The 112,340-nt window shown below is 67.1% G+C and carries 113 protein-coding genes and 1 pseudogene (1 of these 114 running past the window's edge); 57 read left to right on the forward strand and 57 right to left on the reverse strand.

Annotation, left to right across the window (positions count from 1 at the left end; genetic code table 11):
* Window positions 1–261, reverse strand: a 261-nt coding sequence (locus ITJ49_RS03480; protein WP_370544353.1) for a superoxide dismutase, incomplete at its 3' end; no start/stop codon positions are given.
* A 346-nt stretch (window positions 262–607) separates the two neighbouring features.
* Here ITJ49_RS03480 and ITJ49_RS03485 point away from each other — a divergent pair.
* Window positions 608–952 (forward strand): antibiotic biosynthesis monooxygenase, encoded by a 345-nt coding sequence (locus ITJ49_RS03485; RefSeq protein WP_194601447.1) that lies wholly within the window; start codon window positions 608–610, stop codon window positions 950–952.
* A gap of 63 nt (window positions 953–1,015) precedes the next feature.
* Window positions 1,016–1,660: an MOSC domain-containing protein gene (locus ITJ49_RS03490; protein WP_194601450.1), complete on the forward strand. Its 645-nt coding sequence runs from the start codon at window positions 1,016–1,018 to the stop codon at window positions 1,658–1,660.
* Between the two features lie 123 nt (window positions 1,661–1,783).
* Here the strand turns inward: ITJ49_RS03490 and ITJ49_RS03495 are convergent, their stop codons facing one another.
* The 3 genes from ITJ49_RS03495 to ITJ49_RS03505 form a co-directional block, all read right to left on the reverse strand.
* Window positions 1,784–2,026 (reverse strand): hypothetical protein, encoded by a 243-nt coding sequence (locus tag ITJ49_RS03495; RefSeq protein ID WP_194601453.1) that lies wholly within the window; start codon window positions 2,024–2,026, stop codon window positions 1,784–1,786.
* A gap of 183 nt (window positions 2,027–2,209) precedes the next feature.
* A complete protein-coding gene (locus ITJ49_RS03500) occupies window positions 2,210–2,788 on the reverse strand; it encodes an alpha/beta hydrolase (RefSeq protein WP_194601456.1) in 579 nt (192 codons plus the stop codon).
* A 107-nt stretch (window positions 2,789–2,895) separates the two neighbouring features.
* Complete coding sequence (locus tag ITJ49_RS03505) at window positions 2,896–3,627, reverse strand: NRDE family protein (RefSeq protein ID WP_194601459.1); 732 nt, start codon at window positions 3,625–3,627, stop codon at window positions 2,896–2,898.
* 69 nt (window positions 3,628–3,696) lie between these two features.
* Here ITJ49_RS03505 and coaBC point away from each other — a divergent pair, with 69 nt between their 5' ends.
* A complete protein-coding gene (gene coaBC / locus ITJ49_RS03510; protein WP_194602825.1) occupies window positions 3,697–4,953 on the forward strand; it encodes a bifunctional phosphopantothenoylcysteine decarboxylase/phosphopantothenate--cysteine ligase CoaBC in 1,257 nt (418 codons plus the stop codon).
* Here coaBC and ITJ49_RS03515 read toward each other — a convergent pair.
* From ITJ49_RS03515 to ITJ49_RS03545, 7 genes are all read right to left on the reverse strand, one after another.
* Window positions 4,950–6,254 (reverse strand): LCP family protein, encoded by a 1,305-nt coding sequence (locus ITJ49_RS03515; protein WP_194601462.1) that lies wholly within the window; start codon window positions 6,252–6,254, stop codon window positions 4,950–4,952. The two genes, coaBC and ITJ49_RS03515, sit on opposite strands and share 4 nt — an antisense overlap.
* 220 nt (window positions 6,255–6,474) lie before the next feature.
* Window positions 6,475–6,936, reverse strand: a complete 462-nt coding sequence (gene sufU / locus ITJ49_RS03520; protein WP_194601465.1) for a Fe-S cluster assembly sulfur transfer protein SufU — start codon at window positions 6,934–6,936, stop codon at window positions 6,475–6,477.
* A complete protein-coding gene (locus tag ITJ49_RS03525; RefSeq protein WP_194601468.1) occupies window positions 6,936–8,216 on the reverse strand; it encodes a SufS family cysteine desulfurase in 1,281 nt (426 codons plus the stop codon). Before ITJ49_RS03525 ends, sufU begins: the two co-directional genes overlap by 1 nt.
* Before the next feature lie 121 nt (window positions 8,217–8,337).
* Window positions 8,338–9,543 carry an acyltransferase gene (locus ITJ49_RS03530; RefSeq protein WP_194601472.1) on the reverse strand — a complete coding sequence of 402 codons (1,206 nt, stop codon included), beginning with the start codon at window positions 9,541–9,543 and terminating at the stop codon, window positions 8,338–8,340.
* Window positions 9,544–9,622: 79 nt separating this feature from the next.
* Window positions 9,623–10,150, reverse strand: a complete 528-nt coding sequence (cysE, locus tag ITJ49_RS03535; protein WP_370544354.1) for a serine O-acetyltransferase — start codon at window positions 10,148–10,150, stop codon at window positions 9,623–9,625.
* Window positions 10,151–10,154: 4 nt separating this feature from the next.
* Window positions 10,155–11,090 (reverse strand): cysteine synthase A, encoded by a 936-nt coding sequence (cysK, locus tag ITJ49_RS03540; protein ID WP_194601476.1) that lies wholly within the window; start codon window positions 11,088–11,090, stop codon window positions 10,155–10,157.
* 105 nt (window positions 11,091–11,195) lie between these two features.
* Window positions 11,196–11,669 (reverse strand): hypothetical protein, encoded by a 474-nt coding sequence (locus tag ITJ49_RS03545; RefSeq protein ID WP_194601479.1) that lies wholly within the window; start codon window positions 11,667–11,669, stop codon window positions 11,196–11,198.
* 140 nt (window positions 11,670–11,809) lie between these two features.
* On the opposite strand from ITJ49_RS03545, the gene ITJ49_RS03550 reads away from it, so the two are divergent.
* Entirely contained in the window at window positions 11,810–12,289 is a 480-nt protein-coding gene (locus tag ITJ49_RS03550; RefSeq protein ID WP_194601482.1) for an NUDIX domain-containing protein, read from the forward strand.
* An 8-nt stretch (window positions 12,290–12,297) separates the two neighbouring features.
* Here the strand turns inward: ITJ49_RS03550 and ITJ49_RS03555 are convergent, their stop codons facing one another.
* On the reverse strand, window positions 12,298–12,816 hold the full coding sequence (locus ITJ49_RS03555) for a DinB family protein (protein WP_194601485.1): 519 nt from the start codon (window positions 12,814–12,816) through the stop codon (window positions 12,298–12,300).
* Between the two features lie 116 nt (window positions 12,817–12,932).
* Between ITJ49_RS03555 and ITJ49_RS03560 the strand changes: the two genes are divergently transcribed.
* A complete protein-coding gene (locus tag ITJ49_RS03560; protein ID WP_194601488.1) occupies window positions 12,933–13,550 on the forward strand; it encodes a hypothetical protein in 618 nt (205 codons plus the stop codon).
* 134 nt (window positions 13,551–13,684) lie between these two features.
* Window positions 13,685–15,217: an MFS transporter gene (locus ITJ49_RS03565; RefSeq protein ID WP_194601491.1), complete on the forward strand. Its 1,533-nt coding sequence runs from the start codon at window positions 13,685–13,687 to the stop codon at window positions 15,215–15,217.
* A 1,103-nt stretch (window positions 15,218–16,320) separates the two neighbouring features.
* On the opposite strand, the gene ITJ49_RS03570 is transcribed toward ITJ49_RS03565, so the two are convergent.
* Window positions 16,321–18,168, reverse strand: coding sequence for a glycerol-3-phosphate dehydrogenase/oxidase (locus ITJ49_RS03570; RefSeq protein ID WP_194601494.1), 1,848 nt, complete (start codon window positions 18,166–18,168; stop codon window positions 16,321–16,323).
* Window positions 18,169–18,344: 176 nt separating this feature from the next.
* On the opposite strand from ITJ49_RS03570, the gene ITJ49_RS03575 reads away from it, so the two are divergent.
* From ITJ49_RS03575 to ITJ49_RS03585, 3 genes are all read left to right on the forward strand, one after another.
* Window positions 18,345–19,307: a sugar-binding transcriptional regulator gene (locus tag ITJ49_RS03575; RefSeq protein WP_194601497.1), complete on the forward strand. Its 963-nt coding sequence runs from the start codon at window positions 18,345–18,347 to the stop codon at window positions 19,305–19,307.
* Window positions 19,308–19,488: 181 nt separating this feature from the next.
* The gene (locus ITJ49_RS03580; protein WP_194601500.1) at window positions 19,489–20,145 is read left to right on the forward strand and encodes a GntR family transcriptional regulator; all 657 of its coding nucleotides are present in this window, start codon (window positions 19,489–19,491) and stop codon (window positions 20,143–20,145) included.
* Window positions 20,142–21,416, forward strand: coding sequence for an MFS transporter (locus ITJ49_RS03585; RefSeq protein WP_194601503.1), 1,275 nt, complete (start codon window positions 20,142–20,144; stop codon window positions 21,414–21,416). Before ITJ49_RS03580 ends, ITJ49_RS03585 begins: the two co-directional genes overlap by 4 nt.
* A gap of 146 nt (window positions 21,417–21,562) precedes the next feature.
* Here the strand turns inward: ITJ49_RS03585 and ITJ49_RS03590 are convergent, their stop codons facing one another.
* Entirely contained in the window at window positions 21,563–22,003 is a 441-nt protein-coding gene (locus ITJ49_RS03590; protein WP_194601506.1) for a hypothetical protein, read from the reverse strand.
* A gap of 211 nt (window positions 22,004–22,214) precedes the next feature.
* Here ITJ49_RS03590 and ITJ49_RS03595 point away from each other — a divergent pair, with 211 nt between their 5' ends.
* On the forward strand, window positions 22,215–23,777 hold the full coding sequence (locus ITJ49_RS03595) for an amino acid permease (protein ID WP_194601509.1): 1,563 nt from the start codon (window positions 22,215–22,217) through the stop codon (window positions 23,775–23,777).
* Between the two features lie 261 nt (window positions 23,778–24,038).
* Here the strand turns inward: ITJ49_RS03595 and ITJ49_RS03600 are convergent, their stop codons facing one another.
* From ITJ49_RS03600 to ITJ49_RS03610, 3 genes are all read right to left on the reverse strand, one after another.
* Entirely contained in the window at window positions 24,039–24,674 is a 636-nt protein-coding gene (locus tag ITJ49_RS03600; protein ID WP_194601513.1) for a hypothetical protein, read from the reverse strand.
* 73 nt (window positions 24,675–24,747) lie between these two features.
* The gene (locus tag ITJ49_RS03605; RefSeq protein WP_194601517.1) at window positions 24,748–25,491 is read right to left on the reverse strand and encodes a GntR family transcriptional regulator; all 744 of its coding nucleotides are present in this window, start codon (window positions 25,489–25,491) and stop codon (window positions 24,748–24,750) included.
* Window positions 25,492–25,815: 324 nt separating this feature from the next.
* Window positions 25,816–27,162 carry an aspartate aminotransferase family protein gene (locus ITJ49_RS03610; protein WP_194601520.1) on the reverse strand — a complete coding sequence of 449 codons (1,347 nt, stop codon included), beginning with the start codon at window positions 27,160–27,162 and terminating at the stop codon, window positions 25,816–25,818.
* A 190-nt stretch (window positions 27,163–27,352) separates the two neighbouring features.
* Here ITJ49_RS03610 and ITJ49_RS03615 point away from each other — a divergent pair, with 190 nt between their 5' ends.
* Window positions 27,353–28,432 carry a phosphotransferase enzyme family protein gene (locus ITJ49_RS03615; protein WP_194601523.1) on the forward strand — a complete coding sequence of 360 codons (1,080 nt, stop codon included), beginning with the start codon at window positions 27,353–27,355 and terminating at the stop codon, window positions 28,430–28,432.
* 128 nt (window positions 28,433–28,560) lie between these two features.
* On the opposite strand, the gene ITJ49_RS03620 is transcribed toward ITJ49_RS03615, so the two are convergent.
* A complete protein-coding gene (locus ITJ49_RS03620; protein WP_123941531.1) occupies window positions 28,561–30,087 on the reverse strand; it encodes a PucR family transcriptional regulator in 1,527 nt (508 codons plus the stop codon).
* 145 nt (window positions 30,088–30,232) lie between these two features.
* Between ITJ49_RS03620 and gabT the strand changes: the two genes are divergently transcribed.
* The 6 genes from gabT (at window position 30,233) to ITJ49_RS03650 (ending at window position 38,373) form a co-directional block, all read left to right on the forward strand.
* Entirely contained in the window at window positions 30,233–31,582 is a 1,350-nt protein-coding gene (gene gabT / locus ITJ49_RS03625) for a 4-aminobutyrate--2-oxoglutarate transaminase (RefSeq protein WP_370544355.1), read from the forward strand.
* A complete protein-coding gene (locus ITJ49_RS03630) occupies window positions 31,579–33,060 on the forward strand; it encodes an NAD-dependent succinate-semialdehyde dehydrogenase (protein ID WP_194601529.1) in 1,482 nt (493 codons plus the stop codon). Before gabT ends, ITJ49_RS03630 begins: the two co-directional genes overlap by 4 nt.
* A gap of 22 nt (window positions 33,061–33,082) precedes the next feature.
* Entirely contained in the window at window positions 33,083–34,501 is a 1,419-nt protein-coding gene (locus ITJ49_RS03635) for an aminobutyraldehyde dehydrogenase (RefSeq protein WP_194601532.1), read from the forward strand.
* Window positions 34,498–35,907 (forward strand): NAD(P)/FAD-dependent oxidoreductase, encoded by a 1,410-nt coding sequence (locus tag ITJ49_RS03640; protein WP_228514041.1) that lies wholly within the window; start codon window positions 34,498–34,500, stop codon window positions 35,905–35,907. The genes ITJ49_RS03635 and ITJ49_RS03640 overlap by 4 nt, the downstream gene beginning before the upstream one ends.
* 115 nt (window positions 35,908–36,022) lie before the next feature.
* On the forward strand, window positions 36,023–37,594 hold the full coding sequence (locus ITJ49_RS03645) for an APC family permease (RefSeq protein WP_194601535.1): 1,572 nt from the start codon (window positions 36,023–36,025) through the stop codon (window positions 37,592–37,594).
* 53 nt (window positions 37,595–37,647) lie between these two features.
* Window positions 37,648–38,373 carry an MBL fold metallo-hydrolase gene (locus ITJ49_RS03650; protein ID WP_370544356.1) on the forward strand — a complete coding sequence of 242 codons (726 nt, stop codon included), beginning with the start codon at window positions 37,648–37,650 and terminating at the stop codon, window positions 38,371–38,373.
* Window positions 38,374–38,440: 67 nt separating this feature from the next.
* Here the strand turns inward: ITJ49_RS03650 and ITJ49_RS03655 are convergent, their stop codons facing one another.
* The 7 genes from ITJ49_RS03655 to ITJ49_RS03685 all read right to left on the reverse strand — a co-directional run bounded on the left by ITJ49_RS03655 (window position 38,441) and on the right by ITJ49_RS03685 (window position 45,923).
* Entirely contained in the window at window positions 38,441–39,049 is a 609-nt protein-coding gene (locus ITJ49_RS03655; protein WP_055960164.1) for a TetR family transcriptional regulator, read from the reverse strand.
* A gap of 52 nt (window positions 39,050–39,101) precedes the next feature.
* Entirely contained in the window at window positions 39,102–39,992 is an 891-nt protein-coding gene (locus ITJ49_RS03660) for a VOC family protein (RefSeq protein WP_194601538.1), read from the reverse strand.
* 118 nt (window positions 39,993–40,110) lie between these two features.
* Window positions 40,111–40,662, reverse strand: coding sequence for a hypothetical protein (locus ITJ49_RS03665; RefSeq protein WP_194602940.1), 552 nt, complete (start codon window positions 40,660–40,662; stop codon window positions 40,111–40,113).
* A 50-nt stretch (window positions 40,663–40,712) separates the two neighbouring features.
* Window positions 40,713–42,515, reverse strand: a complete 1,803-nt coding sequence (locus ITJ49_RS03670; protein WP_194601541.1) for a DUF4012 domain-containing protein — start codon at window positions 42,513–42,515, stop codon at window positions 40,713–40,715.
* 65 nt (window positions 42,516–42,580) lie between these two features.
* Window positions 42,581–43,765, reverse strand: a complete 1,185-nt coding sequence (locus ITJ49_RS03675) for a hypothetical protein (protein ID WP_194601544.1) — start codon at window positions 43,763–43,765, stop codon at window positions 42,581–42,583.
* 44 nt (window positions 43,766–43,809) lie between these two features.
* Window positions 43,810–44,721: a glycosyltransferase gene (locus ITJ49_RS03680; RefSeq protein WP_194601548.1), complete on the reverse strand. Its 912-nt coding sequence runs from the start codon at window positions 44,719–44,721 to the stop codon at window positions 43,810–43,812.
* A complete protein-coding gene (locus tag ITJ49_RS03685) occupies window positions 44,718–45,923 on the reverse strand; it encodes a hypothetical protein (RefSeq protein WP_194601552.1) in 1,206 nt (401 codons plus the stop codon). The genes ITJ49_RS03680 and ITJ49_RS03685 overlap by 4 nt, the downstream gene beginning before the upstream one ends.
* A 183-nt stretch (window positions 45,924–46,106) precedes the next feature.
* Here ITJ49_RS03685 and ITJ49_RS03690 point away from each other — a divergent pair, with 183 nt between their 5' ends.
* The gene (locus ITJ49_RS03690) at window positions 46,107–47,297 is read left to right on the forward strand and encodes an acyltransferase family protein (RefSeq protein ID WP_370544357.1); all 1,191 of its coding nucleotides are present in this window, start codon (window positions 46,107–46,109) and stop codon (window positions 47,295–47,297) included.
* 85 nt (window positions 47,298–47,382) lie between these two features.
* Here the strand turns inward: ITJ49_RS03690 and ITJ49_RS03695 are convergent, their stop codons facing one another.
* From ITJ49_RS03695 to ITJ49_RS03725, 7 genes are all read right to left on the reverse strand, one after another.
* Window positions 47,383–48,693: a hypothetical protein gene (locus ITJ49_RS03695; protein WP_194601558.1), complete on the reverse strand. Its 1,311-nt coding sequence runs from the start codon at window positions 48,691–48,693 to the stop codon at window positions 47,383–47,385.
* Window positions 48,680–49,438, reverse strand: coding sequence for a glycosyltransferase family 1 protein (locus ITJ49_RS03700; RefSeq protein WP_194601561.1), 759 nt, complete (start codon window positions 49,436–49,438; stop codon window positions 48,680–48,682). The genes ITJ49_RS03695 and ITJ49_RS03700 overlap by 14 nt, the downstream gene beginning before the upstream one ends.
* Before the next feature lie 220 nt (window positions 49,439–49,658).
* A complete protein-coding gene (locus tag ITJ49_RS03705) occupies window positions 49,659–50,825 on the reverse strand; it encodes a glycosyltransferase (RefSeq protein ID WP_194601564.1) in 1,167 nt (388 codons plus the stop codon).
* A complete protein-coding gene (locus ITJ49_RS03710; RefSeq protein WP_194601567.1) occupies window positions 50,777–52,237 on the reverse strand; it encodes a sugar transferase in 1,461 nt (486 codons plus the stop codon). Before ITJ49_RS03710 ends, ITJ49_RS03705 begins: the two co-directional genes overlap by 49 nt.
* On the reverse strand, window positions 52,231–53,199 hold the full coding sequence (locus ITJ49_RS03715; protein WP_194601570.1) for a hypothetical protein: 969 nt from the start codon (window positions 53,197–53,199) through the stop codon (window positions 52,231–52,233). The genes ITJ49_RS03710 and ITJ49_RS03715 overlap by 7 nt, the downstream gene beginning before the upstream one ends.
* Entirely contained in the window at window positions 53,196–53,774 is a 579-nt protein-coding gene (locus ITJ49_RS03720; RefSeq protein WP_194601573.1) for a low molecular weight phosphatase family protein, read from the reverse strand. Before ITJ49_RS03720 ends, ITJ49_RS03715 begins: the two co-directional genes overlap by 4 nt.
* Window positions 53,771–55,207 carry a polysaccharide biosynthesis tyrosine autokinase gene (locus ITJ49_RS03725; protein ID WP_055960199.1) on the reverse strand — a complete coding sequence of 479 codons (1,437 nt, stop codon included), beginning with the start codon at window positions 55,205–55,207 and terminating at the stop codon, window positions 53,771–53,773. Before ITJ49_RS03725 ends, ITJ49_RS03720 begins: the two co-directional genes overlap by 4 nt.
* 116 nt (window positions 55,208–55,323) lie before the next feature.
* Between ITJ49_RS03725 and ITJ49_RS03730 the strand changes: the two genes are divergently transcribed.
* The 5 genes from ITJ49_RS03730 to ITJ49_RS03750 all read left to right on the forward strand — a co-directional run bounded on the left by ITJ49_RS03730 (window position 55,324) and on the right by ITJ49_RS03750 (window position 61,481).
* Window positions 55,324–56,058 (forward strand): CPBP family intramembrane glutamic endopeptidase, encoded by a 735-nt coding sequence (locus tag ITJ49_RS03730; protein ID WP_194601576.1) that lies wholly within the window; start codon window positions 55,324–55,326, stop codon window positions 56,056–56,058.
* A gap of 125 nt (window positions 56,059–56,183) precedes the next feature.
* On the forward strand, window positions 56,184–57,050 hold the full coding sequence (locus ITJ49_RS03735; RefSeq protein WP_194601579.1) for an aldo/keto reductase: 867 nt from the start codon (window positions 56,184–56,186) through the stop codon (window positions 57,048–57,050).
* A 109-nt stretch (window positions 57,051–57,159) separates the two neighbouring features.
* Window positions 57,160–57,945, forward strand: a complete 786-nt coding sequence (locus tag ITJ49_RS03740; RefSeq protein WP_123941481.1) for a hypothetical protein — start codon at window positions 57,160–57,162, stop codon at window positions 57,943–57,945.
* A gap of 159 nt (window positions 57,946–58,104) precedes the next feature.
* Entirely contained in the window at window positions 58,105–58,974 is an 870-nt protein-coding gene (locus tag ITJ49_RS03745; RefSeq protein ID WP_370544358.1) for an HAD family hydrolase, read from the forward strand.
* Window positions 58,971–61,481, forward strand: a complete 2,511-nt coding sequence (locus tag ITJ49_RS03750; RefSeq protein WP_194601583.1) for a glycoside hydrolase family 65 protein — start codon at window positions 58,971–58,973, stop codon at window positions 61,479–61,481. The genes ITJ49_RS03745 and ITJ49_RS03750 overlap by 4 nt, the downstream gene beginning before the upstream one ends.
* Before the next feature lie 152 nt (window positions 61,482–61,633).
* Here ITJ49_RS03750 and ITJ49_RS03755 read toward each other — a convergent pair whose 3' ends face one another.
* Window positions 61,634–62,203: a TetR family transcriptional regulator gene (locus tag ITJ49_RS03755; protein ID WP_194601585.1), complete on the reverse strand. Its 570-nt coding sequence runs from the start codon at window positions 62,201–62,203 to the stop codon at window positions 61,634–61,636.
* Between the two features lie 112 nt (window positions 62,204–62,315).
* Between ITJ49_RS03755 and ITJ49_RS03760 the strand changes: the two genes are divergently transcribed.
* Window positions 62,316–63,212, forward strand: a complete 897-nt coding sequence (locus ITJ49_RS03760) for an SDR family oxidoreductase (RefSeq protein ID WP_194601588.1) — start codon at window positions 62,316–62,318, stop codon at window positions 63,210–63,212.
* A gap of 199 nt (window positions 63,213–63,411) precedes the next feature.
* Here ITJ49_RS03760 and ITJ49_RS03765 read toward each other — a convergent pair whose 3' ends face one another.
* Both ITJ49_RS03765 and ITJ49_RS03770 read right to left on the reverse strand, forming a co-directional pair.
* Window positions 63,412–64,665, reverse strand: a complete 1,254-nt coding sequence (locus ITJ49_RS03765; RefSeq protein WP_194601591.1) for an SGNH/GDSL hydrolase family protein — start codon at window positions 64,663–64,665, stop codon at window positions 63,412–63,414.
* 161 nt (window positions 64,666–64,826) lie between these two features.
* The gene (locus ITJ49_RS03770) at window positions 64,827–65,123 is read right to left on the reverse strand and encodes a putative quinol monooxygenase (protein WP_194601593.1); all 297 of its coding nucleotides are present in this window, start codon (window positions 65,121–65,123) and stop codon (window positions 64,827–64,829) included.
* A gap of 86 nt (window positions 65,124–65,209) precedes the next feature.
* Between ITJ49_RS03770 and ITJ49_RS03775 the strand changes: the two genes are divergently transcribed.
* From ITJ49_RS03775 to ITJ49_RS03785, 3 genes are all read left to right on the forward strand, one after another.
* Complete coding sequence (locus ITJ49_RS03775; RefSeq protein ID WP_194601596.1) at window positions 65,210–65,479, forward strand: hypothetical protein; 270 nt, start codon at window positions 65,210–65,212, stop codon at window positions 65,477–65,479.
* A complete protein-coding gene (locus ITJ49_RS03780) occupies window positions 65,476–65,862 on the forward strand; it encodes a type II toxin-antitoxin system VapC family toxin (RefSeq protein WP_194601599.1) in 387 nt (128 codons plus the stop codon). Before ITJ49_RS03775 ends, ITJ49_RS03780 begins: the two co-directional genes overlap by 4 nt.
* 201 nt (window positions 65,863–66,063) lie before the next feature.
* Window positions 66,064–66,282: a hypothetical protein gene (locus ITJ49_RS03785; protein WP_194601601.1), complete on the forward strand. Its 219-nt coding sequence runs from the start codon at window positions 66,064–66,066 to the stop codon at window positions 66,280–66,282.
* A 105-nt stretch (window positions 66,283–66,387) separates the two neighbouring features.
* Here the strand turns inward: ITJ49_RS03785 and ITJ49_RS03790 are convergent, their stop codons facing one another.
* Window positions 66,388–67,077 (reverse strand): transglycosylase family protein, encoded by a 690-nt coding sequence (locus ITJ49_RS03790; protein ID WP_194601605.1) that lies wholly within the window; start codon window positions 67,075–67,077, stop codon window positions 66,388–66,390.
* Window positions 67,078–67,367: 290 nt separating this feature from the next.
* Here ITJ49_RS03790 and ITJ49_RS03795 point away from each other — a divergent pair, with 290 nt between their 5' ends.
* Window positions 67,368–68,048 (forward strand): NADPH-dependent F420 reductase, encoded by a 681-nt coding sequence (locus ITJ49_RS03795; RefSeq protein ID WP_370544392.1) that lies wholly within the window; start codon window positions 67,368–67,370, stop codon window positions 68,046–68,048.
* A 1,202-nt stretch (window positions 68,049–69,250) separates the two neighbouring features.
* Here ITJ49_RS03795 and ITJ49_RS03800 read toward each other — a convergent pair.
* Complete coding sequence (locus ITJ49_RS03800; RefSeq protein ID WP_194601611.1) at window positions 69,251–69,838, reverse strand: DUF1349 domain-containing protein; 588 nt, start codon at window positions 69,836–69,838, stop codon at window positions 69,251–69,253.
* A gap of 141 nt (window positions 69,839–69,979) precedes the next feature.
* Between ITJ49_RS03800 and ITJ49_RS17965 the strand changes: the two genes are divergently transcribed.
* The 3 genes from ITJ49_RS17965 to ITJ49_RS03815 all read left to right on the forward strand — a co-directional run bounded on the left by ITJ49_RS17965 (window position 69,980) and on the right by ITJ49_RS03815 (window position 73,084).
* Window positions 69,980–71,815 (forward strand): phosphatase PAP2 family protein, encoded by a 1,836-nt coding sequence (locus ITJ49_RS17965; RefSeq protein ID WP_305038611.1) that lies wholly within the window; start codon window positions 69,980–69,982, stop codon window positions 71,813–71,815.
* 102 nt (window positions 71,816–71,917) lie between these two features.
* A complete protein-coding gene (locus ITJ49_RS03810) occupies window positions 71,918–72,613 on the forward strand; it encodes a YafY family protein (protein WP_194601614.1) in 696 nt (231 codons plus the stop codon).
* A 96-nt stretch (window positions 72,614–72,709) separates the two neighbouring features.
* Complete coding sequence (locus tag ITJ49_RS03815; RefSeq protein WP_194601616.1) at window positions 72,710–73,084, forward strand: VOC family protein; 375 nt, start codon at window positions 72,710–72,712, stop codon at window positions 73,082–73,084.
* Window positions 73,085–73,127: 43 nt separating this feature from the next.
* Here ITJ49_RS03815 and ITJ49_RS03820 read toward each other — a convergent pair whose 3' ends face one another.
* On the reverse strand, window positions 73,128–73,373 hold the full coding sequence (locus tag ITJ49_RS03820) for a hypothetical protein (RefSeq protein ID WP_194601618.1): 246 nt from the start codon (window positions 73,371–73,373) through the stop codon (window positions 73,128–73,130).
* A 99-nt stretch (window positions 73,374–73,472) separates the two neighbouring features.
* Here ITJ49_RS03820 and ITJ49_RS03825 point away from each other — a divergent pair, with 99 nt between their 5' ends.
* The 8 genes and pseudogenes from ITJ49_RS03825 (at window position 73,473) to ITJ49_RS03855 (ending at window position 78,193) form a co-directional block, all read left to right on the forward strand.
* Window positions 73,473–73,901, forward strand: coding sequence for a hypothetical protein (locus ITJ49_RS03825; protein ID WP_194601620.1), 429 nt, complete (start codon window positions 73,473–73,475; stop codon window positions 73,899–73,901).
* An 86-nt stretch (window positions 73,902–73,987) separates the two neighbouring features.
* Window positions 73,988–74,365 (forward strand): GNAT family N-acetyltransferase, encoded by a 378-nt coding sequence (locus tag ITJ49_RS03830; protein WP_194601622.1) that lies wholly within the window; start codon window positions 73,988–73,990, stop codon window positions 74,363–74,365.
* Window positions 74,362–74,679 (forward strand): annotated as a pseudogene (locus ITJ49_RS18060) (DUF664 domain-containing protein); the annotation flags it as partial. The gene ITJ49_RS03830 and the pseudogene ITJ49_RS18060, both read left to right, overlap by 4 nt.
* Before the next feature lie 41 nt (window positions 74,680–74,720).
* On the forward strand, window positions 74,721–74,885 hold the full coding sequence (locus ITJ49_RS18065; RefSeq protein WP_370544393.1) for a DUF664 domain-containing protein: 165 nt from the start codon (window positions 74,721–74,723) through the stop codon (window positions 74,883–74,885).
* 181 nt (window positions 74,886–75,066) lie between these two features.
* Window positions 75,067–75,963 (forward strand): arginase family protein, encoded by an 897-nt coding sequence (locus ITJ49_RS03840; RefSeq protein WP_194601624.1) that lies wholly within the window; start codon window positions 75,067–75,069, stop codon window positions 75,961–75,963.
* A 270-nt stretch (window positions 75,964–76,233) separates the two neighbouring features.
* Window positions 76,234–76,731: a GNAT family N-acetyltransferase gene (locus tag ITJ49_RS03845; RefSeq protein ID WP_194601626.1), complete on the forward strand. Its 498-nt coding sequence runs from the start codon at window positions 76,234–76,236 to the stop codon at window positions 76,729–76,731.
* A 110-nt stretch (window positions 76,732–76,841) separates the two neighbouring features.
* The gene (locus ITJ49_RS03850; RefSeq protein WP_194601628.1) at window positions 76,842–77,444 is read left to right on the forward strand and encodes an RNA polymerase sigma factor; all 603 of its coding nucleotides are present in this window, start codon (window positions 76,842–76,844) and stop codon (window positions 77,442–77,444) included.
* A complete protein-coding gene (locus ITJ49_RS03855; RefSeq protein ID WP_194601630.1) occupies window positions 77,441–78,193 on the forward strand; it encodes a hypothetical protein in 753 nt (250 codons plus the stop codon). The genes ITJ49_RS03850 and ITJ49_RS03855 overlap by 4 nt, the downstream gene beginning before the upstream one ends.
* A gap of 77 nt (window positions 78,194–78,270) precedes the next feature.
* On the opposite strand, the gene ITJ49_RS03860 is transcribed toward ITJ49_RS03855, so the two are convergent.
* The 4 genes from ITJ49_RS03860 to ITJ49_RS03875 all read right to left on the reverse strand — a co-directional run bounded on the left by ITJ49_RS03860 (window position 78,271) and on the right by ITJ49_RS03875 (window position 81,029).
* Complete coding sequence (locus ITJ49_RS03860; RefSeq protein ID WP_194601632.1) at window positions 78,271–78,819, reverse strand: GNAT family N-acetyltransferase; 549 nt, start codon at window positions 78,817–78,819, stop codon at window positions 78,271–78,273.
* A gap of 116 nt (window positions 78,820–78,935) precedes the next feature.
* The gene (locus tag ITJ49_RS03865) at window positions 78,936–79,466 is read right to left on the reverse strand and encodes a VanZ family protein (RefSeq protein WP_194601633.1); all 531 of its coding nucleotides are present in this window, start codon (window positions 79,464–79,466) and stop codon (window positions 78,936–78,938) included.
* A gap of 223 nt (window positions 79,467–79,689) precedes the next feature.
* Window positions 79,690–80,046: a hypothetical protein gene (locus ITJ49_RS03870; RefSeq protein ID WP_194601636.1), complete on the reverse strand. Its 357-nt coding sequence runs from the start codon at window positions 80,044–80,046 to the stop codon at window positions 79,690–79,692.
* A gap of 266 nt (window positions 80,047–80,312) precedes the next feature.
* Window positions 80,313–81,029, reverse strand: a complete 717-nt coding sequence (locus ITJ49_RS03875) for a TetR/AcrR family transcriptional regulator C-terminal domain-containing protein (RefSeq protein WP_370544359.1) — start codon at window positions 81,027–81,029, stop codon at window positions 80,313–80,315.
* Between the two features lie 291 nt (window positions 81,030–81,320).
* Here ITJ49_RS03875 and ITJ49_RS03880 point away from each other — a divergent pair, with 291 nt between their 5' ends.
* From ITJ49_RS03880 to ITJ49_RS03935, 12 genes are all read left to right on the forward strand, one after another.
* Complete coding sequence (locus ITJ49_RS03880; protein WP_194601641.1) at window positions 81,321–81,887, forward strand: RNA polymerase sigma factor; 567 nt, start codon at window positions 81,321–81,323, stop codon at window positions 81,885–81,887.
* Window positions 81,884–82,540, forward strand: a complete 657-nt coding sequence (locus ITJ49_RS03885; RefSeq protein WP_194601644.1) for an Asp23/Gls24 family envelope stress response protein — start codon at window positions 81,884–81,886, stop codon at window positions 82,538–82,540. Before ITJ49_RS03880 ends, ITJ49_RS03885 begins: the two co-directional genes overlap by 4 nt.
* The gene (locus ITJ49_RS03890) at window positions 82,540–82,866 is read left to right on the forward strand and encodes a hypothetical protein (protein WP_194601648.1); all 327 of its coding nucleotides are present in this window, start codon (window positions 82,540–82,542) and stop codon (window positions 82,864–82,866) included. The genes ITJ49_RS03885 and ITJ49_RS03890 overlap by 1 nt, the downstream gene beginning before the upstream one ends.
* A gap of 175 nt (window positions 82,867–83,041) precedes the next feature.
* Entirely contained in the window at window positions 83,042–83,497 is a 456-nt protein-coding gene (locus tag ITJ49_RS03895; protein WP_194601651.1) for an Asp23/Gls24 family envelope stress response protein, read from the forward strand.
* Entirely contained in the window at window positions 83,494–83,685 is a 192-nt protein-coding gene (locus ITJ49_RS03900) for a hypothetical protein (protein ID WP_194601654.1), read from the forward strand. The genes ITJ49_RS03895 and ITJ49_RS03900 overlap by 4 nt, the downstream gene beginning before the upstream one ends.
* Window positions 83,682–84,077, forward strand: a complete 396-nt coding sequence (locus tag ITJ49_RS03905; RefSeq protein ID WP_194601657.1) for a hypothetical protein — start codon at window positions 83,682–83,684, stop codon at window positions 84,075–84,077. Before ITJ49_RS03900 ends, ITJ49_RS03905 begins: the two co-directional genes overlap by 4 nt.
* On the forward strand, window positions 84,074–84,652 hold the full coding sequence (locus ITJ49_RS03910; RefSeq protein WP_194601661.1) for a hypothetical protein: 579 nt from the start codon (window positions 84,074–84,076) through the stop codon (window positions 84,650–84,652). Before ITJ49_RS03905 ends, ITJ49_RS03910 begins: the two co-directional genes overlap by 4 nt.
* Window positions 84,649–85,254 (forward strand): hypothetical protein, encoded by a 606-nt coding sequence (locus ITJ49_RS03915; protein ID WP_194601666.1) that lies wholly within the window; start codon window positions 84,649–84,651, stop codon window positions 85,252–85,254. The genes ITJ49_RS03910 and ITJ49_RS03915 overlap by 4 nt, the downstream gene beginning before the upstream one ends.
* A gap of 354 nt (window positions 85,255–85,608) precedes the next feature.
* A complete protein-coding gene (locus ITJ49_RS03920; RefSeq protein WP_194601669.1) occupies window positions 85,609–86,469 on the forward strand; it encodes a PRC and DUF2382 domain-containing protein in 861 nt (286 codons plus the stop codon).
* Between the two features lie 24 nt (window positions 86,470–86,493).
* Window positions 86,494–87,156: a hypothetical protein gene (locus ITJ49_RS03925; protein WP_228514044.1), complete on the forward strand. Its 663-nt coding sequence runs from the start codon at window positions 86,494–86,496 to the stop codon at window positions 87,154–87,156.
* 130 nt (window positions 87,157–87,286) lie between these two features.
* Window positions 87,287–87,736, forward strand: coding sequence for a YsnF/AvaK domain-containing protein (locus ITJ49_RS03930; RefSeq protein WP_194601673.1), 450 nt, complete (start codon window positions 87,287–87,289; stop codon window positions 87,734–87,736).
* Window positions 87,737–87,775: 39 nt separating this feature from the next.
* Window positions 87,776–88,342: a phosphatase PAP2 family protein gene (locus tag ITJ49_RS03935; RefSeq protein WP_194601677.1), complete on the forward strand. Its 567-nt coding sequence runs from the start codon at window positions 87,776–87,778 to the stop codon at window positions 88,340–88,342.
* A gap of 114 nt (window positions 88,343–88,456) precedes the next feature.
* Here the strand turns inward: ITJ49_RS03935 and ITJ49_RS03940 are convergent, their stop codons facing one another.
* From ITJ49_RS03940 to ITJ49_RS03955, 4 genes are all read right to left on the reverse strand, one after another.
* Window positions 88,457–88,603 carry a hypothetical protein gene (locus tag ITJ49_RS03940; protein WP_157510058.1) on the reverse strand — a complete coding sequence of 49 codons (147 nt, stop codon included), beginning with the start codon at window positions 88,601–88,603 and terminating at the stop codon, window positions 88,457–88,459.
* Between the two features lie 62 nt (window positions 88,604–88,665).
* Window positions 88,666–89,019, reverse strand: coding sequence for a hypothetical protein (locus ITJ49_RS03945; protein ID WP_194601682.1), 354 nt, complete (start codon window positions 89,017–89,019; stop codon window positions 88,666–88,668).
* Between the two features lie 169 nt (window positions 89,020–89,188).
* On the reverse strand, window positions 89,189–89,791 hold the full coding sequence (locus ITJ49_RS03950; RefSeq protein ID WP_194601685.1) for a TetR/AcrR family transcriptional regulator: 603 nt from the start codon (window positions 89,789–89,791) through the stop codon (window positions 89,189–89,191).
* 273 nt (window positions 89,792–90,064) lie between these two features.
* A complete protein-coding gene (locus ITJ49_RS03955; RefSeq protein WP_370544360.1) occupies window positions 90,065–90,664 on the reverse strand; it encodes a molybdenum cofactor biosysynthesis protein in 600 nt (199 codons plus the stop codon).
* Window positions 90,665–90,715: 51 nt separating this feature from the next.
* Between ITJ49_RS03955 and ITJ49_RS03960 the strand changes: the two genes are divergently transcribed.
* A complete protein-coding gene (locus tag ITJ49_RS03960; protein ID WP_194601688.1) occupies window positions 90,716–92,083 on the forward strand; it encodes an MFS transporter in 1,368 nt (455 codons plus the stop codon).
* On the opposite strand, the gene ITJ49_RS03965 is transcribed toward ITJ49_RS03960, so the two are convergent.
* A complete protein-coding gene (locus tag ITJ49_RS03965; protein WP_194601692.1) occupies window positions 92,016–92,948 on the reverse strand; it encodes a carbohydrate kinase in 933 nt (310 codons plus the stop codon). The two genes, ITJ49_RS03960 and ITJ49_RS03965, sit on opposite strands and share 68 nt — an antisense overlap.
* Before the next feature lie 82 nt (window positions 92,949–93,030).
* Entirely contained in the window at window positions 93,031–93,669 is a 639-nt protein-coding gene (locus ITJ49_RS03970; RefSeq protein ID WP_228514046.1) for a general stress protein, read from the reverse strand.
* A 152-nt stretch (window positions 93,670–93,821) separates the two neighbouring features.
* Between ITJ49_RS03970 and ITJ49_RS03975 the strand changes: the two genes are divergently transcribed.
* Complete coding sequence (locus tag ITJ49_RS03975; protein ID WP_194601695.1) at window positions 93,822–94,796, forward strand: helix-turn-helix transcriptional regulator; 975 nt, start codon at window positions 93,822–93,824, stop codon at window positions 94,794–94,796.
* Window positions 94,797–94,996: 200 nt separating this feature from the next.
* On the opposite strand, the gene ITJ49_RS03980 is transcribed toward ITJ49_RS03975, so the two are convergent.
* Window positions 94,997–95,149 carry a hypothetical protein gene (locus ITJ49_RS03980; protein ID WP_194601698.1) on the reverse strand — a complete coding sequence of 51 codons (153 nt, stop codon included), beginning with the start codon at window positions 95,147–95,149 and terminating at the stop codon, window positions 94,997–94,999.
* A 61-nt stretch (window positions 95,150–95,210) separates the two neighbouring features.
* On the opposite strand from ITJ49_RS03980, the gene ITJ49_RS03985 reads away from it, so the two are divergent.
* A complete protein-coding gene (locus ITJ49_RS03985) occupies window positions 95,211–96,659 on the forward strand; it encodes a PLP-dependent aminotransferase family protein (RefSeq protein ID WP_194601701.1) in 1,449 nt (482 codons plus the stop codon).
* 22 nt (window positions 96,660–96,681) lie between these two features.
* On the opposite strand, the gene ITJ49_RS03990 is transcribed toward ITJ49_RS03985, so the two are convergent.
* The 7 genes from ITJ49_RS03990 to ITJ49_RS04020 all read right to left on the reverse strand — a co-directional run bounded on the left by ITJ49_RS03990 (window position 96,682) and on the right by ITJ49_RS04020 (window position 108,569).
* Window positions 96,682–98,964 carry a transglycosylase domain-containing protein gene (locus tag ITJ49_RS03990; RefSeq protein WP_194601704.1) on the reverse strand — a complete coding sequence of 761 codons (2,283 nt, stop codon included), beginning with the start codon at window positions 98,962–98,964 and terminating at the stop codon, window positions 96,682–96,684.
* 90 nt (window positions 98,965–99,054) lie between these two features.
* Window positions 99,055–100,485 carry a gamma-aminobutyraldehyde dehydrogenase gene (locus ITJ49_RS03995; RefSeq protein WP_194601707.1) on the reverse strand — a complete coding sequence of 477 codons (1,431 nt, stop codon included), beginning with the start codon at window positions 100,483–100,485 and terminating at the stop codon, window positions 99,055–99,057.
* 84 nt (window positions 100,486–100,569) lie between these two features.
* The gene (gene arfB, locus ITJ49_RS04000; protein WP_194601710.1) at window positions 100,570–100,992 is read right to left on the reverse strand and encodes an alternative ribosome rescue aminoacyl-tRNA hydrolase ArfB; all 423 of its coding nucleotides are present in this window, start codon (window positions 100,990–100,992) and stop codon (window positions 100,570–100,572) included.
* 153 nt (window positions 100,993–101,145) lie between these two features.
* Window positions 101,146–102,984, reverse strand: a complete 1,839-nt coding sequence (locus ITJ49_RS04005; protein ID WP_194601713.1) for a gamma-glutamyltransferase family protein — start codon at window positions 102,982–102,984, stop codon at window positions 101,146–101,148.
* 46 nt (window positions 102,985–103,030) lie between these two features.
* On the reverse strand, window positions 103,031–103,660 hold the full coding sequence (locus tag ITJ49_RS04010; protein ID WP_194601716.1) for a TetR/AcrR family transcriptional regulator C-terminal domain-containing protein: 630 nt from the start codon (window positions 103,658–103,660) through the stop codon (window positions 103,031–103,033).
* A 125-nt stretch (window positions 103,661–103,785) separates the two neighbouring features.
* The gene (locus tag ITJ49_RS04015) at window positions 103,786–105,306 is read right to left on the reverse strand and encodes a reverse transcriptase family protein (protein ID WP_194601719.1); all 1,521 of its coding nucleotides are present in this window, start codon (window positions 105,304–105,306) and stop codon (window positions 103,786–103,788) included.
* 143 nt (window positions 105,307–105,449) lie between these two features.
* Window positions 105,450–108,569: a glycoside hydrolase family 2 TIM barrel-domain containing protein gene (locus tag ITJ49_RS04020; protein WP_194601722.1), complete on the reverse strand. Its 3,120-nt coding sequence runs from the start codon at window positions 108,567–108,569 to the stop codon at window positions 105,450–105,452.
* 406 nt (window positions 108,570–108,975) lie between these two features.
* On the opposite strand from ITJ49_RS04020, the gene ITJ49_RS04025 reads away from it, so the two are divergent.
* On the forward strand, window positions 108,976–110,379 hold the full coding sequence (locus ITJ49_RS04025; RefSeq protein ID WP_194601725.1) for an aspartate aminotransferase family protein: 1,404 nt from the start codon (window positions 108,976–108,978) through the stop codon (window positions 110,377–110,379).
* A gap of 126 nt (window positions 110,380–110,505) precedes the next feature.
* Here ITJ49_RS04025 and ITJ49_RS04030 read toward each other — a convergent pair whose 3' ends face one another.
* On the reverse strand, window positions 110,506–111,018 hold the full coding sequence (locus ITJ49_RS04030; RefSeq protein WP_055960330.1) for a MarR family winged helix-turn-helix transcriptional regulator: 513 nt from the start codon (window positions 111,016–111,018) through the stop codon (window positions 110,506–110,508).
* An 87-nt stretch (window positions 111,019–111,105) separates the two neighbouring features.
* On the opposite strand from ITJ49_RS04030, the gene ITJ49_RS04035 reads away from it, so the two are divergent.
* Entirely contained in the window at window positions 111,106–111,729 is a 624-nt protein-coding gene (locus tag ITJ49_RS04035; RefSeq protein ID WP_194601728.1) for an antibiotic biosynthesis monooxygenase, read from the forward strand.
* A gap of 171 nt (window positions 111,730–111,900) precedes the next feature.
* Window positions 111,901–112,340, forward strand: partial view of an aldehyde dehydrogenase family protein gene (locus ITJ49_RS04040; protein WP_194601731.1) — the beginning only. Its footprint extends 970 nt past the window's final position; only the first 440 of its 1,410 coding nucleotides appear in the window; the start codon lies at window positions 111,901–111,903; the stop codon falls past the right edge of the window.

Below are 112,340 nucleotides of genomic sequence, written 5' to 3' on the forward strand. Positions count from 1 at the left end.
GCCGTCGGGCGACATGTTGGTCCAGAAGATCGAGTGGTTGACGTGGCCGCCGAGGTTGAACGCGAGGTCTTTCTCGAACTTGTTGACGTTCGCGAGGTTGCCGGTCTCGCGTGCTTCGGCGAGGGCGGCGTTCGCGGTGTTCGCGCCGGTGACGTAGGTCTGGTGGTGCTTGGAGTGGTGCAGCTCCATGATGCGGCCCGAGATGCTCGGCGCGAGGGCCGAGTAGTCGTAGGCAAGGTCGGGAAGAGTGTATTCAGCCACGATGGTCGCTTTCTCTCGATGTTTCCGTCCGGTGTTCGGAGTCGCTTCAAGCCTAGGATCTCAAGTGCACCTGAGGTCAAGCGGGCGTTCAGGTTCGAGCGATTGAGGCGACACATGACGCGCTCGATGGCTCCGGCCCCCGCTCACAAATCAGGCATCTGGGCGCGGGAGGGGCGTTCTTCCCCGCCCCGTGGGATCCTGCGCTCTTGAGTTCCTGATTCGCGCGCCCCGGGGCACCTGTGGAGACTCCCGGCGTCGCCGGAGACGCCCTGGATAGGCTGTCTTCGTCCCCCAGCGAAGTTTCGTGAAGCGGTGCGAGTAGCGCTGCCCCAAGAGAAAGAGCCTGATGTCTGTCGTCAAGATCAATGCCATCCACGTTCCCGAAGGCCAGGGAGCAGAGCTCGAGAAGCGTTTCGCCGCGCGCAAGCACTCCGTCGACGGCTCCAAGGGGTTCGAGGGCTTTCAGCTTCTGCGACCGGTCAAGGGCGAGGAGCGCTACTTCGTCGTGACCACGTGGGATTCCGAAGAGAGCTTCCAGGAGTGGTCGGCCAACGGCGCGAAGGCGGCTCACGGCCAGGGCGCGCAGTCCGCTCCGGCGCCCGACACTTCGGCCGCTTCCGAGCAGCCGACCGCCCCCAAGCCCGTCGCGACCGGCGCCGATCTTCTCGAGTTCGAGGTCGTCGAGCTCTAGAGCCCCGCGCCTCGAGCTGTCCTCGCTCTCGCGGTGCGCCGACCGGGATGGCACCATGGGCTCATGCCTGCGATCACTGCCGTCTGCCGCGTCGCCCGCCTCCAGCCCGATTCGGGGTCGCTCGGCGTGACCGCTATCGACAAGCAGCCTCTTGATGAGCCCGTGGCTGTCAAGAAGATGGGCGTCTACGGTGACATTCAGGCCAACCGGGTGCATCACGGCGGCCCCGACAAGGCGGTGTACGCCTTCGCCGACGAAGACGCCGCGCACTTCATCGAACTCCTGGGTCGCGACGTAGAGCCGGGGCTCTTCGGCGAGAACCTGCGGACGTCGGGCCTCGATGTCACCGGGGCAGTGCTCGGCGAGCGCTGGCACATCGGCGAAAGCCTGGTCGTCGAGGTGACGATGCCACGCACCCCGTGCGCCACCTTCGCACGCCGTATGCGCGAGCCCCAGTGGGTCAAGCGCTTCACGGCCGAAGGGCGCCCCGGTGCCTACCTCCGGGTGATCAAGGCCGGTCCGGTGGTCGCTGGCGACGAGATCGTGGTGGGCGCTCGCCCCGCCCACGGAATCACGATCGGAGACTGCTTCGCCGGACTCACCGCCGAGCAGGCCCGCGATCTACTCGAGATCGAGCGAGAGGGCGGCTTCGTGGCCGATCCTGTCGTCAAGATCGCGCGCAAGACGGCCGCTCAGCAGCTGGCGTGAGTCGCCGCGCTCGTTCACTTTTCAGGTGACGAGCCCCGAGGATCCCACGGGGGCGCGAAAGCACGCACCTCGCGAACCCCGTTTCCTGACTTCTGCGCCTGAGAACTGAGCAGTGACGCCAGGTCAGTCGCTCGCGGGTCGCGCCTGAGGCGCCTGCTCCAGCTCGTCGCCACCGTCGCTGCCGTCCGCCTGCTGCTCGGGGTCGAAGTGTCCGGCCTCGTCGAGCTGCTCGCCTTTGCCGACTTCCTCGTCGCCTTTCGGCACATGGCGTTCGGCGGAGACTCCGGCCGAGTTCACCGCGACGTAGTCGGCTTCTCCGGAGGTCACGCCGCCGAGGCGTTCGGTGGTGTCGGGCTGGTCGCTCATGGTGTTCCTTTCGTGGGGGCGGGGTGCACGGTAGGCGCTGTAGACGGCGAACGCCCGTGCGGAGGGGGCCTCGCGTGCGCGTCTGTCAGGAATGCGGGCGCTCCAGGTCGCGACATCCCCATGCCCACGCCCGTGCGCGACCCGTTTCCTGACGCGCGCACAGCACCACGCCGCGACCCACCCTCAGGCGAACCCGTCGGTCAGCACGGGCTCCCCAGCGCGCTGCCTCTCGGCGAAGAGCACGATCGACGCCGCGACCGATCGCCGCGAGTCTCCCCCGAGCACGCCGTGGCCTCCCCCACGCACGACGCGCACCACGCCGCGTGGCAGCTGCGTCGCCCAGTTCGCAGCGTCGGCGATGTCGGTCACCGGGTCGGCATCACCGTGGAAGACGAGCGTGGGCTGACGAATGGAGCGGGCCTCGGGCAGCGCGATTCCCGGAGGAAGGCTTATTCCGCGCGACGCCGACGTGACGATGTTGGCGAGCACGAGCGCTTCCACCGTGACGAACGGCTCGGCGGCGAGCGACGCGGCAGCTGTAGCCCCGACGCCGGAGCCGATCAGGATCCGCGGAAGCTCACGGGAGGCATCAGCGAAGACGTCTCGCGCTCGCTGCAGCGACGCGCGGGTATCGAGAGCGACGTCGGCGATCGCCTCGACGCTGAACTCGGCGACCTTCAGCACATCGACCAGATGGTGGAGATCCCCGCCGGGATCGCCTCCACCGAGGAGGACGACGGTTCCGCGCGCGGAGATGGGCATGTACCGATGGTCCGCGTTTCGAGCGAAAGGCGCCACGACGTGACGATCTGTGACGCTCCTGGCACGCCGCAAGAGCGACAGAAGCCGCGACGCCACGCGACGACGGCTCAGCCCCAGTGGAGCCCGCCCTCCAGATGCCCGGGGTGATCGAGTCGCGCGTGGCGCAGGTCGACGTGTCCCGGCTGCAGGGCGAGGGTCGAGACGGAGAGGGAGGCATAGTGGTGACCGTCGATGACATCGGAGCGGAAGAGCGCCTGGTCGTCGATGGTCGAGAGGGAGGAGCTGTCGGCGAGGACCCCGAGCCACGGTTGCCAGGATCCTGAATCGAGCACACCCGTCGGTCGCGCCGCCGCCTGGAACTCCGGCAGCCAGCGCAACTCGCGCGGAACCGAGGCGACGTCCGGCCCCTCGTGCGTGATCATGTGCACGCCAGGGGGCAGCTCCGTCGATGTCACGGCGCGGCCGTCCCATCGCGTGAACCGCACCGATTCGGGCGTCAGCTCAACCAGGTTGTACGACCGGAACCGAGGATCCGACGGCTCACCGAGCGAGCCCGTCACCGAGTCGAGCGGCAGCGCGCCGCGCGAGATGTAGCCGTCTGCCGGCTCGTCGACCGCCTCGTGTCGGTTGAGCACCACGGCCGCCCGCGCTGGTTCGGCGTTCGTTGCCAACCACGCCCCGCCCGCTTCGCGGTCGTGCACTCCGCGGACACCGTCGCCGAGCTCCGGCCACCAGGCTCCCGGGGCGTCCCACGGGCGGTCGACGGCCTCGTCGCGGAGGCCGAGGAGCACGACCGGCCAGTCGGCGGTCGGGTCGAATCCGATGATGACGGTGCACACTCGGCCAGGATAGAGGCGAGTGCCCGGGCACTCCCAGCCAGCAACGGAAGGACCATCGTGGGCGACCGCCTGAACATCGTCGTAGGGCTCACCGGCGGCATCGCCGCGTACAAGGCGGTCGGCGTCGCCCGGTTGCTCGTGAAGGCCGGGCACGACGTGCACATCGTTCCGACCGAGGCCGCGCTGCGTTTCGTCGGCCTCCCCACGCTCGAGGCGCTGAGCCGCAACCCCGTGACGGTGTCGCTCTACGACGATGTCGCGGCGGTGCGCCACGTGGCGCTCGGGCAGGCGGCCGATCTCGTCATCGTCGCTCCGGCGACGGCCAACACGCTCGCCAAGCTGGCCGCCGGCCTGGCCGATGATCTCCTCGGCACGACGATCCTGGCGTCGCGTGCACCGCTCGTCGTGGCTCCGGCCATGCATACCGAGATGTGGTCGAATGCGGCGACGCGCGCCAACGTCGCCACGCTGCGCTCTCGCGGCGTGACCTTCGTCGGGCCGGAGTCGGGGGCATTGACCGGCGCCGATGCCGGAGAAGGGCGAATGAGTGAGCCCGAGGCCATCGTCGCCGCCGCCCTGGCCGCTTTTCAGGAGAGCACGGCCACTCCTCAGGAAAGCACGGCCACTCCTCAGGACGAACCACGCACTCGCGACCTCGCCGGCGTGCGAGTGGTCGTCTCCGCCGGGGGCACTCGGGAGCCGCTCGATCCGGTGCGCTTCTTGGGCAACCGCTCGAGTGGGAAGCAGGGCGTGGCACTCGCACGAGCCGCAGCCGATCGCGGCGCCGAGGTGACTCTCGTGGCCGCGCACCTGGATCCTGATGTCGATACCACCGGCCTTGACACGGTCGCCGTCACCACCGCGTCCGAGATGGCTCTCGCCGTCGAGAGCATCGCCGAGGTCTCGGATCTGATCGTCATGGCGGCCGCCGTGGCCGACTACCGCCCGGCCACCGTCTCGGAGTCGAAGATCAAGAAAGACGACCACGGCGACGATCTGACGCTTCAGCTCGTGCGCAACCCCGACATCCTGGCTGGGCTCGCCGCGAACCGTCGACCAGGCCAGCTGATCGTGGGGTTTGCGGCCGAGACCGCGCCCGACCGGGAGTCCCTATTGGAACTCGGCCGCACCAAAGCCACTCGCAAGAAGGCCGATCTGCTCGTGGTAAACGCCGTCGGCTGGGCGGCAGGATTCGGCACCGACGACAACGCGATCCTGATGCTGACACCCGACGGCGCGATCAAGGCCGAGGCCAGCGGGTCGAAGCGCGAGGTAGCCGATGCACTGATCGACCAGATGGTGGAGTTGCGGGCCGCAGCCGACTAATGCTGCCCCTTCTTGGAGCACGTCTTCTGGGCTGCCGTCTGACCGGAGACCGACGGTGGGAGGGTGACCGCGGGGGCGGGGGCGGATCCTGGTCTCGTGGATTTGGTGGCGCGGGGAGTCGGTGCGGCACCGCCCGTGGCAGTCGGCGCTGGCGTCGCTGTCGCTTTCGGTGTCGACGTCGCCGACGGGCTCGTGTCGACCTCCGCCGCGTCGCCGGTGGTTCCGCTCAAGCGGATGGGCTGATCGGACTGAAGCGCCGTGTTCAGCTGTTCTGCGGCGTACACGTTGGGCACCACCCGGTTGATGTCGTCGGGATCTTGACCCACCGGGTACTGGACGAACACCATGTTGTCGAGGCCGACCTTCTGCACCGCCTGGACGATGCCGAGGAGGGTCTTCACGTTCAACGTGTCGGAGAGCAGCATGTTCTTGGCCGCCGCCGAGGCGATCGAATAGAGCTTGAACGGGTTCGTCAGCGTGGTCGAGCTGGTGAGCTCGCGGGCCAGTGACGACATGAACACCTGCTGGTTGCTGATGCGCCCCAGGTCGCTGCCGTCGCCGACGCCGTGTCTGCTTCTCAGGAAGGAGAGGGCGTCCGGGCCGACGAGAGTCTGCTGGCCGGCCTTCAGATCGAGGGGCGGGGTGACGTTGTAGTCGACGATGGGGGTCGCCAGGCAGACGGTAACCCCGCCGATCGCCGACGAGATGGCGCTGGTGCCGTCGAATGTGACGCTGGCCGCGTAGGGGATGTCGAGGCCGGTGAGCTGTTCGACGGTCAGAACGGCGCAGGCGAGCCCGTTGCGATCGTCTCCCCCGCGGCCGAGTGCGGTGTTGAGCATGGCCTTGCTGCTGGAATACGAGGATCCGCCCGACCCCGTGGGGCACGACGGGATGGGGATCTCGAGGTCTCGCGGAAAGCTCACGACGGAGATCGAATCGTGGTTCTTCGAGATGTGAAGGAGGATGTTGACGTCGTTGTTGCCGGAACCGGTGCTGGCGCTCTGGTTGGCGGAATCGGAATACTCGGCCCCCTGCTTGGAGCGCGTGTCGGTTCCGACCAGGAGCATGTTGACCTCGCCGACCGTCTGACCGGCGGGCGCCTCGGGGAGGGGCTCTGCCGTCCGGCCGGGAAGGTCGGGGATGTGCACCGGAGGCGCGGCGGTCGCGACGACATCGTGTGCGGCATACGCCGCCACGCATGCCGAGGAGACGAGCGCGACCGCAACCGCGAGCCCCACGAATCGGAACGCGGAGGCGACCGGGTGGCCCTCGCGGAGCCGCCCGTGCTGAATCTGAGCCATGGCACTCCAACGGAGACGTGGGTCGGATTCTCAGCGTAAGCGACGGGTGCGTGCTGCTGTGACGCGCGACACACCCCCGTCCTGGGGTCGTCCGACGTGCGAACACTCGCGCGCCGAGACGTCATGCGGACTTTCCGTCGCGCCGCGGCACGTCGGGGAGTCCGCTAAGCGTCTCCTAGCTCGACGGCGACTAGTTCGACGCCGGGCGACTCAGCGCCCGCTAGCTCGACGCCACCCGCGCCCCGAGCTGCGTCGCACACGCCTCCGCCGCCACCCACGAGAGCATCGCGCACTTCACCCGCATGACGAATTTCGACACCCCCTGAAAGGCGACCGCGTCGCCCAGAAGATCTTCGTCGGGCTCGCCCACGCCTTTCGAGCGCATCATGCCGCGGAAGGCCTCTGTTCGTTCGGCGAGCTCGGCCAGGGTCAGCCCGGGCGCCATCCCCGCCAGCACCGAGGCGGAGGCCATCGAGATGCTGCAGCCGTCGCCCTCCCAGGCCAGTGAGCGAATCGTGTCGGTGCCCGCTTCCATGACCACGCGAACCGTGATCTCGTCGCCGCAGGTCGGGTTCCGTTCGAAGTGTTCCGCGTCGGCACCCGGCAGTTCGCCTTCGCCCGTCCGCGCCTTGGAGTGGTCGAGGATCACCTGCTGATAGAGCCCCGCGAGTGCGTCAGCCATCAGGCCACCCCGAAGTAGCCGCGGACCTCGGCGACGCCGGCGAGCAGCCGATCGATCTCGTCGTCGGTCGTATAGAGGTAGGTCGAGGCGCGGGTCGTCGCGGTGAGCCCAAGTCGACGGTGGAGCGGTTGCGCGCAGTGGTGCCCCACACGCACGGCGATGCCCTGCGCGTCGAGGTACTGGCCGACATCGTGTGCGTGCACCCCGGCGACGTCGAAGCTCGCCAGACCGGCGCGCGGCACTCCGGCCGCCGGGCCGACGACGCGAATGCCCGGCAGGGCAGTGAGGCCGGAGACGAGACGCTCCGCGAGGCGGTCCTCGTGGGCTTCGATGGCCCCCAGACCGACGGCCTCGAGGTAGCGAATCGCTTCGGCAAAGGCGACTGCCTGCGACACCGGCTGCGTACCTGCTTCGAACCGCTGCGGGGCGGGTAGGAACGTCGTCGACTCCATCGTCACGGTCGAGATCATCGACCCTCCGGTGCGGAACGGGGGCAACGCGTCGAGCAGCTCTTTACGGCCCCAGAGCACGCCGATGCCGGTCGGGCCGAGCATCTTGTGGGCGGAAAACGCCGCGAAGTCGACACCCAACCGCGCCAGGTCGAGAGGTCGGTGCGGCGCGGATTGGCACGCGTCGAGCACGACGAGGGCCCCGACGCCGTGGGCCAGCTCGACGAGCTCTTCGACCGGGGCGACGTAGCCGGTAACGTTCGAGATGTGCGCGAAAGCCAGGATCCGGGTGCGAGCCCCGATCACGGAGCGCGCGTCGTCGAGACTCCACGTGCCGTCATCGGCCACGGGCACGTACCGGAACACCGCACCCGTCCGGGCCGCGAGCTCTTGCCACGGAACGAGATTGGCGTGATGCTCCGCTTCGGTCACCACGATCTCATCGCCGGGTGAGAGTGCGAAACGCTTCGCGGGGGATCCTCCCCGCCCGTCGGTCGCCGCCTCGAACCCGTGCGCGACCAGGTTGAGCGCATCGGTGGCATTGGAAGTCCAGACGATCTCGTCGGACGACGCCGCGCCGACGAAGCGGGCGACGGTCTCACGAGCCTCTTCGTAGGCCTCGGTCGCGAGCCCCGCTATCGTGTGCGCGCCGCGGTGAACGGCAGCGTTGGTTGTCTCGAGAAAACGCCTTTCAGCGTCGAGCACCGACGTCGGCCGCTGAGCGGTCGCGCCGGTATCGAGGTACGCCAGAGGGAACCCGTTCACCTCGTGCTGGAGGCCGGGAAAATCGAGTCGTTTCGCGCTGATGTCGAATGCGGTGCTTGTCGTCACGAAAACAACGATTCCACACTCGTCTGATTTGTCGAGGCGTTCTCCACAGGGTTACGCCCAGGGCGTCTTTACTCGTCGCCTGGGGAGCCGAGGCAACGCGAGCGCTCCGAGCCCCAGACGGTTACGCGTCGGCCGTAACGGCCTCGCGCTTGACCGGCTGCGACCACGACGCGGGCTCGAAGCGCTTCTTGATCTTCAAGAAAGGCTTTTCGACAGCGAAGTGGCTGCCGATGGCGACAAGGCTGGCCGCAACGACCAGGGCGAACTTGCCCCAGAGGCCGTGAACGTAGGGCTCGACCAGGGCGATGACGACCATGTGCCAGAGGTAGAGCGAATACGACACGTTCCGGCCGAACCAGGCCATGGGCTTCCACGACAGGGCGATCGACAGCGGCGAACGCCGCGACACCATCCCGCCGATCAGCAGGGCCGACGCGAGGCCGACCAAAGGCAGGGTGAAGCCGAAGGTCGTCGCGGTCTGCTGCCAGCCTTCGCCGGGCAAACCGTCGTTCATCATCGCGGCGATCGTGACCACGCCTACGAATCCGACCCAGCTGGCCACGGCTCCGAACCAGCCCGCGAAGAACGCGCGTGCCCGTTCGTGCGTCAGGGCGAGGGCGAGAACGCAGCCCATCATGAGCGGAGCGACGTTCGACACCGGGCTGAAGTAGATGTCGGGAGTCGCGATGCCCGAGGGCGTGTCGTAGAGAACTGCCGAGAAGACGCAGGAGGCGATCACGGCAGCGGCGCCGATCCAGGCGATCACTTTGCGACGCAGCCCCTTCGAGAGCAGCAGAAGCAGGATCGGGGGCCAGATCAGATAGAACTGCTCCTCCATCGCTAGGCTCCAGCCGGGCGCGAAGACGCCCTGCGACACGTGGGCGAACGCGCGCATGAAGTTACCGGTGTACGTGAGAGCGATCAACGCGCCGCTTCCGGCGCCGACGTCGGAGTAGCCGTAGTCGCCGACCAGGAACCACAGGGCTGCTGCCACGACCACGACGGCCACGAGCGACGGATAGAGCCGAAGGATCCGGCGCACCCAGAATCGACCCAACCGAATCGTGGCCTCCCGACGGTGCTCTTCCAGCAGCAGCGACGTGATCAGGTAGCCCGAGAGCACGAAAAACACGTTGACGCCGACGAAGCCGCCCTTCATGCCGGGAACGTGCAGGTGGTAGAGAACGACGCCGAGGATGGCGAGCGCGCGCAGCCCATCCAGGGGCAGCACTCGTCCGCCCTTCGCAGGGGCCTTGTCGTGCTTCGAAATGTCTCTCGCCGGACGGGTTGGAGCGGTGACCGGCTTGATCGGGGTCGTCGTCGCCATCAGGCCAGTGAACTCTTTCTCACCTATGGAGAGCCTGATAACGATTTGCTGAGTGTCGCTTCTCGACCGGATCGTGCCGCTAGAGCGGACGCGCGGGCACGCCCACGACCGTGGCGCCAGCCGCCACATCGTGTGTGACCACGGCACCCGCACCCACGCGGGCATCGGCGCCGACGCTGATCGCCCCCAGCACGGCCGCACCCGCGCCCACGATCACCCGGTCACCCAGCGTCGGGTGCCGTCGCGAGACGGTGCCGGTGCCCCGGCCCCCGAGGGTCACGCCGTGATAGAGCAGCACGTCGTGGCCGACGACGGCTGTCTCGCCGATCACGACGCCCATGCCGTGGTCGATGAAGAGCCGGTCGCCGATCCGGGCGCCGGGGTGGATCTCGATGCCGGTCAGCGAGCGAGTCAGCTGCGACAGCAGTCGCGCGACGAACCGCGCGCCGACGAAGGGTCGGACGCGCCACAACCTGCTCGTAACTCGATAGGCCCAGACCGCATGAAGGCCGGAATAGAGCAGCGCGATCTCGAACGAGCCGCGGGCGGCGGGATCACCCCGCCGAACCGCCGCGACATCGTCGCGCAGCCGCGCGACCAGACGCACCGCGCTAGTCCGAGAGGTCGCTGAACAACACTGTCGAGAGGTACCGCTCGCCGGTGTCGCAGACGATGGCGACGATCCGCTTGCCGGCCATTTCGGGCCGCTTGGCGATCTCGAGGGCCGCGTGCATGATCGCGCCCGACGAGATGCCGCTCAGGATGCCCTCCTGGGTGGCCAGGTCGCGGGCGACACGAAGCGCGTCGTCGAGCTCGACGGGGAAGACCTCGTCGTACACGGATGTGTCGAGCACCTCGGGAACGAAGTTGGCACCGATGCCCGCGATCTTGTGCGGCCCGGCCTTGCCCTGCGAGAGGAGCGGCGAATCGGCCGGCTCGACCGCGACGATGCGGACCCCCGGCACCTTCTCTTTCAGCACCTGACCGACACCCGTGATGGTGCCGCCAGTGCCGACGCCGGCGATGAAGACGTCGACCCGGCCGTCGGTGTCGCGCAGGATCTCCTGTGCGGTCGTGGTGCGGTGGATCTCGGCGTTGGCAACGGTCTCGAACTGGTGGGCGAGAATGGCGCCCGGAGTCTCGGCCACGATCTGCTCGGCACGGTCGTGAGCACCGCGCATGCCCTCGCCGCCGGGCGTCAGCACGATCTCGGCACCGTAGGCCCGCATGAGCACTCGTCGCTCGACGCTCATCGTCTCGGGCATCGTCACGACGACGCGGTAACCGCGCGCGGCCCCGACGAGAGCGAGCGCGATGCCGGTGTTGCCGCTCGACCCCTCGACGATTGTGCCGCCGGGCTTCAGGTCGCCGGAGGCTTCGGCCGCGTCGACGATCGCGACGCCGAGGCGATCCTTGACGCTGCCGCCGGGGTTGTAGAACTCGAGCTTGCCCAGGATCTCGGGGCCGCCCGCTTCGCCCAGCTTGTTAATGCGCACGAGAGGGGTGTTGCCGAACGCCTGGGTGATGTCGTCGTAGATGCCGGTCATGCTCGGGTCTCGTTCCGTCGTCGGTACTGGGGACGCCTCGATTCTAGGCGCGCACTCAATCCCCTCGGGACGATTTTCCACAGGCGCCGGGAGCGACGGATCCGATCAGAGAGTGGCGAGCGACGCGACCTGAATGTCGAGGTCGATGATCAGCGAGAGCGTACGACCACCCTCGTTGAGCGAACGGAATTCGTACTGCCGATCGCCGATCTCCTGCGGCTCCGACCAGGCAAGGGCGAGCCTGCTCCGATGATCGAGAGGGCTGTAGATGGCGAGCCAGCGGATGATCGCGGCTCGCTCCGTGCGGACGGTACGGCTGTGGATGCTGTGACGGCGACTCATGATCGCGGCGATGACCGTGAAGGCGACACCGGCGAGAATCGCAGCGATCTTGGCCGTTCCCTCGAGAGGCAGGAGCGCCGCGATCACGATGGACTGCGCGGCGGCGATCAGAAGCGTGGAGTCGAGCACGGAGTATCGGCGCATAGGCGTTCCGCGGCCGTCGCCCGCTTTGATGCGGGTGTACGGCAGCTCGATCTCGCGGAGCGCGTCGGCTCCTGCAGGATTGACGATGGTCACTTGTGGTACTCCCCTGGCCCGCCCGTCGGGCCCATATCGATGTTCCCCGCCTCGGCCGACCACGGGCAGTCCCCCTTCCGGGGCTTCACGCCCCCAGTTCGCGGGGTCGGCTCTCCCGGAGCGATTGCTAGCCTCGACGAATGGCCATCCCCGACTTCGTCCTTGCCCTCCGCGAGAAGATCGGCACCGTCCCCCTCTGGATCTCGGGTGTCACCGCGGTCGTCGTCCGTGATTCAGGAGAGCGTCGCGATGTGCTCATGGTGCGGCGGGCCGACACGGGCGCCTGGACCCCGGTGACCGGCATCATCGACCCGGGCGAGCAGCCGGCGGTCGCCGCCGCACGCGAAGTCAAAGAAGAGGCCGATGTCGTGGCGGTGCCCGTGCGCTTCTCTCGGCTCGGCGTGACCGACGAAATCGTCTATGCCAACGGCGACCGTGCCCAGTACATCGACCACACGTTCCTCTTCGAGTACGTGTCGGGTCAGCCGTTTCCTGCCGATGGCGAGAACACCGAGGCTCGATGGTTCCCGGCCGACGCCCTGCCTGAGATGTCGCCCGACATGGCGGAGCGCGTCGACGCCGCCCTCAGCGGTGAGCGTGAGGCCCGCTTCGACTCCTGAACGCCCCGTCAACCGACGACGTCGTGCAGGTGGTGGATCGGGTCGTGCACGAAGTAGGTGGCCAGGCTCTCGACGGTGAATGCACTGCCGTCGGAGCGGAAGCCGGTGCGGCCGAGCGCTCCGGCGGGCACCGTGTCGAACGACCGGGCGACCGCCTCTGCGGCCGCAGCCAGTTCGCTCGCGACCACCGTCGGATCCTGCGCTCCGTAGTCGTCGGCGACGGCCGTCGCGTCTTGGTCCCAGTTCGCGAAAGTCGGGCCGTCTTCGGTCAGCATGAGAGCGAGGCGTGCGTCGAAGATACGGAACACGTCGCGCACGTGAGCCGCGTATTCGAGGGGCGACCAGGTGCTGTCGTCCGGTCGGAGTGCCACGTGGGGTGAGGCCAGCGGCAGGGCCCACGCTGCAGCATTGCGGCGCACGAGGCCCGGAACGTCGGCGAAGGCGACCGTCGCGGCGTCGAATCCGCAGTCGGTGCAGGGCTCGTCGAGCACCCAGGTCCAGTTCTTGGTGTCGGGAACGATCGGCATGCCCTCAGGTTAGAGAGCCGAGGATCCCACGCGAAGACGGAGGACTGCCAGTCACCGTTCCACAAGTGCCACCCCTTCACACGGCGATCGTCGGCGGTGGGCACTAGGTTCGAAGGGTGGTGATTTCCAAGTCGAAGCGTGCCGCACTCGCGGCGGAAACCGTCGACCCCGCCGAGGTCGAGGGGGCCGTCAGCGACGGCCTGCTGATCGCGAAGTCGGCGGCGACGATCGGCGTCGCCAACCGGATCATCATCCGCGCGCTTCGCGAGCAGAAGTCGTTCGACCGCGACGACACCGCGGAGGCCGTGGGTGACGAGCTCCGCCGTCTCGCCGCCGAGCAGCGCGACCTCGCGACCCGCATGGTCGATGCGCGCACGAAGGCCCTGAAATCGAAGGGTCGCTCGCGGCACCAGTTCGACTACCGCGCAGACGACAATTCGGCCCTCGCCGCACGCGAGACGATCTACACGACCATCGCGGCCCGCCTAGAAGAGCGCTCTCACGACGACGCCCTCATCGCCGAGATCGTGATGTCCGCTCGCGACCGCGCCTGGAACGACGTCGGCGGCGCCATCATGAGTCACGTGAACGCGGTCGTCGTGCCCGATACCGCCTATGGCGCTCAGCGCGAGGCTCGGCTGAAAGAGCTGCTCGACGTCGACCTCGCAGAACTCGCCTCCTCGCGTCGCTCGCGGCCTGCCCGCAAGAATTCATCCGAGACTCCCGGCGAATAGTTGCTCGGGCGGGAATAATTGCAGTGGGTGCACGATTGCATCCCCAGTGTCGGTGGCTCTTTCTAGGCTGACCTCGGCACACCGCGTCCAATGACGAACGCTCACTTCCTCCCGTCTCGATCGTCAGGACAGCCATGACCACCACCACATCTACGCCCACGGGGTCCGTCGCCACGACGCGCACTTCGGGTGGCGCCGTCCGCGACCATAAGTGGCTGATCCTAACCGTCGTCGGGCTCGCCCAGCTCATGGTGGTGCTCGACGCCACCATCGTGAACATCGCCCTGCCCTCCGCGCAGAGCGACCTCGGGTTCACCAACGACAACCGCCAGTGGGTCGTGACCGCGTACTCCCTGGCCTTCGGCAGTCTCTTGCTCCTCGGCGGCCGCCTCTCTGACATCTTCGGCCGCAAGACGACCTTCATCATCGGCCTCATCGGCTTCGCCGTGGCCTCCGTGCTCGGCGGCGCAGCCGAGTCGTTCGGCTGGCTCGTCGCAGCCCGGGCGCTGCAGGGCGTTTTCGGTGCACTGCTGGCGCCGTCGGCCCTCGGCATCATGACCACGACGTTCTCCAACCCGAAGGAGCGCGCCAAGGCGTTCGCCATCTTCGGCGCCATCGCCGGTTCCGGCGCGGCAGTCGGTCTGCTCCTCGGCGGCGTGCTCACCGAGTACACCTCGTGGCGGTTCTGCCTCTTCGTCAACGTCATCTTCGCCGCGGTCGCACTCGTGGGCGCCGTCGCGTTCCTGAAGAAGCGCGGCACGACCGACCAGAAGCACTACGTCGACGTTCCCGGTGTCATCACCGTGACCCTCGGCCTCGTCGGAATCGTCTACGGCTTCTCGAACGCCGAGACGAACTCGTGGAGCGACCCGATCACGATCATCTGCCTCGCCGGCGGCGTCGTCCTCCTGGCCGCGTTCGTTCTGATCCAGTCGCGTGTCAAGCACCCGCTGCTGCCTCTCCGCGTCATCCTGAACCGCGACCGCGGCGGCTCGTACCTCGTCATCGGCCTGGCCGGAATCGGCATGTTCGCCGTGTTCCTGTTCCTGACGTACTACCTCGAGCTCACCCTCGGCTTCTCGTCGCTGAAGACCGGCGTCGCCTTCCTGCCGATGCCGCTCTCGATCATGCTCAGCGCCACTGTCTTCGGTAGCCGCCTGCTGCCGCGAGTCGGGCCGCGTCTGCTCATCTTCGTCGGCGGTCTGCTGGGCGCTGCGGGCCTGGCTCTCCTGAGCCGCATCGGGCTCGACACGAGCTACGCCAGCACCGTGCTGCCCGGTCTGATCGTCATGGGTCTCGGCATGGGCCTCATCTTCTCATCGGCCATGAACACCGCGACCTCCGGCGTCGGCCGCGAAGACGCGGGTGTGGCCTCGGCGACGGTCAACACGATGCAGCAGATCGGCGGCTCGATCGGCACGGCGCTGCTCTCCACGCTCAGCGCTGGGGCGGTCACCCGTTACCTCAACGCCAACGGCACCTCGAAGATCGACCAGGCCAACGCCGTGCTCTCCGGCTACCACCTGTCGTTCTGGGTCTCGACCGGCGTGTTCGTGATCATCGCGATCATCGGCGGCACCGTGCTGCAGAAGCATTCCGTGCGCCAGGCCCAGATCGCGGCCGCGGGCACTCCGTCGCACGACGACGTTCCGGTGGCGGCGCACTAGCGTTCGCGCCAGCACCCAAGGGGCTCTCCGCCGGTGGCGGGGGGCCCTTTGTGCGTGCGGGTGGGCGTGTGGGGGGCGTGCGTGGTGAGCGGGCGGGCGGGAGCGGGTGCGGGCGTGCGGGCGCGAGCGGGCGCGAGCGGGCGCGAGCGGGCGGGCGGTGTGCGCCTGGAGCGCGCACAACAGGAAACGAGGCGCGGCGACACGGTAGCAGGCGGCGCCCACGCACGGCCGGGCCTGGACGCCTGAAACGTGCACGCCGCAGTGGCCCTCGTCACCCACGTGACGCGCGCAGGATCCTGCGCGACCCCGCTCGCACAACAGGAAACGAGGCGCGGCGGCACGGAAGTAGGCGGCACCCACGCACGGCCGGGCCTGAACGCCTGAAACGTGCACGCTTCTTCGGCGTGAGCGTGCGATGTGCGCAGAACAGGAAACGAGGCGCGGCAGCACGGAAGTAGGTGGCGCCCACGCACGGCCGGGCCTGAATGCCTGAAACGTGCACGCGGCTGGGACCATGGTCGCGCGGTAAGGCGCGCAGGACCCTGCGCAACCCCCCCCTCACAGAACAGGAAACGAGGCGCGGCGGCACGGAAGTAGGCGGCACCCACGCACGGCCGGGCCTGAATGCCTGAAACGTGCACGCTTCTTCGGCGTGAGCGTGCGATGTGCGCACAACAGGAAACGAGGCGCGGCGACACGGCAGCAGGCGACGCCCACGCACGGCCGGGCCTGAACGCCTAAAACATGCACGCGGCCGGGACCTTGGTCGCGCGGGTGACAAGTGCAGGATCCTGCGCAACCCCGCTCGCACAACAGGGAACGAGGCGCGGCCACGCGGTAGCAGGCGGCGCCCACGCACGGCCGGGCCTAAATACCTGAAACGTGCACGCGGCCGGGGCCACGGTCGCCAGCGTGACCAGCGCAGGATCCTGCACGCCCCGCTCCCCAAGCCCCAGGCGCGCAACTCAGGCATGCAGTCCCCACGCGGCGGCGCCGCGCCACGTCCACGCACGCGGCGCACCCACATACCTGAAAACCGCCCACGCAAAAGCCCCGCCGCCCGAGCAGGAAGCTCAAGCGGCGGGGCAGTGGTGCGTTACGCGCTAGGCCTGGGGCGACCCGGACGCGGCCGACGTGACCGGGCTCTCAGCGGACTCGGGTGCCGCAGCGGGTGCCGGAGCACCAGCACCTGCACTTGCCCCTGCACCAGCGGGCACGTGCTGCGACGCGACCTCGACACCGTGGAAGGTGCGCAGGATCTCGAGCGTGTCTTCGATCTCGGCGTCACGCGCGTCGTCGGACCAGCCGAGCGACGTCTGGAGGATCCCGGCGAGCTCGGAGAGGAGCTCAATCGTGACACCGCCGACGAAGGCGAGGTTGGTGCGGCGAAGGACGACGTCGATGAGGTGCACGGCGTCTTCGTTCTCGGCGAAATAGGCGATCTCGGCAGCCGTGAACTGGTTGTCGGAGGCAAGCGCCTCGGACGGCTGGTCGAGGAGCGTCTCGATGACGTCTTCGGCACGAGTGCCGTAGCGCGTCAGGAGGCGGTCGACCTGGTCGCGGTCGAGGCCGCCCTGGTGGTCGGTGATCCAGCGGGCGCGGTCGCCGGGCAGCGTCGGGAAGCCCTTGCCACCGCCGATCGCCATGCCGGTCGTGTCGACCGTGCGTCCGACACCGAGGCGCGTGGTGGCCTCGGTCGAGAGGTGCGCGGAGAGGGCACGGAAGGTGGTCCACTTACCGCCGACGAGCGAGAGCACCTTCGTCTTGGGAAGCGACGCGACCTCGGTCTCGACGATGCGGTAGTCGCGGGAGACGAATCCGGCGGCGAGGTCGTCGTGCTTCGGAAGCGGACGCACGCCCGAGTAGCGGTAGACGATGTCGTCGCGCGTGATCGAGATGGTCGGGAACACGTGCTTGACGAGGTCGAAGAAGTAGTCGACCTCCTCCTCGGTGCAGATCGCCGGCTCGTTCATGTCGGCTTCGAGGTCGGTGGTGCCGATCAGGACGCGGCCCTTGAGCGGGTAGATCAGGACGATGCGGCCGTCGTTGTTCTCGAAGAACAGCTCGCGACCGTTCGTGGCCTTGAGCAGAGCGGGGTGGTCGACGACAATGTGCGAGCCCTTGGTGCCGCCCATGAACTGCGACTCGGCGCCGAAGACCTTGTTGGTGAGGTCGGTCCAGGGGCCGGAGGCGTTGATGACCACGGGTGCCGTGATGGTGAACTCGTCGCCGGTGACGACGTCGCGAACGAGCACGCCGCCATCCTGAGCACCGACCGCCTCGAGGTAGTTCGCGCTGCGGGCCTTGGATCCGGCGGCACCGCGGTTGCCCGCGGCGATTCCGTCTTTCAGGACGTCGAGGGCGAGGCGCTCGGGCTCGTGGACCGACGCGTCGTAGTAGGTGCCGGTGTACTTGAGGTTCTTGTTCAGAGCAGGCATGTCGCGGAGCGCGGCCGACTTCGTCAGGAATTTGTGACGGGGAACGGTGCCACCGTCGCGCGAGAAGGAGTCGTACAGGGTCATGCCGACCTTGATCAGCACGGCGCCGCGCTCCTTGGTGGAGCGCTGCTTGTGCGTGAGCATACGCAGCGGGGCGTTCATCAGGCCGGAGAACGTCGAGAAGATCGGCATCGTGGTCTGAAGCGGCTTGACGTAATGAGGGGCGATCTTCAGGAGGCCGTTGCGCTCCTCGACCGACTCGCGCACGAGACGGAACTCGCCGTTCTCGAGGTAGCGGATACCACCGTGGATCATGTGGCTCGACGCAGCCGAAGCTCCGGAGCCGTAGTCGTTGCGCTCGACGAGCACGACGTCGACGCCTTGCAGCGCCAGGTCGCGGAACGTCGCGATTCCGTTGATGCCTCCACCGATGATCAGGACCTGCGCCGTGGGGCGCTCCTTGATCCGGGACACGTTGGCGCGGATGTCGTCTGTCTTCTTCGACTTCGTCACTGGCTTGTCACTTTCGCTGCTATGAGAGCTTCGTCGCCGTGGCGTCGGTGCTACTCGTCGTGGTGTCGGATCGCGATCGATCGGAATGGTGCATCGATCGCCGACTCCTCCATACTTAACTCGTGTGAGCAGGCGGTCAACCCCTGTGCACATACGTGCAGAGAGAGGGCCGACCCATGTCGAACGCACCGCACCAGGTGGACAAGACGCAGGACGCCCTGCGCGCCTCCCACCTTTATTACCTGCAGGATCTCACGATGGAGGCGATCGCTCGCGAGCTGGGCACTTCCCGTTCGTCCGTCTCCCGACTCCTGAGTTATGCCCGCGAAACCGGACTCGTCGACATCCAGATCAAGTCACCCCTCGACCAGGCGACTCTCGTCAGCGATCAGCTCCACCGGCGGTTCAACGTGGTGGCCCACGTCGTGCCCATTCCCGACCAGACGACCGACGTCGATCGCCTTGATCGGGTCGCCCTCTCGGCTGCACGAATTCTCACCCCGTTCGTCGACTCGAACATGGTGATCGGCCTTGCCTGGGGCTCGACCGTCAGCGCGATCAGCCGCTATCTCGTTCCGAAGGCCACTCACGGATCGATGATCGTCCAGCTCAACGGCGCCGCGAACACCCGCACGACCGGCATCGTCTACGCCAGCGAGATCCTGCGCCGATTCGGCGACGCGTTCGGCGCTCAGGTCCAGCAGTTTCCGGTGCCGGCGTTCTTCGACGACCCCGACACCAAGCAGGCGCTCTGGCGCGAGCGGAGCACCAAACGCGTGCTCGCGTTTCAGGACTCCATGGACGTGGTCGTCTTCGGCATCGGCGCCCCCGATGCGCTCGTACCGAGCCACGTCTACTCGGGCGGCTACCTCGAAGAGAGCGACCACGCGAGCCTCCGCCGTGACGGGGTGGTCGGCGACGTCGCGACGGTGTTCTTCCGCGAAGACGGCTCGTCGAGCGACATCACCCTCAACAAGCGCGCCTCCGGGCCCGACTTCGCGACCATCCGCCGAGCTCCGCGGCGCGTCTGCGTCGTCGCCGGAACCTCGAAGGTGCCGGGCATCCGCGGCGCTCTCGCGGCCGGCCTCGTGACCGACCTGATCGTCGACGAGAGCACCGCCCGGGCACTTCTGGAGTGAGCGGCGGAGTGCAGGATCCTGGTCTGGCGCGGCTTTGCCGCTCGTCCGTCAGGAATTCTGCCCCCTCAGCGTCGCCCCACCTGCGTTGCACCGCCCCGCCGAGCCTGCATTCCTGATTCGCGAGCAGCCACGGCTTGTCACGCCTTGCATGCAACGATGCATGCAACCTAGAGTGAGCAGCATGAGCGACCCCGCAAGCAGCCTTGCAGCATCGACCGAGGCGAGCGCCGCAGAGCGCGCCTACCTCGTGACGAAGGCGCGGATCCTGCGCGGCGATCTCGCGGGCGGGGCATCGCTGAGCGAGACCACCGTCTGCCAGGAGCTCGGGCTGAGCCGCACGCCGGTGCACGAGGCGTTCCTGCGACTCGCCGCCGAGGAGCTGCTGACGCTCGAGTCGCGCAAGGGCGCCGTCGTGCGACCCATGTCGCCGAGCGAGGCCGACGACGTGGTCGAGATGCGCGAGGCCGTCGAAGCCGCGGCGGCGGCGCGCGCCATCAGCATCGACCGGGGCGATCTCGCACGGGAGCTCGCCGATCAGCTCGCGATTCAGGAAGACTGCGTCACCCGGGGCGACATCGACGGCTTAATCGACGCCGACGACGCGTTCCACACCGCTGTGATCGCGGCCAGTCGCAACCCCATCGCCAGCCACTTTGCGAGGATCCTGCACGACCGCGCTCAACGACTCCGACACCAGCTGATCCGAGTCCGCCCGGAGCACCTCGCCGTGACGCTCGACGACCATCGCGAGCTGGCCGCCGCGATCGACGCCGGTGATGCCGACGCGTATCGCCGAGTGCTGGCCCGCCACGTCGACATCTTGCGGGGCATCCTGTGAGCGTCGACACCGGGGCGACCCAGGCAGTGCCGAGCGCGGGGCCCGGGCCTACACCGGGATCGCGGCGGGGCGGGCGTGCGGCTCGGAGGCCGTGGATCCTGATCTGGGGTGCCGTGTTCGTCTGCTCGTGGGGCGGCAACCAGTTCAGCCCGCTGCTGCTGATGTACGAAGACCGGCAGCACTACAGCTCGGTGCTGGTGAACGCCTTCCTCGGCGTGTACGTGCTCGGGTTGGCACCCGCGCTGCTCGTCGCCGGCTCGCTGTCCGATCGTCACGGCCGTAAACCCGTGTTGCTGGCGGGCCTCGGAGCGGCGCTCGTCGGCAGCAGCCTGCTGGCTCTTGGCCCATTCGGCCCGGAATTTCTGCTCGTTGGGCGCCTGTTCTCAGGAGCGACCGTCGGCGTTGCGATGGCGGTCGGCAACTCGTGGATCAAGGAGCTGTCGCAGGCCCCGTTCGATCCGGGAGCCGATCGCGCTGCCGGCGCACGGCGTGCCTCGCTGGCCTTCACCCTCGGCTCCGGTTCGGGCGCACTCGTGGCGGGGCTCATCGCGCAGTGGGGGCCGATACCCGAGGTGCTGCCCTTCGTCATCCACCTTCTGGTTACGATCCCGTTTGTCGTGGTCGTTTTACGGGCTCCCGAGTCGCACCGGAGCGGCGGCGTCGCCGGGCCGTGGTGGCGGCAGCTGCGGATCCCGACCGCATCGCACCGGCGCTTCGTGCGGGTCGTGGTCGTCTCATGCCCCTGGATCTTCGCGGGGGCGGCGATCGGCTACGGCTACCTGCCGACTCAGCTGCGAGCGGCGACCGGATCTTGGGGGCTGGTGTTCGCCACCGCGGCGACCGTCACCGCCCTCGGCGTCTCGTCAGCGTTGCAACCCGTGGCCCGGCGCATCCACTCGGCCACGAGCGCGCGCGGCCTCGCCGTGATGGTCGGGCTCATCGCTGCGGGGCTCGGCGTCGTCATCGTGGCGATCGCCCTGCAGTCGGTCTGGATCGGCCTCGCGGCCAACGTCGTGATCGGCCTCGGCATGGGTATCGGGCTCGTGTCCGGTCTGCAGGAAGTACAGAGAATCGCAGGATCAGCTGGCCTCGCCGGCCTCACGGGTGTCTTCTATGCGGTGGCCTACGTCGGATTCCTGGCACCCCTCGCGATCGCGGCGCTCTCCGCGATCATGCCGGTCACTCTCATCCTGCTCATCGTGATCGGGCTCGCGCTCGTGTCGCTGGCGCTCGTGCTGGTGTCGTTCAGGAAGCACCTGCCCGCGGCGTAGTCGGTGCGTGCGCATGGGACGCTGCGCGGTCGCGGTCGCGTTCGCACAACAGGAATGCAGGCGCGCAAGCCCGCGCGAGCCCACCTCCCACGCTGACCGCGAGACTGGATGCCTGAAAAGTGCACCCGCCAGGCACCGCACGCAGCTCAGGGCACCCGCAACCGCAGCGGATCCGTCTCCCTCCACAACCGGCACTGGTCGCCCGGGTAGATGCGCCTCCACTCCAGGTCGTAATCCTGAGTTGCGAGCGTCGTGTGCGCCTCGCGCGGCCCGCCGTACGCTGTGACGGCCACGTGGGCGGGCGCCGTTTCGGAAGGGAAATTCCAGAGGTGCGCGTTGCGGCGGGTTCCTTCGTAGTAGCGACCCTTCGCAGGATGCGCGGGCACCCGCTCGCAGCCCTCGTCGGTGCAGAATCCCATGGCGGTCACGTCGGCGGCACCCGCGCCTGAGACCCTGATGTCGACCGACTCGATGTACCCGACTGCCGTGCAGGCCACCGGGGTGGCGATGACTCCCGAAAGGACGAGCCCTATGAGCGCGGCGACGACGACCGCACCGGCGGTGATCGCGGCTGTGCGCTGCTGCATGCGCTGATCTTGGCACGCGGCGAAGGATCCGGCCAGGCCCGGTGGGCATCAGCGTGGCCGGGCCCGGATCCTGAGCTGTCGGAACTCCGTAAGCGTCTGCCGAGTCGGTTAACACGCTTGTTACAACCCATTCATGCCGCCTTCACACGAGGCCGCCGCCGGCACGCTCCACTGGGGGATCCCATCACCAGGCTGCTCAGAGGAGACCCGAATGTCGACCGGATCCAGCACTACCAGCGGCGTGACGTACACGTCAGCCGACCCGAACTACTTCGAGAAACGCCAACTCCGCCGGACCGCTGGCTTCTGGGGCATCTGGGGAATCGGGATCGCAGCCGTGATCTCGGGCGACTTCTCGGGCTGGAACGCCGGCATCACGACGGCAGGCTGGGGAGGACTCCTGATCGCGGTCGGCATCGTCGTGATCATGTTCTTCGGCATGGTCTTCTCGATCAGCGAGATGAGCGCCGCGATGCCGCACACCGGCGGCGCGTACTCGTTCGCCCGTGCGAGCATGGGCCCCTGGGGCGGGTTCATCACCGGCCTCGCCGAGACGATCGAGTACGTCTTGACCACCGCGGCCGTCGTGTACTTCTCCGCGGGCTACGCCGACGCGATCCTGTCCGATCTCACGGGCGCGAGCCTGCCGACCTGGGTCTGGTGGATCATTCTCTACGCCGCCTTCATCGGCCTCAACTCGCTCGGTTCGTCGGTGTCGTTCAAGTTCGCGCTGGTCGTCGCCCTGATCTCGCTTGCCGTGCTGCTGACGTTTGCGCTGATGGCGACGTTCTCGGGCAAGCTCGACTTCGGGAGCCTGTTCGACGTCGCGCCGGATCCTGGTCAGAGTGCGTTCCTCCCCCACGGGATCCTGCCGATCTTCTTCGCGCTGCCGTTCGGCGTGTGGTTGTTCCTCGGCATCGAAGAGCTGCCGCTGTCGGCGGAGGAGGCGCACAACCCGACCCGCGACATTCCTCGCGCCAGCGTCTGGGGCCTCGTCACGCTGATCGCCTGCGGTGCGATCGTGCTGTTCCTCAACCCGGCTGTCCTGGGCGGAGCGGCCGCCGGAACCTCGGCCGAACCGCTGCTCGACGGATTCCGCGCGATCATCCCCAACGACAAGGTCGCCGCTGTCCTCTCGGCGTTCGCGCTGGTCGGTCTCCTGGCCAGTCTGCAGGGCATCATGTTCGCCGCCGGTCGCAACATGTACTCGCTGTCGCGGGCCGGCTACTACCCGCGCGGGCTCTCCGTCACCGGCAAGCGCCAGACGCCCGTGCTGGCCATCGCCGTCGCTGCAGTGATCGGCCTCGCCGCCCTCTTCGCCGCCGAGGCCGCAGTGCCGTTGGGCGGTGGCGGGCTCGTGCTCAACATCGCGGTCTGGGGAGCCGTGCTCTCGTACATGCTGCAGATGGTGTCGTTCGTGATCTTGCGCCGCAAGTACCCGAATGCGAAGCGCCCGTACAAGTCGCCGTGGGGTCTCGGTGGTGCGTACATCGCAGGAATCATCGGCTTCGCGATCTTCATCGGCGAGATCCTGAACCCCGCACTCTGGTCGGCGATCGTCATCATGCTGATCGTCTACGTCGTCGGCATCGTGCTCTTCGCGACCGTGGGACGCAAGAACCTGGTGCTCGCTCCTGAAGAGGAGTACGCGATCTCGGGAGGGCTGCACCGCGACCCCCAGGTCGAGGATTACGACGCGCTCGACGCGATCCCGGTGCCGGGCGACGCGCTGGCGGATGCGCCGGCTCGCACGAAGGAGTCGGACCTCGTGTGAGGCGGGCCGGGCTGCGCGGCGGTGCGGCGGTGCCGGGGTGCGCGCAAATCAGGCAGATGAGCGCGGGGTGGGCGCGGATCCTCGTGTTCCCGCCCCGCTCACGCCAGACTTCCTGATTCGCGAATCAAGGATCCGCGGCACCCCGCCCACCCACACCCCTGCGCGCAAATCAGGCAGGTGAGCGCGGGGTGGGCGCGGATCCTCATTTCTCCGCCCCGCTCGCGCCAGATTTCCTGAATCACGACCGGCACTCGCCGACCGCTAGAAGACCCGCGCGACGACCTCTTTAAGGAGCCCCGACGTCGGGACGTTCGCCTGCTGGATCCGGATGCCGATATCACCCCGCGTGTAGTACGTGTCGCCCGTCTCGACCGGGTACTGAGAGTCACGGCCGATCTTCTGGCAGGTGTAGGCGTCGTAGGCTTTCTTGCAGGTGAATCCCTTGGCCGGGAGCTTCTTCAACTGGGCTAGGGCCTTCGACGAGTCGACGGTGACGACCTGGATGCTGATGCCGCTGATATCGGCCCGGGGGTCACGCCACAGGCAGAAGATCGATGCCCCGCCCGACTTGACGGCCGCACTCAGCTGCGTCTTCGGCGCGGACGGCTGCGTGAGCGGGGTCTTCGCGAAGCCATCTTTTTTGTAGGTGGTCGCGCTCATCAGTGACTTGCACTTCGTCGGGATCGCGCCGACGGCGACGGCGGCCGAGGTCGTTGCAGGCGTCGTCGGAGAGGAGAGGCTCGACGCCGTCGTCCCTCCCGAAGGATCCGGCGCACCGGCATTCGCCCCCGTCGTCACAGCTGCAGTGGTCGTCGCCGCCGAGCACCCGGCGAGCGCCGCCACGGCCGCTCCGGTCATCATGAGAGCGATGGTCGTCTTGGATAACTTGTTGAGCACGATTCCCCCCGGGTCATTGTGGCTTGAGGCTACTGCCGCTGGCTCAGGAACGGGGTCATCCTGAAGAACGAACTCAGCGGGTCGGTGGCACGGCGCGCTTCCACCGCGCCCCGTAGCGGCGCAGTGAGATGCGCGTGCGATCGGTGCGGAAGAAGTCGTGCGAGAACTCGACGGGCGTATCGGCCGCGTCGAAGGTGATGCGCCAGATCTCGAACAGCGGCGCCCCCTCGGCCACCCCCAGAATCGCCGCCTGCTCGGCCGTCGCCGGAGTCACGTCGATCGTCTCGTCGGCCTGCGCCATCTCGATGCGATAGTCACGGGCAAGGATCCGATACACCGACTCGGTATGGTCACGCTCCTGGAATCCCGGTAGCAGTCGCATCGGCAACACCATCGTGTCGAGCGAGAGTGGCGTCCCGGCTGCGTCACGACGCCGACGCATGCGGAAGACGTTGTCTCCGTCAGCCAGCGCCAGACTGCGCTGCTCGGACGGCGTGGCGAGGCCGATGCCCTCTGAGAGCACCTGCGTGGTCGAGATGAATCCCTGCTGGCGCAGCATGTCGGGCACGCCCATGATCGTGTTGAGCTGGCGCTCGATCTTTCCGTCGGCCACGAACACGCCGCCGGTGCGACCCATGGTGCGGCGGATCCGCGACGCAGCCTCCAGCTCTTCGAGGGCCTCGCGGAGCGCCGACCGGGGCACGCCGAACTGCTCGGCGATGGCTCGCTCCGAGCCGATCCGGTCGCCCACGCGCAGCTCGGATCGGGCGATGAGGCGCTGGATCCGGCTGCTGAGCTGGGAGGGGTCTCGGGGCACGGGGTCTCCTGGAGGCGCGGGCGGACGGGCGGGGCGGCTGGGGCGGGGCGGGCGGCGACGGCGGCGGCGACTGGGGCTCATCGTAGCGACGCCGGTGCGGAGCGCGCGATGCCGCCCGGGCCCGCGCGACGCCCGGCCGCTCGCAAACCGACGCGTTTCGGCCATAGCGACGTAGCGAGCCGCGTCGGATTGGCCGAACCGCGTCACCTCGCGCGACCTCGCGCGAATCGGCCGACATCGCGCGCCGCGGCGCTGTGACACTGGCCGATTCACGTCAGGTCACCCGGCCCGGGCCGCACACGACACCAGCACCAGCCGCAACCGCTACACCCCGAGCGCGGTCAACCCGCCGTCCAGCGCCTCCACGAGCCGCGGGATGTCGGCGGCGGTGAACGCCAGGGGCGGCCGCAGCTTGAGCACGCTGTTGTTCGGCCCGCAGACGCTCGTGAGCACGCGCCGGTCGCGGAGCTGCTCGAGCAGGGCGAGCGCGACGTTAGAGTCGGGGGCCCGCGTTGCGCGATCGGCGACGATCTCGACGCCGGTGTACTGCCCCGAACCGCGGATGTCGCCGATGCCGGGGTGCACGGCCGCGAGCTCGCGGAGGCTCTCCCGCAGGGCGGCGCCGACGGTGAGCGCCCTCGCCTGCAGCTCTTCGTTGCGGATCACGTCGAGCACGGCCTGCGCCGCCGCGATCGCGACCGGGTTGCCGCCGAAGGTGTTGAAGTAGGGGCGCTTCGCGGCGAACGCGTCGAGCACCTCGCGCTTCGCGGCCATCGACGCGATCGGAATCCCGTTACCCATCGGCTTGCCGGTGGTGACGATGTCGGGAACGAAGTCGTGGCGGTCGAAGCCCCAGAACGCCTCGCCGGTGCGGCCGAAGCCGGGCTGCACCTCGTCGGCGATGACGACACCGCCGTGCGCGTGGACGAGCTCGAGTGCCGCCCGGATCATGCCCGGCTGGCCGAGGAAGATGCCGTCCGACGAGAACGACGAGTCGAGGATGAGACCGGCGAAACCGTCTGCCGACGCCTCGATCTCGGCGATGGCCGCTCCGAGCTGCCCGAGCCACCAGGCTCCGGCCCCCTCGGCGGTCTCGGACTGCAGCCGGTAGGTGTCGGGCGGGTCGATGATGCGGAGCGTCGGGTCCATCTGCTCAGGGCCGCGCAGCGACGGCGAGTGCGCCGAGACGAGAGCCGTGTTGCCGTGATAGGCCTCGCTCGTCGCGATCCACGCGGTGCCGCCGGTGTATTCGCGGCCGACCCGCAGCGCGAGGTCGTTCGCCTCGGAGCCGGTGCAGACGAACATGACCTGGTCGATTGCGTCGGGCATGGTCGAGAGGAGGTCGTCGGCGTAGTTCAGCACACCCTCGTGCAGGTAGCGCGTGTGCGTGTTCAGCGTCGACATCTGCCGATGCACGGCCTCGACGACCCTCGGGTGGGCGTGGCCGATGCTCGGCACGTTGTTATAGAGGTCGAGGTATTCGTTGCCCTCGGCGTCCCAGGCGTGGGCTCCAAGGCCGCGCACGAGCTCGACCGGATGCTTGTAGAAGAGGCGGTAGGCCGAGCCGAGTACCTCGCGCCGCTCGGCGAGCGCCCGGGTGCGCGGGTCGAGCCCGTCGGCGTCCGACGCCTTGAAGCTGTTGCCGTCGAGGATGGATGCGGTGCTCGCCATGGGGTTCCCGTCGTTCGGTGGGTGCACGTCCATTCTCTCGATCGACGAGGAGGCGAGGGGGCCCGCCGTGTTGCCGGGACGTTACGAGCGCAGCCCTCAGGATGAATGGCGTGTTACCCGCGTGAACGGCTGGTAAAGGATCGCGTCTCAGGAGTCGGATCCTGAATTGTGACCCCTAGGTTCGAGGCTTATGACGATCTCGCACCCGACGACCGAGACCGTGCCCGCACCGTCGGGCACACCGGCCGGATCGCTGTCGGCCTTCGATCACGTGGGCCGCGGCGACGATGCTCCGCACTGGGTTCACGACGGCATCTGCCTCGCCTGGGGCCTGCCGCTCGCGGCGACCCGGGTCACGCTGATCGCGGTCTCGGAGAACGTGACCTTCAAGGTCTCGGTGAACGAGGATCCAAGTCTGGTTGTCCGTCTCGGACGCCCGGGATACGCGGTGAGCGTCGAGCACGTGCGGAGCGAACTGCTCTGGGTCGAGGCCCTGCAGCGCGATGCGGGGGTGCCGACACCGTCACCGCGGCACGGGGCCGACGGCGATTTCGTGCAGTTCTTGAACGACGACGGCGGGGCGAGTTGGACGGCGGTCGGTTTCGACTTCGTGACGGGCACGATCCTCGAGGATCAGACCGATTTCGCCGACCACTTCGTCGAGATCGGCCGCCTGACGGCCCAGCTGCACGGGCACTCGCGGGGTTGGGCGCGACCGACCGGATTCCAGCGCTTCGACTGGACCGTCGACGACATGACCGGCGGCCTCGCGCGGTGGGGTGACTGGCGGAACGCACCGCTGACGCCCGGCGATCGCGCCGTTCTGGAGCGTGCCGAGACGACGGCCCGGGCCACCCTGTCGGGCATCCCGCGGACGCCGCAGCACTGGGGGCTCATCCACTCCGACCTCCGCCCCTCGAACGTCATGACCCACGAGGGCGCCATGACGATCATCGACTTCGACGACTGCGGGTACGGCTACTTCCTCTACGACTTCGGGTCGGCGCTGACGTTCTACGAGCACCGCCCGTCGGCGCTCGAGATGGGCGCCCGCTGGCTCGACGGTTACCGGCAGGTCGCGACTCTGAGCCGCGACGACCTCGAACTTGCCGGAGCGCTGTCGCTCATGCGCCGGCTCACCATGCTCGGCTGGGCCACGACGCACCGGGCCGACGCGCTGCCCGCCGACCTCTGGGATGAGAACAAGCCCGGCACGGTCGAGGTCGCGGCGCGCTACAACGCAGATCCGCTCTGGCTCGTCGGGGCGTAGCTCGGGGCGTGCGGGGAGTGCGCCGCTCGGCCGCGATACGCGTTGCGGACTCCGAGACCTGCCGCGGCACGTCGGTGTGACCGCGATACGTGTCGCGGCGGCCAGTCGGCGCGGCCAGCGGCCCGGCGCTAAGCGCGGGACGCCTGCAAGAGCGCCCACAGCTCGGCGCGACCGGCGAACGAGTCGAGGTCGAGTTCGAGCAACGTGCCGATCCGGGCGATTCGAGCTTTAAGCGTGTGCCGGTGCAGCCCGGCCTCGCGCGCCGCTGACTCCCAGTGACCGTTGTGGTCGAGCCAGAGTCGCGCGCAATCGACGAGCTCTCCCGGCTCGCCGACCAGCACCCCGAGGCGACGCCGTGCGAGGTTCTCGGCCGCGGGCGACCACAGATCGTCGAGGAGCCCGGCCGCCGAGTCGCCGAACACGTGCACACCGGCGTCGGGATCCTGATCGAGGGCCCGCACCGCCTGCGCCAACCCGGTCGAGGCTTCGGCGGGTGCCAGCACGGCCGACAGCCCCACCGGGAGTGCCGCCAGGGTGGCGCTGCCGGCCACCGCCCGCGAGAACGCGTCGGTCGCTGCTGCCGGCACCACCGCTACCACTCGTTCGGCAGAGGAGTCGGCGAACGCCAACCCCTCCCGCGTCAGCTCGTCGAGGAGTCGATCGCGCTCCGCGTCGGCCACTCCGGCCGGTAGCGGCACGACGGCGATCCGGAGGGCGTCGGGGATCTTCGACCCGAACTCGGCCGCAGCCGCCCCTGCCCCAGCGAGATGCCCGTCGAGCAGCAGTCGCACCAGCACTCCCCCAAGACGGCGCTCGAGTCGGCGTTCGGCGTCGCCGTAGCGGAGCAGCACCTCGACGATCGCGACGGCACCGGTGACGACGGCCTGCGTGGCGACGTCGTGCCGCCCGGCGCCGGCGATGCCGATCGCACCCCGAAGGGCGCCGCGAGGCCCGAGGGTCTGCACAGTGGCGAAGCCGAGCCACTCGGGCAGCGTCACGTCGGCGGAGGCGCGGGTGCCGCGGCGCAGGATCCTTCGCCCCTCGTCAGCCAGTGCCCCGAGATCGACGGCGGCGGAATGCACCTCGACCACCGTCTCGCCCGAGGGTGAGAGGATCACCACGGCACCGCTCACCTGATCGGCCAAGGTCTGCACGACGGCCTCGAGCGTGCCGGCGGTCAGGGCCGAGAGCGAGACGGCGCGCTGGGCGGCCAGAGTCCAGGCGTCGCGTTCGCGATCGCGGGCGGCGATGCGATCGGCCACCCAGCGGATCAGCGCAATGAAGGGGACCTCGTAGGGCACCTCGACGAGAGTGATGCCGCGAGCGTCGCACGCGTCGACGAGGGAGGGCGGGGTGCCCTCGCGGATCACCTCGAGGCCGAACCCCAGCGCCACAACGCCGGCGTCGAGGAGGCGATCGGCGTAACTGCCGTAGAAAGCGGCGTCGTCGTCGGCGGGAAACTGCGTGCCGGTGGTGAGCAGCATCGTGTCGCCGGTGAGGAACGGCGTGGGGTCGACGAGATCGGAGCTGTGCACCCAGTCGATGGCGGTGTCGCGCCCGTCGCCGTCGAGGCGGACCCGGAGACGGAGCGGCGGTTCGGCGAGGAGCCCGCGGACGGTCGGAGGCTGCACGGTCGGCGCGGACGAGGTCTTCACCCTCGGAGGTTATCCCCAACTGCCGCTCGGTCCAGCAGTTCTCCACAGATTGCCGAAATGGCAGTCGTGGTGTCGGGGCCACTGCCTAGATTGGCTTCATTCGTTCGCTATGCCCCATTCGCCACGCACCATACGGAGGCCGTCCGTGACCACTCACGTCGAACCGCTCGTCGGCGGGCCCTCGCTGCCGCAGCAGCGGAAAATCGTCACCGAGATTCCGGGGCCGCGCTCCCGTGAGATCCTCGCCCGTAAAACCTCCGCGGTCGCCCGGGGCGTCGGCATCTCGCTGCCGGTCTTCACCGACGTCGCCGGCGGCGGTGTGCTGGTCGACGTCGACGGCAACAGCTTCATCGACCTCGGCACCGGCATCGCCGTGACCGGCGTGGGCAACGCGGCCCCGCGTGTCGTCGAGGCCGTCCAACGCCAGGTCGAGCGCTTCACCCACACCTGTTTCATGATCACCGGCTACGACTCCTACGTCGACGTCGCCGAGGCGCTCAACCGACTCACGCCCGGTGACCACGAAAAGCGCTCGGCCCTGTTCAACACCGGGGCCGAAGCCGTCGAGAACGCCGTCAAGATCGCCCGCTCGTACACCGGCCGCCAAGCCGTCATCGCCTTCGAGCACGCCTATCACGGGCGCACCAACCTCACGATGGCACTGACCGCCAAGGCGATGCCCTACAAGAGCGGGTTCGGCCCCTTCGCCCCCGAGATCTACCGGGCGCCGCTGTCGTACCCCTACCGCGACGGGCTCTCCGGGCCCGAGGCGGCGAAGCGAGCCATCGCGATGATCGAAAAGCAGGTCGGCGCCGCCTCCACCGCGGCGATCCTCATCGAGCCGATCCAGGGCGAGGGCGGCTTCATCGTGCCGGCACCCGGGTTCCTCGAGGCGCTCGTCAACTGGGCTCGCGAGAACGGCGTGGTGTTCATCGCCGACGAGGTGCAGACCGGCTTCGCGCGAACGGGCGCCATGTTCGCCTCCGAGCACGAGGGCATCGTGCCCGACCTCGTCGTCACGGCGAAGGGCATCGCCGGAGGCCTGCCGCTCGCCGGCGTCACCGGTCGTGCCGAGATGATGGACGCCCCGCACGTCGGCGGCCTCGGCGGCACCTACGGCGGCAACCCGCTCGCCTGCGCTGCCGCGCTCGCGGCCATCGAGACCTACGAGGTCGACGACCTCGCCGGGCGCGCCCGCGACATCGAGACGCTCATGAAGACCCGACTGACGGCCCTGCAGGCGGGCGACCCGCGCATCGGCGACGTACGCGGGCGCGGAGCGATGATCGCGATCGAGCTGGTCGACCCGGCGACGGGAGACCCGGATCCTGCTCTCACCGGTCGCGTGGCTGCCGCGAGTCACGCCGCCGGAGTGATAATCCTGACCTGCGGCACCTACGGAAACGTGATTCGCTTTCTTCCGCCGCTCTCAATCGACGACGCTCTGCTCCACGAGGGCCTCGACGTCGTCGCCCACGCCCTGGAGGAATCATGACCACGACCGCCGCCGCAAACGAGACCGAGCAGGGGCTGCTCGACACCGTGCCGACGGGGCTTCTGGTCGGCGGAGTCTGGCGTGAGGCATCGGGCGGTGCGACGTTCGGCGTGATCGACCCGGCAACGGGCGAGACGTTGATCGACGTGGCCGATGGCACACCCGCCGACGCGATCGCCGCCCTCGACGCTGCTGCCGCCGCGGCCGACGACTGGGCCGCGACTCCGCCCCGCACGCGCTCCGAGATCCTGCGGCGTGCCTTCGACCTCGCCATCGCGCACCGTGACGAGCTCGCCCTGCTGATGACCATGGAGATGGGTAAATCGCTGGCCGAGGCCCGCGGCGAGGTCACCTATGGCGCGGAGTTCCTGCGCTGGTTCTCAGAGGAGGCGGTGCGTATCTCGGGCCGCTACGGCGCCAACCCCGAGGGCACCGGCACGATGATCGTGTCGCGCCGACCGGTCGGGCCCTGCTTCCTCATCACGCCGTGGAACTTCCCTCTCGCGATGGCCACCCGCAAGATCGCGCCCGCTCTCGCCGCCGGCTGCACGATCGTGTTGAAACCCGCCGAGCTGACCCCGCTCACCAGCCTCTACTTCGTCCAGCTCCTGATCGAGGCCGGCGTTCCGGCCGGCGTCGTCAACGTCGTGACCACGACCGACGCCTCCGGCGTCTCGAAGGCCGTCATGGCCGACGACCGCCTTCGCAAGGTGAGCTTCACCGGGTCGACCCCCGTCGGCAAGGTGCTGATCAAGCAGGCCGCCGACAACGTGCTGCGCACGTCGATGGAGCTCGGCGGCAACGCCCCGTTCCTCGTTTTCGACGACGCCGATCTCGACGCCGCGGTCGACGGGGCGATGCTGGCGAAGTTTCGTAACATCGGCGAGGCCTGCACCTCGGCCAACCGCTTCTTCGTGCAGTCGGGCGTCGCCGACGAGTTCTCGAAACGGCTCACCGCTCGTGTCGAAGCGCTCGAGGTCGGTCGCGGCACCGACGAGGGCGTGTCGATCGGGCCGCTGATCAACGACGCCGCCGTCAACAAAAGCGCCGAGCTCGTCGACGACGCGACCTCGCGGGGTGCCTCGGTCGCGACGGGCGGGTCGAAGATCGAGGGGCCGGGATCCTTCTTCGCCCCCACCGTGCTCACTGGCATCACCCCCGGCACCCGCCTGCTCAAAGAGGAGATCTTCGGCCCGGTCGCCGCGATCGCCACCTTCGAGACCGAAGACGAGGGCATCGCGCTCGCCAACGCCACCGAGTTCGGCCTCGTCTCGTATGCCTTCACGACCGACCTCGCTCGCGGTCATCGCCTGATAGCCAAGCTCCAGTCAGGCATGCTCGGCCTCAACACCGGCGTCGTCTCGAACGCCGCAGCCCCGTTCGGCGGAGTCAAGTCGTCGGGCCTCGGGCGCGAGGGCGGCACCGAGGGCATCGCGGAGTACCTCGACACGACCTACACGCTTCTGCCCACGAGCTGACCGCCAACGAGAGACGATCGACATGAGCACGACCCTCCAAAACTTCATCGCCGGTGCCTTCGTGCCCGCGGTCGGCACCGACACCCTCGACGTGATCGACCCCCGCACCGAGGAGGTCGTCGCCGTGTCGCCCATCTCGGGTGCCGCCGACGTCGACGCCGCGATGGCTGCCGCGGCCGAGGCCTTTCCGGCATGGAAGCGCACCACGCCGAGCGCTCGCCAGAAGGCGCTCCTGGCTCTGGCCGACGCTCTGGAAGCGCGCTCCGACGACCTCGTCGAGGCGCAGGCACGCAACACCGGCCAGCCCAAGGCGACCATCGCCTCCGAGGAGGTCGCGGTCGGCGCCGACCAGCTTCGCTACTTCGCCGGTGCCGCCCGAAGCGCCACCGGGCTCGCCTCGGGTGAGTACCTCGAGGGGCTCACCTCGTCGGTGCGCCGAGAGCCCATCGGCGTCGTGGCCCAGGTCACCCCCTGGAACTACCCGCTCATGATGGCGCTGTGGAAGATCGGCCCGGCCCTCGCCGCCGGCAACACGATCGTGCTCAAGCCGAGCGACACCACTCCAGAGTCAACGCTCGTGCTGGCCGACCTGACCCGGGGCATCCTGCCCGACGGCGTCTTCAACGTGGTGCTCGGCGACGCGTCGACGGGCGCGCTGCTCACCGAGCACCCTGTTCCCGGGCTCGTCGCGATCACGGGAAGCGTTCGTGCGGGGCGGGCAGTGGCCACGTCGGGCGCGGCCGGCCTCAAACGAGTCCACCTCGAGCTGGGCGGCAAGGCCCCCGTCGTCGTGTTCCCAGATGTCGACATCGACGCGGCCGCCGAGTCGATCGCGCAGGCCGGGTTCTTCAACGCCGGCCAAGATTGCACGGCCGCGACCCGGGTGATCGTGCACCGCTCCATCCACGACGCGTTCTGCGACGCCCTGGTGCGGGCCGCTGAGGGCACGATCACAGGCGTGGGAGACGACGCTTTTTATGGTCCCCTCAACAACGCCCGGCACTTCGCGGCCGTGTCGAACGCGATCGACTCTCTGCCCGAGCACGCCACGATCCGCACTGGTGGTTTTCGGGTGGGCGACGTCGGCTACTTCTTCGCCCCGACGGTGATCGCCGACGTCGAGCAGACGGATGCGATCGTGCAAGACGAAGTCTTCGGCCCGGTGCTCACGGTGCAGTCATTCGACACTGCCGACGAGGCGCTCGAACTGGCGAACGGTGTGCGGTACGCCCTGGCCTCCAGCGTGTGGACAGCCGATCACACAACCGCCGAGCGATTTGCCCGCGACCTCGACTTCGGCTGCGTGTGGATCAACACCCATATTCCCCTCGCCGCCGAGATGCCGCACGGCGGCTTCAAGCAGTCCGGCTACGGCAAAGACCTCTCGGCCTATTCGGTCGACGACTACACCCGCATCAAGCACGTCATGAGTGCTCATTGACGACCACCTCCCTCCGAAAGGCCGCAATGCCGAACACCATCTCCACCGACGTCGTCATCATCGGCGCCGGCGCCACCGGCCTCACCGCAGCGGCCGACCTCGTCAAGGCGGGGCACTCCGTCGTCGTGCTCGAGGCCCGCGACCGCGTGGGCGGACGGCTCTGGACCAACAGCATCGAAGGCCAGATGTACGAGATCGGCGGGCAATGGGTCTCACCCGACCAGACCGCGCTGATCGCCACCCTCGACGAGCTCGGCCTCGAGACGTACTCCCGCTACCGCGAGGGCGAGAGCGTCTACATCGGCCGCGACGGCGAGGCCAAGCGCTTCACCGGCGACATCTTTCCCGGGTCGGCGTCGACCGAGGGCGAGATCGTCCGTCTGATCGAGCTGCTCGACCGCCTGGTAGCCGAGACCGACCCCGACGCACCGTGGACTCACCCCGACGCCGAAGCGCTCGACCGGGTGTCGTTCAAGGAGTGGCTCGCCGCGCAGTCGACCGACGAAGAGGCCCGCGACAACATCGCGCTGTTCATCGCCGACGCCATGCTGACCAAGCCGGCCCATGCGTTCTCTACCCTGCAAGCCCTGCTCATGGCGGCGAGCGCCGGCAGCTTCTCCAACCTCGTCGACGCCGACTTCATCCTCGACAAGCGCGTCGTCGGAGGCCTGCAGAGCGTGCCCGTGGCCCTCGCCGTATCGCTCGGCGACCGCGTGCACCTGAATCAGGCGGTGCAGACGCTCGAGTGGAGCGACTCCGGCGTCGTCGCGATCACCGGCGACCTCCGAGTCGAGGCTAAGCGCGCGCTGGTCGCCGTGCCACCGAACCTCTACGGTCGCATCGACTACGTGCCGGCGCTTCCCCGCCGCCGTAACCAGATGCACCAGCACCTCTCGCTCGGCCTCGTCATCAAGGTGCACGCCACCTACGAAACGCCGTTCTGGCGCGATGCCGACCTGTCGGGCACCGCGTTCAGCCCCTACCAGCTCGTGCACGAGGCCTACGACAACAGCAATCACGGCGAGACCCGCGGCACGCTGGTCGGGTTCGTGTCGGATGAAAAGGCGGATCGCGCGCTCGAGCTCGACCCCGAGGAGCGCCGGGCGCGGATCCTCGACTCTCTCGCCGCGTACTTCGGCCCCGAAGCCCGTAACCCGAGCGTCTACTACGAGAGCGACTGGGCTGCCGAAGAGTGGACCCAGGGCGCCTACGCCACGAGCTTCGACCTCGGCGGCCTGACGCGCTACGGCGCCCATCAGCTCACCCCCGTCGGCCCGATCCGGTTCGGGTCGAGCGACCTGGCCGGCCTCGGCTACCAGCACGTCGACGGGGCGATCCGGGTGGGTCACCGACTCGCCACGGAAGTCGTCAGCGACCTCGGCGCCGAAGTGGTCGCCGCTCCCTAACTCCCTTCAACTCACCCTCCCGAACACAACCTCATATTCGCTCCCCCGCACCATTCTCTGCCGCTGTACATCTCTGCCCTGCTCCATCCACTCTCTTGAAAGAGGCTCGGCACCCATGGCACTCGACTACGACACCCCCTCCCAGATAGCCCCCGCGGCCACCGAGAGCAGCAAGCTGAAACGGCACTTCGGTCGCTTCGACATCCTGTTCTTCTTGATATGCACCATCGTCGGCGTCGACACGATCGCGGCCGTCGCCGCGTCGGGCGGCGAGGCATTCACCTGGATGGTGATCTTGGCGGTGCTGTTTTTCGTGCCGCAGGCGCTGCTCTTCTCCGAACTCGGCACCGCCTTTCCGCAAGAGGGCGGCCCGTACCTCTGGACGAGAATGGCGTTCGGCCACCTCGTGGGGGCCATCAACAACGTGCTCTACTGGATCACCAACCCGGTGTGGCTCGGCGGCACGCTCGCAGCCGTTGCGGCACTGGCGATTCAGGAGTTCTTTCTCGGCGGCGGCGACCAGTCGACTCCGGTCTTCTACCTGATCACGATCCCCTTCATCTGGGTGGCCGTGCTCGCCGCCGTGCTGTCGTTCCGAATTGGCAAATGGATCACGACGGTCGGCGCCTTCGCCCGCTTCGTGCTCATCGGCGGGTTCGTCGTCTCGGTGATCATTTTCGGCGTGCAGAACGGCGTGCAGGGCCTCGGCGCGGGCAGCTTCGTGCCCACGGCCGGCGGCTTCGTCGCCCTGGTCGGCGTGCTGCTGTTCAACTACGTCGGCTTCGAGTTGCCGAACAGCGCCGGTGAAGAGATGAAAGACTCCACCCGCGACGTGCCGTTCGCCATCGCCCGGTCGGCGCTGTTCTCCTTCTTGCTCTACGCGGTGCCGATCCTCGGCATCCTGCTGGTGCTCCCGGTCAGTCAGGTCGGCGGCCTCGAGGGTTTCGTCGACGCGATCAAGTCGGTGTTCACCGTCTACGGCGGCCAGACCACGAGCGACGGCGTCGTGCTGTCGGGCATGGGTGCGACCCTCGGCGGCGTCGCGGGTGCGCTCGTCGTGCTCTGCGTGCTGACCTCCGGCGTGACCTGGATCATGGGATCCGACCGGGCCCTCGCCGTCTCGGGCTACGACGGCGCCGCGCCCCGGTTCCTCGGCGTGATCAACGCCAAGCTCGGCACGCCCGTGCGCGTCAACATCTTCAGCGGCATCGTCTCGACCATCGTGCTGGTGCTCGCCAACACGATCGCCGACGGCAGCGCCTCGAAGTTCTTCTTCGCCGTGCTCGGTGTGACCATCTCGACGACGCTGATCAGCTACCTGCTGATCTTCCCGTCGCTCTGGAAGCTCCGTAAAAGCCACCCCGATACCCCGCGGCCCTACCGGATGCCGTTCCACAAGCCGCTGACGGTGCTGCTCATGGTGATCCTGGCGTTTGCCGTCATCCAGCTCATGGCGCCCGGCTTCGGTTTCGACTGGTTCGGCGAGGGCTTCAGGCCCGACGGCTGGGGGCCCTCCGAGGGCGGTCTCTACCTCCTTACCGAGCTGCTCCCTGTGGTCGCCTTTATCGTGCTGGGCATCGTCTTCTGGGCCCTCGGCACGAAGACCCGCCGCGAGAACGCCACCCTGCAGCACGAGCTCGACGACCTATCGGCCCGTTCCACGCCGGAAGGGCCGAAGTTCCACTGACCTCCGCCTCATACGGCCCCCGCGGCGACCCGTTCATCGAGGTCGCCGCGGGGGTGCTGGTCGCTACCAGCCGCCGCGACTCGACCACCACCACAGTGGTGGTCGGGTCGAACGGCCGTGACTGCCTCCTCATCGATCCCGCGTGGGAGGTCGACGAGCTCGCTTCGATCGCCGATGCCCTCGCCAGCCGGGGGCTGACCGTCACTGCCGGGTTCTCGACCCACGCGCATTTCGACCACCTCCTCTGGCACCCGGGGTTCGGCAACGCCCCGCGCTGGGCGTCCGCCGAGACGGCGAGGCGGGCGCGCGACGACAGACCCGCGATCCTGGCCGAGCTCGGGGCGTGGCCCGCCGAACTGCTTCCGCTCGTCGGCGCGGTGACGGCAACACCGGGCGACCGCCTGCCCTGGCGAGGCGTCGACGTGCAGCTGATCGAACACGACGCCCACGTGCCGGGGCATACCGCGGTCTGGGTGCCGAGCCGTGGGATCCTCGTCGCCGGAGACATGCTCAGCGACATCGAGCCGCCCCTGCCGTTCGAGCCCGACTCACCGATCAGCCCAGCCGCCGACCCCCTCGCCACCTACGCCGCAGGCCTCACCGCGCTCGAACCGTTCGCCCGGAGAGCCGCGATCGTCATTCCGGGCCACGGCACGCCCGGCAAGGATCCCACGGCTCGCCTCACCCGAGACCGTCACCACATCGAGGCGCTCCGGTCGGGCCGCGATCCTCACGACGATCGACGGCCACCGGCCCCGGCGACCAGCTCGCCGGCCTAGCGGCCAGCCGCTGCCCCACCGGCCCTCCACTGGCCTAGCGCACAGCCGCCCCACCGGCCAGCCGCCCCTACGCGACGCGCGCGAGCGCTCCCTCGTCGGCCCCGAGGTACACAAGCCGCTGCCGGATCGACGCCATCACGATGTCGGTGAACCGCTCGCGCTCGTCGAGGGTGTCGGTCACGTACCGCAACCCGACGAACAGCCCGACGAGCACGGTGGCCTCGCGGTGCGTGTCGACGCCGATCGTGATCTGGCCGAGGGCGGCCGCGCGGCGCAGGTTGTCAGAGATGCGGGCGACCCAGCCGACGTAGGCGCGCGGGGCATTCGGGTCGGTGAGCTTGTGCTCGTTGACGATGCGGAGGCTGGCTCGGGCCAGCGGGTTGGTAGCGAACTGCCGGGCGACGTAGGCCGTCGACTGGACGATGTCGGCGAGGGGACCGTCGGGCGAGGGCTCGGTGCCGAAGAAGGTGCCCTGCGGAAAAGCTTCGGCGACGACGCTCGCGGCTATCTCGGCCTTGGTGGCGAAGTGGTAGCTGACGAGGCTCTTCGCTACTCCGGCCCGGGTTGCGATCGAACCGTACGACGTGGCCTCGTAGCCGCGATCTTCGAACTCGGCGCCCGCGGCCTCGAGAATCCTAGCGACCGTGGCTGCCCGCTGTTCCTCCCGGATGCCCATGGCGGCATGCTAGCCGCCGCACCCCTGAAACGCACCTGGGCCGAGCCGTTCGTCAGCTTTTGGCCGACACCTGAATGCGATTGGCCCACGGGTCGTCGAAACTCAGGATCCGCCCGTCGTCTGCCGTTGCCACACCGAAGTGGGCCAGGCGCTCCCCGAGACTTCCGATCTCGTCGTCGCTCGGCACCTCGATGCGCACGAGGCCCAGCCCTAGTGCCAGCTGCCGTCGACCGGCCCCGGCCGACTGCCAGGTGTTCATCGCCATGTGGTGGTGGTACTTGCCGGCGCTGACGAAGAGGGCCTGCGCGCCGAACTCGGTGGTCGTCTCGAAGCCGAGCTGGTCGACGTAGAACTGCCGCGCGCTGGCGACGTCACCGACGCTGAGGTGCACGTGCCCAACGGTCGCGGCACGGGTCGGCGCTGCAGCCAGATCGTGTTCGCTCAGGTTCTCCTGCAGAAAGGCGTTCGGGTCGAGAGCGAGAGTCGCCATGTCGATCTGGCCGTGGGTCCAGCTCCAGGCGGTTCGGTCGCGATCCCAGTAGAGCTCGATGCCGTTGCCCTCGGGGTCGGTGAAGTAGAACGCCTTGCTGACGAGGTGGTCGGCGCTGCCGGTGAACGAGCGCGGGAAGCGGCTGGCGACCGAGTAGACGGCGGAGGCGAGGTCGGCCTCGGTCTCGAAGAGGATGGCCGTGTGGAAGAGCCCGGCGTCTCGGGGCCCCGCGTGCTTCAGCTCGGGTGCGTGCTCGAGGATCACGATGATCGTGGCACCGCGGCCGAGGATGCTGCGCGCGGGCGACCCCGCCGACGCGGGCTCTTGCGCCAGGACGCTGAGAGTCACGGCGTCGCGGTAGTAGGCGGTCATGCCGTCGAGGTCGGCCACCCGCAGGGTGACCGCGCCCATGCTGGTGTCGGGGGCGAGGAGATCAGCGGAGGTCGAGGACATGTCACCGACCATAGCAGGCAATGGTTGTAGCGACAACTGATTCACTCCACACCGCTCGCCCAGCGGACACGACAAAGGCCCCGGTCGAAACCGGGGCCTTCGAAGAGCTGCTGTCGAGTTACGCGTTGGCGCGCTGACGACGAACGAGCGTGAGGACGAGCATGAGCGCGATACCGAGCATGACTGCTCCGGCGGCGGCCCAGATCATCAGCATGGAGCCGTTCGAACCGGTGAAGGCGAGGGCACCCGACGGGTCGGCGACGGTGGATCCGCCGGCAGCGGCAGCGTCGACAGGAGCGACCGTGATGGCGGCGGTTGCGACGTTGCCCGAGGTCTGGCCGGTGGCGGTGACCGAGTAGGTGCCGGTGGCGCCGGCGGGGAGCTTCACGTTCAGCGCGGTGGCGCCCGAGGCGTCGGCCTGCTTCGTGATGCTGGCGGTGGCGGTGGCCGCGCTAAGCGTGGCGAGTCCGCTACCGGTGACCGAGAACGAGACAGTCTCGCTCGGCGTGAACGAGCCAGCGGCGAAGCCGGTGACGACGGTTCCACCCGGAGCGGCGGCGCCGCTGACCGAGATGTTGCTGGTGGGCACGTAGCCGGCAGCGTTTGCGGCGGCCGGAACTGCGAAGACGCCGACTACAACGAGCAGCGCGGCAGCAATAAGCTTTTTCAAAATAATCCCCTGATGTGATCGAAGCCGCGCGGTTGGTAAGTGCAGCATCCTCAGCTTACGAGGGAGTTACAGGTAATCAAGATTTGTTTTGTTTCCAAAACATTAACTCCGGGCGTCTGCGTGATGGACGGAATTACCGTCGCATTCTTCGGCCCGATGTACTGGAGACGCCAGGTCGTTGATTTTCCGGGCTTTACGAGGGTCTCGAACTGGCTCACGGGGTACCCGGAGTCGGCAGCGGTATGGAGCGATCGCGTCTTTCCGTCTTGTATAACACCGGTGAAGACCCCTGTTTTGGGGGCGTATATCGAGACCGTCGTTTGCACGTTTCCGGGTGCTACGCCGAAGTCCCCTCCCCCGGTGACGTATTCCGGAAGACTCGTGGCGGCGTCGGCCGGAGCATTATTCGTCAGCGTGACGTCGACGACGTAGTTCGGGCGCCCGTCTTTGCGGCAGGTGACCTGCCCGATGCCGACCTGCGTCGAGAGGTAATAATCCATCTTCGCGCCCGTCGAATCGTTGAGGTAGATACCGAAAGCCGGCCTCGTCTTGGATCCTCGGGGCAGTTCGCCCGACAGGGCCGTCTCCGAGATGGTCTTCTGCTGCGCTTTGTCGTCGCTCCAGACCAGGATCCGCCCCTCGTCGCCCGCCCTCGTCAGAGCCGTCAGCATCAGCTTCGGGTCGAAGTTGCCCGATGCGACCTTCGCGAAGATCGCGCCGGCTGCGGCTTTGAAGTAGGTGTCTTGCACCGCAGGATCCGGGTACTTGGCGTACGAATCCGAGAGCAGCGAGGTGACGACGTTGCTGCTCGTGAGAATGTCGCCGTTCGGCAGCGTGACATCTCCGGTCGCCGTGAGCAGGTAGCCGAGGGCCACCGGGTCGATCGAGATGACTCCATCGACGGTGGCGCCGTAGCGCTTCTTCCACAGCTGCTGGGCGATCTCGCCGGTGAGCGGGAAGCGGGGCGTGAGGTTGACGTCTTGCAAGAAGCGGCCGGTGATCGAACCGTAGATGCCTTCGGTCTCGAGCGGCAGGTCGATGACGGGCTTCGCCAGCTCGGGGAAGTCTGCCGACGACGCCTGCTTCTGCAACGCGAGGCGGCCCTTCTTCGCCGTCACGAGTGCGACGGCACTCGGCACGCCGCCGGTCGACCGCAGCTCGGCGTTGTTCTGGAAGAGGAGAAGGTACTTCTTGGGCGCGCTCTGCCCCATCATGTCGGGCAACAGGGTGACGGCCTGGTCGGCGGTCTCAGCCGCGCTGCTCGCCTTGGCAAGCACCGACGTGAGCTGGTCGACTGCGGTGTCGACCTGGCCGACCGTTCCGGTGGTGTCGACGTCGCGGGCACGATCGAGGTTCGTCTGCAGCGAGACCGTCGCGGAGGCGATCGTCGGTTGCGCTTTGACGAGCGGTTCGAGGTCGACGGCTCCGTCGACGGGTTTGAACTGGGCGACGTTGACCGTGCCGAGCACTCCGGCGATCGGTTCGATCGCGTCGGTGCTGACATCGGCGAGGATCCCGGAGACCTCTCTCACTGCCGTCAGGTTGGGGCCGACCAGAGGCACGATCTCAGCCCCCCGCCAGATCGGATCGGCGGTCAGTCGTCTCGCGTCGCTCGTCTCGGCGGCTAGCTCGGCGGCACTCGCCTGTGCGGCCTTGGCATCACCGCTCGTCACGTCACTCTGCACCTGAGTTGCGAGCGACACGGCCTTCTCCAGGTGGTTCTTCGCGAGCATGCCGCGCACTCCCACCCACACCGCGCAGGCGACGAGCAGCATCACGATCAGCAGGATCACCCAGCGGACGATGTGTCGCTGCGGTCGAACGCGAACGTCGCCGGCTTCCCCGAGTGCCATGCGCTCATTCAAACATGTGTCGTTCTCGCATCCGGCACGGTACTGGTGTGTGCGCTGGTGTCATCTCAAGCAGTGACCCGCGATGGGGACTTTCGGAGCAACAGAGCGAGAAGTGCAAGTTGAGGTGCCAAGGCAACGAATTCGCCAAGAGCCAGCATCCAGGCAGCCCCAACTGCACCCCCCAATAGAGCGCCCAGATAGATGCTTGGTAGAGCGATCACGATGCCAACGGCAGTAAAGAGCGCCAGGCGCTGCGAACGGTCGAGAGCAAGCAAGCACACCAGCCCCGTGATTTGAGACATGACCATGAGGAGCAGGGTCACAGCGAAGCCCGCCACCAGCCGCCGAGACACCGCCACCTCGCTATGGCTCAAAATCCCAGCCAGCCACGGGGCCAAGAGAACAAACGCGACCGCCCCGACCGCAGCAAGACCAGCACCGAGACCAAAGGCCCGCGGGATCTTTCTCCGTACCGCCAATGCTCCGCCGGTCGGGACCCAGCCCTGGAGGAACTGCACGATGGGAGCGTATGCGGTCGTTGCAAAACGCAGGAGTTTGTCGACGAGAGCGTATGAGGGCAACGCTGAGGGAGCTACGAACGCCACGAGCGAGAGAGGAACGGCCGAATAGGCAGCGCCCGCGACCGCGAGAATGACCCCGTGCGACTGCCCCCTGAGGGCCGCGAAGACGCGTGTCCAAGAAAAGTTCGACACGACCCGTGACTTCGGGCCGGCGATGAAACGCGTGGATAGGGCGACGCCGCCCAGCACCCCAAGGAGTTGTACAGCAGGAAAAGCCACCAGCGGAGCACCCGCCAAAACGGCGATCGCGCCAGCCGCAGCACCGATTACTCTCGGCGCGGTGTCCAGGAGCAGAAAGAGGTAGGGCCGGGCCACACCGGTGAAGTACCAACCCGCCAGCAACCCTGTCGCTCCGTACCCGAGGGCATTGAGAATCGACTCGACCTGAGCTGTATCGACAACGAAATGCACCACCAGGATGGCAAGTACCAGCACCGGAACTGCGATCACGATGCGGGCTCGAAACGAGTCCAGGTAGATGTTGCGGCGGTTCGCTTCGTCCGCACGAGCCACCAGAGTGGGCCCGGTGGTGCCCCAGCCGAAACCGATGAGTATGGCCGCCCCTGTGCCCACGGCCTGACCGACGGCAAGGCTCGCCCACGCGCCAGCACCCGCCGCGCCGATGAGGATAGGAATGCTGATCAGCGTGACTAGAGCGGACACGACCACCGAGGCCCCGTATCCAACGATCGACGAGGCGTTCCGGGACCGACTCATCGGCGCGATCCTGACAAGGTCGCGCGCCGTCGTGGCGAGATAGGGCCTAGTTTCTTCTGCCCACCATCGATGGCACCTAAAAGCACAGCGAGGGCTTGTTGCTTTTTAGCAGGGCCGAAAGCAATGGACAGCAACGTGGTCTTCGCTTCGAGGAGGGTGTCCCGGATGAGCCATTTCGGGGCCGTCTTCGCAAATCGAGGGTAGACAGCGACCCTGTTTCGAGTGATGTAGTAGCGCCGAGTCGCCGTGTGAATCGACACACGTCGAATGCGTCCGCCGATGCGAACTTGCTTGCCCCGCACCGTCAAGTCGACCATCTCGCCAACCTGATGATCGAGACGGCATCCTTCACCCACGACGACGACTGTTCCGGCGGCAAGCATCCTGAGCACGTACTCGGTGTCGACGCAGTCGATGAAGAGCTCGTCACTAAAGGGCCCGAACCTCTTAAGCGTCTCAGTTGTCAGAACAAGCCCCGACTGGGCTACCTGGAGAGCCGTCCGGTGCCCCGAGTTCTCGCCAGACGGGGACACCCGCCACTCGTTGAACTGTTCGGCGCAGATGGCCCCGACTGGTACACCATCGGCCCGGGCACTCTCAAGGGCGCGCAGAGCTTTCCGCACGTACTCGCTCGCGAGGGTTGAATCCTGATCAACGGTGATGACAAAGGCAACAGAGGGCCAGAGAGTTCGCGCTGTGACCACTCCTGCGTTGAGGGCTGAGGCTATGCCCAGGTTTGCCTGTCGAATGACAAGGGCGTCCGGAAGAACACCTGCAGGTAACGCGAACGGTGTGCTTGAGCCGTCATCGACAAGGACGAGATGGTCGACTTGGCGGGCGAGAGCCTCGAGCCGGCGGAATACTTCTCCGTCGGGATTGAAGAGAGGTACGACCGCAGCAATGGTCACCGTCGTACTCGCGCGGCTGTGAGCAGGCGTTCCCGAACCCACGAAAATTGCTTTGGCAACGACTTCTTGATCGCAGTGAACTCGTCGGGAAAAACATATTTGGCGGCCATGGCAGCGTCACCCATGGCCACTCCGATGCGGGACCGCCAGGCTGAAAGGTTCCACCGACGGTAGGCGTCGACCTCGCTAGCCACGAAGGGTGAGGGAGGAACCTCGCCCGCCAGAAGCGCCTTTCTGTAGGTGCGTCGCGATCGCTTGCTTATCCGGCCACCATCGGCATCTGTGGCGAACGCGTAGTCGGGCGGTGAGCCCAGAACTCCCTGAGCTTCATGAACGCGTTCGGCGTAAAGGCGACTCAATTCGGTCAATGCCGGGAACGCCACTCCTGCTTCTCTCATGTCGAGACTCAGACGCACGCTGATGGCATCGGGATCCCTCGGGTTGAAGCCACTGAAGTGCACAAGGCGAAGCTCGTCTCCGCTTGCGTCCACAGTCAGCGTCCCGTTGTGGTCGGTGAACGATCTCTCGTGCAGATTCCACGGACCGACGTTGTATCCGTAATGGCGGAGCGAGTGAGCGTCGAACAGCGTCGCGCCGATGTCAGTCCACTTCTGATCGACAAAGATGCCGAGCAGTGGGTAGATGAGGCATTCACGTTCGAGGTGCGACCACCACCAGTCCAGAAATGGGAGCCCCTTTTGTCCGAACGACCCAAATCCCAGGTTGTGCACGCCCACGGTGAGGCTATGAACCTCAGTGATGTGTGTGATGTCTCGAGGAATGCTCTCGAGGAAGTGTGGAGTGAGAACGACGCCGTGCTCCTCGACGAGGCTCTCCAGTTCTGTCAATGGAGAAACTACGAACGTGTCTGGGTCGAGGTAGGTGACTTGTTGGTACTCATCGAGCAATGCCTTGAAGAAGAGCGGCTTTACTGCCGTCGAGAATTCGACCACGTCGTAAATGGCGGCGAGGTTGTGAATTTCCCTGTCTGACAGGCCAAGTATTCCCGTCGTAACAATCGTCAGTCGGTCGCGGCCGGTGGCAAGGTCCGTTCTGTCGGCATCGACGACCAGCACCACGAGCTCGCGATCAGGCTCGACCTCGCGCACACTGGAGTAGAGCGCTAAGGCTTGCGGCAAGTAGTTCTGAGCGACAACGGTGCAGTAGACCCCGGAGAGCCGCTCAGAAGTTTCGTGTGACACAGGTCGTCCTTTGCTAGCCCACCCCTTCCAGCGACACCGCGATCAGGTGGTGCGCTGGGCTGGTTCCCCTGAACCGGCTGCCACCAATCCTGCCTCACGAACCAGGTTGGAACGGCCAAGACCACGCTCACGGAGCGCAACACCTCCCGACTAGGATGCAGTCAAACCCGGGGAGTTCAGATCGTGCCAAATGAAATCGACTCGAAGCCATCGGCACGACTGAGATCCTTGGACGGTCTTCGGGGTGTGGCCGCCCTGGTTGTCGTCCTGCACCATTCACTCATCACATACCCGCTCCTCCGGGGCGTCTTCGAGGACGGGCCTGCCATCCAAGACCGCAACTCCGTTGCGTGGTGGATGGTTCAGACTCCCCTTCACCTCTTCTGGTCAGGTGGGGAGGCGGTCTTCGTCTTCTTCATCTTGAGTGGCATTGCGCTAGCGATGATGCGTTCTAAGACACAGCCGACATCATGGGCTCGGTATTACCCGTCCCGCCTCCTCCGGCTCTACATACCCGTCTGGGCGTCGATTTTGTTCTCCCTGGCGGTTTTCTTCACCGTGGGATTGATTTCCGAGGGTGCCAAGTCGTCGTGGTTTCACGAGCGGCAAACGTCCCTGCATCTCGGTTCTCTGGTCAAAGCCGCCCTGATCCTCCGAGGCACCTACAGGTATAACGGTCCGCTATGGTCCCTGCTGTGGGAAGTCATCTTCTCCGTTTTGCTCCCCGTATTCATCGTCTTACTTCTCCGTGCACCAACGAATACGAAGTTTGTGCTCGTGATTGCGACGCTGACTGCCGGAGCCGTCCTCCGCAGTGAGATTCCCCCCGTGGGCAACTTTTTGCTCTACATGGCCATGTTCGGCTTGGGCGTGCTGTTCGCGGGGCGGAGAGGAGACCTAGAGCACTTAGCGGAACGCATTTCCTCTGCTTCGAGGTCCGGGTTGCTTTGGGGCACCCTCCTCACCCTCGGATGCGTCACCCTGTGCACGTACTGGTACTTGCAGCCGCTGGAACTGCCTATCCAGGTTCTCCATCTCACCTACGTGGTTCAGGTCGCCGGTGCCTTTGTCATCGTGTTCTGCGCCGCCTACTACCCAGGGATGAGATCGGCTTTGACAACACGACCCATTCTCTGGCTGGGCAAGATTTCTTTCAGCCTGTACCTCGTGCACGATCCCATCCTTCTTGCCTTGAACCACCTGACTGGCGAGAGCGCGCAACCTCTGGTCATTGCCGTCGGAATACCGCTGTCTCTGGCCGTAGCATCCCTCTTTGCTCGGGTAGTCGAGCGGCCGAGCCACAGGCTGTCCAAGCGCATCGAAAAGGGCCCGTTCGCGTCGAAGACCCTAGAACCGGCCAACGCGGTTACTTAGCCTGAGCGGTATTGATGGGCCGCCGGAGATTGAGTTCCTATCGGCAAATGCGGATGAAGCATCGCTTGCTACGTTGGAAGATGGGTCATCGCCGTGCCGAACGTGATGCGTGCGGCTGAGCCGGTGTCGGCGCTAAGTCCGTTGTCGTCATTGGTGCAAAAAGGCTCGTGACGACCCCGAGAACAAAAAGCAAGTTAGCGGGGTAGACGCCCACTACGTGCAAGTTAGAGCACGCCAGCAAAAAGGCGATGAGAAAGTAGTAGTAGCCCTTGTATATCGCCACATCCTCCCCCTCGGGCGAATGGGAGATCCGCCTGTGAAGTCTGCCGATCGCTAAGACACCGAGGCCCACGAAGATCAGCGTGAAAACTAGCCCGAAGTTGGCGACAAGGTAGACGTAGCTCGATTCGATGCTGGGCTGCATCGCTCCAAAGCCAAGAAAAGACTCGGGCCCCAACTGACTCAGCGCGGTTACCGACGTTGAGTGCGCAGAAATGCTGCCGAGCTTCGTGCCGAGGATCTCCTGGAACACGGGAGAGGCGGACGTGTATGTCCAGGCAATGACAGCCAAGAAACCCCCGCCGAAGACGACGAGAAGCGCCTTGTTCGACGAGCGCCAGTTGAGCACCATGTAGCCCCCGACGAGCGCTGCGATCGTCGAAACAATGCCCGTAAACGACTGCGTAGCCAGCAGCGTTACCAGCAGTAGGCACACGACAAGAAACCTCCAGCGCCTGTGGTAACGCCATGACGCAACTACGGGCAGTAGGAGGGCGACGATAATCGCGTATCCGTTGGGGTCGTCGAGGACTGCTCCAAAACGGACGGATATCGACCCTTCGTAGGCCAGCGCGGGCAACCTTCCCTGCGTCCGGAACAAAATATATTGCACCGCCTCAACCGCGACCGAAATTACGGCGTACACCGACACCAGGCGTCCCAAGAGACCGGTGTCGAGGCGCCACCGCAGGGCAAATCCGGTCAGGCCGGTTCCGAGGAGAAAAACGATTGCGAAGGTGACGACTTCTGTCGAGCCCGAAAAGAGTCCCTTCACCCCGGCGAAGAGTCCGATAAAGAGCAACGCAAATGTCGTTCCCCAGAAAGGGTCTGACGACAGTCGTTTCCGTGCCCGTCGGAGGAGAGCACCCATGAGCAGTGCGGCCACCAGGACGGCGATCAAGAGGACATATTTGCCCACTTGGAGAGCGGCGGGTGTGTCCTTGTACGTGGGACTGGTTCCGGAGTCGCCAATTTGAAATGGATAGCGGTAGGCCAAGTAGTAGAACGCTACGACCATCATGACCGCGACGACGTGCGTCGCGAAGCGGCTCGCTGGATCTGCTCCCGGAGAAAGACTGGTGTCGACCCGGACGTCTTGAACACTATTCACTGACATGTCCAGACCTTTCGAGTTGTGACGTTGCAGCGAGGGCCGTCGAAACGCGACTTGCAACCCGCGACCACGAAAAACTGTCCATGGCAGAAGAAGCATCTGTTTCGGTCGCTCTCCCGGCTAACCCATCGAGCGCAAGAGCCCACTCCTCGGCGTCCGAGCTCGATTCCATGGCCTGCCCGGCGTCGCCGACGATCTCGGCGACACTCTCACAGCCTGACCAGTAGGCCACGCTCACACCACAGCTGAGAGCCTCCACGGCGGGGAGACCAAAGCCCTCCAGCGTGGACGGGAAGACGAGCCCGTGGGAGCCGCGGTAGAGCTCAGCCAGCTCCTCATCCGAGACGCCGCTAATCACATGCAGTCGCGCGGCGACGCCCGCGGCGCTGGCGAGCTCGCGAACTCGAACCTGTTCAGAGCACACCACGACAAGCTCGTAGTCGGGCCTCAGAGCAAGAGCCCGGAGCACCACGTCGAAGTTCTTGTGCGGCCGCAAGTTACCGACGTAAATGAAGTAATTCGAAAACCTTGTCGTCACGGGTCCGTCGGCGGTAAAAGCGTCAGAGCAACCGTTGCCCACATTGACGATGTTGACCGCATCGTCGCCAATCCAAGCCGAAATTGCTCGACGAGAAGTCTCAGAAACCGTAAAAACCATTCCGGCTCGCTTGATTATCGGTTTCAGCAATCGGTCGTAGTAGACCCGTTTGAGTTGGCTCGATTCAGACTCGACCTCGAGATGGATCATGTCGTGAAGTGTGATTGCCTGGCGCGCTCGAGATAGCCCCGCGTTGTAGCCCGGGGAGTAGATCAGATCCGATGCGCCGGGTCGAAGGCGGATTGGATTCACGGCATCCAAGGGTGAGGACGGCGAAAGCAGACTGCCCAACTCCTGCCAAGGCCTCTCAAGGCGCTGAGTCACCTCGCGAGAGAAGCGACCGATTCCGTGAGCGCCATCCCAGCGCGTGTCAACGAACAGCATGAATGCCCGTCCAGTCCAATAGCCGATCCGAAAAGGCCTTCTGGCCAAAACCCCTGAGAGCATCCGAGGGCACGTCGGTCATATCCACCGAAAGCGCATTCGCAATTGCTGTTGCGAGAGCACTCGGCGAGAACGATTCCACGACTTCGCCACCGCGCAGCGCTTCAACGCTCTCTCGCGCCCCGCCCTCGGAGTAGACGACTACCGGAGTTCCGAGCGCCATCGCCTCGACGGGCATGATGCCGAAATCTTCGATGGCTGGGAAGACGAACACGCTTGCCCGCTCGTACAGGGCGTAAAGCATGGCGTTCGACGGCCGGTCGATGATCGTCACCGGCACTGCAGCCGCAGCGCCAGCAGCGGCGAGGTCAGCCCGCTGCGGGCCGGCTCCGACCAGGACGACGGGCAGCGAGGCCGCCTCACCCGCTGCAATCACCACGTCCAGCCGCTTGTACGGCACGAACCTCGAGGCGCCCAGGACAAAGACCTCGGGTAGCGAGTCGAGGATCCTGAGTTCTTCAGCTGTGAGCTCCCGCCCCCACGATTCGCGGTCCTGGATCCGATCGACATCGACCGGCGGGTAAATGACGGTCGCATCCTGCCCCCACGATTCGTTGATCCGCTGTCGGACAAACTCGCTGTTGGCCGCATAGACGGCGCCGTGGCCCGCGCGCGATCGATCGAGGTGTCGAAGGAACGGCGATGCAAATTGACCTGCCAGGCCGTTGCCGCGGCCATCCAATTCGGGCGCCCAGACATAGCGCGCCGGGGTATGGACGTAAACGAACTTCGGCTGCTGCGGGTCTCGCTTCGTGCCGCCGACGTGGTGGGCGAAGAGGTGCGAGCTGACGAGCAGGAAGTCAGCGTCAGAAACATCCGTGCGCGACCAGAGTGCCGGCATGAAGGGAAGCGCAGCTGCCTTATGTCGCCGAAGCGGTGTCTTTGCCAGCCACGACTCGCGCACGGGGCGACCGTCGAAACGCTCGGGTGCCTCATTCCAGAGACACAGAAGGTCGGCTGAGGGGAAGGTACGAGCCATGGCCTCCGCGACGTTCTCCGAGCCGCCGTGCTGCGAAATCCATTCGTGGACAATCAGACCGGCCATCAGTGCGCATCCCCACCGGGAGCCAACACAGCCCGCATCGTCCGCCACAGGATCACGACATCGCCCATCACCGACCAGTTCTCGACGTAGAAGAGGTCGAGGCGGATGGCGTCCTCCCAGTCGAGCGAGGAGCGCCCGCCGACCTGCCAGAGGCCGCTCATGCCGGGCTTGAGCAGGAGGCGGCGGCGCGCGGCCTCGTCGTAGAGTGCGACTTCGCCGTCGCGCTGCGGGCGAGGGCCGACGAGACTCATCGAGCCCAGGAAGACGTTGAAGAGCTGCGGAAACTCGTCGAGCGAGTGGCGGCGCAGAACGCGGCCGATCGGCGTGACGCGCGGGTCGTCCTGCACCTTGAACAGCGGCCGGTCGCTGCTGCCCTGCTCGGCGAGGAGCGCAGCCAGCTCGGCGTCGGCGCCGACGCGCATCGACCGGAACTTCAGCATGTGGAAGTGGTCGCCGTTGAGGCCGACGCGCTCCTGCTGGTAGAGCACGGGGCCGCGGCTCGACGTCTTGACGAGAAGCGCCACGACCAGCAGCACGGGAGAGAACAGGGCGATGAGCAGCGTCGATCCGACGATGTCGAAGGCCCGCTTCGCGAACTGCTTGCCGCCGACGTAGCGCGGAGTCTCGACGTGGATCAGCGGGAGGCCGGCAACGGGGCGGGTGTGGATCCGGGGCCCGCCGATGTCAGTGAGGCTCGGGGCCACGATCAGGTGCTGCTGGCCGGCCTCGAGACCCCAGCCCAACTCGCGGATGCTCTGCGGGCCGAGCTCCTCGGATCCTGTGATGACGACCGTGTCGGCGCCGATCTCGTCGAGCACGCTCAGCGCGTCGGTGATGCGGCCGATCACGGGCACGCCGGTGTCGAGGAGGGTCGTGCCCGGGGCACCGGCGGGAATGCAGGCTCCGACGACGCGGTAGCCCTCCTCGGGGTGCCGAGCGAGCTCGCGGGCGATGTGCCGGGCGGTCTCGGCCGAGCCGACGAGCAGCACGCGCGCCGAGTAGTCACCGCGGTTGCGCTTGACCGACAGCCACTGCCGCCACATCCACCGCGAGAACACCAGCACGACGACGCCGAGGGGCAGGGCGATCAAGATGTAGCCGCGGGCGAGGTCGATCTTGAAGAGGAAGGCGACGATCGCCAGGAGTCCGAAGAGTCGGACGCTGCCGTCGACGATCTGGCGGTACTCCGCCGAGCCGCCGCCGATCACCCGGTAGTCGCGGGTGGCGTAAACGGCGAGCATGATCATCCACGCGACGATCACGACGATCGAGACCGCCGTGTAGTTGATCGCGAGATCGTTGACGTTGCCCCTGCCCGAGAGCTTCTGGCTGTCGAAGCCGAACCAGGCGATCTGCACGCCGAAGACGACCCAGACCAGCACGAGCAGATCGGTGATGCGGAGGCGCCTCGCGTAGTCGAGGCTCCAGTCGGAGTGGGTGGCCGGCCGATCGGCTACCACGACGCGCCGCCGTCGGCCGAAACCGAGACCCGAGAGCCGGCCCAGAGCCAGACGTTCGCACCGACCCGCGACAGCGCGACCGTCGACGGGTCGAGCGTGCCGGCGGCGGACGCAACCGGAGCGCAGCCGACCGGTGTCGGAACCGAGTCGGGAGTCAGGTCAGCCGTGAGCGACTCGATCGCGACGCCGTCGCAGTCGTCGGAGGACGAGTCGACGGCGAGCAGGTAGCTGGTCGCGGTGCCCGTACCCGTCGCCGTGAAGCCGAGCAATCCGTCGACGGTGACCGTCTGCCAGGCGGCGTCGCCGTTCTTCACCGCGAAGGCATCGGCGCACGAGACGGCCGCGGCGCTGCCCGACTGCACGGCGCCGAGCGGTGTGGCGCAGGGCCCCGCGACGACACCGGAAGCGAGATGCACGCGATTCGACCCACGCACCACGAAAGCGAGATCAGCGACGTCGGTCGTCGACGCCGCCCAGAACTTGCCCTCGGTGAAGGTCGCCATCGCCTTCGTCTTGGTGCAGGAGCCCGTGAGGTGACCTGCGAGAGCCGTGCGGTCGGATCCTGCGTTCAGAGCCACCGCGTCGGCGACGCCGGTCGACCCCAGGTCCACGACGGCCCAGGTGTCACCACCGTTGATCGAGCGCTCGACCTTCGGGGCCGCTCCCCCGCAGAGCCCCGGAGTCGTGCGCCAGGCCTCGGTGGCGCTCACGGCAGACAGCAACCGCACCGCGCCCGAGGGCTCGTCGATCGCGGCGGAGGCACTCGCGGTGGCGGTCGGCTGCGGCGAGCTCGTGTAGGTGGGGATCGGCCCCGGGCTTCCCGGATCGACCGGAGCCGTCGCGCGAAGAGCCGCAGCGACCAGCAGCACGTCGACCACGACGAAGGCCACGATCACGGCGATGACGACGATGCGTCCCGCCAGCGACGAGAAGAACCCCGACCCCGCGACCCGCGACTTCATCGACCGGTGCCCCCCGCGAGCGCGAACGAGCCGACGATGCTCGACACGAGGTCGTCGATTCGGGTCGCGACCCGCTCGTGGGTGGCTCGGCTACGGCCATAGGGATCCTCGATGTCGTCATCGGCCGGATCACCGGGCGGCGGCGCGATCCCGCGCGAGGCGGCAGCCGCCTGGACGACGAGCCGAGGATCCGACGCGACCAGTTCGCCGCTCTCCCCCGCGTACGCCGCCAGTCGCGCGAATTCGGCCAGCGTGAACGTGTAGCGGGAGGCGCGCGGCAGCATCGACACCGCTGCCGCTCGATGCTCGCGAGTGGCGGTGAGGATCAGATCGGCGGCCCGGATCATGTCGACGTCGAGGTCGCGCGCCCGGTGCAGCTCGGGAACGCCGCCGTACTGGCGCGACAGCTCGGCCGACAGGGGCTCCATCGGGCTGGACGTCTCGGCGAAGGTACCGGCGCTCGACAGCAGGAACGATCGGTCGAGGCGCGCGGCAAGAAGCTGCTCGGCGAGCGGCGACCGGCAGATGTTGCCCGTGCAGACGACGAGCACCGAGAGCGGAAGCACAGTCGTCATCGAGTCGCCTGCCGAGACGGGCCGCGACGGAACAGCCCGCCGCGCGCGGGAGCAACGGCCTCATCGCTCGTGCCGTAGCCGTAGTTGCCGTACCCGTAGCGGCCGTAGCCGTAGGCGTTCGGCCCCTTCAGAGGCATCATCGTGAGCACGAAGCCGGCGATCGGCGCACCGACGTTCTCGAGGGTCGCGACTGCTCCACTGAGCTGGTTCTTATGCGTCTGACCGGCGGCGACCGCGACGATGGCGCCGCTCGCCCGCTTCGCGAGGATCGCGGCATCGGTCACCGGCAGCAGCGGCGGGGCGTCGAACAGGATGTAGTCGTAGCTCGCCTCGAGGGTGGAGAGGAGATCCTGCATGCGGCGCGAGCCGAGGAGTTCGCTCGGGTTCGGCGGGATCTGGCCGGCCGGCAGCACGTGCAGATTGCCCGAGCCCCAGGGCTGCACGGCGTCCGACAGATCGAAGCGGCCGATCAGCACGTCGGTCAGACCGACCGCGCCCTCGAGGCCCATGTAGTCGGCGATCTTCGGTCGGCGCAGGTCGGCGTCGATCAGGACGACGCGGTAGCCGGCCGTCTCGAGCGCGATCGCGAGGTTGGCGACTGTCGTGCTCTTGCCCTCGCTCTGCACCGAGGAGGTCATGACGAAGGTGCGCGCCTTGCCCTCCAGCTCCAAGAACTGGAGGTTGGTGCGGAGGGTGCGGAACGACTCGGCGCGCGGGCTGCGCGGGTCGGCGTGCACGATGAGGGGGCGACTCGACGTCTTCGCGTCGTAGGCGATGCCGCCGATGATCGGCCCGGAATGGATCTTCTCGACGTCACCCTCGTTGCGGATGCGGTTGTCGAGGGTCTCGCGGAGCACCGACAGCCCGACGCCGACAGCGAGCCCGATGAGCAGGCCCAGAATCACGTTGAGGGGCACCTTGGGGCTGATCGGCGAGGTCGGCACCTGGGCCTCCTGCACGCGCGTCAGCTTTACCGTCGACGCGTCGTCTTTGCCGGTCGCCTCGATGTTCTGCACCACGTTCGTCAGGCTCTGCGAGGTCGCGTTCACGATCTCGGCCGCCTGCACCCCACTGGTTGACGTCGCTGTGATCTGAATCAGCGTCGTGTTAAGGGGCGCGTCGGCGCTGACGATCTGCGCCAGCTCCTCGGCCGTCATGTCGAGCTTGAGCGACGCCACGACCGGCTGCAGCACGATCGGCGTCGTCACGAGGTTGGCGTACGTCGTCACGCGCTGCTGCGTGAACGTGCTCCCCTGAACGAGGTCGCTCACGCTGCCGCTCGACTGGGTCGAGACGAACACCTGCGCCGTCGCCGAGAACACCGGCTTCTTGACGAGCGAGTAAGTCGCGGCCAAAGCCACTCCGACCAGTGCCAGCACGAGGATGAGAATCCATCCCTTGCGCAGCACCGTGATGTATTCGCGAAGCTCCACAGCTCGCCTTCCCCTAGCGCGCAGCGGTCCCCTGACTTTCAACCGTGCTTCGACATATTCTCACACCGCCGAGCGGCGACACGGCATGACCGCACCCGTCGTCTACTTTGGGGGTCATGCAGACCACGAGCGGTTCCCGGCGAATTCTCGTCGCGGTACTCGCTGCGCTGGCCGTTGCGGCCCTCGCCGGGCGGGCGTTCACCTCGTCTGCGACACCGTTCGGGCTCACGGGTGGCGCGCTCGAGGCCTGGCTCGCCTACGGCGTCGTGTGGGTGCCGCTGGCCGCCGGGATCCTCGTCGCCGTTGTTCTCGCACGCCGCGGCGAGGGTCCGCCGAGCCTCATTCGGCGCTGGGGTCTGCGGTTCGGGCTCTTCGACGTCTTCTGGGGCATCGCCGTCGGATGTCTCGCGCGAGCCGTCGACGCCTCGATCAACCTCTCGGTCTATCGCGACACGGGATTGCACGCGCCGGTGATCCTCGGAGACGGGCCGACCGGGGCGATTCTCGTCGTCGGGCTCGTCGCCCCGGTCGTCGTCGCTCCGCTGCTCGAGGAGGTCTTCTTTCGCGGCGTGCTCCAGCACACCCTCGCCGAGCAGGGGCGGCCGGGGACGCGCGTGAACCGGGTGCTCGTGCAGGTGATGGCGGTCGTCGTCACCGCGCTGCTGTTCGCTCTGCTGCACGTCGCGGCCGGCAGCACCGACGGAACGGCCGCCGCAGTCACGTTCGCCAGCACTCTCGTGTTCGGGCTACTGGCCGGCGGGCTCGCCGCCGCGACCGGCCGCGTCGGTGGCGCCCTCGTCGCGCACATCGTCTTCAACGGCATCGCGGTCTGGCTGACCTGGCCCGTGTAGAAATCGGTTGCGCCCGGGCCTGTACCCCCGTCTGGGAATGCAGGATCCTCGGGAGCGTTTACTACCCCTGTCGCCCTGACCGGCGACACGTCGCCCCACCCGGGCGACTTGTGAAAGGAGTCTCTATGACCACGCAGACACTTCCCGCGCAGGCCGCGGGCACATTCGACCTCGGCGGAGACCTCACCGTCAACCGCCTCGGCTACGGGAGCATGCAGCTAACCGGCCCCGGCGTCTGGGGCCCGCCGAAAGACGAAGACGAGGCCCTGCGCGTGCTGCGCCGCGCCGTCGAACTCGGCGTCAACTTCATCGACACCGCCGACTCGTACGGCCCCGCCGTCGCCGAGCCGCTCATCGCCAAGGCGCTGAAGCCGTACTCCGACGACCTCGTCATCGCCACCAAGGGCGGTCTGACCCGCACCGGTCCGAACGAGTGGCCGCCCGTCGGTCGCCCCGAGTACCTGCGCCAGGAGGCCGAGATGAGCCTCCGCTGGCTTGGACTCGAGCGAATCGACCTCTACCAGCTGCACCGCATCGACCCGCAGGTGCCGCTCGAAGACCAGGTCGGCGAGCTGAAGAAGCTGCAGGACGAGGGCAAGATCCGTCACATCGGCCTCAGCGAGGTCACAATCGACCAGGTGAAGGCCGCGCAGAAGGTCGCCGAGATCGTCTCGGTGCAGAACCTGTTCAACCTCACCGACCGCTCGGCCGAAGACCTGCTCGACTGGTCGACCGAGCAGAACATCGCGTTCATCCCGTGGTTCCCGCTCGCGACCGGCTCGCTCGCCGGCAAGGGCGGCGTGCTCGACGAGATCGCCGAGAAGAAGGGCGCGACGCCGTCGCAGCTCGCTCTCGCCTGGCTGCTCAAGCGCTCGCCGGTCATGCTGCCGATCCCCGGCACGTCGACCGTCTCGCACCTCGACGACAACATGCACGGCGCCGAGATCGAGCTGACCGACGACGAGTTCGCCGAGCTGTCGGCCATCGCCTGATCTGGCACATCGCTTGCTCACTAGCGTGAGCTGACCCCTCCCCTGGGGAGCACGGGCCTCCGGTCGCTCGGTGTCGGCTAGTCTCGACACCGAGCGATTGGAACCACCCGTGACAGACATGAGTCTTCGACTTCCCACCACGCGGTTCCAGGCCGTGCTGAACCTGGGGCCGAAGACGGCCGCGGCGATCGCACCGCCCGCCACCCTCGGTCGCCCCGAGATCTTCGGCGACTGGGACGAAGAGACAGGCCAGTCGAGCATCGCCGTGGAGTTCGCCAGCGGGCAGATCCACCTCGACACCGTCGACGGCGGTATCGACTACCACTTCCACCGCGGCAACGGCTCCGACATCGACCGGAGCCCCTGGCCCGACACGCTTGGCGGGCCCATCCTCAACTGGGCGTCGGTGCTTCTCACCGAGTTTCACCAGCGCATGCCCGACCTGCTCGAAGACCTCGAAGAAGCGGCTGCCTGGAACGACGAGGGCTACACGCTCTTCATCTGCGAGGTCGAAGAGCCGACCCAGCTCGACCTGATCACCGTCGACATCGAGGGCGAGCTGCTCACGCTGCCGTGGCTCGGCAGCGGCCGGGTCGACCACGACCACATCGACGGCGACAACCACCCGATCGCGCTGATGTGGTACGCCACTGAGGGGGCACCCGAGGTCGCGATCGCCGAGGCGCGTCTCGACCCCGACACCGAGCTGCCCGTCACGCGTGCGCTGCCCGGCATCGACTGGGAGGCCGTCGGCATGCCCGCCGACGAGGTGCTCTCCTGGCTCGAAGGCATCTACCTCAACCACCACGTGCTGCCCGACGCCGTCGGCACCCTGCTGACGGCCGCTCTCGAGCGCATGGGCGGCGTCGACGGCGTCGCGGTGCACGAGCTCTAGACAGCGCTCGCCATCGACGGGCAACCCCACTAGGCCGAGCCCGCCGCCCGTGCCAGACTTGTCGCACGACGAGCCCACTCCGGGCGAAGACCGAAGCCGTTCCCGTCGCCGTCTCCTCCGCCGCCTCGGCGAACTGCTCGAAGGGATCCCCCCGGCTCCGTGTCCTCCTCCCCTGCCCGCGACGCGTCGCGTCTGCCCGCCCTCCCCGGCATCCTGTTCGACCTCGACGGGGTGCTGACGCCCACGGCCGAAGTGCACATGCGTGCCTGGTCGACCCTCTTCACCGACTACCTCAGCGAGCACGCACCTGATGTCGCCCCGTATGCCGAGGGCGACTACTTCGAATACGTCGACGGCAAACCCCGCTACGACGGCGTGCGATCGCTGCTGGCCAGCCGCAACATCACCCTGCCTGAGGGCACCCCCGACGACTCCCCCGACCTCGACACCGTCTGCGGTCTCGGCAACCGCAAAAACGCGGTCTTCGCGGCCGAGCTGCGCGAGAACGGCGTCACCCCCTACGAAGGATCCGTGGCGTTCCTCGATGCGGCCATCGCAGCCGGGCATCGGGTCGCGGTCGTCTCGAGTTCGCGCAATGCCGTCCCCGTGCTGGCAGCCGCCGGTCTTAGCGACCGCTTCGACGTCGTGGTCGACGGCCTCATCGCCGCTGACGACAAGCTCGCCGGCAAGCCCGCGCCCGACACCTACCTCGACGGCGCCGAGCGTCTCGGCCTGACCGCAGGGCAGTGCGTCGTCGTCGAAGATGCACAGTCGGGGGTCGAGGCCGGTCGGGCCGGATCCTTCGGTCTCGTCGTCGGAGTCGACCGCGGTGTCGGCGCCGAAGCCCTGCTCGCGTACGGTGCCGACTTCGTTGTCGGCGATCTGGCCGAGCTCGTCGACGCCGTCTCTGCCCCTGCTGCTGCTCCGTCCGCTCCCGCTGGCGCTCCTGCTGCTGCCTCTGCTCCTACTGCTTCTCCGTCCGCTCCCTCCGCTCCGAAGGAGCGCGACACGAAAGCCACCGACGCATGACGACGATCACCGAAGACCCCCTCGACCGCAACCGCTTTCCCGTCGACGAGTGGGCTCTCGTCGAAACCGAGTTCGTGCCCGACGACCAGGGTGTCGCCGAGACGATGTTCAACGTGGGCAACGGCTACCTGGGGCTCCGCGGCAACATGGACGAGGGGCGTGGTGGGCACTCGTACGGCACGTTCATCAACGGGTTTCACGAGACCTGGCCGATCAGGCACGCCGAAGAGGCGTTCGGTTTCGCCCGCGTCGGCCAGACGATCGTCAACGTGCCCGACGCCAAGGTAGTGCGGCTGTACGTCGACGACGAGCCGTTCGTGCTCGCCGAGTCCGACATCCTGAAGTACACGCGTCGCCTCGACTTCCACGACGGCGTGCTGGTGCGCGAGATCGAGTGGCGCACCCCGTCGGGCAAGCGCGTGCTGGTCACGAGCCGACGCCTGGTGTCGTTCACCGACCGCCACCTCGTCGTGGTCGACTACGAGGTCACGATGCTCGACGCCGATGCGTCGCTGCTGCTGTCAAGCCAGATCCTCAACCGCCAAGACCTCGGCGACGAATACCACACGGGCATGCGCGCCTCAGCCGGCTTCGACCCGCGCAAGGCCGAGAGCTTCGCCGACCGCGTGCTGCAGCCGAAGTGGAAGCGCAACGTCGACACGCGCTACGTGCTCGGCTACCAGACCACTAACTCGGGCATGACGGTGGCAGTTGGCGCCGAGCACGCGCTCGAGACCGAGAACGAGTGGTCGCAGTCGTCGCAGATCGACGACGACATCGCCAAGCACGTCTACCGCATCAAGGCCAAGGCGGGCCGGTCGGTGCGCATGACCAAGACCATCGTCTACCACTCGTCGCGCGGCGTGCCCCCGCGCGAGCTGGCCGACCGCTGCGACCGCACGCTCGACCGCGCGCGCGAGACGCCCGTCGACGAGTTCTTCACCGATCAGCGTGATTGGCTGACCGACTTCTGGATCCGCAGCGACGTCGAGCTGCCGGGCCACCCGATCCTGCAGCAGGCCATCCGCTGGAACATCTTTCAGCTGGCCCAAGCCACCGCCCGCACCGACGGCCAGGGCGTCGCCGCCAAGGGCGTCTCGGGCTCGGGCTACGGCGGCCACTACTTCTGGGACACCGAGATCTATGTGATGCCGTTCCTCTCGTACACGGCGCCGAATGTGGCCCGCAACGTGATCCGGTTCAGGCAGGGCATGCTCGACGCCGCCCGCGACCGCGCGACCGAGCTCAACCAGCGCGGCGCCCTGTTCCCGTGGCGCACCATCAACGGTCTCGAGTCGAGCGCCTACTACGCCGCCGGCACCGCGCAGTATCACATCGACGCCGACATCGTGCATGCGCTCATGCAGTACGTTGCGGCCACCGGCGATGACGACTTCTTCGCCCGCGGCGCCATCGACATCCTCGTCGAGACGGCGCGCCTCTGGTCTGACCTCGGCTTCTGGCGCTCCAACGGCGACGAGAAATTCCACATCGACGGCGTCACCGGTCCCGACGAATACACGACAGTCGTCGACGACAACCTCTACACGAACGTCATGGCGCGCGCGAACCTCTGGTCGGCCGTCCGCATCTGCGAAGAGCTGATGGCGAACGACCCCGTCGCCTACGAGCGCATGGTGCGCCGCGTCGGTCTCGAAGAGCACGAGATTCGCGGTTGGCGCGCCGCCGCCGACGCGATGGAGATCCCCTTCGATCCGCACCGCGGAATCCACCCGCAAGACGCGCAGTTCCTCGACAAAGAGCTCTGGGATCTCGACTCAACGCCCGCCTCGAAGCGCCCCCTGCTGCTGCACTACCACCCCCTGGTCATCTACCGCTTCCAGGTGCTCAAGCAGGCCGACGTCGTGCTCGCGCTGTTCCTCCAGGGCGACGAGTTCACCCCCGCCGAGAAACGCCGCAACTTCGAGTACTACGACGCGCTGACGACGGGCGACTCGACCCTGTCGGCCGTCGTGCAGTCGATCATCGCCGCGGAGGTGGGCCACCACAAGCTGGCCCACAGCTACTTCCTCTCGGCCCTGTTCGTCGACCTCGCCGACCTGCACCACAACACCTCCGACGGCGTGCACGTGGCGTCCGCCGGCGGCATCTGGAGCGCCATGGCGTTCGGCTTCGGCGGCATGCGCGACCACAGCGGTCGCCTGACGTTCAACCCGCGCCTCCCCGCCGACTGGGAGCACCTGACCTTCCGCATGACGGTGCGCGGCTCACGCCTCCGCGTCGACGTGCGCCAGGCCGACATCACCTTCACCATCGAGCAGGGCACCGAGGTGACGGTGCACGTGCATCACGAGCGAGTCGACGTGGTGAACGGGTCGCCGGTCACGGTCGCGCTGCCGAACCAGGGGCCGCGCATCGAGACGCCGCCGCCGACCACGAGCGACCTCCGCGGCATGCTGCGCCCCGACGGGTCGATCGTCACAGCGTCGATCCCGACCATCTCGGTGGATCGCGGCGAGGTCGAGGCCGAGGTGTCGAGCAGCTAGCTCTGTTCCTCTTCTGCGCTTCTCCCCCGAATTTGAAGGAGAAACCCGCCTCGCCCGACGCATTCATCGCGATCGGGCGGGGTCGAGCGGCGGTTTCTCCTTCAAATTCGGCAGCAGGCACGCACAGCACCTGAGATCTAAGAACCGGGAACTCAGGATCCGGCGACCACGGCCCCGAGCTCGACGAACATGGCGCGCTCGATCTCGGCCAGCGGGCGGTGCTCGTCCGGTGCCAGCCAGTGCTCGAACGCCAGCCGGAACACCGTGATCCCCGACTCGGCCGCGAGCGTCGCGGCCGGCTCGGGAACACCGCGGTCGCGCAGCACGGTGCCGATCCCCGAGGCGATCGCCGCCATCTTCAGCAGCTCGCGCTCCTGCAGGGCCGGGTTCTCGCCGAGGATCCGCCAGCGCTTCCGCGAGTAGTCGCGGGCTTCGTCGGGAAAGAACCGCGCCGCCTTGGCGAGGCCGCTCGCGACGACGCCGAGGGGTGATGGGCCCTCGGGGGCGTCGGCGACGGCCGCGATCATCTCGCGCTGGAACTCTTCCGAGCCTCCAAAGAGCACTTCCTTCTTGTCGCCGAAGTGCCGAAAGAACGTGCGCTCGCTGAGCCCGACCCGCTGCGCGATCTCGCCAGCGGTCGTTTCGTCGAACCCCTGCTCGAGGAACAGCTCCAACGCCGCCTCCCGCAGGCGACTGCTGCCGCCCGGCTCCCATCTGCCCATGCGTCGATGATACGGGATTGGACAGAGTGATGACAGTCACCGACATCAGGCGTATGGTGATGTCTGTCGCTGACATCAGGTCGCCGGCACAACTCTCACGAAAGGTCATCCCATGCGCGTATTCATCACCGGCGCCTCCGGCTGGATCGGCTCCGCCGCCGTCGACGAGCTCCTCGCCCACGACTACGAGGTCGTCGGCCTCGCCCGCTCCGACGCCTCGGCCGAGTCGCTGAGCGCCAAGGGCGCGACCGCCCTCCGCGGCGACCTCGACGACCTCGACTCGCTCCGCCGCGGAGCACGCGACGCCGATGCCGTTCTCCACCTCGCCAACAAGCACGACTGGGCCAACCCGGCCGAGTCCAACCGGGCCGAGCGCGCCGCGGTCGAGACTCTCGGAGACGCCCTCGCAGGATCCGGCACACCGTTCCTCGTTGCCTCCGGTGTCGCGGGCCTGGCCCAGGGCCGCCCCTCCACCGAGCTCGACCCGTCGCCCTTCAGCGGCCCCGACGCCCCTCGCGGTGGCACCGAGAACCTCGCGCTCGACTACATCGACAAGGGCGTGAAGTCGATGAGCCTCCGCTTCTCGCCGACCGTGCACGGCATGGACGACCACGGCTTCATCTCGTACATCGTGGCGGCGGCTCGCGAGAAGGGCGTGTCGGGCTACGTCGGCGACGGCTCCAACGGGTGGGCCGCGGTGCATCGCGGGGATGCGGCCCGCATGATTCGTCTGGGGCTTGAAAAGGCTCCGGCCGGATCCTTGTTGCACGCCGTCGGCGAAGGGAGCGTCTCGACGAAGGCCATCGCCGAAGCCATCGGCGCCGGGCTCGGACTGCCGGTGACCTCGATCGATCCGGCCGACGCGCAGGCGCACTTCGGGTTCATCGGCACGTTCTTCGCGATGAACATGGCCTCGTCGAGCACGCTGACGCAGGAGCTGCTCGACTGGACCCCGACCGGCCCGACGCTGCTCGACGACATCGCCGCGGGCGCCTACTTCGCCGTGTGAGGCCCCGCCAGTGCAAATTTGAAGGAGAAACCTCGCGGCGCTGACGGAAACATGCCGATCGGGGGGCTGCCGTCGCGGGTTTCTCCTTCGAATTTGCAAGCGGGCCGCGCCGACGGGCCACGACAGGCGCGGACCCGGCGCAGGCGCGAAGCTCAGCGCGCGGGCAGCCCGGCCCCCCCCAGGCCGACACTGCCCTCCCTCAGGCGCGCACGGGCTCCAACTCGCGCTGGATCGCCAGTGCGAGGTCGCGGAGCAGCGCGACGTCGACACTGTCGGCAGATCGGGGCTGCTCGTCGAAGACGCACAGGGCTCCGATGCGGGTGCCGTCGGCCGCTTCGACCGGGTAGCCCGCGTAGAAGCGCATCGTGGCCTCGGTACCGGGAACTCGCTCGTCGTTCCAGGCATCAGCGACGACGAGCGCTGTCGACGATCCGATCGTGGCGCGGCAAAACGATTCTGCGATCGGCACCTCGCGAGTTCCTGCACCGGCGACGGCCTTATTCCACTGTCGGGTGTCGTCGATGACACTGAAGGCTGCACCGGCCGCACCGAACAGGGACTGCGCATGCCGCACGATGTCGTCGAATCGACTCTCGGCGGGAGAGTCCAGTAGGCGCATCTCCCAGAGGACGGCCCGGCGACGCGCCGCCGCCTGCGGCTGGTTGCGGAATCGCCTTGCCGGATTGTCGGAAGCGCTTTGCTCATCGAGCAGCGGGGCGAGGACCTCGGCGGGGGCTGCGGCCCATTCGTGGAACCACGCCGACGTCCGCCGGGCGTGCTCGCCATGCTGCGAGGCCTGTGCATCGAGCGGAGAAACGAGCCCGAGCGTCAGCGGATCGGAGTGCTCGAGGAGCTCCTCCCGCATGACCGGAGCCTCGACGAAGTGCACGGTCGACTTCTCGGCGCAGATCTCGGCGGTCAGCGTGTTCAGGCGAGCGGCACGATCGTCGCCGAGGCCGCCGAGGCTCTCCCGCAACTCCGGAACAGCCGAGGGCGGCGTGATCCCCATGACGATCACATCGGTACCCACCGAGAGCTCGCGGTCAAGAATCTCGAGGAGGCGCCGAACACCTGCCTCCCAGCGCCGCGCGGGCAGCAGCCGGAAGGCGTCGCTGATTCCGACGGTGACCACGACCGCGTCGTAGCCCCCGAGGTCGCGACCGGCAAGAGCATCGGCTGCTGATTCGATGTCGAGTCGATCGTCGGCAATTACGTCGACGTCGGCGCCGCGACCCGTGCGGGCGCTGACCGCGCGGGCGAGCTGGCCCGGAACCGCCAGCTCGTGACTCGCGACGCCGCGACCGGTCGCGACTCCGTTGCCGAAGAGCAGGATCCGATCGGGATCGGCGCCGTGCGCGTGGCCTTGCGTGGCGTCACGGGGCCGGCAGACGGCGGGTGAAGAACTGAGCATTCGGTAGCGCTGAATGCGAAGGGGTCGAGAAAAGACAGACATGTGCGGCTCCGAGCGGTGGGTTCGGCTCACCATCGCCGCGTCTGGTTGTGCCGCCCTGATCCGTTGACGGCCGCGTCGATGGTGAGTGCGTGGTTCGGACCAGACTAATTCTCTCGTCCGCATTAAGCCCCACCCAGTGCGGGGGCCAGCCCGCCTCCGCCTCAGGCCAGCGGCACCGTGGTCTCGAAGGTGCGGAAGACCGGCGGCGTGGCCATGACGTCGCCGAGTCGGTTAGCCCCCTCGGGAGACGCACGCCAAGCCACATAGGCGTTTCGCGCCTCGACGCTCGCCCACTTCTCGACGACGACCCACTTCAGCGGATCGGCGTCATCCACGAGAACCTCGAGGCTCTCGATGCCCTCACGAGCGCCGGTCTGTGCCAGCACCTCGCGGGCGATCTCGGCGGCGTCGTCTGCGTCGGGGCGGACGGTCATTTCTAAGAACACGGTGAAAGTCATGACCCCATGATGCTCTCCCCCACTGACATTGAGGGACAGCTCACAACCCGGTGCGACACCGAAGGATCCGGTGCTACACTCCAGCCATGCCGACGACACTGCACCGGTTCACCATCACCGAAACCCCCGCCATCGCCCAGGCCATCGACATCGCGGCGACGACCTGGCCCGAAATCCAGAACGACCGGGCGGCATTGCTACGCCGCATCGTCGAGTTTGGCTCGGACGAGCTGCAGAAGCACCGGGTCGACGAGATCGAGAAGCGGCGGGCACTCATTCGCGCGGGGGCTGGCTCCGCGACCGGCGCGTTTCCTCCCAACGCTCTCGAACAGCTCCGAGCCGACTGGCCCGCATGATCGTCCTCGACGCGAACCTCTTGATCGGCTACCTCGATGCCGACGACACGCACCACGATCAAGCCCTCGATCTACTCCAGGCATCCGTGGGCCGGAGTCTCTCGACGAGCACGCTCACCCTCGCCGAAGCGCTGGTGTATCCCACCCGACAGGGCACAGAAATCGCCTCGTTCGAATCGATCGTCCGTATGGGAGTCGAGCTAGTGCCCCTCGAAGCTCCCGACGCCCTCGACATTGCACGGGTCCGATCGGCCTCGCGACTCCGAATGCCCGACGCGGTCATTCTGAACCTTGCGCTGTCTCGATCGGCGGCACTGGCCACGTTCGACGCGAGCCTCGCGAGCGAGGCCCGCACCCGAGGGCTCGAGGTCATCGGGGCATGAAACCGCGGCGTCCGTCCCCTGCCGCCGCGGCAGACGTACGATAACAGCATCACCGACAGTGAGGTCGGCGATGGGGGCCCAGGCCCTATAGGGCTCAGGCCCGCTAGGGCTCCGGCCCTTTAGGGCTCAGGCCCTTTGGGGCTCCGGCCTTTTAGGGCTCCGGCCTTTCAGGTACACGGCGCAGAGAGGCGACGAAGTCCCATGGATCGAGACACAAAGCGGTTTGTCCGCGAAGCGAAGCGCGAGACACGACTGCTGATCGAGCAGTGCTCGTACATCACCCCCGACGGGCCCACAACCGTTGACGGCAGCGGGGCCGCGACCTTCGACCGCGAGACCGAGGTGATGATCCGGTCGTCGATGGGAGGGAGTGCCAATCTCGGCTTCTTCCTCCCGTACCTCTGGAAGCACAGGCACTAGCCGCACGGGCTGAAAGTCTCGCTGCAGCGCGAGATGGCCCGAACGCCCGGATCCTTGTGGGGTTCCGGTTGTTCGGGCCATCTCGTGAAGCGAGGTTGGCGAGACCTACTTCTTGGGCGTGTGCAGCTTCTGCCCGGGCACGATCAGGTCGGGGTTCGACCGGGTGGCCTTGTTCGCGCCGGCGAGCTTGATCCAGCCGCCCTTGACGTCGAGCTTCTTGGCGATCTTCGCCAGCGAGTCCCCCGACTTCACGGTGTAGACGCGCTTGCTGGCCTTGACCGCCGGGATCGACGGCGTTGCGGGTGCGGCGACAGCGGTCGAAGTGCTCGAGCTCGAGCCGCTGGTGCTCGGTGTGGTGGTGGGTGCGGCCTGGGTCGACGGCGCTGCAGGGGCGGCAGGAGCCGCGGGTGCTGCAGTAGCGGCCGGAGCCGGTGCAGCCGCAGCGGAGGAGGTGCCCGAGAGCCCCAGCTTCGCCGAGCAGGCCGGCCAGGCGCCCCAGCCCTGCGAGGCCAGGATGCGCTCGGCGACCTGAATCTGCGTGGCCTTGCTAGCTGCGGCCGGCGAACCGGTTCCGCCGTTCGCAGCCCAGGTGCTCTGCGAGAACTGCAGGCCGCCCGAGTAGCCGTTACCGGTGTTGATAGCCCAGTTTCCGCCCGACTCGCAGGACGCGAGGGCGTCCCAGGTCGAGGTGGAGGCCGCGTTTGCGGGTGCTGCGGCGATCCCGACGCCTCCGGCGGTCAGCGCGATCAGCGCAGCGGTGCCGAGGAGGGTACGGGGACGAGTGATTTTGCTCATTGCGATGAATGCTCCGTGGGAACGCCAGAGGGATCCCCGAAGGATCCGAGCCCCCGTCCATCGTGGATCGGGGTCGACTGCCCATCCCTGCCGATAGAGGTCAGGTGGCGGCGGCTGCAGGCTGGGCAGCCCGAGTGGCGTAGTGCAGCGCCGTGCATGCTCTCCGAGCCGATAATCGGCCGGAGTCGTCGTCCGCTCCGGGACGACTCGAGCCAACCTAGGCGTCAAGGTCGCGGGGAGCAAGCCGAGGCGCTGGGAATCCCCTGGGTCGTCAGTCTCAGCGAATTCCCATATCCGGAAGGACTAAAGCGCGACAGGAGGCGGTTAGGTTGCGCATGACAACAATCGGAATCATCGGAGCAGGTTTTATCGGCAGCCAGGTCGCACGAGCGGCGATCACTGCGGGGTATGACGTCGTGATCAGCAATTCTCGCGGACCGGAGACCCTCAGTGACCTCGTCGCCGAGCTCGGCCCGAAGGCCACCGCCGCCACCTCGAAAGAGGCCGGTGCAGCTGGCGACTTCGTCGTCGTCACCGTTCCCCTCAAGGCCTACGAGGCCGTTCCCGTCGAGGAGCTGGCCGGAAAAGTCGTCATCGACACGAACAACTACTACTTCGAGCGCGACGGTCACATCGCAGCTCTCGACGAGGGCAAAGACACCGTCAGCGAAATGCTGCAGCGCCACCTTCCGACCAGCCGCGTCGCCAAGGGCTTCAACCACATCAAGGCCGACGACATCACGACCGATGGCAAGCCCGCCGGCACGCCCGACCGCCGAGCACTCGCCACGTCGAGCGACTTCGACGACGCGAGCGCCCTGGTCGAGAAGCTCTACGACGAGATCGGCTTCGACACCGTCAACGTCGGCCCGCTGAAAGACAGCTGGCGTGTCGAGCGCGACCAGCCCGCCTACGTGATCGCTCAGACCAAGCAGGAGCTCATCGACAACCTGGCCAAGGCCACCCGCTAACCCCGAGCACCACCAAGGATCCGCGGAATCGCGATCGAGCCACCGTTCACGGCGGCCCGGTCGCGATTCCACTTTGGCGAGTAGCGTCGAGCGAGTCGAAGGCGTTAATCGACGTCTTCATTGGCCGGTGTTGCTTGCATCCCTGCCCGTGAAGCTTTGTGCAACAACATCGGCATCTCTAGAGGGGCACGGGAGCGGAGAAATCCGCACCCGTGCCCCTCTTCCTCTCCGGACTTCGTTCAGGCGACGCCGATTTCACGCGCCGGCAGCGCAAGGAAGTCGCTGTAGGTGAAGCCCGCTTGAGGCGACGAGACAGAAGGCTCGCCGAGAGGGGCGTCGAGGCTTGCCGGGGCAGTCATGTCTGGGGAGTGGCGGCGACGTTTGGGGTAGGCCGCGATACGAACCGGCGTAGCTTCGGGATGAGCGATGTAGAGACTCATACCGAGACAGCCCGCGCGATTCGAATACCCGGCCTCAATGAGCCGGCGGTGCCGACCGTCAAAACGGCGAATGAAACTCGTTCGTGCGTGCGATACCTGTGCCCAAGAGCATGGAGACATGACATCGTTCATCTCGATTCCGGCGGCCTGCACCACCTGAGGGAACATCTACTCGCGGGCTCTGCCGTGAATCAGGGCCCTGGCACCACCGTGAATCGGCGCCTAGTGAGCATTATTGGGCCACCCTCCGACAACGCCCAAAAAGCCCCGGGGAGACTGCGCTTTTTGACTTGCCGAGCTCACCGCAGCTCTGCTGGCGCGGATGTGAGTGCGGGTCTCCTCGCCCGGGCGAGGAGACCCGCGGCCATCCCCGAGAAGAAACCGGATCAGTGGCATCTCCCGAGCCGTGGCCTTCGCCGGTTACCAACCAGCACGCCCATGGTTGCTCCTCGAAGGCGCTCAGGAGCATGACTGCGCATTCTGTCCCTGTCGGTGCTCGTCTCTTCGATCTCAAATTCCTTCGGAATCAACACACATGCGGGCAAGGAAGCCCGGGCCGGTCTACATTTGTCGCCACTCCGGTCGAGTACCCCTCCTGGAGCGGGTTGTACCCCTTTAGGGCAACTCACGACGGGGTGGCACCGGTTCGGGTCCGTGCCACCCCGTCATCACGCTTGGGCACGCGTCAGCTTCTCTTCGCGCGAGGGCGCGCGTTTCCTAAATCGCGAATGAATAGGGCTCGATTCGCGCAGCTTCCACCGATCAGTCGCCCGGGTGCAGGCTCGTGTCTGCGGGCCCGGTCCGCCAGGACGTGAAGTGGACGGTGAGGTCATCCCGTGACGGGGCGCAGCACATCGGACCTGCTGTGACCAAAGCGTCGGGGTCGAGGGGTGCGACCCGCACGAGGCGCCAGTGCTCGTCGTCGGCCCGGGCACGGATGGTCACTGCGTCTCCGGAGCGGCTGGCGCGAATGGTGACGATGCGACCGTGCCAGCCGGGGACGGGCGAGAGCGACCAATCCGAGACGCCACGCGTGACCACGGCGCCGAGGCTGTCTTCGCCGTCGCTTCGTTCCACGCCCGCTTTGATCCAGGTACTGTCGTCGACCTTGACGAAAATGCCTGCCTGATCGAACTGTGCCGAGAAATCGAGACGGAACGACACCTCTATCGCGGTGCCCGGAGCGAACGGCTCCAGGAGGGCGTGCTCGGTGTCGTGCACGAAGCCGTACGAAGTGATGCGCCAGGCGTCGCTCTCTTCAATGGCGGTGACGTGCATCCCGTCGTCCGCGACGACGACGCGTGCGGGCGAGTTCGTCCAGGTGCCGGAGTTCCAGTCGATGTCGGTCATGACGTCAACGTAGCGGCTGTCTCGGTAGTGGACAGGGCGACAGTGGTTCACGCGTGTGCCACTTCCGGTTCACGAGCCTCGGCCACCCTTTCTCTGTGTGTCGCCGCCCCGGGTGACCGCGCTTCGAATGGAGAGAAAGCCATGCGCCCGTTCCCGATCGCTGTTCCAAGACGTCGAGCCCGAACGATGCTGGGCGTCCTGGCAGTGGCGTGCACCGCATCCTTGATCGCTCCCGTAGGAGCCTCCGCGGCGACACCGCGGACCGCGCCGCGACCAGGCGCCTACGGGTACTTCCTCGACATCTACAAGACCAACACCCCTGCAGCCACCACGCCGGAGACGAATGCCGCGATTGGGGTGCTGTCACCGTTCGGCAACTTGTGGCGTCCGGGGGCCACATGGGACAGCGGGGTCGCTGTCGACGCCGCCGGGCAACGGATCCTGGACTCGAACATCGCGCAGGCAGCAAAGATCACGCAGACCCGCACGGATGCGCAGGGGCGCGAGGCGTACCTCATCGACCGACGCAACCAGAGCTACTCGGCCATCGCCGGCTTCGGTGACCTGTCTGGCGCCGTGACGACCGCGACGAACGCGGGCACCACGATCCCCGACGAGATCCCGGCGGACGCAACGACCAAGCAGTACGTCGACCAGGGCAATGCGAACGGCTCGTGGGCTGACGTCGACTCGGAGCTCGGTGACGTCGTGCAGCTGGTGAACACACTGCGGGCTGACTACTCCTCCGCGAGCAACGCGAAGAAGTACTACCAGTACCCGCGGCCGTATCGACAGAGCGACGACGTGAAGGTCCTCCCCCAGCTCGTGCCCGAAGAATCCCCGACACCCGCCACCGACGGAGGGTTCCCCAGCGGGCACACCAACGCCGGCTACCTGGCGACGCTGGCCTTCGCGTACGCGTACCCGGAGAAGTACACCGAGCTTCTTACCAACGGCTCGGAGATCGGCAATAGCCGTATCGTCGCGGGGATGCACTCGCCGCTCGACGTCATGGGAGGACGAGTCCTGTCGACCGCGCTCGCCGCTGCGATCCTGAACGACCCGGCCAATACGGATCTCGAGCAGCAGGCACACCAGCAGGCCGAGAAGGTGCTCGCCGCCGCCACTCCGACCGCGGTCGATAAGTACGCCGACTACGCAACGGACAAGGCGAAGTACCGCAAGCGTTTGACGTACGGGTTCACGCAGTCCGGCAAGAAGACGATCCCCGCCACCGTGCCGAAGGGCGCTGAGGCGCTGCTGCGCACCCGCCTGCCGTACCTCAGCGACAAGCAGATCCGGGAAGTGCTCCGAACGACCGCACTGCCGTCGGGCTACCCGCTCCTTGACGACGCGGAAGGGTGGGGACGACTCGACCTCTTCTCGGCCGCTTCCGGCTACGGAGCATTCGACGGCGCGGTGACGGTCTCGATGGACGCCGCCAAGAAGGGCCTGAACGCCGCCGACACCTGGCGCAACAACATCGGCGGCACCGGGTCGCTGACCAAGCGGGGCACCGGCACCCTCGCACTCGCCGGCACGAACCGCTACACCGGTAGCACCACCGTCCGCGGTGGAACACTGGCCGCTGACTCCGCTGACTCGCTCGGCAAAGGTTCGGTGACGACCGTCTCCGGCACCCTCGCCGACGCAAGCACGAAGACGATTCACATCGGAGGCAACCTCACGCAGCGCTCGGACGCCACACTCTCGCTGGGCGTCGACGGGCCGAAGCCAGCCCTGCGCGTCGCCGGCACCGTCTCGCTTGGGGGGAAGCTGGTGGTGCATATCACCAAGGGCAAGGCCGTAGCGAACGACATCGCCTTGATCGCGGCCGACCGGATCGCGAAGGGAACGAGCTTCCGCTCAGTCCGCGTAATGGGCCTGCCCGCCGGGTACAAGCCCGTGTTGCACCGCCACGGCAAGGTACTTCACCTGATCAACGCCAACGCGAAGAAACACGGTCACGGCCACTGAGCCTGAAGCGGAGGGCACCGCGCGAGCCTGATCGAGACGACGCCGCACCCCGGCGGAGCCATTCGACGTGGGAGAGAAAGAGATCTGTCGGATGATGGGTCAATGAATCGGACCGATCGTCTGTACGGCATCGTGGAGGAGTTGCGGGCATTCTCGCCGCGGCCGAGAAGCGCGCGTCGTCTTGCGGAACGGTTCGAGGTATCGGTCCGCACTATTGAGCGGGACCTCTCCGCGCTGCAGCAATCGGGTCTGCCGATTTGGGCGGAGCCGGGCCGAACTGGTGGGTACGTCATCGACGCGTCAGCGACGCTCGGCCCCGCCGGGTTCACGTTGGATGAGGCCCTTGCGGTGCTGGTCGGGCTCGGGACGCTCGGTCACAGTCCGTTTCGGCAATCTGCCCACACTGCTGCCCGAAAAATGCTGGCCGTCATGCCGAAGGAGGATGCGTCACGTGCCAGGAGACTCGCTTCACGGGTGCATTTTCTGAAGAGCGAAGACGATGCGGTTGTACCAGCTGAGTTTGCGGCGGCCCTTCGCAGCGACCGTCTTGTGAGGCTTCGATACCAGGCCGCCAGCGGTGCAGAATCGACCCGAAGCGTTGAACCCTTGGGGGCGATCGAAAAGGACGGGCAGTGGTACTTTATTGCCTGGTGCCGACTTCGCGAGGGCGTACGAGCGTTTCGGGGAGACCGGATGCTCTCGGTTGAAGTGACCGACGAGCGGCCTCCGCGGCGCACCCTGCGATCCGAGGACCTTTCGATACCTTACGGACGGCTGCGGCCTGTCATGGACGACTGACCCGAGGCGCAAGACATTCGGAAACACCGACAGGACGGTGTCGCGAAGACCGGCAAAGCTGAAGCCTTCAACTCATCAACACCTCTGAAGGAACCTATGCCGTTCGCATCCATCCGCATCATCACCGACAACCTCGACGACCTCGTTGCTTTCTACGAGAGAGTCACCGGCCAACGGGCGGAGCGTCCCGCACCAGTCTTCGCGCAGTTCAGCGGCCCGGGTGTGAACCTCGCGATTGCCGGTGCCGCCACCGTCAAGATTCTCGGCGGAGCCTTGACCCCTGCGACGAACCGATCCGTGTTCATCGAGTTCGAAGTTGCGGACGTCGACGTTGACTTCGCCGCCCTCCAGCTCAAGGCCGAGGACGTGGTCCTTGAACCGACAACGATGCCGTGGGGCAACCGCTCCGCGCTGGTCCGCGACCCCGATGGAAACGTCGTCAACTTGTTCAGCAAGCCCGTCGGGCAGTGAGGGGCGCCCGGTAGCCGATCGGCTGATGAGTCGGGTTTTCAGGCTAGCCGCCGTTAGCCTCACGGATGCTGTCCGAGATTGACCTAAGCAAGCCGGAGAAGAGGTCGTAGAGCCCCTGCCAGAGTCCCGCAATGATGATTACTCCTAACGCTGCACAGATCACCGTGAAGAGGAGCATGAATCCGAGGAGGAGAAAGGGTGATCGCTGTTTCTTGGGGGCAACCACCTCACTGTTTTCGGCGCTGAACAGCTGACCCATTGGATCCTGATCTTTGCCCGCATCACGCATGGACAAATCATCAGACCTCGTCCAGCCAACAACAAGAGCTACTAGTGCCCTCGGCCGCAGCAGCAGACCTTACGCGAACAGATCGAACGGGTGCCCCACGTGCACCTCACCGGGTTCATCCTCGTTAGTGCGTACCGGGAGACGCTGCCCGAGCGTTGGGAAGCCACCGACGGCTACCGTGGCTCACTCGATGACGATAGCGAGATCGACGTGATAGCTCCGCCCGTGGTTGCCCCGGTCAAGAACCTCGTGCCCGGCACTCCGCACACCATTGACATCCCAGTGCCGCTTGACCGCATCGTTGCCCTCCGGTTTGGGTCGGTGACCAACCGGGCGTGGGTGGAGCGCGCGGGAGAACACGTCTGGCTTGTGGGTCACGAACGCACCCCGCGTTTGGACGACTTCATGACGCTGTGGGGCACCGATCCCGTCGTCCACCGGGTCTCGCTCCGTACGGACGGCCCGCTGCGCATCGAGCCGGTGGAGGACATCTTGCTCAGAGAGCTCAACAACCGCGGCGGCGAATAGCGTTGCCTCCCATGGCCGAAGGGCGATCCGGTTTCGGTCATCACGATCACCACGAGGAGCCGCTGGCTCGCCTGTGAGAATGAACTATGCCCGTCTTCTTGCGACCGTGGTTACTCCGCGATGCGCCGGCGCTCCTCGCCGCCCGCTGGTCAAGCCCCGACCTGAACACGCAGTTCACCGGAGCGGACTTCTCTGACGAAGCGCAGGCCACCGACTACATCGGCAACTTCTTACGGTTCAGTGACTCGGCGAAGAACTGGGCCGTCGTCGAGGACGGCGTCGCCGTCGGAAACGTCGGACTCTCCGCGATAGAGACGCGGCACCAAACAGCGTGGGCTTCCTACTGGCTGGCAGGAGGAGCTCGCGGCCGCGGTTACGCAGCGCAGGTTCCCGTGATCTTGTTTGGAACAGCGGTGGTTTGCGGATTGCGATTTACGAGCAATCCGCAGAGTCTGGGGAGATGACCGATCTGCTTAACAGCCTGCTGTCAACCCTGGATGAGCAGCGCCGTCGTGTCCTGCAGACACTCGATGGACTACCCGACGAAGCGATGACAGGATCCATGGTTCCCTCGGGTTGGGCACCACTTGGTGTCATCCGTCATCTGACCATCGACGTCGAACACTTCTGGTTCCAGGGGGTCGTCGCCGGTGAAGCACTCGACCTGCCCACCGACGACGATGTGTGGCACCCGACACCGTGGCCCGCCCGACAACTCGTCGTAAACGAGTACCAAGCGGCGGCCGCACGTTCCGATGACATCATCCGCGCCACACCGCTCGACGCACTCCCTCCGACGCAAGCACTGTCCGCCTACCCATGGGCCCCAGGCGGAGCCTGTTGGCGACGGTGCTGCACGTCATCACGGAGACGGCCGCGCATGCCGGCCACCTCGACATTGCACGCGAGCTCATCGATGGCCGTCAAAACCTCGTCCTCACGGAGTTCACGCGGCCTGACACCCGAGGGCTGGATCGGAGCTAAGTAGGCGCAGTACCCCGGTGGCACCAGTTCTCACCTCGTCGGGATTCGGATTCTGATCGTCGCGCCCTAATAGTCGCGACGGTTACCCTGTTCCTTCGCCAAAGCCGTTGACGACGTCCTATTCGGCGATCCCCATTCAGGACGGCAACCGTGATGCTGCGGGCTCTGCCACGCTGAGTATGTGATCGCGATCCTTTCCGCTCCGAGCAATCTCGGACTTCGCCCGCCCGAGCCCGGCAGCGCACCAGGCGCCTCTAAGGCACCCGAGGCACTTCGTGAGGCCGGGCTGATGGCGGGGCTGACGAGGGCAGGCGCACGAGACGCCGGCGTCGTGCTCGCCGGCCGTTACGTCGACGACGACCTGACCCGACCCTTTGGCGTCGTCCGCAACCAGGAGGCGATGATCGACCACTCTCGTCGCCTCGCGAGACGCATCACCGCCCTGCTCGACGCAGGCGACATCCCTCTCGTCCTCGGCGGAGACTGCAGCGTCCTTCTCGGCATCGGCCTGGCGACGTCCCCGCGAGACGGCATCGGTCTCGTCCACCTCGACGGTCACACCGACTTTCGCCACCCCGGTAACAGCCACGAATGCGCCAGCGTCGCCGGCGAGGACCTCGCGGCTGCGGTCGGACTGCACTGGTCCGCGATTGCCGACATCGACAACGCCGGCCCGTACTTCGGCCCTCAGCACACCGTGCACGTCGGCCACCGTCAAGACGACGAGGAAGCAGCAGAGGCCGCCCGCCTCCTCGGCCTCGTGGTCTCAGCCAAGGAGGCGCAGGCCAGGACACCAGAACAGCTCGCCTCAGATGTTCGCGCAGTCGCCGGCACCCGCTACTGGTTACAGGTGGACGTCGACATTCTGGACCCGAGCGTGATGCCGGCGGTCGACAGCCCCGATCCCGGCGGCCTCACCGCGGCAGAACTGACGGCCCTCCTGCATCACCTTGCACCTCACGCGATCGGAATCTCGATTACTGTTTTCGACCCCGATCTCGACCCGGCCGGCGACTACGCCAGGACTTTGACCGACATCCTCACCACGGGTCTCGATCAGCTCACCCGGAACGCTTGACCGAGCCCGCTGGACGATCGCCAAATGGGACGGTTCCGCTTCGTCGTACCCTCGGCGTCATGGAGTACGACGTCCCCTGGGTGCAGCTCATCTCGCGGACCCCTGGCCGGATCATCTACAGCGACGCCGTTCAGGTCGTGACAGTGCCTCATTCGTACTGTGACGACTTGCCCTTCCCAACGCCTCGATAGCCAATACCAAAGGAAACAGAGAGCCGGGTGCTATCAGCTATGCGACCCGTCTCGCCGCGTCGATCAGTACAGTCAGAACATGGGTGTGCGTGATTCAGCTACCGCCGTGATCCGGTCAGCAACCATCGAAGACGCGGCGAGCATCGCCCGCGTGCACGCTACCTCCTGGCGTGAAACCTATGGGCGGTTGGTAAACGACCCAGATACCAGCCCGTGGTTCGACGTCGGCAGGCGCGTCAGCATGTGGTCCTCGAACCTTGAAGACCAGACCCTCAGGACTGCGGTAGCCGTTACAGATGCCGGCGTGATCGGCTTCGCCGCGGTCCGAACCACCGTAGAAGAACCGGATGCCGTCCGACCAGAGGAGCTGAGCATGCTCTACGTGCTCGAGTGCGCGCACGGAAGCGGCACAGGACAAGCGCTACTGGATGCGGTGCTCGGTCAACGTCCAGCGTCGCTGTGGGTCGCGGCTGACAACCCGCGCGCCCACTCGTTCTACCGACGAAACGGCTTCGCTGCCGACGGCGGTACCTCGAGCTTCGGTCCGATCGGAACGACGGTCCGACTCATCCGCTGAAGGATGGCCTGTCGGACAGAATCTGGCCGGTCCTGAAGGCCGATTGTGAGTGCGCCGTAGTGCACGACGCGGAGGTGCAACACGGCGAGGGGTTCGCGACACTTCTGGTTATGGGAGTAAAGAGCACGGACGATTCGCTGTGGCAGCGGAGTCTCAACGGTGACAGCGACGCCTTCGGGTCGCTGTTCATCGAACATCGTGACCGTGTCTACCGCCATGCCTACCGATTGACGAGTGCCGTTCAAGATGCGGAAGATGTCACCGCGACGGCGTTCCTCGAGCTCTGGCGTCGCCGGGAGTCGGTCCGAACCGTCAATGGGTCGGTCCTCGCCTGGCTTCTCGTGACGGCGACGAACACCGCTCGTAACGTCACCCGGAAAACCGCGCGCCATGACCAGCTCCTTCGCACGCTCCCGCGAACTGAACCAGCGCCGGGTGCCGATCGGCAGCACGAGGACGCCAGCCTCGTCGCCTCACTGGATCCGGCCTTGCTCGCGGAAATGCGCAACCTGCCTCCCCGCGACCTCACGCTGCTCACGCTCGTGACGTACGAGGGACTGACCGTGGCCGAGGCCGCAACAGAGCTCGGGCTCACTGAGACCGGCGCCCGAACGCGGCTGCATCGCGCGCGCGTCCGCCTCAGACGCCATCCGAGTCTCAACCCCACGCTCACCGCTGCTGCTGCCAGCAACATGGAAGGGACTACCCCGTGACTCCCACGCTCGACCCGGTTTTCGCCGATGCGGTGGAAGCTGCCCTCCGCAACGAGGTAGATGCGGCCCGCGGGGTGCCTCGCCCGTGGTGGCGACGGCATCGCAAGCTCGCGATGGCACTTCCCCTTGCCGCTCTGGCTCTCGGCGGGGCATCCGCGGCCACAGCGGCCGTCCTCGGCGCACCGGGGAGTGTCGTCATCACGACGCACGGCACACCGATCATCGAAACGCATGCGGGGCCAGCAACGATCACCCTTGACTCCTTACCCCGGGGGGCTTCAACTCTGGATGTGGAGATTGGTTGCCTCAGCCGAGGCACGGTCACCGTAGTGGGGCTGACGACCATCACCTGCGACCAATCGCTCGTCGCTGCTGCCCGCACGCACGGGGCTACCGAAGGCGGCAACATGGCGGGCGGCCGGAAGCACCTCGACGTGATCGCGACACCGGGCACACAGTGGGAGATCAGGATCGCCGCCACCGACGAGAACACGGTCCCGTGGGCGACGAACTCCCATGGCCAGACCTACGGCCTCCCCAACGAGCACGGCAGGCCAGACCTCATCGCGACAACCGGTACCGACCCTCAAGGTAATTCGATCACCGGCTACACGCGTCGTGGAGACACACCGCAAGCAGCCCCCTCGCCATCCGCGGGAGCTCCGTCACCCTCGTCAACGACGTCAGACATTCCCCTGTACGCCGTAGACGGGACGACACGGATTGGAACAGCCCACACAGCCGGGTAGAGCTAGTACCCAATAGGCGATTCTTCGCCCAATGACGAGTCTGCTCACTTAACTGGTTCGGCGTTTGGTAGCACCAGTCATTCGACGAGGTCTTCCCAGACAAACGTGGTCGTCTGACCTGTCTCCCAATCACGGCGGATAATCGCGTAGGCGACTGCTGCAAGCGGCTCCGCCCCTTCCACCGGCCACCCCTCGCGGTAGTGTGCCTCCTTCACCCAGCCTTCCCGAAGGAACGTCTTCCGCATTGGAACATTGTCCTCACGCGTCTGACCCTCAAACCTGCGCACGTCCGGCATCGTAGAGAAGACATAATCCGCAGCGGCCCGAAGTGTCAGAGCCGCAAGGCCTCGACCGCGGAAGGCCCCGTCCAAACGCAAGTCGAAGATCGGAACGGGCTCGGTGAGGTCTTCGAGGCGAAGGAATCCAATCCGGCCGAGCTCTGCGTGGTCGACCCAGAACGAGTCGTTGTCCTCGTCACGGTACTTCCCATCAGCGATCGCCTTCTCGACGGCCTCCCGCGTCAAGCGGGACAGAACATGAAACGGGAACTCGTTACTCGTCATGAAATCTACGAGCGCCTCACGGTCGGTGACGAACGGATCGAGGCGAGTAAGAGCAATAGACATGTCTTCACCGTAGAGGCCGCGCCCGCGGCCCGCAGTTCGTGCCAACGCTCCCTGACAACCCGGTGCCGAGTCCGCTGACACGGGCGTCCGCTCCTAACGCATCCGGCACTTCCGGGCTACCTGAGAGAAACGGCAGTGACGTGACCTCCAGCGGATCCTCGAAAACGACGCCGACGGCGGTCGACGAAGACGATTACAGCAGCGACTAAAGCGGCCAGGACAGCTCCCACCGTGTTCATGAACCAGTCGTTCGTGTCGCACGCCCTTCCCAGGTTAGGCAGCAGCGACTGGATCAGCTCCAGTACCGCGGAGAAAGCCGACGCTGCCAACACAACCCTCGCGGGTCGCTTCATCAGGACTGCTAAAAAAAGAGTCGATGGAAATAAGAGTGCGACGTTGGCGAGAGTATCGATTCCCTGGAAGGGGATCGATAACTGAACCGTGCAGAAGGTCCCGTTACCACCGTCTCCCGACGGCGTCATCGTCAGGGCCAAGACCCCCGCAAGACTGATCACCGAAAGCGCCACGAGAGCCCGCCGCGCCTGGAAGCGATGGCCAAGCCAACCAAAAACTGACAGAAGGGCCAGAGCAAGCCAGAAAAGCACACGAACCGCTGACGCATGGTTGACGAGAAATGTGGTTATCACTGAAGAATCTTCGCATCGTCGAGCCTCCCAAAAGAGGCACCCAGCTAGTGACTCCATCCCATAAGCGAGGGGCTGCCGGACAACTTTTTCACTCCGTATCCACACCGCGAATGACGAGAGCTCGGTGAGCAAAATCGTCGTTTCCCGTCCGATGCGCTCGCTTTGATGTTTGTGCACCGCACCGCGCGTCGCAGGAAGCGGTGAATAAGTTCGAGCCGATCTGTCAACTCGCGATTAGAGCGATGACCAGCGACACAAACACAAGACACGACGTCAACACGGTTGCAACGATCGTCGTCGTACGTGACCGGTCCGGCGCACGCGTGCGCCACCAGGCCGTCACTGTGCAAGCCACTGCAACCACGGCCAACGGTACGACGACATAGAAGCCACCGATCCGGGTGATCTCCCTGAACAGGTGCCCGTGACCGGCCTCCCCCTGGCTGGCGGCATACATGAGCCCGCTGCCCAGCAGCGCGGCCACCCCCAGCACCGCGCCGATCAATGCTGCCGTGAGCCCCGTCGCGGCGACGACGATGCCTGATACTGCCCATGCAGAGCCGCGGCGTCGAGTCGACAAAGCCGACTGCTCACCCCATGCCGGGACCCGGCTCTTGTTCCCCCACGCCTGCATGACGCAACACTGCCATACCTCGAGCTCCCGACGGATAGGTTCCTGTCAGGGCCACCCGACGCCAAACTTTAGCGGTGCAGGGGATGCCAATGTAAAGACCGAGTATCCCTGGCGCGTGTGGCTGGGTTACTTGCGCACTCGCGCTCGCGGAGACGAGCCAGACCCACGATAGCGACGCGTGTTTCCCGCCAGTTCGTTGTCAAATAAGGCGGCTACTGAGAAAGCTCGCGATCCAAGCGATCGAGGAGCGCTTCGAGAGAGACTTCGAATTCTTCGTCACTCCGGTCTTCACTCAGCAGCTCACGGAGGCGCTGGACTTCTGGTGCGACGTCGAGCGAGACATTCCCGTCGCCTTCCGGGATTGCAGCACCTCCCTCATCCAAGGGCTCTTCCGCGGGCCCAGCCTCAGCTCCTTTGACTACAGACTGCAAAAGGAGCTGGCCGAGGAGAAAGCTGCTGAACGCCCTATAGGCATCGACGGCTTGGGCGTCGGTGAAGCCGTTTTCAATCAAGGCCGAGAGAAACGTGTTGACCACTTTCACGCTCCGGAGGGGTGGCCGGAGCCACGGTGCCGCTGGGTGACGGGTTGCAACGAGTGGGAACGCCTTGGGATGCTCCGTCGCGATGCGACGCACCGCGTGAGCAACTGTTTGAAGGAACGCCTGCCAATGATCTCCTTCAGCCTCATCGAGCTGAGACGTGAGGTCGCTCATCAGCGAGGCGACGATCCCTTCGAGCAGATCTTCCTTGCCATGAACGTACCGGTAGAGGGACATCGCTTCGACGCCGAGCTCCTGCGCGAGAGACCGCATCGATAGCCCTTGCACACCCAGACGGTCAACCTGCCCGAGTGCGGTATCGACAATCAGGTCGCGACTGAGTTTCGCGGAGGCCGCGGCGATCCCGTTGGGCTTCTTCGAATTGTTCACGGCTAGTTCCCTCAGCAGATCTGCGGATTTTCGCTGACAACAGGGCTGGAGCCGCGGTCGCACCCGACCGCACAACACTAACTCGACTTACACTGTAAGGTCGCGGAAGGCTTACACCGTAAGTCCGCGACGGCCTCCCTCTACGAGGAGACCGGCACAGCGAAAGGAACAGTTCCGTGACTTACTGCAAGGGCGGCCTCTGGAGGGCCCTCGCCGGCAAGTGCTTAGAAGACGTATGTGGTGTTCGTGCCTCGAGGAGTCTGTTCGCCACCACAGTCGAGGATCTCTGAGATGCCCGTCACTGAGACACACTTCCTCCTGGAAGACGTCGATGACCCCGTCCTCGCCCGCCGAGCCGGCGATGGTGACGTACGCGCCTTCGCAACGCTCGTCCGCCGACACGAACCAGTCGTCAGGGTGTATGCCCGCCGCATTCTCGGATCCTCAACTGACGTCGACGACGTCGCCCAAGAAACGTTTCTCACCGCGTGGCAGCAGTTGCCGGGCCTGCAAGAAACGTCTCGGATCCGCGGCTGGCTTCTCACCATCGCGTCGCGGAAGGCCATAGATCGGGTTCGAGCGAGACGCGATCATGCAGCCATCGACGACCATGACCAGCTGACCCGCCCGGAGGACGGCCCGGAATCTTCCGCCGAATCGGCAGGTCGGCAACAGGCCATCGGTGTGGCTCTCGCCACCCTGCCGGCGGAGCAGAGACAGTGCTGGGTGCTCAAGGAGTTGGGTGGCTACAGTTACGACGACATTGCCACGGAGATGGGTCTGCCTCTGAGCACGGTGCGGGGACTGCTTTCTCGGGCCCGCAAAAATATGATTCGCGAAATGGAGGCCTGGCGATGAACACCATCCCCGACCCGGCCCCAGACGCCCCCGTAAAGCACCTCCTCGAAGGCGATGTCCCGGCCTCCGCTGCTCTCACCCTCGAACCCGAGGATCTCGACGGATACACCATTGACGACCTCGCTGACTACCTCGAGGCGGGCATGACCCCCCAGGACCCGGTGATCGACACGTCGCCCTCCTGCCAAATTGCCCTCGCCGCCCTCATCCGTCTTAAGTCACTCACTGCCACCTATCTCATGGATGAGGCGGCGCTCGAGGAGCCGCGAAAAGACTCGTGGCTTGTGGCCCTCCTCCAAAACATCTCCATGGACTCTCGCACTGGGCGGCAAATCCCCTATCGCAGTGTCACTCGCCAGACAGAACTCGTGATCACAGAGGGCGCCGTCCGTGGACTGATCCGCGCCGGGGGCGACATGGTGCATGGGATTCTCGTCGGACGAAGTGCCCTCGTGGGCGACGTCACCGTGATCGACGAGCCGATCGCCGTCGAAGTCGACGCGACCATCGTGTGGCGGAACAGCATCCCCGACGCCGCCGAGCGACTCCGGGACGCCATTCAAGACACGTTGGCACGAAACACCGACCTGACCATCCGGGCGATCACAGTGACGATCAGCGACGTGCATACTGCCCCCGAGGGCAACGGATAATGGCCACGACCGAGATCGACCTCGCTGCAACGTTGACCACCCTGGTGGAATCGACACCCGGTGTCACCGGCCTGTATCTGCCCACCCGCGTCATCCCGGGCAGAGACACGGGGCGTCGCGTTCTCACCGGCCTCCACCTTCCCGTACCCGCGGCTCACGTCGTTGTCGATGAGGCACGACAGGCGGTCTCTGCGTCCATTGGAATCGATATGTCTGCGCCGGCGTCAGCTATCGGCGAAGCCGTTTGCGCCCGGATTCGAAGGCAACTCGCGCTCACAGGCCACGACATGAGCATCAAGGTCACCATCGCCTACACCACTGGCTAACGTCCAATCCGACCGGGCCGCAGAAAAATGTTGAAGCAACTGTGTGACGAATAGCCATCTCGTCTCGTTTCCTTAGTAGCTGCCCCTCATTCGAGGGCCACCACGTACTCGGGGCAGTGGCATTTTCAGGACGCCGACACGGCGTCGCGAACATCACAGACTTCAGGAGACCGTCATGTCGAACACCACCCCCACCCCCAACGCCGTAATTCCCCCGACCGCGTCGAAAGCCGTCTCCACGTCGAGCACCATCGAGTCCGGCACGACCAACATCAACGACGCCGTCGTCTCCAAGGTCGCTGGCATTGCAGCCCGCGAGGTCCGCGGCGTCCACGCACTCGGCGGCGGTGCCGGGCGTGCCATCGGTGCACTCCGGGACCGTGTTGGACAGACCAACCTCGCCCAGGGCATCAGCGTCGAGGTCGGCGAGACGCAGGTCGCCGTCGATGTGACCCTGACCGCTGAGTACCCCGTCGCCCTCCAGGATCTGGCCGACAACGTCCGCAACGCGGTCGCCGACGCGGTCGAGAACATCGTCGGCATGGAGGTCGCCGAGATCAACGTGACTATCGCCGACGTCTTTGTCCCCTCGGACGATGACGACGACGAGTCCGACAGCCGCGTCAAGTGACCCCCACCGTCAGTGGGATCGCCATCGCCGCCGCTCTCGTCCTCACCTGGATGACCCTCGGCTTCGGCGCGTTCATCCTTCTTGTTCTCGCGATGGCCGTCGGCGCGATTATCGGTCGCATTGTGGCCGGAGACATCGAGTTCTCGGCACTTTTGGACGTCTTCAGGGGAAAGCGCTCTTCCTCATGACGATGACCGAAACGATCCGCACCACCGGTCAAAACGAGTGGGCGAAACCGCCGGGGCGCACCAAGATCGCACCCCGTGCATTGGACCGGGTCGTTTCGGCCGTCACTGCCGACGCCCTCGGCGTCGAATCGCACAAGGTATCGGTCAACCTCGACGACGACGACGGGTGCCTCTCTCTCACCGTGTCGACTCCCATCCGGGTCCCTTCGCTCCTCCAGATCGAGGACGAACCCGGCGTCGTCGACCAGCAGGGCGGGCCGCTCCTCGGCCGTGCCAAGACGGCCCAGGAACAGATCCGCACCCGTGTGCAGGATCTAACCGGTAGCCAGGTCACTCGAGTAATCATCAAAATCACCGGGGTCACTATTCAGGTAAATAGGCGCGTCCGATGAGTACGAAATCCACGTATTCGCGCATCGCGCGCCGGGAAACCCACTCGCCCCGGGCGGTCCTCGCGATCCTCCTGGCCGTGATCCTGATCCTCGTGGCCGTCTCGGCGATGATCGAGATCATCCTCTCAATCTCAGACCAGAAGCCGCTACTCGTCACACCCGGCAACGCAGCCAACGCGCTCGTCAGGGCGAACACGCTTCCCCTCTGGATCCTTGTCACAGCGGGCATCGTCCTCGCCCTCATCGGGTTGTGGCTGATCATCGTGTCGTTCGCCTCCGGACGGCGACCGCGACACCTGATTCAGACGGACCGAGCGGTGACGGTGATCGATAACGAGGTCATCGCGTCCGCTCTCGCGCGCCATGCGTCGTATGCGGCGAACACGGACCCGGACAACACTCGGGTCAGCGTCACCCACCACCATGCTGTCGTCGAGATGACCCCGATCACCGGACGGACCGTCGACGAGGGCCGAATCAAGGACGCCGTCGACGCACAGCTCGCCACATACGACGTCACCCCGAAGCTCACCTCAAAGATCGAAATTCGGAAGACCGGGAAGGTCGGCGCATGAACACAACCAACCGCGGCGCCAACCGGCTTCTCCTCTTCATCGTCGGCCTCGTCGTTCTGATCCTGGCTGCCACGGCGGTCCTTCTCGGTCTTCTGCCGAGCTTCGCCTCATCGTGGAAGTCGACGGCACCTGCCGTGTCGAAGAATGTCTCCACCATTTTCTCGGCCGTGCCCCTTTTCTCGACCGGGTCGAGCTGGCTCGACCTCGCCGTGGTTGCAGTCCTGCTGATTATCGTGATTCTTCTGGTGCGTTTCATCGTCAGGCAGGGCAACGGCCACACGACCGAGCTGTTCCACGACGTCACCACCGAACACGGGTCCACGATCATCAAAGCCGGCGTCGCCAAGGAAGTACTCCAAGAGGCTCTGAAACGGCGAGACGACCTGGTGTCGTCCTCGGTCAGCTCCTTTGATGTCAAGGGCACGAACGTACTAAAGATCAGTGCGACGGCTCGCCGAGGCGTCTCGCCCAAGGTCATCTCAGACACCATCCAGTCGAACCTCAAAGCCCTCGACCAACTGCTCGGATTCGAAGTGCCTGCACTAATTCAGATTTCGGGTGGTTTTCGCGCCCGCACCGCCAAAAAGACCCGCCTCCAGTAGAAGACGAGAACCGGATGATCCGCCTCCTGAAGTACCTCCCCGTCGTTGTCTCGATCGTGGGCATCCTCCGGAACAGCCGAAAAGGCGCCGCCGGCCAAACCGGTAAGACCCGTAATGGACGCCGGTCCACGTTCCGGAAGTAGCTCGACGGCATCAACTGCCTCCGACGGGAGGAGCATCGCCGGCAGCACGGCGATTCATTGCCAGCCACAGGGGTCTTTTCTAGCCCTTTATCGCCCGAACGGTGTCGCTAAAAGAGACCCCTCGGCGTGCCTGCACCACATCACACCCGACACCACCTCGACCGGACGGAACTCCTAGGTTCTGTCCACAATCCGCAAAGGAACGATCATCGTGATCAGCACCGACGAAATCAACACCCTGCTCTCCGGCAACGGCAACGTCGTCTCCCAGGACGGCAAGAAGATCGGCAGCATCGGCCAGATCTTCACCGACGACCGCACCGGTGAACCCGAGTGGGTCACCGCCTCCACCGGCCTCTTCGGCTCCGGCGAATCCTTCGTCCCCCTCAGCCAGGCGACCGTGACCGGCAACGACGTCCAGGTCCCCTACACCAAGGACCAGGTCAAGGATGCCCCGCACTCCGACGACAAAGACGGCTACCTGACCGTCGAGCAGGAGTCCGCTCTCTACGCCCACTACGGCCTCGAGGACACCACCACCGATCAGGCCGACCTCTACGGCAACCCTCCCGTCTACGACCAGGACGCCCCTACCGGCCCCGCTGTGACAGGCGAGTACGCAGAAACCGAAACGGGACGCCCTACCGAAGGTCACGACACGTCGGGCGCGAACACGGACGATGCGATGACGCGTTCCGAGGAGCAGCTCCACGTCGGCACTCGCCAGACCGAAGCCGGCAAGGCGCGACTTCGCAAGTACATCGTCACCGAGCAAGAGACCCGCACCGTCCCCGTCTCTCACGACGAGGTGACCATCACCCGCGAGCCCATCACCGAGGCCAACCGCGGCGACGCACTCTCCGGTGGGGACCTCACGGAGGAAGAACACGAGGTCGTCCTCCACGAAGACAAGGTCGTCGTCGACAAGGAAGCCGTCCCCGTCGAGCGAATCAAGCTCGGTACCGAAGAAGTCACTGAGCAGCAGACAGTCACCGAGGACGTCCGCAAAGAACAGATCGAGTTCGAGGACGACACCCACACGACCGGCGACGTCAACACCGACCGCGCGTAAGCGCGAACAGGACAAGGTCACAGCATGAGCAGCAGCATCGGCGGCCCCGGGGCCGAAGACAACCGAACCCGCGGCAACGACGGGCAAAAGGACAGCGAGCACGGCGTGGACGACAGCGGCCGGGCCGGGCTCGCGACCGACCGCCAGTCGGTCGTGGCGAGGGAGAAGGCTGAGTTCGGCGGAATGAAGTTCGGAAGTGCTTTCTTCGGCTGGTTGACGGCCACGGGGCTCGCCGTGCTGCTGCTCGGGATCCTTTCCGGCATTGGAGTCGGCGTCGCCGCGACCAACGGCGACGCCAAGAACGCCGCCGAAGACAACGCGGCAACCACGACGATCGTGAGCGCGATCGTGCTCCTCGTCGTCGTGATCATCGCCTACTTCGCCGGCGGCTACGTCGCAGGTCGGATGGCTCGCTTCAACGGTATTCGTCAGGGCGTCGCCGTCTGGCTGTGGGCGGTCATCGTCACCGTGATCCTCGCGATCATCGGCCTCATCGCCGGTAGCCAGTTCGACGTCCTGTCAAAACTCGGAACAATCCCCTCCGGAAGCATCGACGGAAATACGACCGCCGGCGGCATCATCAGCCTGGTTCTCGTCGTGATCCTCGCCCTTGTCGGGGCTATCCTCGGTGGGCTCACTGGGATGCGGTACCACCGCAAGGTCGACAAAGTGGGTCTCGGCCTGTAACTCGGCCGAGCCACGAAACCGGTGCGGGCGGCGTCCCCTAACCGCCGCCCGCACCACCCTCCCCTCTCCGACCGACGTCCACCGACCCGACCACCGGCTTCCCGTCGATCATGACCGAAAGAGTCACTCGATGACCGACGCACAGTCCGTCCCCGATCTGCCGGGTGTCGATGACGACTCGGGTGTTCATCTCACCCGCCTCGAGGAACGCCTCAGCGTCAGCACCCTTTCGGTTCCGAAAGAACGGGTGCGGGTGAAGAAGGTCATCGTCACGGAGGAGAGAACGGTCACCGTGACCGTTCGCCGCGAGGAACTCCGCATCACTCGAGAGCCTCTAGGCGAGAACGGATACCAGGAACTGCCGAATAGCAGGGCGGAAAGTCACGACCTGGACATCGTGTTACACGAGGAACAGATCTTCATTGCGACCGAGGTCGTCCCGGTAGAACGCGTCCGGATCCGCGTGAACACTCTCGTGGACGATGTCCGGGTGACAGGGGACGTCCTCAAGGAGCGTGTAGACCTCATCACCAGTTCCTCGCGCGAACCGTGGTCGGTCGACGGTGCTCACAACTCTTGACGTCTCCCCGGTTCACTGCTCCACCGAACAAAGGCATCCATGTCTCCCTTGTCTCGTCGGTCTCGGCGCTCTCTTTTTCCGTCGTTCGTCCGCGCCCTCGACGAGATCGTGGGACACCGCGTGTACAACACCCATGTGCCCTCCCGGGTGAATAACGGCCTCTTCGCCTTGTCCAGCAGCGCGGACAAGACCGCGTTCTGGGCTGCGGTCATCCTCGGAGTCGCCCTCACTGGAGCAAAAGGCAGAGTGGCAGCCCGCCGGGGCGCTCTTACCCTCGTCGTGTCCACAACGCTGGCAAACCTCGTCGCGAAAACATTCATCCGCGCTCCCCGACCCCGACTGCGCGGCCTCACACATCGGCATCTCAACCACACTCCGACGAGCCCCTCGTTCCCGTCCGGGCACACCGCCACGGCGGCCGCTCTCGCCACTGGAGTGTGGGTTGCCGACCCCACTCGTGGGATCGCCATCACCGCCCTCGCATTAGCAGTCGGATATTCGCGACTGCACATCGGGGCGCATTGGTTCTCGGACGTGGCCACCGGAAACCTCGTCGGCCTCCTTATCGGCCTCCTCGGCGGACAGATTGTGCCTCCGAACAAATAAGACGGGCAGAACTATCAGCCCCTCGCACGCGGCGACAATCGGGGCCATCGTTTGCCTTCGTCAACCGGACGAGCCTGACATGAGCGGTGTCGCAACCGCCCACCGACTCGGTAGTTAGCGCTCGGCGCCGGGGCGGTACTGCACCGAACGGCGCTTGCCTCGGGCGCGCACCGCCAGGACGACGAGGGTCACGAAGAGCGCGACGAGGGCGATGGCCATGAGACCCGCCACGATGGCGAGGAAGACTGCGAAGACCGACATGGTCGGAGTTTATCGCAGCCTGTGAAGAGCCCATGCGGGCCGGCAGTCAAACGACCGACCGCTCACGCCGCGAGGTAGGCCTTGGCGTGGCCGAAGAGGCGCCGGAACCACGGGCCGCGCGCGGCGACGAGGCGAGCGGCGGTGCGGCGGTCGATGCGCGCGAGACCCCGGGCCAGGTCGTGGAGGTTGTTGCGCCGCGTGCCGTCCCAGTTGGCATAGAGATACGGGCCGCCGAGAGCGGGGATCGATCGAACGCGGGTGCGCGCGTAGGAGTCGGGGCCGGCGAAATAGTGCGCTTCACCTCGGGCGATCTGATCGGAGGCCGCCTCGGCGTCGATGACGCCGTCCGGTGTCACGAGGGCGGCAATGGCTCCCGAGTGATCGCGGACGACGAATTCGATGGTGAGGTCGTGCATACAGCCCTTCCGGCTCAGAACAGGGTGCGCGAAAGTCGCACAAAAGAGAGTGATCGAGGGAAGAGCGGTACGGGTCGAGCACTGAGGGCGTCTCGGCCGGAACCCTCGGTGCTTCCAGTGAGAAGTCTACGAGCCGCACCCGGGATTCTCCAGACCCCCGAAGAAGCAGTCAGGCGTTCTTTCCCGTAGCCTTCCGCCACCAGGTCGGTGCTCCAGCGGCGATGATGAGACTCGCGCCGGCCGGGTCGTCGAGGTCACCGGAGTGGAGCCACACCTCGATCGCGCCCACCGTGCCAGAGGCGGCGTAGGAGGCGATCATCGCCCGGGAGAGGTCGTCCATTTCGTCCTCGGGAAGGGGGGCGATCTCAGGGTAGAGGCGCAGCGCGACCTCGATGTTCTCCTGCAGAAAAGACGTGAGCGCCCGACGCACGGGAGCGGCACTCGATCCGCCGAGGGCTGCCTGATAGACGGATCCGAGTTCGGCGATGTGGCGGAGAAGAGCCAGCTCGGCGCTCGCCAACACGTCGACCAGTTCGGAGGGTGTCGGATACTCCTCGCCGACATGGCCCGCGAGGTAGTCGAGCAGGCGTTCCGCGAGTGCCATCGTCAACAGCTCCGAGACCGAGCCGGAATGCCGATAGAAGGTGTCACGGGTAACGCCGGCAGTCCGCGCAACCTCCGAGACGCTGACATCGTCGACCCGACCCGAGGCCGCAAGCTCGAGGACGGCCGCGAAAAGGCGGTCACGACTACGACGGGCTCGGGGATCCACGCTGACACCGTAGCCCTCCGACATCGGATGCCCCGCGACAAAGCACCGCAACCGGCAAGAGACACAGAGAAGCCGGCACGACAGAGAAGTCGAAGAGACAGAGAAGCCAAGAAGCGAGGCCGGCCGACCCGAACGGCCGGCCTCGCGACGGCACGGGTGCCATCTGCCCCACGATCCTGATCCTTACCGTGGGTGCGTCAAAAGTATCAAACAATTGTCAGCAAAACTACGCCGTCGACGGGTCGACCCCGCGAGCGCCCGACCAGCCGAGGATCAGCGCAGGCGCCTCGCCGAAGGCACGGGAGACGAGAGCAGCACGAAGGTGGCTTCGCCGACGTGCAGTACGCCATCGGCGAGGGGCTCGCACCGCATGCCACCCCTCCCCCGGAGGGCCGCGAACGCACCGGGTGCGAGCTCGTGGTCCATCCACGCGCACGGATTCGCGGGGCGACCAGCGCGGAAGGCGACCGGCCCGGATCCTGAGTCGAGGGTGAAGACGGCACCCCGCAATTGGTCGACAGCGACGCCGCGCAGCAGCACGTTGCGCCGGGTGGCGAGGGGATCGAGCGCGTCGAGGCCGAGTTCCCGGGCCGACTGGTCGAGAGCGTCCAGGTCGAACAACGTCACCGAGGCTGCCCGGTGCGCGGGCTTGCCGAAGTAGCGGTCGCCGACGATTCCGAGACCGCCGCGGATAGAAACCGAGGTACGCGACTCGCTTTCACCCGGGGCGAGGCCGAGCTCGGTCGCGGGCAGGGCACCGTCGCCGGGCCGGCCAGCATAACGGTGATGAGGTGACGCGAGCAGAGCCTCGATGGTGACCGGCGTCGGAATGCCGAGCACCGGGATCCTCGGCTCGGTCGTCTCGTGCGGCACGATCTCACGGTACGCGGGAATGGATCGCTCGGAGCACCGCTTGGGGTGAGCATGACTCAGACGCCTGATCGGCGCGGCTGGCTCGGAGTGCTGTCGGTAGCGCTCGGGTCGTTCGTGCTGGTGCTCTCCGAATTCCTTCCGATCGGGCTTCTGCCCGCGATCGCCGACGACCTCCACATCGGAATCGGCACCGCGGGCCTCGTCGTCGTGGCGACCGGGCTGACGGCGGCGGTCAGCTCGCCCGTCGTGACCGTGCTGACCTCGCGGGTCGACCGGCGCACCGTTCTCTGGTCCCTCACGGTCCTGCTGGTGATCGCCAACCTCGTCGGCGCCTTCGCCCCCACGTTCGGGCTGCTGATCGTCGCCCGCATGCTGCTGGGCATCGCCCTCGGCGGCTTCTGGGCCATCGGTGCGGGCATGGGCGCCCGACTCGTCGAAGCCCGGTCGGTGATCCAGGCCACCTCGATCATCACGGCCGGCATCTCGGTCGCCACCGTCGCCAGCCTCCCGCTCGGCGCGTTCGTCTCGAGCTTCGCCAGCTGGCGCGTCGCATTCCTGATCAGCGCCGCCCTCGCCACCCTGGCGCTGGTCGGCCAACTCGTGCTCCTGCCGTCGATTCCGGCGGTGCAGCGCGTTCGCTTCGCCACCCTCGGCGGCCTGCTGCGGGTGCCGCGCGCTCGGATTGGCCTGATCGCGACGGTCTTCGTGTTCCTCGCCCAGTTCGCCGCGTACACCTACGTCGCCCCTTACCTCGAGGATCTCGTCAAGGTCACCGCGGGCACAATCACGCTCGCCCTGCTCCTGTTCGGCGTCGCCGGAATCGCGGGCAACTTCGTCGCCGGGGCCACCCTGTCGCGCAACATGGTCGCGACGCTCACCGTCGGCAAGGTGCTTCTCGCCATGGCCATCGTGCTGCTGCCGATCCTCGCCTGGTCGGTGCCGGGCGTCTTCGTGCTGCTCGCCCTGTGGGGCTTCGTCTGGGGTGCGATGCCACTCGGCATGCAGACCTGGATGGCCACTGCCACCCCGGGCGGCTCCGAGGGCAGCCTCGCGCTTTTCGTCACGACGATCCAGCTGTCGATCGCTGCCGGATCGGTCCTCGGTGGCATCGCGGTGTCGTCGTCGGGCTACGGTCTCGACTTCACGATCGCGGCGGCGTTCGCCCTCGTCGGCGCTGTCGTTCTGCTGACACTCGGTCGAGGCGGCAGAACCGAGGATCCGGGCCCGGCCGACCCCGCAGCAGCGCCGCTCTCCGAGCCCAGGTCTGCCGAACCCGCCGTCGACGCCCTGCGCCCCCAGGCCCTGCCGGCCAGGCCCTGCCGCTCGAGCCGTTCCGCTGGGGCCCTGACGCCTACGCCTCGGACGGCCCGTACAGCTCGTCCGGGGTGGGCGGGTTCGCGCCCGCCCTCGACACCGTGATCTGCGCGCTCACGAGGGCCGTGCCGACGATTGCCTCGAGCCCCTCCTGCGCGAGACCGCCGGAGCGCACCGTGTCGACCAGGTCGTTCGACAGGATGCCGAACAGCAGGCCCGACATGAACGCGTCGCCGGCGCCGATCGTGTCGACGACGTCGACGGGCGGTGCGGCGACCGCGATCCGGGCATTCGGCGAGGCCGCGATGCAACCCTCGCCGCCGCAGGTGATCGCGACGAGCCCGGCACCGAGGCCGAGATAGCGGTCGAGCACCTCATCGAGCGTTGCGCCGGGGTGCAGCCAGGCGGCGTCTTCGTCGCTCAGCTTGACGACGTGCGAGACCTCGGCGATGCGGTCGACGTCGAGCACTGCCGCGTCTCTGTCGGGCGTGACGCTGGGGCGCGCGTTCGGGTCGAAGGAGAGGAGCACCGAGTCGTGCGCCGCGGTGAAGAGCTCCGCGACCGCATCCGCCCCGGGGTGGAGCACGGTGGCGATGGAGCCCGTGTGAACGACGGCGACCCCGGTCGGGACGGAGAGGGACCCCGGGTTCCACGAGATGTCGAAGTCGTACTTCGCCGAACGGTCGGGCTGGATCCTTGCCTTTGCCGTGGACGTCGGCTCGTCGGTGACCGAGGCGGAATCGAGCTGCACACCCGCCGAGTCGAGGTGTCGGCGCAGGGCGTTTCCGCGCTCGTCACGCCCGAGCGAGGTGCGGAACGACGTCGGCACACCGAGTCGGGCGAGCCCGAAGGCGACGTTCATCGGGCTGCCGCCCGGGTGCTCGGCGGTCGAGTCGCCGTCGACGACGATGTCGATCAACGCCTCTCCGACGACGAAGACGGACGGGAGGGCTGTCGGGGCGGTACTCATGCCCTGCACTGTAGTCGGCCCGGGATGCACGGAGCCCCCGCGACGCAGGGTCGCGGGGGCTGATCGTCTCGAGACCGAACGCCTACTTGTAGACGTTGTCGGTCAGCATCTGCTGCGCCTTCGTCGCGAACTCGCCGCGGACGAGCACCTCGTAGCGGCCCGCCTCCATCGTCTTCACCGACGAGAAGTCGCGCTGGCCGCGAGTCATGGCGTGACCGACGAAGCCGAAGAGGGCACCCCAGAGGGCACCGACGACGACGGCAGTCAGGAGCGCCGGAATGATCTGCACTCCCGGCACGAAGACCGCGAACAGCAGGCCGAGGAAGAGGCCGAACCAGAGGCCGCTCAGACCGCCGCGACTCGCCGCCTTGCCCTTCGTCAGGCGACCGGAGACGTTCTCGACCGTGCGGATGTCGTGACCCACGATCGAGACGTTCTGCACCGGGAAGCCCTCGTCGCTGAGGTAGTCGACCGCGCGCTGGGCGTCTTCGTACTTCGTGAAGGTGGCGACCACCTGCGGATAGGCGCCACCGACGAAGGCTCCGACGCCGCCGGCGGATTCAGCTGCCGATCCGGTGGACTCGGCCTGGGGCTGCTGCGGGGGAACGACGGGCTGCGTTCCGGGGGCGGCGTATTCGCCGTACTGCGGAACGGCGGGACGCTCGGTGGGAGTGTCGTCGCTGGGGCCTCGTGCGGGCCCGGTGGGGGTGGGGTCGGTCATCGGGGTCTCCTTGCAGGGGTGTGAACCACCCACTCTGGCCCGAGACCCTGAAGTCTCTCCGACAGCTGCCGAGAAACGTGCCCCTATCACTGGCGCGGAGACCGCGAAGGGGGATTTCGCCGCGATCAGATCACGTGCGACAATCCACCACGATGAGCCAGAACGACGCCGCTTCGCGATCCGACGACGCGATGCAGCGGGCCGCCTACGGGGGCCACGAACCCGACGAGGCCATCGATCTCTACTCGGGCGGCTACAACGGATCCGGGTTCTACGCCGAACCGACAGAAGGGCCCTTCTCGTTCCGCTACACAGTCGTGGGCGACGACGAGATGACGCTCCGCACGTCGTCGTTCAGCGCCTCGATGCGGGGCACCATCGAACCCGAAGACGAATACGTGGTCTCGTGGATCACCACTGGCAGAGCGGTCATGGACATCGGCGGCGACGAGGTAAAGATGTCGACCGGACGGCCGGCGATGTTTCCGACCGGCAAGCGCTACGCCTTCCACTTCAGCGACGTCAGACAGAATCTCATCCACTTCGACGCGGGCTACCTCGAACGACTCGCCGCCGAGCGGACGGGTGGAGAACAGCAGAAACTGCATTTCGACCACACGGCCCAGCTCGATCCCGGCGCACTGAAGCGGTGGCACGACGTCGTCTCGTCGGTGGCGCAGACGATGCTCGGCAGCGAGCCCGACCCTCTGCTGCGTGCCGAGGCCAAGCGATTGGCGGCTTCGGCGCTTCTCGACACGTTCCCGCACCAGGGGCCACGGGTAGCTGCCATCGCCCTGCCACCGGGTAACGCGCGCCTCGCCACGGCACTCGAATACATCCACCACCACGCCGCCAAGGCCATCACCACGTCGTCGATCGCCCAGGCGGCGGGCCTCAGCCTGCGCGGGCTCCAGCACGCCTTCAATCACCAGCTCGGCACCACACCCACCGACTACCTGCGCGGGGTCAGGCTCGATCTCGTCCGCGCCGAGTTGCTTGCCGCCTCGCCGAGCGACGCGACGGTGGGCGCAATCGCCCACCGGTGGGGCTTCGCGCACTCCGGCCGCTTCTCGTCGGCCTACGTGCAGCGGTTCGCGGAGTACCCGGCCGTGACGCTTCGGCGCTGACCGCCCCGAGGTCGGGGGCGCGGGTGGGCGCGGGTTCGCTTGGCCAAAACCCGCCGAGTCGGCATAAACCCTCACGGCCGGCCAAAACTCGCAGCCTAGGTCGCGTGCCCACGCCGACGAAGCGGGTCTGTGCCGATCATGCGGGTCTGTGCCGATCATGCGGGTCTGCGATCGCCGCGGTTACACGAGGACCAGCACCACTACCCCCACCGCGACTCCCGGTCGGCAGGCGACACCTCGGCCACCCTGCCGTACCCATCGCGAGCGGCGGCGACGATGGTGACAAGGCCGGCGAGGATCCCGAGCCCGGCAAACACGAAGATGGCGAGAGTCTCGCAGTCCAATTGATTCATGATGCGATCCAATCGCGAATCGTGCCACCGCGCCAAGGTCCAATACGTCTAAGGTGGCACCATGCTGATAGGAACGACCGCCCTGACCGGACTCCTCGGCGAGTGGCGGGTGGGCGGCCACGCGCACGCAAACCTGGCCGCGAAGCTCGAGGTTCTCCTCCTCGACGGGCGAGTCGCGTCGGGTACCCGCCTGCCCGCCGAGCGGGAGATGGCGAAGGCGTTGGGGGTCAGCCGCACCACGATCGTGTCGGCCTACCGCGTGCTCCGAGAGAAGAGCATCCTGCGAAGCATTCAGGGCTCGGGTAGCGTGCTTGAACTCCCCTCGGTGCCGCGACGTCGTGACCCGGCACCGCTCGACCTCGACCTCAGCAAAGCTGTGCCCCGTGCCTGGCACGAGCTGCCCGACCTCTCGGCGCGAGCACTGCAGCGTCTCCCGCACCACCTCAGCCACGCCGGAATCGACTTCTTCGGGCTGCCCGACCTCCGTGTCGCGATCGCCCGTCGCTACACCGAGCGCGGGGCGCCGACCTCCCCCGAGAACATCCTCGTGACACTGGGCGCCCAACACGCCATCGCTCTCGTCGCCCGCACGCTCCTCGGCCGCGGCGATCGAGTGGTCGTCGAGTCGCCGAGCTACCCGCACGCGCTCGACGCCTTCCTCGCAGCGGGGGCGCGCCTGATCGCGAGCCCGCTCGACAGCCGAGCCGAAGCATCGCTCGAGAACGGCGCCTCGACCTACGACACCGACCAACTGGTCGACACCCTGCGCGGCGCACGACCCGCTCTCGCCTACCTGATGCCCGACTTCCAGAACCCGACGGGCGCCTCACTCGACGACGACGAGCGCCTCCGCATCCTGCGCGCAGCAGCCCAGACCGGCACACCGCTGCTCATCGACGAGACGACCGCCGACCTCGACATCGACCGGCCGTTCGCCGCAACCCCGTTCGCCGCGGTTCCGCACCACGGCGCCACCGTGATCACCGTCGGGTCGCTCAGCAAGACCGTGTGGAGCGGGCTTCGCATCGGCTGGATCCGCGCCGATCGGCACCTGATCGAGCGGCTCGCGCTCGCGCGCCCGGCGGGTGACATGGGCAACGCCGTCATCGAGCAGCTGGTGGCTCAGGAGGCGATTGGCGACCTTCCTCGGATCCTCGAGTCTCGTCGCGACGAGCTCCGGCACGGCCGAGACCACGCCACGACGCTGCTGCGGTCGCTCGTGCCCGAGTGGCACGTGCCGGCGATCGACGGTGGTCTCGCGCTCTGGGTGCACCTCGGGGCACCGCTCAGCAGTGCGCTCGTGCAGGCCGGTCGGGCGCGTGGCGTGACCGTCACCGCGGGCTCGCGCTTCGGCATCGACGGTGCCTTCGAACGTCGGGTCAGGATCCCCATCACCGCCGACGAGACCACCATGACGGAGGGTCTCACCCGCCTCGCCGATGCCTGGACCGCCGTGCGATCAGGAGGCCACGCGGGCCGCAGCCTGAGTGATCCCGCGTTCGTCGCCTAGTCGAGGTGCGTACCGAGGCGGCTTAGTTCTTGCCCTTGCCCTTATCAGCGTTGCCCTTGTCGGGGTTGCCTTTGCCTGCGTTGCCAGTGTCGTTCGTTTTCTTGTCGGTGCCGGCCGCGCCGTCTTTGGAGTCGTTGGTCGCGGCGGGCTTCGGCTTGGCCACCACGCCGATCTCCGACTGGGGAGGCGCGGGGAACTGCGCCGCACCGGGATAGGCGGCATTGAGGTCGGCGATGATCGTCTTGTCCATCGTGAACTTGAGCCCGTAGCCGTACTGGCCGTTGATGTAGGTCTTGTAGAAGCCCGCGCTCCCCGAGATGTTGCCCACCCAGGTGGCCTGGGCGATCTTCGAGGTCGACGTGACGAGCCAGTTCTGCACGGCGCCGTCGGTGGTGCCGGTCTTGGCGATGATCGGAACGCCGTCGCCCGGGTTGGCGCTGGCCGCCGTTCCGCCCGGCTTGAGAACTGTCTGCAGGGCGTACGCCACGCCATCGGCCACGTCTGTTGACATGCCCTGCGTGCACTTCGTCGCCGTCGGGGGGATGCTCTTGCCGTCGGCGGCCTCGATGCGGGTGATCGAGACCGGGGTGCAGACCACGCCGTGGTTGGCGATGCCGGCGTAGGCCGTGGCCATCGTCAGCGGGGCGATGTAGTTGGTGCCCAGGATCATCGACGGCGGCGAGGTGAACGGGTTGGCGTCGGGGTCGGCCGCGTGGATGCCCATGTTGAAGGCGGTCTTCTGGATGTTGCAGAGGTCGAGCTTGCGACCCATCGCGGCGTAGGCGGTGTTGATCGACTCCTCGGTGGCGAGAAGCACCGTCATTGAGGCGGGTGCCGCCTCGGCGTTTGCGACGTTCCAGACCTCGTTGCCGAGCCCGTAGCAGGAGTTCGTGAACTCCGAGAAGGGGAGAGCGTGCTCGGTCGTGTTGACCGACTCGTTCAGCGTGTGCCCGGCCTCCAGCCAGGCGGCCAGGGTGAACGCCTTGAACGACGAACCGGTCTGGAACCCCTGAGAGCCGCCCCGATTGTGGTCGGTGTTGTAGTTGACGCTGGTCGTGCCGGCCGACGCCGAGGCCGTTTCGTCGAACTTGGTGTTCTGCACCATGGTGACGATGCGGCCCGTACCGGGCTCGACCGCGACGTTCGAGGCACCCACGTTGAGCCCCGGCACACTGGCGGGCATCGACGCGCTGACCGCGGCCTGCGCCTTCGCCTGCAGGTCGAGGTTGAGCGTCGTGTAGACCTTGAGGCCACCTTCGGTGAGCTTCTCGATGCGCTCGGCGGAGGTCTTGCCGAACGCCTTGTCGTTAAGCATCGACAGCTCGACGTACTTGCAGAAGTAGCCGGCGTCGTACTTGACCGCAGTGGCGCAGCCGTTGGCCTGCGGGGTGATGTTCGGCCTAACCGCCGTGGCGATCGCCCTGTCGCGCTGGGCGACGGTGATCTTGCCCTCTTTCTGCATGCGCGTGAGCACGTAGTCGCGGCGGTCTTTGGTCTTGGCGTAGTGGTTCGCCGAGCCGTTGTCTTTGTTCGACGGGTGGTCGATGCGGAGGTTCGACGGGTTGTTGATGATCGCGGTGAGAGTCGCCGCCTGCACGAGGCTGAGGTTCTTCGCCGGAACGCCGAAGTAGTACTCGGCCGCGGCCTGGATGCCGTAGACGGTGCCGCCGAAGCCGACGATGTTGAGGTAGCTGCGGAGGATGTCGTGCTTCGAGTACCGCTTCTGCACGCCGATGGCGTACCGCATCTCGCGGAGCTTGCGGGCCGGCGTCGTCGCCGTGACCTCCTCGTAGCACTTGGTCGCTGCCGCGACGGCCTTCTTCGACGTGCCGTCGTTCTCCTGGGCGCATCGCTGCACGAGGACGTTCTTCACGTACTGCTGAGTGATCGACGAGCCACCCTGCACCGAGTGACCGATGCTCGTCGAGAGGGCTCCGCGAATCGTGCCCTGCAGGTCGATCGCTCCCTCTTCGAAGAACCGCGGGTCTTCGGTGGCGATGGCCGATCGGGCCACCCACGGCGACATCTCGGCGAGCGAGACGTCGGTGCGGTTCTGCACGTAGAACGTCGCTAGCTTGACGTTCTTGCCGTTCTTCTTCGCGTAGATCGACGACGATTGCGCGGGCTGCGTGATCTTGAGGAAGCTCGGCAACGCGTTGAACGTGTCGGCCGCGGTCACGACCCCCTCGCCGGCGACCGCGATGGACGGCACGACGAGCAGGGCGGCCAGGAGTCCGGCCACGGTGGAGAGGCCGACGAAGCCGAGGAGGGCGCCGACGACGCGGGGTGCAGATGATCGGGTCACGCCCTAACGGTAAACGGCTCACGCCCGGATAGCGAAGAGGGCACATGTATTCGTCGGGAAATAGTCCTCGAGAGGTAGCCGCTCGACGGATCAGCCGAGGTACGACATCACGTGCTTCACACGGGTGTAATCCTCGAAGCCGTACGACGAGAGATCCTTGCCGTAGCCGGAGTGCTTGAAGCCCCCGTGCGGCATCTCGGCAACGATGGGTATGTGCGTGTTGATCCATACGCAGCCGAAATCGAGCCGCTTGGAGCAGCGCATTGCGGTGGCGTGGTCGGTGGTCCAGACGCTCGACGCCAGGCCGTAGTGCACGTCGTTGGCATAGCGCAGCGCCTCTGCCTCGTCGGTGAACTTCTGCACGGTGACCACGGGGCCGAAGATCTCGTTCTGTACGGCCTCATCGCGCTGGGTGAGGCCCGAGACGACGGTCGCCTCGTGCAGGTAGCCGATCGAGCCGACGCGGGATCCTCCGGTCTCGATGACGGCCGTCTCGGGCAGACGCTCGAGGAACCCCTGCACCTGCTCGAGCTGCGCCCGGTTGTTGACCGGGCCGAAGAAAGCCGAAGGATCCGACGGCGCACCCACGCGGGCATGGTCACGCGCGCGCTCGGCCAGCGCCTTCACAAACTCGTCGTGGATGCCTGCCTGAACGAGCACTCTCGTCGCCGCCGTGCAGTCCTGGCCGGCGTTGAAGAACCCCGCCGCGACGATGCCCTCCACCGCCGCGGGAATGTCGGCGTCGTCGAACACGATCACCGGGGCCTTACCGCCGAGCTCGAGGTGCACCCGCTTGAGATCCTTGGACGCGGCTTCTGCAACGGCCATGCCCGCCCGCACAGAGCCGGTGATGGAGACGAGCTGCGGGATCCTGTGGTCGATCATCGCCGCGCCGGTCGACCGGTCGCCCGTGATGACGTTGAGCACACCCGGCGGCAGGAACTCGGCCGCGACCTCGGCGAGCAGAAGCGTCGAGAGCGGGGTGGTGTCGCTCGGCTTAAGCACCGTGGTGTTGCCCGCGGCGAGCGCGGGCGCGAACTTCCAGACCGCCATGTTGAGCGGGTAGTTCCAGGGCGTGACCTGGCCGACGACGCCGATCGGCTCGCGGCGGATGAACGACGTGTGGTCTTTCAGGTACTCGCCGGCACTCATACCCGACAAGTGGCGCGCCTCGCCCGCGAAGAACCGGATCTGGTCGACCGACATCAGGATCTCGTCGTCGACGAGAGTCGCGCGCGGCTTGCCGGTGTCGCGCGACTCGAGGTCGGCGAACTCCTCGGCGCGGGCCTCGATGGCGTCGGCGATCCGGAACAGCGCGAGCTGCCGCTCGGCGGGAGTCGTCTCGCCCCAGGTCTCGAATGCCCGCGCCGCCGCCTGGTAGGCGCGATCTACCGATTCAGGATCCGAGACGGGCGATGACCCGTAGACCTCTTCCGTCGCCGGGTCGATCAGGTCGAAGGTGGTCTCGCCGGTCGCCTCGACGTACTCGCCGTCGATGAAGTTCTGGAGCGGTGTCGTCATGCGCCGACAGTAGCGCCGGCGCTGGCTCGCGCTCGAACGACGTTTCGGCAGGGTCGCCGCCGGAATGCTGCGCCGGCCTGCGAGCTACTCGGCCGACGGCGGCCGACGCTGCTGCTTCGTCTCCGACCGCGCGCCCTTCGCCGCCAGCCGCCGGCGATCAGAGCCTCGGGTGCGTTTCGTCGCACGTCGGCTCGGCCCCTCGGGCGCGAGGCCGGCAGCTACGAGTTCGGCGAGCTTGAGAAGGGCGCTCTCGCGGTTGCGCAGTTGCGACCGCTGCTCAGATGCCGACACGGTCAGCGCTCCCCCGACGAGACGACGGCTGAGCCGCGCACGCACGAGTGACTTCTGCTGCTCGCTCAGCACGGCCGACTCTGCGGGGCTCCATGAGAGCTGCACCCGGCTGTCAGATGTGTTGACGTGCTGGCCGCCCGGCCCCGACGACCGCGAGAATCGCCACACGAGTTCCCCAGCGGGAATCGTGAGCGCGGGCGACACCTCGAGATCCATGCGCCAAGCGTTACACGCCGGCTAGCGGGTCGGCGGGTGTTCTTGAGAGTCGGCGGGTGCTGGAGCACCCGCCGACACCTGAGAACACCCGCCCACTTGCGGGCGACACCCGCCCACTCGCGGGCAACACCCGCCCACCCGCGGGCGCAAGCGTCAGCGGCCCGCGGCGTAGGCCTGAGCGCCCCGGGGGTTCGCGGCAGCCCCGACGACTCCGGTCTCCGGGTCGCGACTGACGCTCGAGAGGCGGCCGAGCTTCCAGTCGCCGGCCCGGGTGACCACGTGGCCCCGCGCAGTAAGCCCGTCGATCACGTCGTCTCCCAGGGCGTCTTCGACCACGACGCCCCCGGGCTCCCAGGTACGCGGCCAGAACGAGCCGGGGAAGGCCGTGGTGTGGAGGGCCGGAGCGTCGGTTGCCTGCTGCGGCGAGTAGCCGCCGACGATGGTGCGCAGCAGGTAGAGCAGCTGCCACTGGTCTTGCTGGTCGCCGCCGGGTGAGCCGAGCGCGACGATCGGCTGGCCGTCCTGGAAGACCAGCGTCGGCGTCAGGGTGGTGCGCGGACGGCGGCCCGGCGTCAGCGTCGATGCGGTGCCCTCCTCCAGCCAGGTCATCTGCAGACGGCTGCCGAGACAGAAGCCGAGCTCCGGAATCGTCGGCGACGACTGCAGCCAGCCGCCCGACGGAGTGGCCGAGACCATGTTGCCCCAGCGGTCGACAACGTCGATGTGGCAGGTGTCGCCACGGGTGTCGCCCGTCGGGGCTGTAGCGAGATCGCCGAATGTCGGCTCGCCGACGCCAGCGAACCTCACACCGGCGAATCCCGAACCGTCCGCGACGGCGGGAGGCTGGTAGCCGGTGCGGATCGGAGGCATCTCGGAGCCTCCGCCACCGACCCGGCCGGGGCGCACCTCGAGGGACGCCGTTTCGCCGATGAGCTGCCTTCTGGTCGTCGCGTACTCCTCCGACAGCAGAGCATCGAGGGGGACGTCGTGATCGCCGTAGTAGGCCTCGCGATCGGCCATGGCCAGTTTCAGCGCCTCGATGATCGTGTGGGCCCCGGCTGCCGTCTGCGGATCGAGCAGCTCGTCGGCGAGCGGCTCGAGCATGGCCAACACCTGCAGAAGGGCCGGCCCCTGGCCCCAGGCCTTGGTCTTCGCGATCGTCACGCCGCGGAACGAGAGGGTCGCCGCCTCCTCGAACGACGCCCGGAAGTCTTCGAGATCGGACGCGCGGATGACGCCCGCGTGGTCTGTTCCCGACGAGTGGCGGTGCGGTGTCCGCACGAAGCGGTCGATGGCCTGTGCCACCTGACCCTCGGCCCACTCTGTGCGGGCCAGCGCGATGCGGTCCTCTCGGGTGACGCCCTCGGATCCTGCGCTGATGAGGTTCTCCAAGACGGCCGCGTACGCGTCGTTGACGATCAGCTCACCCGGTGCCGGGAGGCGGCCCCCGGGCATCCAGTGGTCGGCGGAGGTCGGCCAGTGCTCCCGGAAGAGATCGGCGACGGTAGCGATCGTCGTGGCGACGCGGGCGGTGAGCGGGTGGCCGTCGCGGGCATAGCCGATCGCGTACGAGAGCACGTCGCTGAGCTCCCAGGTGCCGTGCTCCTGCAGCAGCAGCAGCCAGGCATCGACGGCAGCGGGGACGGTGGCGGCGAGTGCGCCCGACCCGGGGACGAGCTCTAGACCCTCGGATCGGTAGTGCTCGACAGTCGCACCGGCGGGCGCGGGGCCCTGCCCCATGAGCACGACAGGAGTCGAGGGGTCAGCTGCAGTCGCGAATAGTGCGACCAGGTCGCCACCCGGCCCGTTGAGGTGCGGTTCCACCACATGGAGCACGAAAGCACCCGCGACGGCGGCATCGAAGGCGTTCCCGCCCCGCTCGAGGACGGCCTGGGCCGAAGCCGTGGCAAGCCAGTGCGTCGACGACGTCATGCCGAAGGTGCCCTTGAGGTCGGGCCTCGTCGTGAAGTCGCTCGGGGCGGTGTAGACCATGGTGCTCGTCTCCTCTCGATCGCCCGCGCCGCGATCCGCGACACGGTCAGCCCTCGACGCTACCCCCGGCGAGAGTGCCCTCGACGAGTCCGACACTCACCTCGACCGAGCGGGTGACGAGCTGGCTGCGCTCCTCTTCGGTCAGGTAGCCGACGAGCCCGTAGACCGTCGTGCTGTCGATGAGAGCGAAGAACTGACGAGCGGCAAGAGGCGCATTCGTCACGTGGAAGTCGCCGCTGGCGTTGCCGGCGTCGAGGATCGAAACCGCCAACTCCTGCCACGTGGTCATGCACTCGCGCGCGGCCACGGCCACGAAGTCGTTGTGGCGGCCGATGCTCCAGGCATCGGCCCAGATCGTCTTCGACAGGCTGTGGTCGGTCGCGAGCAGGGCGGACACGAGGATCCGCAGCGCCTCCAGCGGGGTCGACGCTGCGGCTGCTACCTCCCGGATCCGCCCCAGCTCGCTCAGCGCGAGGTCGGAGAAAGTGCGGGCGGCGAGTGCGTGCATCGAGGGTTCTTCTGCGGCGATGACCCCGGGCGACAGGCTCGATACGGACGCCATTCGGCGTAGCGTGATCGCTGTCAGGCCTGACGACAGGGCGATCGTGCGCGCGGCCTCGTCGATGGTCGCGCGGGCATCGGGCAGCGCGGGCGCAGAAGATCCGGGCGAAGTCATCCCCCCAGATTAGGGGACGAGGCGTTCTACGCCAGTCCCCCGTCTGGGCCGGACGGGCCTTCGGGCGCTGAGATCGCGATAGTGGTCGGGTCCTCCCGACCACGAGCCCGATCTCGCCGCGCGAGTCACCAGCGGATGAGCTCGAAGTCGCGGCGCAGCCGGGCGCCACGCTCTGGATGCAGCTGCGACACCCACGCGATCCGGCCGAGCAGCTGCTGCCGGAATGCCGCATGCCCCTCGCGGTTCTGCCCCTGCGGCCCGTGGGTGACGCAGTTGTGGACGACCGCCCTGAGTCGGTCGTACTCGCGACGCCCGGGAGCAGTGGTGGCGTTGACCACGATGCCGGTGACGGTCTGACGGGTGCCGGCCCGTCGGATCCTCGTCTTCGGAGCATTGATCGTGTGACCCGAGTCGACGACGATCGCCGTGGCCCCGCGAACGAACTCCCGCACCGTCGAGGCCAGTGAGGCGTCGCCCGAGAACGCGAGGTCGTCGGCGTAGCGCGTGTAGGTGGCACCGAAGGCGTCGGCCCAGCCGGCGAGCCGCGAGTCGAGGCGCTGCAGGCTCAGGTTGGCGAGGGCAGGCGACGAGGGCGCACCCTGCGGCAGGTGCGGCATCGACAGCGCCTGACGCAGGGCGAACCGCGCCGAGGCCGAGCCGCCCTCGGGCATGGCGCGCAGCACCCTCGGCGGAACCGAGTGCGTGCAGACGCCGGTGAGCAGGTGGGCGACCGTCTCGGGAAGGCCGGCCCGCCGGAAGAGTCCGTAGATCTGCTTCGCGGTGACCGACGCGAAGAACGAGACGAGGTCGAGCCCGATCACGACGTCGCGGCCGGTGTGCGCGGCTGCTCCGGTGATCGCGCTGCGGCCCTCGACGAAGCCGTGCGCCGCGTCGTGCAGCGGCATCGGCGCGAGCAGCTCGTCGAGGATGATCCGCTGCATCGTCCGCAGCCGGTCGAGCGGAACCTCGAGCAGACGAGGCACCCGCCCCGGGCGAACACGCCACTCGTAGCGGTAGTGGTGCAGCGGCCCTTCTTCGGCGAGACGGTTCCAGCCCTGGGTGTCGGCAAACCACTCCAGGCGCCCCACGGTCACGCCGAGCAGACGCGCGAGGTCGACGACGCCGTCGACGCGCGGGCCCGGCCCCACCGCGCGGGTGGGAGCGATGGCGCGGCTGCGGATCCTGACCGGCGTTCGCCGCGTGCCTCGCCGGAACGACGCCGCAAAGCCCGGCAGGTCGGCGATCAGGTGAGCGAGCAGGCGGGGTGAGTCTGGCAGGGGGCGAGGCAAGGACTCGAGGATCCCGCCCACCGCCACCCGAACGAACGCCCGACGCGACCCGACGACGCTCGACCCGGCCGCCAGCAGGCTCGGCGCCGACCACTCCGGCGCCGCGTGGAATGCATCGGCCAGCGCGCGGGCGACCTCGGCGAGCGTGGCGCCGCGCGGCTCGTGCGCGATGTCTGCGTTGGCGTCGTGCTGCGAACGGCCTCCGAACGACTCATCCGCCGGTGCGGGAGGCTGAGCGCGCGAAGCGCGCTGAGTCTCTCGCGGTGTCGTGTTCTCGTCGATCTTCGTCCCCCGGGGTAGCCCCGGAGAGGGCGGCACAGCTCGTGTGCCGCCCGCCTCGCCCGGAGGCCGTTGCATGCCGCTCACAGTAGAAGTCGCGCCGCCGCACCGCAACCGGGGCCCGCCCGAATTTGAAGGAGAAACACGGGCGGGCGGCCCCCGATCCGCATGAAGTGGTTGCCGAGCGGCGGTTTCTCCTTCAAATTTGCACGGGCACGCAGCTACAGCGCCGAAAGCACCAGCCTCAGCGCACGCGCCTCAGGACGCAGCGCGAACTCGGGCCACACGTCGACACCGCAGGCGCGGGAGCCGAGGCCGTTCTGCGCCGCATCCACGTACAGGTGCGTGCCGGTCGACGTCGGGAGCTCGTGCGGGTGAGCGGCGGCCGCGATCTCCTCGGCGGTGTGCCGTGAGAGCGTGAAGCCCGGACGGCGCCCGGCCTCGTCGGCGAGCGCCGCGACCCTCAGCCAGGGCGAGCCGGCAGCGGCGAGGTCGAGCGATCGGAACGCCGAGCGGTGACCGGTCTCTTGCGGACGCGCGTACTGGGCGGACAGCTCGTCGATCCCGGCTGCGAACCGGCCCACCCGGGCGGCGCGCATGCTGTCCGGGTACGACTCTCCCGGACCGGTGCCGAACCACGACGCTTCGTCGACCGCCCCAGGAAGATCCAGGCGCATACCGATGCGCGGCAGGATCAGATCCCACCGCGACGAGAACGCGATCGCCACGCTCAGCAGCACATCGTCGCCGGAGGGCTCCCACGTCGTCTCGACGCTGACCGAATGGCGCGACGCCGCCGCGGCATAGCGCGCGAGCTGCCGCACCGAGGTGCCGTCCGATTCAGAACGCAGGATCCGCCGGGTCATCCGATCGAGACCGGCCGCCTCCCACAGGAGCCCCAGTGCGAACCCGGGCTCGCCGGTGCCAAAGTTCGGCGTCACCCCGGCAGAGTCGTACTGTCCGGCGTGCGAGAGGGAGTCGTTGTCGGTGGGTGCGCGGAACAGCGCGAGGGTCGGATCGGCGACCGGCCGACCGGCGAGCTCGACGAGCTGGCCGCCCTCGAAGACGGCGGGGCCGACGCGGTGCACGCCCGCGGGAAGGGCCTCAAGCGAGCGCGCGGCACGGCTGCCGAACGTCGACCGGAGCGGCCTGGCCGACCGAAGCGGCGTCAGATCGTGCTGCCCGGCCGCGACGACGTGCCCGGCGGGAGCCCACACGGCGTCGGCCGACGTGACGGCCTCGACGGTGAGCCAGGTCTCGCCGTCGGCGCCCACGTCGACCGTCGGCAGCGGCACAGCGACCGACGACCCCGCGGCAATGCTCGGCACCTCGAGGGCGCCCGAAGCGACCTCGACCCCGTCGACCTCGGCGCGCCAGACGAAGCGGACATCGTCGGAGGGGCGCGAGTGGCGGTGGTTCGAGATGGTGAGGCCGGATCCTTCGCCCTCGACCGAGAACGCGAATCGGAACGGCGCGACGACCGCCGCGTACTCGTGGAGCCCCGGGGTGGGGGTCTCGTCGGAGAGGATCATGCCGTCCATCACAAAGTTGCCGTCGTGCACCACCTCGCCGAAGTCGCCGCCGTAACCAAAGAAATCCGTGCCATCGGCCGTGCGAGTGCGGATGCCGTGGTCGCGCCACTCCCAGACGAAGCCGCCGTGCAGGCGCGGGTACCGGTCGACGAGGTCTTCGTACTGGTCGATCGCTCCGGGCCCGTTGCCCATCGCGTGCACGTACTCGCAGAGGAGGAACGGGCGCTGGCGGAGACGAGCCGACTCGGCCGCGGTCGCCCCCTGGATGAGCTCGGTGGTGTCGCTGCCGATCGACTCCGTCTCGGGAATCGACGAGTACATGCGCGAATAGACGTCGGTGTACGAGCCGGTGCGGTCACCCTCGTAGTGCACCGGACGCTCGGGGTCGCGGTCGTGCACCCAGGCGCTCATGGCGGCGAGGTTCGAGCCGGTGCCCGCTTCATTACCGAGCGACCAGATGACGATGCTCGCGTGGTTCTTGTCACGCTCGACCGTGCGCTCCATGCGGTCGACGTAGACGTCGCGCCAGCGCGGGTCGTCGCTCGGGTTGTCGACCCAGGCGTCGGCCGGGCGATCCCACCAGCCCTCGAGCCCGTTCTGTGACGCTCCGCGCTCGAATCCGTGCGTCTCGAGATCGCACTCGAGCACGACCCAGAGGCCGAGCTCGTCACACAGGTCGAGCAGGCGCGGGTGCGGCGGGTAGTGGCTCGTGCGGATCGCGTTGACGTTGAAGCGCTTCATCCGCGCCAGATCGTCGCGGGCGTGCTGCTCGTCGAACACGCGCCCACGGTCGGGGTGCGACTCGTGCCGGTTCATGCCGTGGAACACGAGGCGACGGTCGTTGACCAGCAGCAGATCGCCGTCGATGCGGACCGTGCGGAAGCCGACACGCTGGGTCACCGTCTCGCCGACGCTCGTCACGGTCGCCTCGTACAGGCCCGGCGACTCGGCCGACCAGGGCTCGGCGCCCTCGACGCGCAGCGGGCCAACCTCGGCCGAGCTCGCCCAGGTCACGTCGACGCCCAGCTCGGCGATCGTGAGCCGCACCGGGAACGCCGACTCGTCGGCACGGATCTCAGGATCCAGCGACCCGCCATCGCGCTCCGACCATCCGGTGCGCAGCCACACGTCGTCCAGCCCGCCCACCGGCCGCGCCACCACCGTGACCTCGCGGAAGATGCCCGGCAGCCACCACTGATCCTGATCCTCGACGTAGCTCGCGGCCGACCACTGGTGCACCCGCACGGCGAGCGTGTTCCGGCCCGGGCGCAGCACGCCGGTCACGTCGAACTCCTGCGCCAGGCGACTGCCCGCGCCCGTGCCGATCTCGACACCGTTCAGCCACACCTTGTAGGTCGACTCGACGCCGTCGAAACGAAGGAGGTGCGTGGCGGCGGCGGTCCAGGCGTCGGCGCCGTCAGCACTGCCGTCGGCAGCTCCCCCGGGCTGGCCGCCGGGCTGGCCGCCGGGGATCTCGAAGTCGCGGCGGTAGTCGCCGGTGGGGTTCGCGTCGGGCACGAACGGAGGGTCGACCGGGAACGGGAACTGCACGTTCGTGTAGATCGGCGACCCGTAGCGACCGTCGTGCCCGAGCACCCAGTGCGAGGGCACGGCCATCGACTCCCAGTCGTCGACGCTCGTGTCGGGATCGACGAACGCCGTGTCTCCGGCAGCGTGCGGAAGAAGCCGGAATGCCCACTCACCCGACAGATCGAGACTCGGCGCGTCTGTGTGCAGCCACGACCGTGCCGCAGCTCGGCGACCGGTGCCGGGCGTGATGGCGGTGACGTAGTCGGGGGTGCTGCTCATCGGTGGATCTCCTTCGATCGGGGGCAATGTTTACGCTAACATGCCTGCGGCCGTGGGGCCGATTGCCGCCGCGTGCCAGGTGCCGAGTGCCGCCAAATGCCGCGGCCCGCCGTCTTGCCACGGCATTAGGCGGCACTCACGGCCTTGCGTCACTCGGTCGCGCCTCCGCACCGGGAGACCGGGCTGCCGAGTGCCGCCAAAAGCCGCGCGGCACGGGCTCGCCGCTGCATTGGGCGTCACTCGCGGCCGAGCGTTGATAGGCCGGGCTACCGAGTGCCGCCAAATGCCGCGGTGCGCGATCGTGGCGCGACAAGAGGCGGCACTCGCGGCCAGAACGGCAGAGCGACGCACCCCGAGCGACAGAACGTCGATTCCCGCCGGCGCAGGGGCCCGGCACCATGGCCCGATGACGACGACGAACGACGCGCTCCTCCGCACCGACAGCGACTTCACCCCGCTCGAGGCCGCCGGTCGCGATCACCTGTGGATGCACTTCTCGCGAATGGCGCAGTTCCAGTCGAAGCCGATGCGGGTGATCGACCACGCAGAAGGAATGTACCTGTGGGACGATCGCGGCCAGCGAATCCTCGACGGTCTTGCCGGGCTCTTCGTCGTCCAGGCCGGCCACGGCCGCCACGAACTCGCCGAAGCCGCCGCCGAGCAGGCCAAGAAGCTCGCCTACTTTCCGGTGTGGGGCCATGCGAACCGTCCCGTCATCGAACTGGCGGAGCGTCTCGCGACGTACGCACCGGGATCCTTGAATCGGGTCTTTTTCACGTCGGGCGGCGGAGAAGCCGTCGAGAGCGCGTGGAAGGTCGCGAAGCAATACTTCAAGCTGACCGGCAAGCCCCAGAAGCACAAGGTCATCTCGCGCATGGCCGCGTACCACGGCACCACACAGGGAGCGCTGGCGATCACCGGCCTCCCCGCGATGAAGCAGGCGTTCGAGCCGTTGACTCCGGGCGGATTCCGCGTGCCGAACACCGACTTCTACCGCGCCACCGACGAGTGGAACGGCGACGAACGAGCCTTCGGACTTGGGGCGGCCAACCGCATCGAGGAGGCAATCCTGTTCGAAGGCGCCGACACCGTGGCGGCCGTCGTGCTCGAGCCGGTGCAGAACTCGGGGGGCTGCTACACGCCGCCGCCCGGATACTTCGCTCGAGTCCGCGAGATCTGCGACAAGTACGACGTTCTGCTGGTCTCCGACGAGGTCATCTGCGCGTTCGGACGCCACGGCACCATGTTCGCCTGCGAGAAGTTCGGCTACGAGCCCGACATCATCACCTGCGCGAAGGGCATGTCGTCGGGCTACGGGCCGATCGGCGCGATGATCGCCAACGAGCGCGTGATGGAGCCCTTCTTGCACGGAACCGACTTCTTCCCGCACGGCTACACCTTTGGCGGACACCCGGTCTCGGCGGCCGTCTCGCTGGCCAACCTCGACCTCTTCGAGCGCGAAGGCCTCAACCAGCGCGTGCTCGACAACGAGGGTGCCTTCGGGGCGACGCTGTCGAAGCTTCTCGACCTCGACATCGTCGGCGACGTGCGCGGTGACGGCTACTTCTGGGCCATCGAACTAATCAAAGACAAAGGATCCAAGACGACGTTCGATGCGGCCGAACGCGAGCTCCTCATCAAGCAGTTCTTGCCCGGAGCGCTCATGGAGAACGGCCTCTACTGCCGGCCCGACGACCGCGCGAACCCGGTGATCCAGCTCGCGCCGCCCCTCATCGCCGGTCAGGCCGAGTTCGACGACATGGAGCAGATCTTGCGGGCGACGCTACTGGAGGCGGCCCGGCTGGTGTGAGGGTGCGCGCTCGCGTGGGCGCCGCCGCCGAGGTCGCGCGAATCGGCCATTGTCACAGCGCCGCGGCGCACGACCTCGGCCGATTCGCGCGATGTCGCCGTGCGCCTGTCGCGCTGGCGGGCCCAGTTACGCCGGGTCGGCCGGATTGGAGTCGGTGCCGAGCCGCCGAAGTAACTCGATGAGCTGGGCGCGATCCTGGCGGGTCAGTGGCGCGAGCTTCACCTCTTCTTCGGCGACTAGCTGCAGCATTGCCTGGTCGACCATCTCGCGACCGGGATCGGTCATGTGCACGAGCACGCCGCGGCCGTCGTCGGGGTTCTTGCGGCGCTCGACGAGCCCACGCTCTTCGAGTAGGTCGAGCCGGTTGGTCAGCGTGCCGCTCGTGACCATCGTGATCCGGACGAGCTGGGCGGGGCTGAGCTGAAAGGGCTCTCCGGCGCGGCGCAGGGCGGCGAGCACGTCGAACTCCCAGATGGCGAGGCCGGCACTTTTGAACGCGGCGGCTCGCACCGTATTGAGGTTCAGCGCCACACGGCGGAGGCGCGACATCACGTCGAGGGGCGAGAAGTCGGTCTCGGGAAGCTGACCGGCCCACGCATCGATCAGAAGATCGACCTCGTCACTGCGTTCGGATGACATGGCTCCGAGACTACTCAGTGCTTACTCGGAAGCCGCCCAGCAACGGCGGTAACGAGACCGAAACACGCGTCAGCGAGAATCGTCAGCATGTCTCCAGAAGAGACGCGGACCGCCACTGCGCCACAAGCGCCCCCGGCCACTCCCGTCACCGTGTCCATCACCCGTATCGTCCAGCCGGATCGGATTCCCGAAGCCACCGGCTGGGTGCAGGCCGGGGTAAATCTCGCCAACCGTTATCCGGGATTCCTCGGATCGGGGTGGGTGCGTTCGCACGGCACCAGCGACGAGTGGCACATGCTGTATCGCTTCGCGGATCCCGACCTCCTCGACCGGTGGGAATCCTCGCCCGAGCGGACCGCCTGGCTCGCCGAGGGCCGCGACCTCGTCGTCGAGTCGCGCGTCGAGAAGCGGACGGGAATCGAGGGGTGGTTCGACTCCCACGAGAACGGGGCCCGGGGCGCCGGGTCGGGTTCGGATGCCACCGCGGTACCGCCGCCACGCTGGAAGCAGGCGACGAGCATCTGGGTCGGCTTCTTCCCGGTCAACCTGCTCTTCACCTACCTGACCACGCTGCTCATCCCGGGCTGGGCGTCGCTGCCGATCCTGCCGAAGGTGCTGATCACGACACTCACGCTGACGCCGATCATGGCGTACTGGGTGCTGCCGCTGGCGACGCGGCTGCTGAGGCCCTGGCTGAACGCGCCGCGCTGACGGCTCGGGCGCGCGGCCCAAAAACTCCAGGCGACGGCCCGGGCGCCAATTTGAGAGCGATCCCGGTGCCCCGCCCCATTTTTCGGCGCCGCTGCCGGGACCGCCCGCCGAATCGCTCGCAAATTCGCGGCGCCGCAGCCGAATTCGCACCCGCACGCGCGAGGATGAGGCATGACCGACGCCGCTCTGACCGTCACCCGCCTCCGAGCCGCGTTCGATGCGGGCCGCACCAAGCCGCTCGCCTGGCGCACGGCCCAGCTGACGGCGCTGCGCGCGTTGCTCGTCGACCACTCGGCCGACCTCGAGCAGGCGCTGTTCGGCGACCTGCACAAGAACGCCGACGAGGCGCGCCTCACCGAGATCGACATCGTCGTGGCCGAGATCGACCATGCGCTCGGTCATCTGCGCGAGTGGCTGCTGCCGAAGCGCAGCCCGGTGCCGCTCCTCATCGCCCCGGCCATCGCGCGGATTGTCCGCGAGCCGCTCGGGGTCGTCCTGATCATCGCGCCGTGGAACTACCCGGTACAGCTCCTCCTCGACCCGCTGGTGGGGGCACTCGCGGCCGGAAACTCGGTCGTGCTGAAGCCGAGCGAGTTGGCGCCGGCCACCTC

Origin of the sequence: Frondihabitans sp. VKM Ac-2883, assembly GCF_015350875.1 — a bacterium.
Taxonomy (GTDB): Bacteria; Actinomycetota; Actinomycetes; order Actinomycetales; family Microbacteriaceae; genus Frondihabitans.

What these genes read in the sequence shown, in the direction of transcription:
- ITJ49_RS03485 (WP_194601447.1), top strand. Translation starts at nt 608, where the DNA reads ATGTCTGTCGTCAAGATCAATGCCATCCACGTTCCCGAAGGCCAGGGA.
- ITJ49_RS03490 (WP_194601450.1), top strand. Translation starts at nt 1,016, where the DNA reads ATGCCTGCGATCACTGCCGTCTGCCGCGTCGCCCGCCTCCAGCCCGAT.
- ITJ49_RS03495 (WP_194601453.1), bottom strand. Translation starts at nt 2,026, where the DNA reads ATGAGCGACCAGCCCGACACCACCGAACGCCTCGGCGGCGTGACCTCC.
- ITJ49_RS03500 (WP_194601456.1), bottom strand. Translation starts at nt 2,788, where the DNA reads ATGCCCATCTCCGCGCGCGGAACCGTCGTCCTCCTCGGTGGAGGCGAT.
- ITJ49_RS03515 (WP_194601462.1), bottom strand. Translation starts at nt 6,254, where the DNA reads ATGGCTCAGATTCAGCACGGGCGGCTCCGCGAGGGCCACCCGGTCGCC.
- sufU (WP_194601465.1), bottom strand. Translation starts at nt 6,936, where the DNA reads ATGGCTGACGCACTCGCGGGGCTCTATCAGCAGGTGATCCTCGACCAC.
- ITJ49_RS03530 (WP_194601472.1), bottom strand. Translation starts at nt 9,543, where the DNA reads ATGGCGACGACGACCCCGATCAAGCCGGTCACCGCTCCAACCCGTCCG.
- cysK (WP_194601476.1), bottom strand. Translation starts at nt 11,090, where the DNA reads ATGACCGGCATCTACGACGACATCACCCAGGCGTTCGGCAACACCCCT.
- ITJ49_RS03550 (WP_194601482.1), top strand. Translation starts at nt 11,810, where the DNA reads ATGGCCATCCCCGACTTCGTCCTTGCCCTCCGCGAGAAGATCGGCACC.
- ITJ49_RS03555 (WP_194601485.1), bottom strand. Translation starts at nt 12,816, where the DNA reads ATGCCGATCGTTCCCGACACCAAGAACTGGACCTGGGTGCTCGACGAG.
- ITJ49_RS03565 (WP_194601491.1), top strand. Translation starts at nt 13,685, where the DNA reads ATGACCACCACCACATCTACGCCCACGGGGTCCGTCGCCACGACGCGC.
- ITJ49_RS03575 (WP_194601497.1), top strand. Translation starts at nt 18,345, where the DNA reads ATGTCGAACGCACCGCACCAGGTGGACAAGACGCAGGACGCCCTGCGC.
- ITJ49_RS03580 (WP_194601500.1), top strand. Translation starts at nt 19,489, where the DNA reads ATGAGCGACCCCGCAAGCAGCCTTGCAGCATCGACCGAGGCGAGCGCC.
- ITJ49_RS03590 (WP_194601506.1), bottom strand. Translation starts at nt 22,003, where the DNA reads ATGCAGCAGCGCACAGCCGCGATCACCGCCGGTGCGGTCGTCGTCGCC.
- ITJ49_RS03595 (WP_194601509.1), top strand. Translation starts at nt 22,215, where the DNA reads ATGTCGACCGGATCCAGCACTACCAGCGGCGTGACGTACACGTCAGCC.
- ITJ49_RS03610 (WP_194601520.1), bottom strand. Translation starts at nt 27,162, where the DNA reads ATGGCGAGCACCGCATCCATCCTCGACGGCAACAGCTTCAAGGCGTCG.
- ITJ49_RS03615 (WP_194601523.1), top strand. Translation starts at nt 27,353, where the DNA reads ATGACGATCTCGCACCCGACGACCGAGACCGTGCCCGCACCGTCGGGC.
- ITJ49_RS03630 (WP_194601529.1), top strand. Translation starts at nt 31,579, where the DNA reads ATGACCACGACCGCCGCCGCAAACGAGACCGAGCAGGGGCTGCTCGAC.
- ITJ49_RS03635 (WP_194601532.1), top strand. Translation starts at nt 33,083, where the DNA reads ATGAGCACGACCCTCCAAAACTTCATCGCCGGTGCCTTCGTGCCCGCG.
- ITJ49_RS03645 (WP_194601535.1), top strand. Translation starts at nt 36,023, where the DNA reads ATGGCACTCGACTACGACACCCCCTCCCAGATAGCCCCCGCGGCCACC.
- ITJ49_RS03655 (WP_055960164.1), bottom strand. Translation starts at nt 39,049, where the DNA reads ATGGGCATCCGGGAGGAACAGCGGGCAGCCACGGTCGCTAGGATTCTC.
- ITJ49_RS03660 (WP_194601538.1), bottom strand. Translation starts at nt 39,992, where the DNA reads ATGTCCTCGACCTCCGCTGATCTCCTCGCCCCCGACACCAGCATGGGC.
- ITJ49_RS03670 (WP_194601541.1), bottom strand. Translation starts at nt 42,515, where the DNA reads ATGGCACTCGGGGAAGCCGGCGACGTTCGCGTTCGACCGCAGCGACAC.
- ITJ49_RS03695 (WP_194601558.1), bottom strand. Translation starts at nt 48,693, where the DNA reads ATGTCAGTGAATAGTGTTCAAGACGTCCGGGTCGACACCAGTCTTTCT.
- ITJ49_RS03700 (WP_194601561.1), bottom strand. Translation starts at nt 49,438, where the DNA reads ATGATCCATCTCGAGGTCGAGTCTGAATCGAGCCAACTCAAACGGGTC.
- ITJ49_RS03715 (WP_194601570.1), bottom strand. Translation starts at nt 53,199, where the DNA reads ATGAAGTCGCGGGTCGCGGGGTCGGGGTTCTTCTCGTCGCTGGCGGGA.
- ITJ49_RS03720 (WP_194601573.1), bottom strand. Translation starts at nt 53,774, where the DNA reads ATGACGACTGTGCTTCCGCTCTCGGTGCTCGTCGTCTGCACGGGCAAC.
- ITJ49_RS03730 (WP_194601576.1), top strand. Translation starts at nt 55,324, where the DNA reads ATGCAGACCACGAGCGGTTCCCGGCGAATTCTCGTCGCGGTACTCGCT.
- ITJ49_RS03735 (WP_194601579.1), top strand. Translation starts at nt 56,184, where the DNA reads ATGACCACGCAGACACTTCCCGCGCAGGCCGCGGGCACATTCGACCTC.
- ITJ49_RS03750 (WP_194601583.1), top strand. Translation starts at nt 58,971, where the DNA reads ATGACGACGATCACCGAAGACCCCCTCGACCGCAACCGCTTTCCCGTC.
- ITJ49_RS03755 (WP_194601585.1), bottom strand. Translation starts at nt 62,203, where the DNA reads ATGGGCAGATGGGAGCCGGGCGGCAGCAGTCGCCTGCGGGAGGCGGCG.
- ITJ49_RS03760 (WP_194601588.1), top strand. Translation starts at nt 62,316, where the DNA reads ATGCGCGTATTCATCACCGGCGCCTCCGGCTGGATCGGCTCCGCCGCC.
- ITJ49_RS03765 (WP_194601591.1), bottom strand. Translation starts at nt 64,665, where the DNA reads ATGTCTGTCTTTTCTCGACCCCTTCGCATTCAGCGCTACCGAATGCTC.
- ITJ49_RS03770 (WP_194601593.1), bottom strand. Translation starts at nt 65,123, where the DNA reads ATGACTTTCACCGTGTTCTTAGAAATGACCGTCCGCCCCGACGCAGAC.
- ITJ49_RS03775 (WP_194601596.1), top strand. Translation starts at nt 65,210, where the DNA reads ATGCCGACGACACTGCACCGGTTCACCATCACCGAAACCCCCGCCATC.
- ITJ49_RS03780 (WP_194601599.1), top strand. Translation starts at nt 65,476, where the DNA reads ATGATCGTCCTCGACGCGAACCTCTTGATCGGCTACCTCGATGCCGAC.
- ITJ49_RS03785 (WP_194601601.1), top strand. Translation starts at nt 66,064, where the DNA reads ATGGATCGAGACACAAAGCGGTTTGTCCGCGAAGCGAAGCGCGAGACA.
- ITJ49_RS03790 (WP_194601605.1), bottom strand. Translation starts at nt 67,077, where the DNA reads ATGAGCAAAATCACTCGTCCCCGTACCCTCCTCGGCACCGCTGCGCTG.
- ITJ49_RS03800 (WP_194601611.1), bottom strand. Translation starts at nt 69,838, where the DNA reads ATGACCGACATCGACTGGAACTCCGGCACCTGGACGAACTCGCCCGCA.
- ITJ49_RS17965 (WP_305038611.1), top strand. Translation starts at nt 69,980, where the DNA reads ATGCGCCCGTTCCCGATCGCTGTTCCAAGACGTCGAGCCCGAACGATG.
- ITJ49_RS03810 (WP_194601614.1), top strand. Translation starts at nt 71,918, where the DNA reads ATGAATCGGACCGATCGTCTGTACGGCATCGTGGAGGAGTTGCGGGCA.
- ITJ49_RS03815 (WP_194601616.1), top strand. Translation starts at nt 72,710, where the DNA reads ATGCCGTTCGCATCCATCCGCATCATCACCGACAACCTCGACGACCTC.
- ITJ49_RS03820 (WP_194601618.1), bottom strand. Translation starts at nt 73,373, where the DNA reads ATGCGTGATGCGGGCAAAGATCAGGATCCAATGGGTCAGCTGTTCAGC.
- ITJ49_RS03830 (WP_194601622.1), top strand. Translation starts at nt 73,988, where the DNA reads ATGCCCGTCTTCTTGCGACCGTGGTTACTCCGCGATGCGCCGGCGCTC.
- ITJ49_RS18065 (WP_370544393.1), top strand. Translation starts at nt 74,721, where the DNA reads ATGGGCCCCAGGCGGAGCCTGTTGGCGACGGTGCTGCACGTCATCACG.
- ITJ49_RS03845 (WP_194601626.1), top strand. Translation starts at nt 76,234, where the DNA reads ATGGGTGTGCGTGATTCAGCTACCGCCGTGATCCGGTCAGCAACCATC.
- ITJ49_RS03850 (WP_194601628.1), top strand. Translation starts at nt 76,842, where the DNA reads ATGGGAGTAAAGAGCACGGACGATTCGCTGTGGCAGCGGAGTCTCAAC.
- ITJ49_RS03860 (WP_194601632.1), bottom strand. Translation starts at nt 78,819, where the DNA reads ATGTCTATTGCTCTTACTCGCCTCGATCCGTTCGTCACCGACCGTGAG.
- ITJ49_RS03880 (WP_194601641.1), top strand. Translation starts at nt 81,321, where the DNA reads ATGCCCGTCACTGAGACACACTTCCTCCTGGAAGACGTCGATGACCCC.
- ITJ49_RS03885 (WP_194601644.1), top strand. Translation starts at nt 81,884, where the DNA reads ATGAACACCATCCCCGACCCGGCCCCAGACGCCCCCGTAAAGCACCTC.
- ITJ49_RS03890 (WP_194601648.1), top strand. Translation starts at nt 82,540, where the DNA reads ATGGCCACGACCGAGATCGACCTCGCTGCAACGTTGACCACCCTGGTG.
- ITJ49_RS03895 (WP_194601651.1), top strand. Translation starts at nt 83,042, where the DNA reads ATGTCGAACACCACCCCCACCCCCAACGCCGTAATTCCCCCGACCGCG.
- ITJ49_RS03905 (WP_194601657.1), top strand. Translation starts at nt 83,682, where the DNA reads ATGACGATGACCGAAACGATCCGCACCACCGGTCAAAACGAGTGGGCG.
- ITJ49_RS03910 (WP_194601661.1), top strand. Translation starts at nt 84,074, where the DNA reads ATGAGTACGAAATCCACGTATTCGCGCATCGCGCGCCGGGAAACCCAC.
- ITJ49_RS03915 (WP_194601666.1), top strand. Translation starts at nt 84,649, where the DNA reads ATGAACACAACCAACCGCGGCGCCAACCGGCTTCTCCTCTTCATCGTC.
- ITJ49_RS03925 (WP_228514044.1), top strand. Translation starts at nt 86,494, where the DNA reads ATGAGCAGCAGCATCGGCGGCCCCGGGGCCGAAGACAACCGAACCCGC.
- ITJ49_RS03930 (WP_194601673.1), top strand. Translation starts at nt 87,287, where the DNA reads ATGACCGACGCACAGTCCGTCCCCGATCTGCCGGGTGTCGATGACGAC.
- ITJ49_RS03935 (WP_194601677.1), top strand. Translation starts at nt 87,776, where the DNA reads ATGTCTCCCTTGTCTCGTCGGTCTCGGCGCTCTCTTTTTCCGTCGTTC.
- ITJ49_RS03940 (WP_157510058.1), bottom strand. Translation starts at nt 88,603, where the DNA reads ATGTCGGTCTTCGCAGTCTTCCTCGCCATCGTGGCGGGTCTCATGGCC.
- ITJ49_RS03945 (WP_194601682.1), bottom strand. Translation starts at nt 89,019, where the DNA reads ATGCACGACCTCACCATCGAATTCGTCGTCCGCGATCACTCGGGAGCC.
- ITJ49_RS03960 (WP_194601688.1), top strand. Translation starts at nt 90,716, where the DNA reads ATGACTCAGACGCCTGATCGGCGCGGCTGGCTCGGAGTGCTGTCGGTA.
- ITJ49_RS03965 (WP_194601692.1), bottom strand. Translation starts at nt 92,948, where the DNA reads ATGAGTACCGCCCCGACAGCCCTCCCGTCCGTCTTCGTCGTCGGAGAG.
- ITJ49_RS03970 (WP_228514046.1), bottom strand. Translation starts at nt 93,669, where the DNA reads ATGACCGACCCCACCCCCACCGGGCCCGCACGAGGCCCCAGCGACGAC.
- ITJ49_RS03975 (WP_194601695.1), top strand. Translation starts at nt 93,822, where the DNA reads ATGAGCCAGAACGACGCCGCTTCGCGATCCGACGACGCGATGCAGCGG.
- ITJ49_RS03980 (WP_194601698.1), bottom strand. Translation starts at nt 95,149, where the DNA reads ATGAATCAATTGGACTGCGAGACTCTCGCCATCTTCGTGTTTGCCGGG.
- ITJ49_RS03985 (WP_194601701.1), top strand. Translation starts at nt 95,211, where the DNA reads ATGCTGATAGGAACGACCGCCCTGACCGGACTCCTCGGCGAGTGGCGG.
- ITJ49_RS03995 (WP_194601707.1), bottom strand. Translation starts at nt 100,485, where the DNA reads ATGACGACACCGCTCCAGAACTTCATCGACGGCGAGTACGTCGAGGCG.
- arfB (WP_194601710.1), bottom strand. Translation starts at nt 100,992, where the DNA reads ATGGATCTCGAGGTGTCGCCCGCGCTCACGATTCCCGCTGGGGAACTC.
- ITJ49_RS04005 (WP_194601713.1), bottom strand. Translation starts at nt 102,984, where the DNA reads ATGGTCTACACCGCCCCGAGCGACTTCACGACGAGGCCCGACCTCAAG.
- ITJ49_RS04010 (WP_194601716.1), bottom strand. Translation starts at nt 103,660, where the DNA reads ATGACTTCGCCCGGATCTTCTGCGCCCGCGCTGCCCGATGCCCGCGCG.
- ITJ49_RS04015 (WP_194601719.1), bottom strand. Translation starts at nt 105,306, where the DNA reads ATGCAACGGCCTCCGGGCGAGGCGGGCGGCACACGAGCTGTGCCGCCC.
- ITJ49_RS04020 (WP_194601722.1), bottom strand. Translation starts at nt 108,569, where the DNA reads ATGAGCAGCACCCCCGACTACGTCACCGCCATCACGCCCGGCACCGGT.
- ITJ49_RS04025 (WP_194601725.1), top strand. Translation starts at nt 108,976, where the DNA reads ATGACGACGACGAACGACGCGCTCCTCCGCACCGACAGCGACTTCACC.
- ITJ49_RS04030 (WP_055960330.1), bottom strand. Translation starts at nt 111,018, where the DNA reads ATGTCATCCGAACGCAGTGACGAGGTCGATCTTCTGATCGATGCGTGG.
- ITJ49_RS04035 (WP_194601728.1), top strand. Translation starts at nt 111,106, where the DNA reads ATGTCTCCAGAAGAGACGCGGACCGCCACTGCGCCACAAGCGCCCCCG.